Here is a 115,343-nt window from a genome sequence, read left to right on the forward strand (position 1 = left end):
GCCGGGTCCTCACCCCCTTCAGGGCGGTCCGGCGTTCCGGGACGGGGGGTAAAGGACATAGAACTTAACAGCCCTGCCCCTTCAGGGCGGTCCGACGTTCCGGGACGGGGGGTAAACAGCTCATAAACAAAACCACAAATGAATTCAATCATCTTCACCACCGATAAACAGCCCGGCGAAACAAAGCAGGAACTACCCGGTTTCGACCCAAAATACACCGACATCGTTGATTATATCCTGAAAATCACCCACGAGATTTGGGAAGAACGGGGCATTGGCGTCATCTACGACACCTACGACGAAAGCATTACGCTGCATTCGGGCGCGTCCACGATTCACGGTATCAACTCGGTTATCAGCGGTACACTCGAAACCCTGCACGCCTTCCCCGACCGGCGATTGGTGGGTGAGGCCGTTATCTGGTCAGCCGAGCAGGAGACAAAATTTTATACCTCGCACCGAATCGGGTCAACGGCTACCAATCTGGGAGTCAGTGCGTTCGGTCAGCCGACGGGCAAGCGGGCTTTTTTTCGGACCATTGCCGATTGTGTGGTGTCGGCCAATAAAATCGAAGAAGAATGGCTCGTGCGCGACAACCTGCACCTGATTCAGCAACTCGGCTACGACCCGGTTGCGTTAGCTAAACAATCGAAAAAATACAGTCATAAATCGCTGCCCCATGTTCCGTTCATTGCTGAAAATCGGGTTGGTCAGCAACTACCGGTGAAGGGCGAAAACGAACCGACCGACAGTGCCACGTTGCTCTACAACCTGTTCCAGAACGTCTGGAATGGGCGGTATATCAATCAGGTTGGCGAGTATTATCAGCCGACGGCAACGGTCAACGGCATCTGCGACCAAATATACCGGGGCGTTTCCCAGATTCAGTCCTATCTAATCAATCTGTTTGCGTCGGTGCCGCAGGGAGTCGTGCAGGTTGAGCGGATTACGGCCAATCCGGGTGCAACCGGCGATACCGTTGCCGTGCGCTGGCGTCTCACGGGGCTGCATCAGGGCAATGGATTCTTCGGTGCGGCATCGGGTAAGCCGGTCAATATTCTGGGTATTAGTCACTTCGTTGTTTCGGGTGGTAAAATTCAGCAGGAATGGACCGTGTTCGATGCGTTCGATGTGCTGTGCCAAATCCACGCGGATGCCGATAGACCAGCACAAGACAGTTTCCTAACAGCCCTCTCGATGGAAGAGCAAACGAAGCAGGCCAATAAACAACTCGTGGCGGATTTGATTGCCGACCTAAACGGGGCTATGGCCGGCAAAAAAGACCTACAGCCCATTCTGAACCGGTATTTCGCCCCCGACCTAAGCTGGAACGGCTCCAAACCATTCGACGAACTTCGGGGCACCAAACCGCTGTATAACCAATTCTGGAAGCCGTTGCTGCGGGCTTTCCCCGACCTGGAAGACCAGCCGTATATTCTGATGGGCGGCCATTTCAACGACCGCTCATGGGTGAGTCTGACGGGGAACTACATCGGTACGTTTGAACACGAATGGCTCGGTATTCCGCCCACGCAACAGGCTACCTGGATTCGGTACGGCATTTTCTACGAAATCAACGCGGGGAAAATTCAGACAGCCTACTGTATTCTGGATATGCTCGATGTGATTCGTCAGGCCGGGTTCAACCTGTTTCCCAACCGCGCCCCCGAAATAATCATCAACGGGCCAATGTCCTACGATGGTATTCTGACGAACCGCTCCGACGAGGCCGCAAGCCAAAAATCGCTGCAACTCACCGAAGACATGATTAAGGCGCTGGGTAATTTCGATGGGAAGAACCTCAGCACCATGCAGATGGAAACCTACTGGCACCCGAACATGATGTGGTACGGCCCCGGCGGAACCGGCTCCACGCGCGGGCTGAAAGGCTTTCAGGAGTACCATCAGAAACCGTTTCTCATCGGCTTCCCCGACCGGAAAGGTGGCCACCACAAAGCCCGCTTCGGCGATGGATTTTACTCCTGCTCAACGGGCTGGCCGAGCATTTACGCCACCCACGGCGGCAACGGCTGGATGGGCATCGACGCGACCGACAAAAAAATAACCATGCGCGTGATGGACTGGTGGCGACGCGAAGGCGATATGCTCAAAGAAAACTGGGTCTTCATCGACAAAATCGACTTGCTCGAACAGCTTGATATTCACGTTTTTGACCTCCTGAAAACCCACCTCGAACATGGCACCGATAGACTGGATAATAGCGGGTCTGTATTTCTTCGGCACGATAGCCATTGGGATACGGCTCAATAAAAAAACGAGCAGTGCCAACGAGTTTTTCTCCGGTGGCAAAGACTTTGCCTGGTGGGCCATTGCGGGGTCGGTCATTGCCACGCAGGTCAGCGCGGTCACGTTCGTGGGCGCACCCGGCTGGGCCTACACCGCTGGTCTCTCGCCGATTGTGCTGAGCCTCAACATTCCCATCGTGATGTGGTTCATCAGCGGCAGCGTGGTTCCGTTTTTTTACAACAGCGGGGTCGTATCCATTTACGAGTACATGGAAGGGCGGTTTGGCTACGGGGCCAGAGCGACGCTGGCAGCCGCATTTATCATCAAACTGCTGGCCATCATGGGCGTGGTCATTTATGCCCCGGCCTTAGTGCTCTCTCACGTAACGGGCTTAGACATCGTGCCGACGATTCTGGTTATGACGGTGGCGATTTTCATTACGTCGCTGGGCGGTTTATCGGCGGTAATTTGGGTCGATGTGCTCCAGATTGCCATTTTGTGGATTGGCATCATCACCTCGTTTTTCATTGTCATCTCAAAACTCCCCGTTTCGCTGCCCGAAGCCTACGACATCGTCCATAAAGCGGGCAAGCTAAAGGCCATTGATTTCTCGACTAACCTTGCTACCCCGAACACAATTTGGGCGGGTGTTTTTGGTGGATTGGTGCTGCACGTATCGTATTTCGGGGCCAATCAGGCGCAGGTGCAGCGGATGCTGGCGGCCAAAAGCATCCGCAATCTGAAGCTCTCGTTGTGGTCGACGGGCTTTGCCATCGTTGCTCAGATGATGTTCTTCCTCACGCTGGGATTGCTGCTGTTTGTGTTCTACGGTGGCAAAAAATTTGAGAAGGCCAATGACGTGTACATCTCGTTTCTGGAATATGTTCCGGCGGGTTTTCTGGGGCTGATTATCGCGGCTATTCTGGCGGCAGGCATCGGCAGCATGGTGGCCTCGCTCAACTCGATGGCAACGGTTTTTGTCAAGGATATTTACGAGCGGGTCATTGAGCCAACCGCCAGCGAAACGAAGAAACTCCGCATCGCGCGGCTGTCTACGTTTGTCTTCGGCACCATTCTGGCGGGGGCGGCCATCCTGATGTCGAAATACGAAAACCTGTCGGCCCTCGAAGCCATCAGCAAGTACGGTTCCTACATCGTTGGCTCCACGCTGGGCGTGTTCATTCTCGGCATTTATACCGAACGCACGAACCAGCAAGGCGTTATCATCGGGTTCGTGGTGGGTGTGGTGGCGGTGGTACTGTTCGCCGTGTTTACCGACGCATTCTGGTTGTGGTATAACTTAGTCGGTTTTGTGGTGACGGTTGTGGTCGGCTATGCGTCGAGTTTCGTGGTGGGAGCTACACCTACGGGTATTGGCATGTACACCCTGAGCGGCCAGAAACAGCATTTTCTGAATACGAATCAGGCCGAAACCGAAGGTAGCTATTACGTTATTCCGGGCAAGTTCGAGCGCACCTCGTACTGGCTCATCGTGTACTTTTTTCTATTAGTGGCCGGGCTATATTACATCGGCCGGTGAGTTGAATCTCCAGGTCAATCCCCAGGTCTGTGTCCACGCCCGAGGTCTGTGTCCTCACAGACCTCTCAAACCGGATGGTTTTTGCTGACGCACGAGTGGTCTGTGAGGACACAGACCTCGGGCGCGAACACAGACCTGGGGCACGGGCGCAACCGATAAACAACTGAACCTTACAACAAAACATGGCAAAGCAACTCATCAAAGCAGGCATGAACGCTGAAACGGCGGATGCCAATCAGGCAAAAGTCAGAGAAATTGTTTTCAGTATCCTGGAAGACGTTCGCAAAAATGGCGACGAAGCCGTGCATCGGCTATCGGCAAAATTCGACGGCTGGAATCCTGCCCAATTCCGGCTCTCACCGGAGCAAATTGAGCAGATTATTAGTACGGTGTCGGAGCAGACGATGCACGATTTGCGCTGGGCGCAGGCGCAGATTCGGCGGTTCGCACAGATTCAGAAATCGACCATCCGCGATGTGGAAATCGAGACAATTCCGGGCGTGGTGCTGGGGCATAAAAACCTGCCGGTCAACAGCGTTGGGTGTTACGTGCCGGGCGGTCGTTATCCAATGGTGGCTTCGGCCCACATGAGCGTATTGACGGCCAAAGTAGCGGGCGTGAAGCGGGTAATTGCCTGCACACCGCCCAACCCCAAAACCGGCCTGCCTCCCGCCGAAACGGTAGCCGCGATGTGGCTGGCCGGTGCCGACGAAATTTATATCCTCGGTGGCGTTCAGGCAATGGCGGCAATGGCTTACGGTACGGATGAAATCAAACCGGTCGATATGATTGTCGGCCCTGGCAATCAGTACGTTGCCGAAGCCAAACGGCAACTGTTTGGTACGGTTGGCATTGATTTATTGGCCGGACCAACCGAAGTATTGGTCATTGCCGATGATAGTGTTGATGTCGAGATGGTGGCGACTGATTTACTTGGTCAGGCCGAACACGGTCCCAACTCACCGGCTATTCTGCTCACTACCAGCCCCACGCTGGCGCACGGTTTACAGGCCGAAATCGAGCGGCAGTTGGAGACGCTGCCCACCGCCGATATTGCCAGCAAAGCCTGGGCCGATTACGGCGAAATCATCTTAGTCGATACGGTCGATGAACTGGTTGCCGAAGCCGATTTTATTGCCTCCGAACACGTTCAGTTGAACGTAGTTGACCCGGATTATTTCCAGAAACACCTGACTAACTACGGCGCGTTGTTCATGGGCAACCGCACCAACGTAGCTTACGGCGACAAAGCCATTGGCACCAACCATACATTGCCGACCAAAAAATCGGCCCGGTTCACGGGAGGGCTGTGGGTGGGTAAGTTCATCAAAACCTGCACCTACCAGCGCGTCCTCACCGACGAAGCCTCTGCCGAAGTGGGCGAATACTGCTCGCGGTTGTGCGAAATCGAAGGGTTCATGGCCCATAAAGCCCAGGCCGATTTGCGCGTGAAACGCTACGGAAAAGAGCCAGTTACAGTTTAAATGAACGGAGTGCGGAGGTTGTCTTCAGGGTAGGTTGACGCTTTGACAAAGTTCTGAACTTTGTCAAAGTGTCAACCTACCCTGAAGACAACCTCCGCACTCACTTAATCTATGAGCGAACGAAAAGTAGCCCTCATAACGGGCGCGGGCGGGGGTATCGGCTCCGAAATCTGCCGACACCTGGCCCGCGCCAATTACCGGGTCGTGGTCAATTACCAGTCGAATGAGCAGAAGGCTCAAGCCACGCTCAATAGTCTGGAAAACGACGGCCATCGGCTGTTTCGGGCCAGCATAACCGACAGCGGGCAACTGACCGACATGGCCACGTTTGTGACCGAACACTATGGGCGGTTGGATGTGCTGGTCAATAATGCGGGCATCACCAAACCCGTGCCTCACGCTGAATTAGATGCGCTGGACGACGAGTGGTTCGACCGGATTATGCAGGTGAATGTGCGGGGAGCCTTTGCCACCGTGCGGGCGTTTAAACCGTTGCTGCTAAATGGCCAGCAGCCGATTGTTGTGAATATTTCGTCTATTGCCGGGCGCACGGGCGTGGGCAGCAACGTAGCCTATTGCGCGTCGAAGGCGGCTATGGATTCCATGACCCGTCCGCTGGGCCGGGCGTTGGCTCCTGCTATTCGGGTGGTGTCGCTGTCTCCCGGCTGGGTGCAGGGCGAGTATGCCAGCAATTTTTCGGCAGAATACATGCAGAGCCAGGTAGATAAAACGCCCCTCAACCGGCTCGCGCTGGCTGGTGACGTAGCGCGGGCAGTAGTGGCAATTGCCGAATCGTTCACCTTCTCAACGGGCTGTATTTTCCCCGTCGATGGCGGGCGGGAGTTGGGTTAAAACCGTCAATTAATTTGGGGGTTCAGGTGGCTGTAGAAATTGTAGGGGACGTGTTTCTATTGCAGCGCAACTTACTGTACATCAATGGCACGATAAGCGTTTAGGGCGGATTTGGCCCCTTCCCTGCCGGGTTTGCTCAGGCCGTGTTCCATACCCACAAATCCCCGATACCCTTTGTTATACAGATGTTTGAGTACGTTGGGGTAGTTGATTTCGCCGGATGTGGGTTCTTTGCGACCCGGTGAATCACCCATCTGAATGTAGGCAATCTCGTCCCAGGCGTAGTCGAGGGTAGCCAGCAGATGGCCTTCCTGCACCTGCACATGATAAAAATCGAACAGCACTTTCACGCTCGGGCGGCCCACCGCTTTGGCCAGCGCGTAAGCCTGTGGAATGGTGTGCAGAAACATGTTGGGGTGGTCGACCCGGTGGTTCATCGACTCCATCACCATAACCAGCCCGTGCGGCTCGTAGATGTCGGCAATTCGCTTGAGCAGGTCGATGGCGTTGGCCATCTGAAAATCCCACGGCAGGCGCATGTCGGCCACGCCCAGTACGTTATGGATGAACCGGGTGTTCATTCGTTTGGCAATCTCGACCGAGGCCCGTACCTCGGCCAGTACGTTGTCGCGGGCAGCCGCATCGCGTCCGGCAAAGGTGATGTCTTTAAAGGTGAGCGTGCCCACAAACTGCCCGAACTGCATACCCAACTGCTGCACGGCTTTGCTAATCCGCTCCTGCTCGGCAACGGGTCGGTTTTTGAGCATCGTATTTTCCCACGCCCGGAAGCCCTGCTCGTGGCCCCACTTGATTTCGTCGACTGGATCGGCAGGAGACAGCCCTTTGAAAATACCAAACTCAGGCGAGAACTTAGTCGTGAAGGGGACCGCGTTTTCGGTAGCCGCTTTGGCAACAGAGACACCACCAACCACAGCGGCCCCGGCGAAAAAAGTATGTTTAACGAACTGGCGACGGTGCATAGTGGAAGGGATTAGCGTAAAATAGCCTGATCCGTTTCGGGGTTCTGATCCTGACCCAGCAGAAACGCCATCAGGTCGGCCATTTCCTGCTTAGTCAGCAGTTGATCCAGCCCCTGCGGCATCATGGACGTAGGTTGCAGGTCCATCGAAACAATATCAGCCCGCAAAATCCGCACCGATGTAGTCTGCGATGTTCCGAGTACAATCACCGTAGGCGTCTTCTCCTGGATAATGCCCGTCTGCTCGCCTGTTTTGGTCCGAACCCGGTACGTTTCATACTCGCGCACGAAGCTAACACTCGGGTACACAATGGCTTCCAGCAAATCGTGGGCAGAACGGTCTTTCTGAATGGAGGTTAAATCCGGGCCGAGTTTTCCGCCCTCGGCCCGCACCTGATGGCAGGTCGAGCAGATGGCTTTACCATAAAAAAGTGCCCGGCCCCGTTCCAAATCACCATCGGCAATCCGGCTTTCCATATCCTTCAGTCGTTGTAGCCGCCCGCCCTGAACGCCCTGCAACTTCGCCATCAGTTTGTCGACGGCAGACTTTGTTTCGGCAGGATACCCGGCAAAGAGCGCGTTCAGGTTCTCTTCCGAAAAACCGTCTAACCCCGGCGAGTTGGCGAGCGTATTGGCCACGGCTATACCAATTGCCGACGAATAAGCCCCCTTAAACACCGGCATGATGCGCGGTAGACTGAACGCATCGGCCTTCGGCAGATACTCCTGGGCGAGTTTTAGCAGTTGACTTTCCGATAATTTACCCCCGGCCAATACCGCAGCCGCCTGTTGCCGGATGGGCGCGTCGGCCCCAGCGGTCAACTGCTCATAGAGGTACGTAAACTGTGAATCCGTAAAGACCGGCTGCGTTTTCGACAATGTAGCCAATGCGCCCATCCGCAGCGGAGCCGGGCTGCTGACCTGGTCGGCCACCTGCCGGAGTTGGCCCGTCAGGGCGGTCAGGCTCCGCAGGCCAGCCAATTCGAGGGCGCGGGTTTGCACGGCTGGGTCGCTGCTCTGCACGAATTGATCGCCTATACCCGCAACCCAGACGGGGGGCAGCTTCCCGGCGGGAAAACGGGCCATTGTGTTCATGATAAACAACTTGTGGGCGGATGGAGCCGTCTGTAACTGTTCGGCCATAAATTGCTGTACCGATGCGTTGCCACTAAACGCGATGAGCATGTCGCCATAAAGCTGCTCATCATCTGTGTTGAGGGGTGCCTCCGAAAACCGACCACGCAGAAAGTCGGTCATCTCGCCCGACCAGGCGGGATGGTGGGCGGCCACCCACAGGGCTGTGCGTTGCAGCGCTTTGTTGGGGCTGTTCAGAAAGGCCATGATCTGATCGGCCCGCAACGGCGAAGGGCGCATCTGATCGAGCGCAATCAGGGCCGCTTCCTGTACCAACGGCGAGGGCGGTCCGACGGTTCGCGGTCCGACGGTTCGCGGTCCGACGGTTCGCGGTCCGACGGTTCGGTTCGACAGGGCGACTTCCACGGCTTTTGGCTGGTTGAGCGTAACGAGCGAATAAATCAGGGCGTGGCGCACGAAGCGATCTTCGGTTTTGCCCGTTGCTGCCAGCAGAGCCGGAATGGCTTTCGCATCCGCCAGTTGACCTAATGCCGTTGCTGCCTGTCGTCGGGTGGCCTGATCGCCGGTGCTGATCATCGTCAGTAGTTTCGGCATGGCCCCGGCATCGTGCGCCAGCCCCACCGCACGGGCTGCTGCGACACGCACCTGCACGTCGGCATCGGCCAGTGCATTGCGAACACCCGCCAGAGCCGGGGCGGTGCCGATTCGGTAGAGCGCAAAAACGGCTTTCGTGCGGGCATTGACGTTTTTTGACTGACGTAGCAGGCTGGTGAGGGGCGCAACGGCGGTTTCGCCCGCATCCACGAGTCGCTCGGTGGCCCGGTCGCAAACCGTTGGGCGGGCGTCGGCCAATAACGCAGACGCTTTGGCGTGCGAGAGCGTGGGCCAGTTGATCCGGTTGCCGCAGGGGTCGGCTATCGCTGGCGCGTCTTTCCGGCGAACGCGGTAAATGCTGCCCTCCAGATTAGCTTTGGACACCTGCGAAAGCGGGCATCCCTGAATGAACCAGCCACCCGTTTCGACCACCAGCAAACTTCCATCGGCATCTTCCAGTACGTCGGTGGGGTGAAAATCTTCGTCTTTGGTCGAGAAAAACACCTCGTCTTCCGTGCGGAACGACGCCCCCTGCCGGATCAGTTTATGGCGCAGCACCCGGTGCGTATTGAACTGGGCGCTGAAGAGGTTGTCCTTGAAATCAGCTCCTAATGCCGTGTGGCGATACCGGCCAATGCCCGATGGGGCCACCCGCGAGTATTTGGAAATGACTGGCATCAACTCACCGGTACGTACCAGGCTGTCACGACTAATGTTGTTATTGGGCTTTGGGTACACGCCCCCTTCAGTCCAGTACACCAGGGCATCGCGCAGACCAGCCTGTGGTTCAGTAAAATACGTTTCGGTGCCAATGGGTTCGGCGGCTTCGGTGAAGGTCAGCTCGACGGGGTTGTTCATGCCCCCCGCCGAAATCCACTCTAATTTCGAGCCATCGGGCCGGACGCGCCAGATGCGGGCGGTGCCGCCTTTGAGCCGTTTGCCTTCCTTCGTGGTTACGTCGAATCCCATGATGGCACTGGTCAGGTAGAGCCAGCCGTCCGGCCCCATAAACGGCCCGATCAGACTATTGGCATTCACGTTGAGCGTCCAGCCAGTCAGTAGCACCTCGCGTTTGTCGGCCACGCCGTCGTTGTCGGTATCGGTGAGTTTGAGCAAATCGGGGGCTGAGGTCGCATACAGGCTTCCTTTATAGAAAACACCCCCTTGCGGAAAGCCAACTTTATCGGCAAAAATGGTGCTTTTATCGTACTTCCCGTCGCCGTTGGTGTCGGTGAGCAGGTTGATGCGGAATTGGGGGTTGTCCAGCGCGTCCTGCGTTTTTTTATAGACATGGCCGATGGATTCAAACACAAACAACCGCCCGGTTTCGTCGAGTGTCGAAAACATGGGAAAGTCGACCAGTTCCGGCCCGGCGGCCACCTCGACGGTGTACCCTTCGGGCACCTGAATGGCCGCTAATTTTTCGGCGGCTGTTTTGTTGGGCGAGTCGATACGTTGCGGAGTGGCCCCCGACATGAGCAATAGCATGCCCACTAAACAGGCCAAACCCGTAGTGGACGTGGTACAACAGGATAAGCGCATGGGCGATGTCGGGTTAGTTGCCTTTGGCAATTGATCAAGATTGCCGGTAACAGGCTATGAGTCAGAAATTTACTCAGTTTAAATCTGTATAAAAAACAGCGTTGACAATATCGGTTAGGAACCGGGGGCATCTGGGTGGGTCTGGGTGGGTTTAAGCAGACGCCTGCCACAAAGTTCAACGTTGAGCCTGTGCTTAGCAAGGTTATTACCCTACCGCGGGTGGCGCGGTAGGACCGGTGCTCCCAATTTTATCAGGGGAACGATTTTAATCCTGCTCAAACCACCCAGACCCACCCAGATTATCAATTCAGGCTCCTGTTATTTATGGGTAAATACCCGATAACGCAACTCTTTATGACCTTGATTCGCTACTTAATACGCATCGTACCGGCCGTTCTGATTACCCTGATTCAGACCGGCGCAGCGTATGCTCAAATCCGCTCGCTGTCGGGCCGGATTACCGACGACACCGACAGCAGGGGGCTGTCCGGCGTTAATATCCTGCTGAAAGGCAGCAGTACTGGCACCACAACGAATGCCGAGGGAAACTACCAGCTCAACCTGCCGCCCGGAGCCAGTACGTTAGTTGTCTCGTCGGTTGGGTATCAGGCCAAAGAAGTGGCCGTCGGCAATAGAAGCGTCCTGAATGTTTCGCTCCAGGCCGACGCCCGATCACTCAATGAAGTGGTGGTGGTGGGCTATGGGCAGAAAACGACCCGCAAACTCACCGAATCCATCGGCACGGTGCAGGCCCGCGACATTACACGACTCCCCGTTGCCAACGCCGAAGCCGCCATTCAGGGGCGCGTGTCGGGTGTGCAGATCACCAACGTCGACGGAACGCCGGGCGGGCCGGTGTCAATCCGTATCCGGGGGATCAGCACTGTAGGAAATAACCAGCCGCTGTTTGTGGTCGATGGCGTTCCCATCGGCGACGGCACCGGCAACCAGATCAACCCCGCCGACATCGAGACGATTTCTGTACTGAAAGATGCCTCGTCGTCGTCGATTTATGGGTTGCGGGCGGCCAACGGCGTTGTGCTGATTACGACCAAACGTGGCAAATCGGGCAAGCCCCGTGTCAGCTTAGACGTGTATTCGGGCGTGCAGAACTTCCCAAAATTTTACGAGATGAACAGCACGGCGCAGTACGTGGCGCTGGCGCAGGAAAGCTTCGACCGGGCCAATGCACAAAGCGGAGCCAAACCCGGCACATCGGACTTTCTGGTGTTGCCCCCCGATTTACGATCTGGTGGTAAACTGCTCGGTATCGACAACCGGGACATCTGGCGCGAGTCGGTGGTGGAGAAGAACGCACCCATTCGCAACTACAACCTCTCGCTGTCGGGCGGCAACGAAAATTCCAATTATTTTGTCTCGGCAGGGCTGTTTCAACAGAAGTCGATGGTGAAAAAGTGGGACCTGAGCCGCTATTCGTTTCGCATCAACAGCGACCACCGCGTGGGCAAACGCCTGAAAATCGGGCAGGCTCTGACCATCGCCTATAACCAGACCGAGCGGGGCAGCAATGCCGGGGGCGACGGCTTTCTGTACTCGGCTTCGGCCACGATGCCGCCGTTTTTCAACTACTTAGACGTAACCAACTCGATCCCCAACAACCGATACGGCTACACGGGCAACCTGAACGTGGCCGGGCTGACCATTCTGAACACACCGGGGATCAACCAGGTGGTGAACTCGACCGACCGCTCACTTCGGTTGCTGGGCAACATTTACGGCGAACTGGAACTGATTCGCGGCCTGAAACTCCGGTCGGTGGCCGCGCTGGATTTCAGCACCTCGCGCAACACAAGCTGGCAACCCGGTTACACCGCCCTTGAACTGGGGCAGGAGCGCAACACGAACGGTGCCGGCGACGACCGGGGCGAGGGTGTGCAGCAGGTTTTCACCAATACCCTTAACTACGACGGAACGTTCGGCAACCATACCATCAACGCCATTGGCGGCATGGAGTACCAGCAAATTCGGAGTACCAACCTCGGCTATTCAGCTTCTAACTTCAGCAGCACCAACCCCAATTTCTACCGGAGTCTCCGCAATCAGCAGGGGACATCGGATGGAAAAGGCGGGTTTGTATTCTCCAACGTTGGGTCGGGGCTGTCGGAGCGGGCGTACTTTGCGTATTTCGGCCGGGTCAGCTACGATTATAAGGACAAGTATCTCGTTACGGCTACGGCCCGCTACGATATGTCGTCCAACTTCGCGCCCGAAAACCGAGCCAGGCTATTCCCGGCGGTGTCGGCAGCCTGGCGAATCTCCAATGAGGATTTTTTCAAAAACAAACTGCCCTTGATTACCGATCTGAAACTACGGGGTAGCTGGGGGCAGTTGGGCAACGACCGCATCGGCAGCGACTTCCCCTACGTGGCCCGCGTGGTGCAGCAGCCGTGGTACACCATCGGTGCGGGGCAAACGACGCTGCGCGGTACGGGCATTCCGGCACTGACTAACCGGAACCTGAAATGGGAAGTCAACGAGAGCATCGACGCGGGTTTCGACATGACGTTTTTTGGTAAGCTGAATCTGCTCGCTACGTACTACAACCGCAATACGAAGGATTTTCTGTATAACCTGCCGGTCAACCTGACGTCGGGCTTTGGCAGTATTCCCGTCAACTTAGGGCTGGTCAACAACCGGGGCATCGAGGTCGAAACCAGCTACCGCACCAATGTGGGCAAGGGCGCGACCATCGAACTGTTCGGCAATATCACCACCGTTCGTAACCGCTTAGTGTCGCTCGCGCCGGGCGTTCAGGAGTTTGCCAGTGGCGATTACCGCACGGCGGTGGGCTTCCCCATCGGGTATTTCTACGGCTACAAAACACTGGGCATTTACCAGAATACGGCCCAGGCCGATGCCGCCATCCCCGACATTGCCAATGGCAAAAACAAGCCCGTGCCGGGCGATGTCATCTTCCAGGACAACAATGGGCCGGGCACCGACGGGCAGCAGTTCAGCGGCACGCCCGACGGACAGATCAACGTGGAAGACCGGACGTATCTGGGCAAAACCATCCCCGATTTCTTTTACGGCTTCGGGGTCAACGCCAACTGGAAAGGCTTCGACCTGAATATGCTCTTTCAGGGCGTGGCGGGCATCAGCGTGTATAACCAGTTTCGGCGGGGTGGCGAGAACTTAGGCGGGGTGGGCCGCAACAGCTTAGCCTCAACCGCCAACCGCTGGACGGGCGAAGGAACGAGCAACACCATGCCCCGCGCTACCGCCAACGACCTCAACAGCAACGGCCGCTTCTCAGACCGGTGGGTAGAAGATGCGAGTTTCCTGCGATTCAAAAACATACAGCTTGGCTACTCGCTGCCCCGCACGGTGCTCGACAAAATAAAGGTGTTCCAGGGCGCCCGCGTCTATGTGGCGGCCACCAACCTGTTTCGGATTACGAAATACAGTGGTCTCGACCCGGAGGTAGTGACCTACGGACAGCCCTCGTCACAGTTGTTTGCCGGTTCCGACGCGGGCAACATTCCGCAGCCCGTTACGGTCCAACTCGGCGCCAACCTGACATTTTAACGCCCCAATCAACAGCGAAATCATGAAAAAACGACTGATAACCCACACATTTACCCTGTTGCTGCTTTGTGGCCTGTTTACAAGGTGCGAAAAAAAATTAAACCTGGCCCCACTGGGCAAACTCGATGAACAAACATTCTTCCAGTCCGACAACGACTTCAAAGGAGCCGTGTTGCTGGCCTACTCGTCTTTGCTCAACTACACCTTTGAGCAGTTCGACAGCGGGGGCTGGTTTCAAAGCATACTGATGCCCGACGATGACACGACGACAGAGAATAACACCGTCAACAGTCTGGAAATCTTCAACTGGACGCCAAATGACGGGCCATTCCGGGCGGTGTGGCAAACGACGTACAAAGGCATACAGCGGTCGAACGTGATTCTGGAGAAGTTACTCTTAGCAACGGCCCTGTCCGACTCGTCGAAGAAAGCATTTGAGGGCGAAGCACGGTTTCTGAGGGCGTACTTCAATTTTGTGCTGGCGATTCATTTCGGGCAGGCCCCGCTGGTCGAAAAAACTCCGCGCACTCTGGAGGAAACGCGGGTCGGTAACTCGTCGCCGGGGCAACTTTGGGACGCGGTCATCGCCGATCTTCGCATTGCCAAAGCCAGTCTGCCCAAAAAGTGGAGCAGCGATAATCTGGGGCGTGCCACGAGCGGAGCCGCGTCGGCCCTGCTGGGCAAGGCCCTGCTGTTCCGGGCACAATGGGAGAACAAAGCCGACCTGTACACGCAGGCGGCTGCGGAGTTTCAGGGATTGGCGGGCAGTTATTCATTGGTGAAGAACGTCCAGGATAATTTCACCCCGAACGCCGAAAACAACGCGGAATCAGTTTTTGAGATTCAGATGGGTATTGGCGGGTTCAACCCCTGGCTTCCCGTCGATTTTAACTTCGACGGCAATGGGGAAGACATCTCGGCTGGCACAGCCCGGCTGATTTATTTCCGGGCCTCCTGCGGCCTGACCAACGTTTGCGCGCCGGGCGCCAATGCCCAGGGCTATGGAGAGGTTGTGGTTACGAGTTCGCTGCAACGGGAGTTTGAACCGGGCGACCCGCGCCGGGTAAGCACCATTTTTCTGGAGGGCGACCCGTTTAACACGGGCGAAAACGTTGATGGGTCGAAAAAATGGCTGTTTAAAAGTGCGTATTCGGCTACCGGATCGTCGATTGCCAAATACGTACTGGGCGACAACAACATTGACTTTCGCTCGCCCCTAAGTGTCAACAACGAACGCGTGATTCGGTACGCCGATGTGCTGCTGATGCTGGCCGAGTGTAAAATCCTGGGACCGACTAAAGACCTTGCCGGAGCTGCCGCGCTCATCAATCAGGTGCGTCGGCGGGCCGACCCGACCGCCAAAATTCTGCCCGACGTAGCGGTGGGCACCGAAGCCGGGTTGTTTAAGGCACTGGTTCACGAACGGCGGGTCGAGCTGGCATTCGAGAGCCACCGCTACAACGACCTCGTGCGCTGGCAGCGGGCCGGGAAGATCGACATCAAAAAAGACATTGATTTTGGTCGGGCTGATCCCAATAAAAACTGGACGACGAAGAATTTGCTGAAGCCCATTCCGCAAAGCGAGCGCGACCTCAATCCCGCGCTGGTGCAAAATCCAGGGTATTAAGTCGGTAAGTAGTAGCGTATCAATAACTTACCACTCAATTTATAGGTTGATAATGCTCACCAAAAGGCCAGACTCTGGCCTTTTGGTGTATTCAAGGAAAATAAGGAGGTTTTGTGCTGTTTTTTGACGGATTCGTCCAGCACTGACCGATAGTCAATCATCACATTTGTATCACTTTACCGGGAAAATTTACGACAGAATGAATGGTAAAGGACATACCTGGTTGCGGTGGCTGGAAGTGCTGGCCCTGCTGCTGCTGTTCGGGCTGCTGTGGCTCGGGCTGTGGCTGGCCCTGCCGGGCTGATGTGTGATTGCGAACCTTACTACCTCAATAGATCATGAAGACCGACGTTTTTATTGGTGACCGCACCCGGTCGCCCAAATACCTACAGGTGGTCAATGCCATTGTGAGCGACATTGAAAAGGGGGTGCTGTCTCTCGGTGATCGTCTGCCCTCCCTCAACGAAGCCTGCGCCGAATGGTATCTGTCCAAAGACTCCGTGAAGCGGGCCTACGAAACGCTTTACCAGATGGGATTTATTACGTCCATCAACCGCAAAGGCTTTTTTATTGCCGGTCAAAGCAAACGCCACGCCCTGCGTGTGCTGATCGTGACGGGCCAGTTGACCGACAGCGTCAAGCAACTCCACGATGCCATTGCCGCCAACCTGAGCCGCGAGGTCATTCTGGACGTGTGCAGCTTTAATTACCAGCGGCAGTTGCTGTGTCAGTTGCTGGGCAAACACCTCGGCGATTACCATTATTTTGTGCTGATGCCGCACCTGATTGGGCAGGACCCTGCCACGCTGCAAAGCCTGCGGAATGTGCCGGGCCAGCAACTGATTCTGATTGGCAACCAGTGGCCCGACGCCCTGCAACACGGCCACCAGCTTCGGTATGGGGGCGAAACGGCTCTTTACGAAGCTTTGTTGAGCCAGTTGACCACCCTTCGCAAATACACCCGTCTGAACTTAATTCTGCCCGAACACGACTGTTTCGATGCCGACTCCATCCGGGCGTTCCGGCGGTTCTGCACCGCGCATGGGTTTGACTTTGAACTGATTGACGAGCTTACGGAAGGCGATATACAGCCCAGACAGGCCTATTTCGTGGCTGATAGCCGCCACCTCATCGCGCTGGTCGATTATAGTCAGCGCACGGGCCTGCGGCTGGGTCAGGAGCTGGGCGTTGTGAGCTTTGTGGAAAACGAGTACACCCGGCTGCTGGCCGGGGGCGTGTCGGTCATTGCCCACCCATCGGCGGAGGTGGGGCGGTTGGTGGGCCAAATCCTAAGCGGGCAACCCGGCCCCTGTGCGGCCCCGCGTTCGCTGCCGCTGCAACTCCAGTTCCGGGCATCCTGCTAACCCCCGCCGGTCATGAAAACGTATCTGGTTTATGGTTTAGGCGCGGCAACGATTGCGCTGACGGGCTGGCTGAGTAGCCGGGAGAACGAGGATAAACTGTTCGTTAAGCTGCCTTCGTCGCAGACGGGCATTACGTTTGCCAACCAACTCACCGAAACGGACTCGCTCAACGCCATGACCTTCGAGTACATGTACAACGGCGCGGGCGTGGGCGTGGGGGATTTTAACCGGGATGGCAGGCAGGACCTGTATTTCGCGGGTAATCAGGTATCTGGCCGGTTGTACCTGAACGACACGCAACCCGGCCAGAAAATGCGTTTTCGGGACGTAACAGGCCAATCGAAAACGGGTACTGATGTCTGGTGTACGGGTGTAAGCGTGGCCGATGTGAACCAGGATGGCTGGCCCGACATTTACGTATGCGTAGCCGGTAAAACCCCGAAAACCCCTCAACGGGCGAACAAGTTGTTTATTAACAACGGCCTGGCACCCAATCAGGATGTTCCAACGTTTACGGAACGGGCTGCCGAATACGGCCTCAACGATACGGGCTACAGCACCCAGGCGGTTTTTTTTGATTACGACCGGGACGGTGATCTGGACTGCTACCTGCTTACCAACGCCCTCGAAACCACCAGCCGAAATAACCTCCGCCCCAAACAATTCAATGGAGAAGCCACCAGTACAGATCGGCTATATGAAAATGAAGATGGACATTTCAAAAACGTTTCCCGCGAAGCCGGTATTCTGACCGAGGGTTATGGGTTGGGTGTTTGCGTGAGTGATCTGGACGATAACGGCTGGCCGGATGTGTATTGCGCCAATGATTTCCTGTCCAATGATTTAGTCTGGATGAATCAACCCGGCCCGAAAAAACCCGGCTTTACCAATCAGGCAGCTACCCTGCTGAAACACCAGACCCACAACGGCATGGGCGTAGACATTGCCGACATCAATAACGATGCCCTGCCCGACATTGTCGTATTAGACATGCTTCCAGCAGATAACTACCGGCAAAAAATGATGCTGCCCGGCTCGAACTACAATCGGTTTCAGATGGAGAAGCAGTTGGGCTATCAGCCGCAATTCATGCGTAATACGCTGCAGGTAAACAGAGGTCCGGCGGGCCGGGCCGGGACGACATCCGGCGGGGTTTCTTTCTCCGAAATCGGCCAACTTGCCGGTATCGAAAAAACCGACTGGAGTTGGGCACCGCTGCTGGCCGATTTTGACAACGATGGCTGGAAAGACCTCTACATCACCAACGGCTACCGTCGCGACGTAACAAATCTCGACTTCATCGCCTTTAACCACGAACAGGCTTCCTTTGGCACACCCGACGCCCAATTGCGGCAGGCAAAAGCTGAACTCTACGGCCTGCCCGAGTTGAAAATACCGAAATACGCTTACCGCAACCGGGGTGCAATCGACCCCGAACGGGCCGAAACCGCGCTCACGTTTGAGGACGTATCAGAAGCCTGGGGGTTAAACCAAATGGGCTTTGCCAATGGTGCCGCCTACGCTGATTTGGATAATGACGGTGATCTGGATTTGGTTACCAACAACATCGACAGCGAGAGCTTTGTGTTGGAGAATCAATTGAACCAGCGCGAAAACCACCCTAACTGGCTACGAGTCAGCATTTTACCTACTGACAAACTACCGGTTGCTATCGGCACCAAAATCTGGCTCTATGCAGGTGGGCAACTGCAGATGCTCGAACTGGCGCCCGTGCGGGGGTTTGTCTCGACCGTCGAAAACGTGCTTCATTTTGGCCTGGGAGCCAGCCCCCGCTACGATTCGCTCGTGGTTCGCTATCCGAACGGCAAAAAACAAATCGTTGGGCCGGGCGCGGCTAACCGGATGCTCAACGTACCGTATCAACCCGTGAGCGACTGGTTAGCAAGTAAGCCAACTGAACCGCCATTATTCACGGAACTGTCGGCGACCGAAAGCGGGCTGGCGATTCGGCACGACGAAAATACGGTTGTTGACTTTAACCAAACCCCCTTATTACCCCACCTGTATTCGCAAAACGGGCCGTATCTGGCCGTTGGTGATGTAAATGGCGACAGGCTCGATGATTTCTTCGTGGGTACCGATTTCGGTCATCACTCCAGCGTGTATGTACAACAGGCCAATGGGCAATTTAAGCCAGCAACGTTGCCCGGCAGCGATGCTTATGAAGACATGGGCGCGGTGTTTTTCGATGCTGACAGCGATGGCGACGCCGATTTATATGTGGTGAGTGGGGGCAGCAAAATTGACGGCTTGTCGGCAACCTATCAGGATCGGCTATACCTCAACGACGGAAAAGGAAGTTTCAAGCCTGCACCAACTGCGCTGCCGCCCACCCGGTCGAGCGGGGGCAGCGTTACCGTTGCCGATTTCGATGGCGATGGTGATCTGGATGTTTTCCGGGGCGGGCGCGTGGTGCCGGGGCAGTACCCCAAACCGGCTGATAGTTATTTGTTCAGAAATGAGACGGTCGGCCGCTGCCGACGGGGCCGGTTTGCTGATGTAACCGACCAGCTCGCACCGGGTTTGCGGCAGATTGGTATGGTGACAGCCGCGCTCTGGACCGATGCCGACAACGACCACCGACCCGACCTGATGCTGGTGGGCGAGTGGATGGCCCCAACGCTGTTTCGGAACGTTGGCGGCCAGTTGCAGCGACAGAAAACCAACGGCCTGAATACCGAAACAGGCTGGTGGTGTTCGCTGGTGGCGGGTGATTTCGATGGCGATGGGGATACCGATTACGTAACGGGTAACCTCGGCCTGAACAGCAAATTTCGGGCGTCGGCAACGGAGCCGGTGCGGGTCTATGCCGACGATTTTGACCACAACGGGCGGCTCGATCCCATCCTGACGTTTTATCTGAACCATCAGCACGTACCCGTTGCCCAGCGCGACATCATGATGGCTCAAATTCCAGGTATTAAAAAACGCTTCCCGACGTATCACGACTACGCCAGCCACCCGTTTGAGGAGTTGTTTACAGATGAGGAACGTAGTAATGCCTTCGTGCGCGAAGCCCGCCAACTGGCGAGTTGCTACATCGAAAACCGGGGCAATTTCACCTTTGCCGTCCATCCGCTGCCCGTTGAGGCCCAGATATCCCCAATAAACGGAATGCTGACCGACGATTTCACGGGCGATGGAAAGCTGGACCTGTTGGTGGCGGGTAATTTCTACGGCACCGAAACCATTGGCGGGCAGCTCGACGCGGGCAAAGGACTGTTATTGGCCGGGGGCGGAAAACCATCGGGCCAGAGTCCATTTCGCACGGTTGCGAATGTGGGGCTGAATATGGACGGCGACGTTAAATCGGTGGCAACGTTACGGCGGGCCGATGGGTCGGTCTGGTGTTTAGTAGCGAGTAATAATGGTCCGCTGCGCGTGTGGCAACAAAGCAGAAAATTAATCAAACCTTTATGAACCAACGCCTTCCCCTGCTCCTTTTATTCGTATTTCTTTCGGCGCAACTTGCTGCCCAGCAACTCATTACCTATCCGGCCCCCGACTCGGCCCGACGAGCAACTGATTTCAGCATGACCGTGAACGGGAAAGCCGTATTTGTCTATGACAATGCCGTGTCGGCGATGGCTAACTTCAGTTTCGAGGGCAGTGTGACGGTCGAAATAACCTCAACCCATGACCTGCGCTGGGTGGATGTCCGGCCTAAGCACGCGGCTATTTCCGTATCCCTTACGCCGGCAAAGATTACGTTTCGGCTCACCAAACCGGGTCAGTTTTCCATCGAGCGCAACGGCGAACACGGGCGTGCGCTGTATGTTTTTGCCGCGCCTTTGGAGAAAAACGTGCCTAACACCAACGCGCCCACTGTGCGCTATTTCGCGCCGGGCAAAATTTATGACGTAGGAACCCTGACGCTGAAGAGCAACGAAACGCTCTACATTGCGGGTGGGGCCATTGTGCGGGGTAACATTGAAGCAACTGATGCCCAGAATATCAGCATCCGGGGCCGGGGCATACTGGACGCCAGTAACCTGAACAACGGTAGGTTAGTGCGGTTGTGGCGGTGTCAGAAAATTGATATCGAGGGAATTACAATTCTGAACAGCCCCGGCTGGACACTCGTGCTGCTCGACTGCGACGACGTGACCATCCGCGACCACAAGCAGGTAAGCTGGCGCAATGGCTCCGATGGTATCGACCTGGTCGGCACCTCGCACGTCCGCATCCGCGATTGTTTTCTGCGGAATAACGATGATAATATTGTGATTAAGAGCTTCAGCATCAACCCCAAAACGTATTATAGCCAGCCCGGCAAAGGCCGCGACGTAACGGATGTTCTGGTGGAACGCTGCGTGATCTGGAACATGCCCTGGGGTAACGCTCTCGAAATTGGTTTCGAGCTGCGCTGCAAAACCGTCAACGCCGTCACCTTTCGTGATTGCGATTTGATTCATGTGGATCGGGGGGCGGCCCTGAGCATCCATAACGGCGACGAGGCTACCGTTGAAAACATCACTTACGATAATATTCGGGTTGAAGACGCGCCCCATAAACTGATTGATCTGGCCGTATTCTGGTCACAATACAGCACCGACCGGCCCGCCGATAACGCTGAGCGCACCAAACACTACATGCAGGGTGCCTGGGATGGCGTGCTGCGCGTTCCACCGGGTCAGGAAGCTGCCCACGCCGAAAGCCGGGGCCATATCCACAACATTCTTTTTCGCAACATTGCCGTGACGGACGGGCAGTTTCCGTACTCGATTCTGTACGGTTACGACGCCGGGCACCGGGTCGAGAACGTGCGATTCGAGGGGTTGACAATTCATGGGCGCGCTATTCGCTCGGCGCAGGAGGGGCATTTTTCAGTCGGGAACGCGACGGGAGTTAGCTGGAAGTAACTCACACGCCAACGCCTTTCTTTCCCCACTCGCCCGGCGACTGGCCGAATTCCTTGCGGAAGGCGCGGATAAAGTAATTGGGATCGTTGAATCCCACAGCGTAGGCCACTTCGGCTACCTGCCGTCCACCCGCCTGCAATAGTTGGGCCGCCCGTTGCAGCCGGACGCTGCGTATGAGTTCGTTGCCTCCCTTGCCGGTTAGTGCTTTCAGTTTGCGGTACAACTGCGTGTTGCTTAGGCCAAGTTCGCGTTCGAGCCGCTGCACGTCCAGGTCAGGGTCGGCAAGATGGGTTTCGATGAGCGTCATTATTTTGTGCAGAAACATGGTTTCCGCCGATTCGACAACATCCGGGTCGGCGGATCTGAGCGTCAATATCCGGCTGTATTTGACCCGTAACAGCCGTCGGCTTTGAATCAGGTTCCTGGCCCGACTCAGTAAAACATCGAGGTTGAAAGGCTTGGTCACATAATCGTCGGCCCCCGCGCCCAGACCCTCCAGTTTACTTTCGGTACTCGACCGTGAGGTGAGCAGAACCAGCGGGATATGGCTGGTTCGCTCGTCGGTTTTCAGCGTCTGACACAACTGGACCCCGTCCATATCGGGCATCAGCCAGTCGCTCACAATCAGGTCAGGAATTTCTGCCTGGGCCTGTTCCAGCCCCTGTCGCCCATTGGTGGCTGTCAGCACCCGGTAATGCTGCCCTAAGCAACCGGCCAGATAGTGCCGCAAATCGTCGTGATCTTCGACCACCAGCACTACAGGCACATCGGCCCCGGTCAGGCAGGGTAGCGACAGCATGTTATCGCCGGATGGTACCTGACCAATCGGTACCTGATCATCGGTCGTCGGTGTCGAATCGGCGGGATAGGTAGAGAGCCAGGAAACGGGAAACGCGGAGGCATGAATGGGGAGCGTGACAACGAACACCGACCCTATGCCGGGCTGGCTCTCGACCCGGATCTGGCCCCGGTGCAGTTCGACTAATTCGCGGGTGAGTGCCAGGCCGATGCCCGTTCCGGCCTTTTTGGCCCTATTTTGCCCATTCACCTGGTAGAACCGTTCAAAAATATGGGCGGTATGTTCCGGCGAAATACCCATGCCGGAATCGTCTACGTCAAGCAGTAGTTCGGGCGACCCGGCATCCTGTAAAATCTGGCACCTGACGGTAATGGAACCGCCATTGGGCGTAAATTTCAGGGCGTTGGCAATCAGGTTATACAGCACTTTTTCCACAATATCGGGGTCGAACCAGCCGGCATAGGTTTCTGATTCAGTCTCCATGCACAAGGTAATGTGCTGCCGGGTGGCCTGAGCGGTGAACGAATTCACGACCCGGCGCACAAACCCGATCACATCCTGGCGGCTGATGTCGGGCCGGAGCGAATCGGATTCGAGTTTCGAGAGGTCGAGAAGTTGATTAATGAGCCGCAACAACCGATTGGCATTCTGGTGCATCGTCTGAAACTGTGGCCGTCGGCTATCGGGCGCACTGTCGGTCATGAATTGTTCCAGCGGGGTCAGAATGAGCGTAAGGGGCGTGCGGAACTCGTGCGAGATGTTGGTAAAAAAACCGGAACGCAGCCGGTCGAGTTCGCGGGCTTTTTCGGTCTCCAGATGCTCGGCCCGGAGTTCGGTTTTATAGCTTTCCCGAATCTGAATCAGCCGGCGCATTCCCAGCAACAGCCCAGTCACCAGCAGGGCATACAGCGCATACGCCCAGCCGGTACGGTACCAGGGTGGCAGAATTGTCAGTTGCAGGACCGTTTCGGGAGCGTTCCGAAAATCGTCCGTGAGTGACGCTTTCACCCGAAACTGATAGGCGCCGGGGCTTTGGTTGGTGTAGGTGGCCGAGTGCTGCGAACCGACGTAGTTCCAGGCCTCCTCAAATTCGTCTAAGCGGTAAGCATACCGGACGTTGCGGTGCGCCCGGAACAGCACGGCGGCAAAATCGAGGGTGATAACCGATTGGCTGTAGCGCAGCGTAATGGCTTTCGTATCGGCCAGGGCGTGTGTCAGGGGCGAGTCGGCAGAACCCGGCAGGACAGGCTGATTGAACAGTTTCAGTTCGGTCAGATAAACGGGTACAGGTGGCTCAGCGGCCTTGAGCTGATTGGGGCGAAACACCGTTAGCCCGTGTTTACCGCCCCAGAACATCGTTCCGTCGGCACTCTGACTAACAGCCCGTTCCGTGAAATCATTGCCAACCAGCCCATCATCCCGACGGTATGTACGTACTACGCGCCCCGCTTCACTCAACCGGCACAGGCCATCGTTGGTGGCTACCCATAAATTGCCATCAGCATCCTGCCCTATGCTCATGATGGCATCGTTGGGCAATCCATTGTCGGTGGCAATCAGGGTAAACCGCTGGCTGTGTGGGTCGTAGCGATGCAGCCCGTTCATGGTGCCAACCCAGAGCTGATGGCGACGGTCTTCAAACAGGCAGGTAACATGATTATCGTATAAGCCACCTGGTTTGCGGTTTCCGTAGTGATGCCGGACACGCCCGTTTTGTGGTGGCCATTCGGTCAGGCCATTGCCAAAGGTGCCGCCCCACAAGGCGCCATCGGTCGTTTCGAGCAGGGATGTCAGCGAAATCGAAGCTTCCACCAGTTGCCCAACCGGCGTAAGTTGCCCGGTTTGGCGGTCAATCAGCCATCGATCCCCTTGTTTAGTCGCCACCCAGGCCTTACCGCCCCGGGTCGGGGTAATGGTATGAACCAGCCCCGATCCCAGTAATTTCAGGTGTTTCCGTACCTGACCGGTTCGGGGGTCGATCAGGAACGTTCCTTTGTTCCAGATGGTTACCAGCAGCGCATTTTTCGACAGACGATAAACGTAGGTTACATCGTTACCCGGCAAGGTGTGCGGGCTACCGGGCTGATGCCGGAAATGCCGGTAGGTGTTGGTTGTCCGGTTCAGATAAGACAGCCCCTGTGTGCTGCCAACCCAAACATTGCCCAGCGAGTCGGCGGCTACCGTGGCCACGGTTGGGGCCAGCAGACTGGCGGGCTGACCAGGCCGATAGGTGTATAAACTGAAGGGATTAGGCCGGGCAAAGAGTACGTTCAGGCCCCCTTCCCAGGTGCCAACCCAAATCGTACCCTGTCGGTCACCCCGCACACAGACGGTAGCATGGGTGCTGATACTGCCAATCCTGGTGCGGTCGTGCTGCAGGTGGCTAATCTGTCGAAAGTCGCTATCGTCGGCAACGATCACCCCATCGTCGGTGCCCAGCCAAAACTTCCCCTGGGCATCTTCATACAGGCTGCGTGCTATATTTACTCCCTCTACTACGCCGGGGTGATAAAACACGACCTGAAAGTTTGTCTGGCCGGATTCGCTCCGGAATAAGCCTTTTCCCTGTGTACCGACCCATACCCGCCCCCGGCTGTCGCACCGGATGGTCATGATACTCACGGCAGCAGCAGCCTCCGGTGCAGGCAGTGTTACCGGTGTGATCCGATAATCCGTCAGGCGTAATTGGGTTAGCCGCCCCTGTTGATCACCAAGCCACAAGTTACCGGCCCGGTCGGGGCAGACCCGATGAATGAAATTGGAAGGCAGTCCATTTTTGGCTGCGGTTAGCTGGCTGACCCGGCCCGTGGCTGGGTCTATTAGTAATAACCCCTGCCCATTGGTTGAGGCCCAGATGCGGCCAGCCTGGTCCTGCGCTAAATCGGTAATGGTGGCCGTAGCGATGTCCTGTCCATCAACGGTGTGAAGCAGATGCCGAAACCGCACACCCGACGAGTCTAACTGGTTCAATCCCCCCGAATTAGTGCCAACCCACAGGCGGTGTTGCCGGTCTTCGAGCAGGCATTTAATTTCGTTACTGCTCAGGCTTTGGGCATCCCGCGCCGACCGCCGAAATACCTGAAAACGCTCCCCATCATACCGATTGAGGCCATCGGCAGTACCCAGCCATAAAAATCCTTTGGAATCCTGGAGCAAGTCCATTACCGTATTGTGCGACAGCCCGTCGCTGGTACTCAGTTGATTGAACGTGGGCTGAGCCGCACTATGAAGGCTAACAAGCGTTAAAACAAACAGCCGAACAACCGTTCGGACGCTTTCGCGGTACTGATTACCTACTATTTTCCACGAGCCGGTAAGCATCAGGCAACAGGGTTAGATGGGCCGTTATACACTGTAAAGGTATGTTTTTGAGATACTTACCCGTTATCTACCGGACTCACTACAGTTGACGGGGCATTCAGGTAAGCCATATCTGGCGAACCGCTCCGGCCTATAGGGTTGAGGGCCGGTAAGATTCCGTGATTTGGGAGTTTTTTGACAGGATAAAACCGAGCGGGCTACCTTATCTCTCGGCAAGGCGTCCGACCTATGCGGCACCGCCCGTGCGGGCCGGTTCAGGACCCGCTCCGGATAACTTGCAAAGGGTCGTTCGGGGCGCCGATGCGATAGACATGCGGAACCTCAGGGCCGTTAGTAAGCCGGGCCTACGGTTCGCCGGGGTTAGAACCGGCCCTGCAACAAAAACTGGTCCGTGCGGGCGAACAGCAGGGAGAAAAAGCTAAAATCCGATTTATTCGTATCGATTCGTTTTTCCAGCCGCAGAACCGGACTACCGGGTTCAATCTGTAATTGACCGGCTATAACCTGGTCTGCGGCTAAAGCCTGAATTTTTTGCTCTCCCCCCGTAACGACCAGGCCATATTTTGTTCGTAATAAATCGAAAAATGAACGGTTGGCCAGCCGCTGACGGGGTAAATTGGGCAAATACCGATTGGGCAAAATCAGCTTTTCGTAAAACACCGGACTGTCATTGACCGACCGGAGCCGTTCCAGAAAATAATACAGCGCGCCCGGTGTTTCGTCGGTTGGGTAAAACAACAGCTCCTGAGGAAATGAACCCAGCATGGGTTTGGTCAGAATGGAGGTCGTGATGAATTCCGATGGCAGCTCTTCCTGAGTTGTTGCTTTCTCATCAGCGTTGACCATGTGTGTTTTCAGCGACATCACCCCCAGGCCAATTGGAATTGCCTGCACGATACTTCCCTTGCCCTGGTGCTTCCGAATATAGCCTTCCTGAACCAGCAGCGCCAGGGCCTGCCGGATGGTTGGCTGCGTCAGCCGATACTGCTGCTGAAGCACACTTTCAGAAGGCAATAAATCACCCGCCTTAAATACGCCCCGGATAATATCCTGCCGCAGCGTCTCATACAAATATTGGTACTGAGGAATGCGGTTTAGCTGGTCATTCATATAGGCGATAAATATAATGCATTGGTAAGAAAACCTACTGCTCTATTTTTCTACCTATCTTAATATCTAAATTAATTTTCAGATTAATACATTCATAATCAGGGTATTATAAAAATTCTATAAAACTTATTATAATAAGTTCTTGGATTTAACCTGTGTTGCTTTTATCTTCGATGCCTTAAAGCACCCCAGAGCAACTTCGAAGCTATGAGTCAGTGGTTAGAGCAGAAGCGAATCGTTATTATTGGTGGAACAACGGGTCTTGGCCTATCGGCTGCCAGGGCGTTTGTCCGGGAAGGAGCGTCGGTTATCGTCGTTGGTCGGGATGCCGAAAACGGACGACTGGCCGAAGTGCAACTGGCGGGCAAAGGCATTGCCATCAGTAGTGACGCCACCGACCCGGCTACCGCCCGCACCGCTATCGAACGCTGTCGGGAGGCATTTGGTGGGTTTGATGGCCTCTACCACGTTGCCGGGGGCAGTGGTCGACGCCACGGCGATGGTCCGCTCCATGAACTGAGTCTTGATGGCTGGAACTACACAGTTGCTCTGAATCTAACCTCGCTGATGCTCTCGAATCAGGCGGCAGTACAGGCCTTTCTGGCGCAGGGAACCGGCGGTACGATTCTGAACATGGGCTCTGTACTGGGCTATTCACCGTCTCCTGCCTACTTTTCGACCCACGCCTACGCGGCCACCAAGTCCGCTATTATTGGCTTCACCAGGTCGGTAGCGGCCTATTACGCCCCAACCAACATCCGCATCAACGTACTGGCTCCCGCCCTTGTCGAAACGCCAATGGCACAACGGGCCGCGCAGGATGATGTGATTTTATCGTTCATCCAAACTAAACAACCGCTGGCGGGCGGGCGAATCGGGAAAGCCACCGACCTGGATGGGGCGGCTGTTTATTTTCTTTCCGACGCTTCGTTGTTCACCACCGGTCAGGTGCTGTCGGTCGATGGCGGCTGGGGCGTCAGTGAAGGCCAGATTTAGGTATGGGCAATCAAGCGCTACGCCCAATTGCTGCCAAAGCTGACGCCCCTACGGGGCTGCGGAATGGTGCTGGTTCAGCCCCGTAGGGGTGTTAGCTTTGGTAGCCTGTCGTACCCCGTCGGGTTCAGCCCTGTAGGGGCGTCTGGTTTGGCAGCAATTGGGCGTAACATCAGTCAATAACTCAATAACCCATTAACCAACAACGAAATTGAGTCAGGCAATAGGCATTGATTTAGGGGGAACGCGCATTAAAGGTGTGCGGATTGACACGAGTACGGGAACGGTTCTTCAGCAGTTGATTACGCCAACCGGCGATGGCGAAGGCGGAAACTGGCAACGTGCCATAGCCGATACGGTTCAGCTATTGAGCCAGCAGGCGCCACAGCCAGTCCAGGGTGTCGGTTTGTCGGCACCGGGCCTGCCTACTCCCGACAATAGGGCTATTGCCTGTATGCCCGGCCGACTGCAGGGGCTGGAGGGTTTCGACTGGTCGGCTTACCTGGGCCAGCCCGTGCGGGTGCTGAATGATGCCCATGCTGCCCTGATGGCCGAAGCCCGGTTTGGTGCCCTACAGGGCGTGCAGCATGGCCTGATGCTGACCCTCGGCACGGGCGTGGGGGGCGGGCTGCTGCTGAATGGACAGCTATACCAGGGGTTCTTTCAGATGGCGGGTCACCTGGGGCATATCACGGTCAATGCCGATAGTGTGCATCCCGATATTACAAGCATGCCCGGCAGCCTGGAAGATGCCATCGGCAACGCAACGGTTAGCCGCCGGTCGTTTGGCCGCTACCAAAGCACGCACGACCTCGTCGATGCCTACCAACAGGGGGAGCCCCTGGCAACGCTGGTCTGGCTGACGTCGATTCGGCAACTGGCGGTTTCCATTGCCTCACTGGCCAATGCGTTTTCGCCGGAGGTTGTCGTGCTGGGGGGCGGTATCGTGCAGGCTAACCGCGTTCTGCTGGACCCGCTTCAGACTTTTTTCGACTTGTTTTCGTGGCAACCGGCGGGAAAAAAGACCGCCATACATAAAGCTTATTTTGAGGAATGGGCTGGCGCCATTGGCGCGGCTGCTTTTTTAACCGATGAATCAAAAAAAACGATATGAATCTGACAACGCAATACATCCAGCATAGCCGGGCTTTGCTCGACACCATCGAAGCGCAAACGGCAGCTATCCAGCAGGCAGCTACCTGGTTCAGCGAGACCATTCTGGCCGGGCGCATGGTGCACCTGTTCGGCAGTGGCCACAGCCGCATTATGGTGGAGGAAATGTGGCCGCGCTACGGCTCGTTTCCGGGCTTCAACCCCATTGTTGAACTCTCGCTTACCTTCCACAATCTGGTGGTTGGCGCCAACGGACAACGGCAGGCTATGTTTCTGGAGAATGTACCGGGGCTGGCTCAGCGCATCCTGCGTAACTACGATCTGTCGGAGCAGGATACGGCCCTGATCATCTCGTCCAGTGGCTGCAATGTCGTGCCCATCGAAATGGCTGAATTGTTTCAGCAGCAGGGCATTCGGGTAGTGGCCCTGATTACGAAACAACACGCCCAGAAAAGCACGAGCAAGCGCACCGATGGCAAAAAACTAAGCGATTTCGCCGACTTGATTCTCGACACAGGCGCTCCCGTGGGGGATGCCATGGTAACCGTTCCAGGACTGGATACGCCCGTTGCTCCCGGCTCGACGGTTGGCGGAGCCGTTCTGATTAACTGCATCAAAGCCGAGGTAGCCCGGTTGCTCACCGAGGCTGGTCAACCGCCCAGGGTATTATCAGCGGCCAATGTAGTTGGCCCCGACAGGGCCGTTGCGTTGTTTGAAAGCGCCTACGACGAACATGCCCACCGGCTGGCCAAACTCTACGAGCGGGTCGGCATACCGTCCTACGTCAGTGAGCAGGCCGATACCAGTATCCCGCAGCAACCATGATGACTCGTCGCGCATTTTTAGGAACGGCCGCCGGGTCGATAGCGGTGGCACAGGACTGGCCGCTTACGGCCCCGAAACCCACACTGGGCATCCACGTTTGGGTATTCTCGTCGGACAAACCGAATTACGACTGCTTTCCGGTGCTCGATCAGGTGTTCGCCGACACAAAATATGCCGGGTTCGATGCCATCGAACTGATGGACGTCACCCTGCGCCATAACGACGCCGTCCCGAAGATTGGCGATTTGATCCAGCAAACCGGTGTATCGTTGATTGGCGCATCGTATGGTGGAGCCATGTGGGACAAACAGAAACAGGCCGAAATCATCGACGATGCCGGCACGATCATGGAACGCCTGTCGAAACTGAAAGGCCGCACATTCGGCCTTTCCGTTGGCGAGGCCAAACGCAAAAAAACACCCGAAGAGTTTGACGTACAGGCCGATACGCTGAAAAAGATTCAGGCCCTCGGCAGGCAGTATAGCGTTGTTCCCAACCTTCATAACCATACGTATGAGGTGACTGACGGCTTGTATGACTTAAAAAACTCCCTGCAGCGCGTTCCCGACATCGCGCTTGGCCCTGACCTCGACTGGCTGTTTCAGGCCCGTGTGGATGTACCCACGTTCCTGAAAACCTACGCCGACAAACTTGTGTACATGCACCTGCGCGACCACCTCTGGACCGGCGTCTGGTCGGAAGCCCTGGGGGAAGGCATCCTGGATTTTAGCGCGATTGCCCGTCAGTTGAAGCAGCTTGGCTTTTCGGGGGATATAACCGTTGAACTCGCGTTTCCGTGGGGATACCAGCCTACCCGTCCCATTCGGGAAAGTCTGAAAATGAGTCGGCAGGTTATAAAAAAACAGTTTGGTGTATAAGATGGCTACCCTATTCAATCACCTTTCTATTCCACTGCTGGCCGAGGTCGACGTGCTAATTATTGGTGCGGGTTCGGCGGGGTGCGTGGCTGCCCTGTCGGCGGCCTGCCGCGATCAGTCCGTTTCGGTGATGCTGGTCGAACGATACGGGTTTCCCGGCGGTACCTCCACGCAGATGCTCGACACGTTCTACGGCTTTTTTACGCCCGGCGCTTCGTCCCGCAAAATTGTCGGCGGCTGGCCCGACCGCATTGTGAATGAGTTGGATAGCGCGGGCGCAGTGTTTCTACGGCCAAATACGTATGGAGCCGGAACGGGCGTTAACTACAACCCCGAGCGCCTGAAACTCGTCTGGGATCAACTCATTCACCAGCACGGCATCCGGTATCTGCTGCACACGACCCTGATTGACGTGGAGCAGACTGGCGAACGTTATAGCTGTATATTCTGGAATAAAGGCGGGATTCAACAAGTGGTGGCCCGGCGGGTTATCGACGCATCGGGCGATGCAGATTTTTGCCATCTGGCGGGTTTTGCCTATGAAATTGCCGGCCAGCACGAACCCGCCCAAAGCCTGACAACGACCTTCCGCATGAGCAATGTCGAACTGGAAGAGTACGAGCAGGCGGGCGGCAAAAAAATGCTCGCCCGGAAAATGCAGGAAGCCGTTGACAGCGGTCGGCACCCGTTGCCCCGCAAAGAAGGCTCGGCTCATGAGATGAACGCCCAAAAGTGCATCTCGACCGTTGCGGTAAAAGTGGCCGGGCTATCGGCCTTAAACGCGGAAGAACTGACCAAAGCCGAACTTGAAGGCCGACGGCAGGCATTCGTGTATGAGACTTTTTTTCAGGCGGACATACCGGGTTATCAAAACGCCAGCATCATTGGCCTGTCGCACCAGATTGGCGTTCGGGAAACCCGGCGCGTTTATGGCGAACACCGGCTAACGAAGGACGAATGCCTGGCGGGGCTACTGCCCGACGACCGTATTTTTCTCTGCGGAGCCCCTATTGAAGACCACCGTCACGATCAGAACGGAGCCGACGAAACGTACTGGGAATACATTCCTGGTTCGGGGATCTATGGCGTTCCCTACGGCACCATTGTGCCGAAAGGAAGCCAGTCGGTTTGGGTAGTGGGCCGGTGTTTTTCGGCCACGCACGACGCCCATGCCTCGTGCCGGTCGATGGCCCAGACCATGTCCATGGGGCAGGCCGCCGGGCTGGCGGCTGTGCAGTCATTGCGTACTGATGAAGCCGCTAATAGCCTGACGGTGAACCAGCTTCAACAGGATTTACATGAATTGGGAGCCATTCTGGATATTCCCGATGCGGTGGCCGATACGTCCCGACATGGCTGGAAGGCCAACTTTCCGACCTCTGCCGAACGGGCTACGCAACGAAACCCGACCCTAACCTGATCTACGTTATGTCGTTTATCCGAACCGTTTTGGGCGATATTCCGCCGACGCAGGCGGGCATTACGTATGCCCACGAGCACCTCATCATCGAGGAAAGTTTTCCGACGCTGGCGAACCCGGATTTTTTGCTGAACGATGTCGATAAGATATCCGCCGAACTGACGCAGGTGTATGAGGCTGGTGGGCGAACGATGGTCGATACGATGCCCGCCAACTGTGGCCGCAACGTACTGAAACTGGCGGACGTATCCCGCCGGACAGGGATTCAGATTATTGCGCCTACGGGTATTCATCTGGAGCAGTATTACCCGCTTACGCACTGGCGGTATCAGTATTCCGAAGACCAGTTAACCCGCCTGTTCATGGCTGATGTGGACGAAGGGATCGACCGCTATGATTACAATGGCCCCATCGTGGAACGAACGACCCACAAAGCGGGCCTGATCAAACTGGCCACCGCTGACGACCCCATAAGTACGCATCAGGCGCTGATTTTCCGGGCGGTGGTCAACACCCACCGCGAAACGGGTGTACCCATTCTGACCCACACCAATGCAGGTCGTCAGGCCATTGCCCAGGCCGAACTGTTCGCCAAACTTGGGGCCGATTTGCGGCATGTGGTTATCTCACACATGGATCGCAACCCGGACGTAGCCTATCACCGCGACCTGCTGAAAACCGGGGTTCGGGTTGAGTTCGACAGCGCCTTTCGCTGGAAAAATGGGGAAGAAAACGGGACCTATCGACTGCTGGAAGCCCTGCTCCCTGATTTTCCCGACCAGATCACCGCCGGGATGGATGCCGCCCGAACCACCTACTGGCAAGCCTATGGCGGCTCGCCGGGCTTAACGTATCTGCTAACGACCTTCCGCAGCGAACTCAGCCAACGCGGGCTGGGCGATTACTGGAACCGCCTGATGATCGACAACCCAGCCGCTTTATACAGTTTTACCCCCCACTTACCAACGTAGTTCAGTCATGATCAAGACCTTATTCCATTCCCTCTCGCTGCTGGTTGGCTTCACCCTGCTATTCTCTCTATCGGCCTGGCAGATCCGACCCGGCGATGACGAAAAAACGCCCGAAGAAAGCCGGTTCAGTAAAGTTGTTCTGGCCGAAAATTTAGACGAACCCATGGAGCTTGCTGTTCTGAAAGACGGGACAGTCCTGTTCATTGAGCGAAAAGGAAAGCTGTTGGCCTATGATCCCAAAACGGCGAAAATCCGCCAGGTAGCCAGCCTGAACGTTCACACCAAACATGAGGACGGGTTATTAGGGATGACACTGGATTTGAATTTCGACAAAAACCAGTGGATTTACCTTTTTTACTCACCCGCCGGCGATGTAGCCCAGCAGTACGTTTCCCGGTTTGTGTTTGATGGCGCCAGCGTTGATCCAGCCAGTGAAAAAGTGCTGCTGAAAATCCCGACCGACCGCGAAGAGTGCTGCCATTCAGGGGGTTCGCTGACCTTTGGCAACGATGGCAATCTGTATATTTCAACCGGCGATAACACCAGCCCGTTCGGGTCCAACTACTACGCGCCGTTAGACGAACGCCAGGGCCGAAAATCCTGGGATGCCCAGCGTTCGGCGGGCAATACCAACGACTTACGCGGCAAAATTCTCCGGATTCACCCCGAAGCCGATGGCACTTATACCATTCCCGACGGCAATCTTTTTCCCACGGCCACGCCTAAAACCCGCCCCGAAATTTATGTGATGGGCTGCCGGAATCCCTTTCGTATTTCGGTGGATGCGAAAAGAGGGTACCTGTACTGGGGTGATGTAGGCCAAAATGGCGAAAAAGACAGCGAACGCGGCCCCCGAAGCTGGGACGAATGGAATGTGGCCAAAACCGCTGGCAACTTTGGCTGGCCCTACTTCGCGGGCAACAACCGGCCGTATGCGGCCTATGACTTTGCCAGCGACAAAGCCGGGGCTTTTTTCGACCCCCAAAACCCGGTAAACCGCTCGGTCAATAACACCGGCTTAGCGGAGTTGCCGCCTGCTCAACCGGCGTTTATCTGGTACAATTACGCCGAATCTGATGTATTCCCGCACCTGGGAACCGGCGGGAAAAGCCCGATGGCCGGACCGGTTTATTATGCAGACTCGTACAGGAATTCAGACCGGAAATTTCCGGCTTATTACGATGGCAAGCTCTTTATTTTCGAATGGCTGCGGGATTGGATTGACGTCGCGACGCTGAAAGCGGATGGCTCACTGGACCGTATCGAACCGTTTATGCCCCATACGGAATTTGCCCACCCCATCGACCTGGATTTTGGGCCGGATGGGGCCATGTATGTGCTTGAATACGGGACGTACTGGTTTTCCCAGAATGCAAACGCCCGCCTGTCGAGGGTCGATTATGCCGAAGGGAACCGCCCGCCCGTGGCCAAAGCCAGGGCGAACAAAACGGTCGGAGCCGCCCCGCTCACCGTTCAGTTTTCAGCAAACGGGTCGTTCGATTACGATAAAAATGATCCCCTCTCCTATCAGTGGTTTTTTGATACGAAAAGTGGAGTTAGCCAGTCATCGGAAAAAGACCCGTCCTACACCTTTAAGAAGCCGGGCGTCTATTCGGTTGTGCTGAACGTGTCGGATGCCCACCAAAAAACGTCGACAGCGACAGTATCGGTAAAAGTGGGCAATGAAGCACCCACAGTCGCACTAAACTGGACGGCAAACAAATCGTTTTACTGGCCGGATCAGCAGACGCCCTATCGGGTGCTAATCGCGGATAAAGAAGATAGGTTGACGGGGGGCATCAACCCTAAAAAAGCAGTTGTCCAGTTCGAGTACATTCCTTACGGCGAAGATATTACCCTAGCCGCCCAGAACTACGAATCGGCCGTGAGCAGCACCCGGCTAAGTGCCGGCCAAAAACTCATGAATGAAAGTGACTGTAAAGCCTGCCACGGGCTGGATAAAAAATCGATCGGTCCCGCTTACCTCGACGTAGCCAAACGCTATAAAGGAAACACCCAGGCGACAGCCACCTTAGCGGCTAAAATCATTAAAGGTGGAAACGGGAACTGGGGCGAGAATGCCATGTCAGCGCACCCGCAGCTAACCCTCGACCAAACAACCGAAATGGTCCGGTATATTCTGTCATTGGCCGATGCGCCATCCACGACTCCATCGCTGCCATTAACGGGCACGGTGGCCATGACCGGGCATAGCCGCGATAAAGCGCCGGGAAACTACCTGATGACGGTGTCGTATACCGACAAAGGGGCCAACGGCGTAGGGCCTGTTACCACCCGCACTGATATCTTACTGCGCCCGCCGGTGGTAGAAGCCACACGCTGCGATAGTTCGTCGAAGGTAAGTATTCTGAAAAGTGCGGCAGAAAATCAGATAAAATTTACGGCCAATGGTGCCTTTGCGGTTTTTAAAGCAATTGATCTGACGGGCATTAAAGCCGTAACGTTTCAGTTACCCTCGTCGCCGGTTACGGGCGAGTTGACGCTTCACCTTGATTCACCAACCGGGCCTGTCATTGGGAGAGCCGATATTCTGACAGCGGCCCGCGCCGAACGCTATACAACCCCTGTAGGGGCCACAGCCGGCAGGCACACGCTGTTCCTGGTGTATAAAGACAGCAAAGGCAACGCCACCATGTGGTCTGCCCCCAGTTTAAGCCTGATTACATTTCACAATTCAGCCCACTAAACCCGACAGATATGCAACGAATTGCCATGCTGGGGGGCGGCTTCATTGGCCGCTTCTACGCCGAATCCCTTCAAGGCCAGCGCAGCCGCGACCGCGTCGTGGCCATCTATGCCCGTCGGGAAGAAACCGCCAGAAAGTTTGCCGACGACTACGGCTGTGCCATCTGGTCAACGGAGATGGAAACGGTTATTGCCCACCCCGACGTAACGATGGTGTGTATTGCGCTGCCCAACAATCTCCACGCGGCCGCCGTTGAGTTGTGCGCCAAACACAAAAAGAACGTCGTTTGCACCAAACCCCTGGGGCGTAACGCTGAGGAAGCCCTGCGAATGATGCACCTTGTGGAAGAGGCCGGAATTTTTGGCGGCTACTTGGAAGACCTGTGCTACTCGCCTAAGTTTCTGAAAGCGCTGGAAAGCGTTAAAAGCGGGGCGTTGGGCCGGATTCTTTGGGCAAAATCCCGCGAAGCGCATCCCGGACCGCACTCGAACTGGTTCTGGGATAAAGAGCAGGCCGGTGGCGGCTGTATGCTCGATTTGGGCTGCCATTGTGTCGAAATTTCCCGTAGTTTTATCGGGAAAGACATCCGGCCCGTCGAGGTGATGTGCTGGGCCGCTACCCAGGTGAAGCCCATCGACGCCGAAGACCACGCCATTGCCTTAGTGAAATACGAAAATGGCGCCATCGGCCAGTTCGAGGTAAGCTGGGTGTTTCGGGGGGGTATGGACCTCCGCGATGAGGTGATGGGCACCGAGGGCACCATCTGGATCAACAACTTTCTGCGGACGGGCTTTGAGATGTACACCTCCGGAAAAGGGGCCCATTACGTGGCCGAAAAGGCCGAATCGAACACGGGCTGGCTCTTTCCCGTGGGCGACGAAGTGAACGATCTGGGCTATAACCACATGTTTACCGACATGTTCAGGTCGTGTGAAGAGGGCCGCAACCCCGCCGAAACGTTTTACGATGGCTATGTCGTGAACGCGGTGCTCGATGCGGCTTATCGCTCGGCGGAATCCAGACAGTGGGAACCCGTCAGGCTGCCCGTCTGGCGGGGACAGGAAGGGTTGACTCCGGAAAAAACACTGACAGACTACGACGCTGACTATTATTTGATTAAGGAGGAAATTACCCACGACGGCCGGCACAAACTGATTCTGAAAGAGAAAGTGAGTGGCAAAATCGTGGAGAAAGATCGGCTTACCGTGAATTGATTTTTTCTGACAGGATTTTTTCTGTTCCAAGAGAGTGTCTAAAAATTAGATTTCTGTTGGAACAGAAAAAATCCTGTCAATCCTGTCAGAAAACCTTGTCCTAAATCTACAATCACATGAACCTCACAGGAAAAGTCAATCAGTATGACGCCATCGTTATTGGCTCTGGCATCAGTGGCGGGTGGGCCGCTAAAGAGCTGACCCAAAAAGGGTTACGAACCCTCGTTCTGGAGCGGGGCCGACCGGTTGAGCATGTAACGGATTATCCCACGACGATGTCCAGTCCCTGGGAAATGGCCCACCGGGGCCGTTATCCGCTGGATACCCTGGCTGCCAGCCCGACGCAGGCCAAAGTGGGTTACGTCTTCAACGAGTATTCGGGGCACTTTTTTGTGAAAGATACCGACCATCCCTACCAGCAAACAAAACCCTTCGATTGGATTCGTGGCTACCAGGTGGGAGGCAAATCGCTAACCTGGGCCCGCTGGACACAACGCTGGGCGCCGTTCAATTTTGACGATAACCAGAAAGACGGGCACGGCGTCGACTGGCCGATCCGCTACCCGGAATTAGCCCCCTGGTACAGCTACGTCGAGAAATTTGCCGGTATCAGCGGGAACAAAGATGGCCTGTCGACCCTGCCTGATGGCGAATTCCTGCCGCCCTTCGAGATGAACTGTATTGAAAAAAGTGTGCGCGATGCCTGGAAACAACACTATGCCGACCGTCACCTCATCATCAGCCGAACGGCCAATCTGAGCAAAGCCCAGCCCCTTCATCTGGCGTTGGGCCGGGCCGATTGTCAATCGCGAAACTGGTGTGCCCGGGGCTGTTTGTATGGCGCGTATTTCAGCAGCAATTCGGCTACATTGCCCGCAGCCGCTAAAACCGGCAAGCTCACCATCCGCCCGTTTTCGGTGGTTCATTCCATTCTGTATGATGAAGCAAAACAAAAGGCCACCGGCGTTCGCGTGATCGACACAAATACGAAAGAGATGACCGAGTATTATGCCAACATCATTTTTGTGAATGCGGCTACGCTCAATTCCACACTTATTCTCCTGAATTCGACCTCGCATCGGTTTCCGAATGGATTCGGGAATGACAGTGGTGCGCTGGGGCATTACCTGATGGACCATAATTACCGGGGTCGGGTAGCGGGGGTTTATGAAGGCACGAAGCTGGATGACACCTACTATTACGGGCGTCGGCCAACGGGCACCTACGTTCCCCGGTTCCGTAATGTGCTCAACGACAAGCAGATGGATTTTGTACGGGGCTATGCATTTGCCTGCGGGGGCGGACGGGCCGGTTGGGAACGGGGCAATGCGGTGGAAGGCTTCGGGGCTGACTACAAGGAAACGCTGACCCATCCGGGCGAATGGTCATTCAGCATGACAGCCATGGGCGAAATGCTGCCCCGCTACGAAAATCAGGTCAACCTGAACCCCGACAAAAAAGATCAGTGGGGTATGCCCACGCTCGCCATTGATTGCCGCTGGAGCGAAAACGAAGACAAGATGACCCTGGATGCCATTGAACAGGCCAAAGCGATGATGGAAGCAGCCGGAATCCGCGTTACGGCGGCCTTTGATAACCACCAGGCTCCTGGGTTGGCCATTCACGAAATGGGAACTGCCCGCATGGGCAAAGACCCCAAAACGTCGGTTCTAAATAAATGGAATCAGGTCCATGCCGTCAGGAACGTGTTTGTGACGGATGGGGCCAGCATGGCTTCCTCGGCCTGCCAAAATCCGTCGCTGACATACATGGCCTTAACGGCCCGGGCGGCCGACTACGCCGTTCGGCAGCTGAAAGCCGGCAGCCTGTAGCTGGGTGTTTAACCATGCCGGGACTGTACTGACTTGCTTCTTTTTAGAGATGTAGAAGCGAAGAAGGGCTGCTTTCTCGTATTACACACTGGTCTATGTCTAAATTAGCCTGATTTAGCGCTCTGCCTAAACTTTCAGAAATACTTTACGTTAAGCAAGAAAACAAAGTGCATTCATGAGATCAGTCGTTGCTTGGTTGCTGGCAGGCTTAGTGCTGGGGAGCAGTTTGCTGCCGGGCTGTGGCGTGGAGCAATCGACCAAACTAATCGAACTGATGCAGCATTACCAGTACCACCTGAAGGCTGAGCCCGGACTGAGTTTCACCGACTTTATGGTGATGCATTATGGCGAAGACTCCGAGCATCAAAAGCATCCCAACCACAGCCACCACGATCTCCCTTCGGTAGGCCACCTGTCTGGCTTCACACCAGGCAGTGTCTGGCTCCAAATTTCGTCAGATCGCCCGGTCCTGCTCCCTGCTCAACTGGCCTTCTCCCGCTACACGAATCTGTACTCATTTCTGAGCGTTTTTTCGCTGATCAATCCGCCCCGACGCTGATTTCGCGTATCTGCAGGCCAACTTGTGCCCATTCGGGTAGCGCTGCTCTGCCTCTTTCTCCCCTGGTTATGCTGCTTTTCTGATGACCTAAGCGTTGTCTGCCTGGGTTGACACAACCAGGCGCTGCCCTTAGTTGCTCGGTGGGCCTGCATTCTTTCCGGCAAAAATTCCCCTTCATTGGCCAGACGATGATCGCCTGCGCCGAAGGGTCTTCATCTCTGGCTTATTCCTCAGTCGCTATGCTGAACGCTATCATTCATTTTTCAATTCATAATAAACTCATCATTGGGTTTCTGACGCTGGCCCTGGTAGTTTGGGGCGGCTGGTCGGCTACGCAACTGCCCATCGACGCCGTTCCTGACATCACCAACAACCAGGTACAGGTCATTACCAGCAGCCCGGCCCTGGCGGCCGAAGACATCGAGCGGCTCGTGACCTTCCCCATCGAAGTGAGTCTCTCGAACATTCCGGACCTGATTGAAATCCGGTCGTTCTCCCGGTTCGGTTTGTCCATCGTGACGGTCGTTTTTACCGATGCCACAGACGTGTACTGGGCGCGTCAGCAAATCGCCGAACGTCTGCAGAACGTCGTCAGCCAGATTCCACCCGGCGTGGGTACGCCGACCATGGCCCCCGTGACGACCGGCCTGGGCGAAATTTTTCAGTACACCGTTAACCCCAAAAAAGGGTACGAAAGCCGGTATTCGCTCACCGACCTGCGTACCATTCAGGACTGGATTATCCGGCGGGGGCTGCTCGGTACGCCCGGCGTGGCCGATGTCAGCAGTTTCGGGGGGCTGTTGAAGCAGTACGAAATTGCCGTTGACCCCGACCAGCTTCGGAGCGTGGGCATCACCATGACCGACCTCTTCACGGCCCTCCAGCAAAACAACCAGAATACCGGTGGGGCCTATATCGACAGCAAACCCAATGCGTATTTTATCCGCTCCGACGGGTTGATCAGCACCCCCGACGACATCCTGAACAGTGTGGTGCGGCTAAAGCCGGATGGGTTGCCCGTTCGGGTGCGCGACGTGGCCCAGGTGCAGCCGGGGTCGGCGGTGCGCTACGGGGCCGTTACCCGCAACGGACAGGGCGAAACCGTTGGGGCAGTGGTGATGATGATTAAGGGCGGCAACTCGTCGGAGGTTATTAAACGGGTGAAACAAAAGATTACCGACATTCAGAAAACGCTGCCCGAAGGCGTGGCCATCGTGCCGTTTCTGGACCGCACCAAGATGGTCAACAGCGCCATCGGAACCGTTCAGCGCAATCTGCTGGAAGGCGCCCTTATCGTCATCTTCGTGCTGGTGTTGCTGCTGGGCAACTGGCGGGCGGGGGTTGTGGTTGCTTCCGTCATTCCGCTGGCCCTGCTGTTTGCCATTTCGATGATGAACCTTTTCGGCATATCGGGCAACCTGATGAGCTTAGGCGCCATTGATTTTGGGCTGATTGTGGATGGAGCCGTCATTATAGTAGAAGCTACACTGCACCATTTCGGACTGCGAACGAGTGAACGAGTGAACGAGCGGGAGAACCAGAAACTGGCGCACCCCCATTCGCTCTTTCGCTCGTTCACTCGTTCACAATCAGAGATGGACGACGAGGTGTATGGGGCTGCCAGCCGGATTCGGTCGTCGGCTGCGTTTGGGGAAATCATCATTCTGATTGTGTACCTGCCCATACTGGCGCTGTCGGGTATTGAGGGCAAAATGTTTCGCCCCATGGCCTTAACCGTTGGGTTTGCCATTATGGGCGCGTTTATTCTGTCGCTGACCTACGTGCCCATGCTGTCGGCGTTGCTGCTCAGTAAGCGGGTCGAGCGCAAACAAAGTTTTTCTGACAAGCTGATGGTTCGGCTACAGCGGATCTATGAGCCGATTTTGCTGGGGGCGCTGCGCCACGGGCTACCGATTCTGGTCAGTGCCGCAGCGTTACTAACGGTGTCGGTTCTTGTGTTCGCCCGCTTAGGTGGTGAGTTCATTCCGCAGCTCGATGAAGGCGATTTTGCCGTTGATACCCGTACCCTGACGGGCAGTTCCCTGTCCGAAACGGTCGATGCTACCCTAAAAGCCGAGCGGATTCTTCTGAAGCAGTTTCCCGAAGTGGAACAGGTCGTCGCCAAAATAGGCTCCGGTGAAATTCCGACTGACCCAATGGCCATCGAAGCGGCCGACCAGATGGTGATTCTGAAACCGCGTGCTGAGTGGACATCCGCCAAAACCCGCGATGAACTGGCTGGTAAAATGGCGGAGGCCCTGTCGGTGATTCCGGGCGTTACGTTCGGTTTTCAGCAACCGGTGCAGATGCGTTTCAACGAACTCATGACCGGGTCGCGGCAGGATGTGGGGCTGAAAATTTACGGCGACGACCTGCACCAGTTAGACTCCTTAGCCGGTCAGATCGGCAGCCTGATTCGCCAGGTCGATGGCGCGAAAGATTTGTATGTGGAGCAGGTGGCAGGCTTAGCGCAGATTCTGATTAAACTCGACCGGGGTCAGCTTGCCAAATTTGGCTTAAACGTAGCCGACGTGAACCGAACCATCAATACGGCCTTCGCGGGGCAGTCGGCGGGGTTGGTTTTTGAAGGCGAAAAACGCTTCGATCTGGTGGTGCGCTTAGCCGCTGCCAAACGCCAGAGCATCAACGATATCCGCAACCTGTTCGTCTCCTCGCCGACGGGTCAGCAGATTCCGCTGGCGCAGGTAGCGCAGGTCAGCCTGGTGCAGGCTCCCAACCAGATTCAGCGCGACAATACCCATCGGCGTATTACGCTGGGCTTCAACGTGCGGGGCCGCGATGTGGAGAGCATCGTCACAGAATTGCAGCAGAAGGTAGCCCGGCAGGTCCGGTTTCCGCCGGGTTACTCGGTAACCTACGGCGGCCAGTTTGAAAACTTAATAGACGCCAAAAAACGGCTTGGCATTGCCGTGCCCGCAGCCCTGGGGCTAATTTTTACCCTGCTGTTTTTTACATTCCACTCGGTACGGCAAAGTCTGCTGATTTTCATGGCGATTCCCTTAGCCGCCGTTGGGGGCGTGTTTGCTCTGCTGCTGCGCGGAATGCCCTTCAGCATTTCGGCGGGGGTCGGATTCATTGCCCTGTTTGGCGTATCGGTGCTGAATGGCATTGTGCTGATTGCTGAATTCAACCGGCTGCGCCACGACGAGGGGCTAACCGACCTGACCGAAATTATCCGGCAGGGAACCCAAACGCGCCTGCGGGCCGTGCTGATGACCGCCCTGGTGGCTTCGTTCGGCTTTCTGCCCATGGCCTTGTCGAATTCGGCGGGGGCCGAGGTGCAGAAACCGTTGGCCACCGTCGTGATTGGCGGGTTAGTGACGGCTACGCTGCTGACCCTGCTGATTCTGCCCATTCTGTACGCCTTGTCGGAGAAAAAGTCCATTGACCGGCAGGCCGGTGCCGCCCAGAAAACAAGGCAGAAAACCATTCTGACCGGTATGGGTCTATGGCTGCTCCTGGCCAGCAGCAGTTGGGCACAGGCGCCAAACCGACAGACGCTCACGCTGGAACAGGCGTTGCAGCAAGCCACCAGCCAGAATGCACAACTCCAACTGGCTACCCTGGAGGTAGGCCAGCAACAGGCCCTGCGCCGGACGGCCTACGACGCCGGACGATTGTCGGCCATGCTGATGCTGGGGCAATACAACAGCCGACGGTTCGATAACAACCTGACCCTGACGCAATCCATTCCAAACCCGACGCTGATGCGCCGACTGGCCGACCTCAACGATCAGACGGTTGCCAGCAGGCAGGCAGCCGCCTTAGTGGCCCGGAATGAGGTGCAGTACCAGGTAAAATCAGCGTACCATGAACTGGTCTATCTGCTGGACAAGAACCGCTTGTTTCAGCAGCAGGACACCGTACTGGCCGAGTTTGTTCGCGCGGCAACCCTGCGCCTTCGGGTTGGCGAAACGGGCAGTCTGGAGAAAGCGACCGCCCAGAGCCAGTGGGCCGACCAGCGCGTTCGGCTGGTCCAGAATCTGGCCAGTCAGGCAGCGGTTCAGAGCAGGCTGCAAACGCTGCTTCTGCGGGCTGCCCCGATCGCGATACCCGCCCAATCGCTCACCAAACTGCCGCTGTTGCTGCCAACGGACAGCACCGCCCTGACTCAAAACCCACTGCTGGGGCAACTGTACCAGCAAATCCGGGTGAGCCAGCAAACCCGGCTGGTTGAGCAGGCGCGCCAGAAGCCCGATTTGCTGGTGGGGCTTTTCTCCCAAACGCTGACGGGCTATCAACTCATCGACGGGCAGGAGTTGTATTTCGGACCCGGCTACCGCTTCACTGGTGGTCAGGTTGGGCTTACCTTTCCGCTGTTGCGCGGGGCCGGGCGCGCGCGGGTAGAAGCGGCCCGGATTGGCGAGCAAGTGGCCCGGACGGACTGGGAAACCGGGCAATTCGCGCTCCGGCAGCAGTTCAGCCAGGCCCTGCAACAGTACAACCACTACCGCGATGCGCTGACTTACTATGAACAAAACGGACTCTCGCAGGCCCAGCTTATTCAAACCCAGGCCCGTCGTGCCTTCGGTGGTGGAGACATTGGGTACGTTGAATTCTCGCTGGCCCTGCAACAGGCCCTGACCATCCGCATGAATTACCTCGATCTGCTCCACCAACACAATCAATCAGTCCTCTACCTCAACTATTTAGCCGGGAATCCATACTGAATTCCGGCCAGCCTGAACGACCATGACTACCCTGACTCGATCCGTTTTTTACCAGCCAATCGGCCGGTTGCTCGTCAGCTCACTGATTGGATTATTGGCCTGCCAGTCGGCGGAGAGCAACCGTACCGCATCTCAGACGCCGACTCTACCCGTTCGGGCAGACTCCGCCCAGCCCGTGCCTGGGCAGCCAGTACGCGTGTCGCTCACGCCCGCCCAGTATGAAATGGCGGCTATCAGACTGGGGCAGCCCCTCCCCCGCCCCATGCATACCCTCCTCCAGGTCAACGGCACACTCGACGTACCGGCCCAGCATCAGGTATCGGTGTCGGTGCCGTTTGGCGGCTATATCCGTCAGATACGCCTTGAACCGGGGATGCACATTCGTAAAGGGCAACCGGTCGTGGTACTCGAAAATCCCGACTACATCCAGTTTCAGCAGGATTATCTGGACACCAAGGCCAAATTAGCCTATGCCACGCTGGAGTATGACCGCCAGCAGGAGTTGAGCCGCGACAATGTAAGTGCCTTAAAGGTCTTTCAGCAAACCAGAGCCAGCCAACAGAGTTTACAGGCTCAACTGGCAGGAATGGGCCAACGCCTGTCGATGCTCGGCATCAACCCGGTGGCCCTCACACCCGACCGCCTGACCCGCACCATTACCGTACCAGCGCCGGTGTCGGGCTTTGTGACGGATGTTCCCGTTAACAACGGCCGCTTTGTGACGCCTGCTGATGTTGTTGTTCAGCTCACCGACATGAGCCACCTGCACGTGCAGCTACGGGTGTTTGAAAAAGACATTCCCCGTATTCATACCGGTCAGCGAATACGCTTCAGTTTGGGGGCGGATCAGGGTGGTTCAGGCAACTCCCTGACCCATCGGGGCACTATCTTTCTGATTGGCAAGTCGATTGCCCCTGACCGCACCATTCCCGTACTGGCCCACCCGGAGGGTTATGCCGGGGACTACATTCCCGGCGCTTATGTGTCAGCCCAGATAGACATCCAGACGCAGCCGCTCCTCACCCTGCCCCAGGCGGCTGTGGTCGACTACGGCGGAAAATCGTATATCTATGTGCTGGAGCACCGACCGGACAGCACCACCCGGCCCGCAGCCTACCCGTTTCGGCAGGTAGCGGTGAAAACAGGCGTTCGCGAGCATGGGTACGTAGCCGTAGTGCTACCGGCTACCCTCGATGCCCGAAAAACGCCCATCGTTATCCGTGGCGCTTATGATTTGTTAGCCAAGCTCAACAACAGCGAGGAAGAGTGAGCCGCTCGACCTGATGGCCGTATTCACGCAATTTTACTGAAGTTCCGGCTGAGTGTAGTGAGTAGCCGTCCGCCCCTGCGTTTAGCTACAGTTGCCGGGCAGTTCCGGCATTTGTGATTCAGAAAAGGACAGGCGCTGGAAATTACCTGCCCCTGAACCACCGCCACCTAATCATTCTGGTTAACGGTTCATAACCACAAAAGCCCGGTTAACGAACCGTTCCTACCGGCTGGCATCGTTTTTTTTGCCTATCCTTAGGGTCTGCATGTACCTTTTCCCACTATCTTTCCTAAACTGCGTTTTCCGTTGCGTCGCACTTAATTTGATTGGCTATGAAAGTGCCCGGTTCTTTTGCCCGTTCATTGCTGATCCACTATTTGTTCGTCCTGCCCTTCATGACGCAGGGCAACAATGTACCCTTCAAGCACCTGACGGAAGCCAATGGGTTGCCCGATCCAACCGTGCGTTGTTTTACGCAGGATCGATACGGATTCATCTGGATGGGTACGGACAATGGCTTGTGCCGCTTCGACGGGCGCGTCGTCAGAACCTTCGTTAATGTGCGGCATCAACCCACTTCGCTGCCCCATAACGGCGTTGCTGCGTTATACACCGATTCGGACGGGTATATTTGGGCAGGTTCGCCCCAGTTTATAGCCCGCTTCGACTACACATCGCAAAGCTTCCAACAATTTCCGCTGCCCAATGGCGCCCGGGCGAACAGCTTCATCGAGGACTCAACGGGCACCCTCTGGATTGCTACCGAAAAGGGAATGCTTTATTTTAACCGTCGGGCAATGCGCTTTACGAGCGGCCCCCTCCGCGACCCCTCACAGCGCCAGAAGTTGGCCAACTGCCGGGTACTCCAACTCAGGACCAACGATCGGGGAACGATCTTCGTGGCCACCGATAAGGGGCTAAAGTGCATCCTTGCCGGTAGGCAGACAGTTGACGAGTTTCATCACGACCCGGCCAATCCTGAGTCAATCAGCGACGAGTACGTGACCGCCCTGGCTCCTGATGGGCACGGGGGAGTCTGGCTGGGAGTTGATTATGGCAAGGGCCTTCTTGAACACCTGACCCTCCGCACCGGGCGGGTAAAAAAAGTTAATATGCGGCAGTTTCGCGGGTATCAGCCACAGTCTACAGCCATAAATGACATTCAGGTCGAGCCAGACGGCCGGATTTGGGTTGCCGCCCACCGAATTGGGTTGATCCACCTTAACGCCCATACCCTGCACGGTGAACAATATCAGCCCGATCCCTTTATTCCATCGAGTTTACGGGGCCAGCACATACTCGCCCTGTTTAAAGATCGCCAGGGGTTAATCTGGCTCGGTACAGAAAACCTTGGCGTAAACTGGTTCAATCCCAGTCGACCGCTGTTTACCCGGTTTGGCGAAACCCAGGATGCCCAGACCAGTTTGCCCAGCCACTGGGCACGCACGGCCCTGGAAGACAAACGCGGCAATTTGTGGCTGGGTACGGCCAACGGGCTGGTTGCTTACCAAACGGGTAAGGGCTTTGTGCAGCGATTTACCTCAACCGATTCGTTTTTGCCGTTTTATTCCATCCGGTCGCTGGCGGAGGATGGGTCCGGTGCCATCTGGATTGGCACCGGCAAGGGCATCAATCGCTATTTACCCGCTACCAACCGGCTGGAGTCCTATCCAGAACCCGATCCGGGTGGTGGGGGGTTTTATCGGGATTTGCTGGTGTCCCGGCAAGGCACCGTCTGGGCCGCTTCGACGGGAGGACTGCGCCGGTATAACGCCCGGCTTGACCGCTTTGAGTTGTTAACAACCGACTCTTTATTTGGCTCCTATGCGAAGTTGCATGTGCGATTTATTGCCGAGGATACCACTGGCGGGCTTTGGATTGGCACCCACGGCGAAGGGCTGCTGTACTGGAACCCGGCCCGAAAAATCATTCGCCATTATCGGCATCAGCCGGGTAACCGGCAGTCGCTGGTCGACAATTATGTTACGTCTATTGCTATCGAAAACGCCGGGCGGGTTTGGATAGCAACGCTCAACGGCCTATGCACGTTTGAAGAATCTACGCAAACGTTCCGGTCGGTCGATCACCTGTTTCGCACCACCCAGTTTGGGTCGCTGCTGATTGATACCCACAATCGAATCTGGACCGGAACCAATGCGGGCCTGTATTGCTTAGATGCTGACCGCCAAACGACCCATCGGTTCGACGAGGGAGATGGGCTGCCGTCCAACAAAGTAAGTGACCAGCGAGCCTGTCGATTGCGTGACGGGCGATTTTGTTACGCCACGCTACAGGGATTTGCGCTGTTTCGCCCCGAAATGCTCCTGGCCACACCCCCCGGCCCAGGCCCGGTTAGTTATCTGACGAATTTCTCGGTCTTCGATCAGCCGCATCCATTGCCCCGAAATCCTGAAGCAACCACGGCCGTGAGCCTGCGGGCCGACGAGAATTTCTTCACCTTCGAATGGGCAACGCTGCATTATAATAACCCCGAGAAATGCCGCTACGCCTACCGGCTGGTTGGGTTTGATCGGGACTGGGTGTACCCCAACGAGCCGATAGCTCAATATACCAACGTACCAGGGGGCGATTATGACTTTGAGTTCCGCAGCAGCCTGACACCCGGTCGGTGGGACGGACCCGTCCGGCACGTTCACGTCCACCTGGCCACGGTGCTGTATAAAAAAGGTTGGTTCATTAGCTTAATAGGGCTGTTGGTTCTGGGGATTGCCGTTGGATTTTATCAATACCGGATGCAGCAGACGATTCGCATGGCCCGGCTGAAAATGCGGGCGACCCGGCTCGAAAAAGACAACGCGCTGGTGCAGTACCAGAATCTGATCAATCAGCTCAACCCCCATTTTCTGTTCAACAGTTTAGCGGTACTGGATGGGTTGATTACCAAAGACGGAAAACTGGCCCGCCGATACCTGAGCCGACTGACCAAGGTATATCGCTATCTGATTGAAAACGAGCGCATCGAGGTGGTGCCTCTCGAACGGGAAGTTAAATTCCTGACGGACTTCGTTAGCTTGCTCACGACGCGCTATGGGGGCGGTTTCCAGGCCGAAATTTTGATACCAGAGCCTATGCTTCAACGAAAAATTGTGCCGGCCACACTGCAGAACCTGATCGAAAATGCCCTCAAGCATAACACAACCGATGAAGAATCACCACTACGGGTGGGCATCCGGGTGCTGGACGATCACTTACTGGTAGAAAATAATGTCCAGAAACGCTCGGTCGTCACCACATCGAATCGTAAAGGATTAGATAACCTCAAACGGCTGTACCGCTACCTGACCAACCGACCCCTGCGAACCGAAGAAACAGATGACCACTTTACAGTATATATTCCCTTGTTAGACAAATAAAGCCCCTTCCCTGCCATGAAAGCCTTAATCATCGAAGACGAAGCCATCATTGCGGACAATCTCCGGCAGTCGCTCGGCGAGATTGCCCCTCACATCGACGTGCAGGCCGTGCTACCCAGCGTGCGGGCCGCCCGTCGCTGGTTCGCCCAGTATCCTCAGCCCGATTTGCTGTTCATGGACATTCAACTCTCCGATGGCGTTAGCTTTGAGTTGTTCAACTATTTCGACATCCGCTGCCCGGTTATTTTCACAACGGCCTATGACGAATACGCCCTTCGCGCCTTTAAAGTTAACAGCATTGATTACCTGCTCAAACCCATCGACGAGGAAGAACTGACTCACGCGCTGGAAAAGCTTAAAACCCGCACCGCACCGCCCAGCCTGCCTGCCGAGTTACTGCAGCTTATGAACCGGCAATCGGTCGCCCCGGCTCGGGCATTTAAGGAAAACCTGCTGGCTCACCAGCGCAACAATGTGTTGATGGTCGACGTGGCCGATGTCTGGTTGATCTACCGGGAGGAAATCATTTTTCTACTGCGGAACGACGGTCAGGCCTTCGTGGTCGATTATCCGTCCTTAGATGAAGTCGAAGCGGTGCTCGACCCGGCCCAGTTCTTCCGGGCCAACCGCACACAAATTGTCAATATCCGGGCGGTGGAAAGTTTTCGGCCCGATACATCAGGAAGACTCCACCTGAAACTGAAACCCCCAACGACCACCCCCGTCGAGATCAGCCGGGAGAAATCTCCCCTGTTTCGCCGGTGGCTGGATCGTTGACATTCCGTTATTGCCGATTACCCGATCTTATAAATCGTTCTGCATACTATGGGCCAGCCACTGGTAAAATTCGCCCCAGGCCGTTCCCACCTCAACTGTCCAGGTACTGCCCAAAGCGGTTTGCAGCGTCCAGAGGAGGGCGTTGCCCACGGCGGAATAATGCTCGGGTTTTACACCATATTGCTGATGGCGCAGGCCCAATTGCTGCAGAGTTACCTGTAGTTCATTCGGCATGTCCACGCGGGCAACGGCGAAATTGAGCATCTCAACTAATTTATTGTACTGGCTCAGCATCGGCGAGTTGAACAGGGGGCGCAGGTTCGGGTGTTGGATAAATAAGTGGGTATAAAATACGTCGCCCAGCAGGGCCGGGTCAACATCGCGCAGGGTTGTCCAGGTTTGTTTAACAAGTTTAATGTGGTCGGTGGTCAGCATTCAAAAAATAAGCTAAGTGAGAAAGTCCTAAGTACGCGCCCGAATGACACCAACTCAATTTAATGTTCATCAAGCGTAAAGAATGCTCTTCCAGGCGTTGATTTTGGGACGGTAACCGCGCTGGCAATGGCTCAGAAGTTCAAACAGGTTCGTGCCACGGTTCAATGGCCTGCACAGGTTCAAACCGCGCTAACCTGAGCCTCGATTGCTGATGTGTTTCCTGTCATTAGTCGCCTGGCGAAACCTGATTCCTCAACTAAATGCCTGCTGCATCGATTCATGGACGAGGACGCCCGGCCCCTCGTTTCCCACGGTTCCCCAACTGTTTTGTTCGGCTCACTTTCATTTATTTTCAGGAGACCTGCCTGCGGGTCAATTTTGACCGATCTAATCAATGCCGTACCAATCCGGCGGGTGAATTTTCTCTTTTTTAATACTTACGTAACCATGAATTATAGACTGCTTAACCAGGTAAGCTGGCTCCTGGGTAGCCAGCTATCGGTCGTCTTTTTCATCGCAGGCTTTGCTAAACTTGCCGGAGCCAACATGCATCAGAGTAACCAGTTTGAACAGTGGGGCTACCCCGATGAAATGCGCTATATAGTAGGCCTGCTCGAAGTAGGGTTAGGAATAGGGCTCCTCTGGCCCCACTTCCGGCTTGTCGCCCTGTATGAAATTTTCTTCTGGGCCGTTGGAGCCGTACTGACACAGGCACAGGCCGGTCAATGGGAACAGACGGGTGTACCACTGCTACTGGCTGGAATCAGCGCCGTGTTGTTGCTGATTGATCGCCATCGGGTCAATCAATTCATGGAGTCCGACCGGCTTCATAAACACTCGTTCGCCAGACGGTAGCCGATTTCTTAGCTATGATCAGCTACATATGGGATAGCCTTCGGCCAACGGTTCATGACCCACGGATCTACGCTTCTCGACTAAAACCAGACGGCTCACGGCACTTTTTTTTTCGTCCCGACGCCCCATCAGCACCTTTGTTTCGCAATCAGGAAGCGGGTGAAATCACCAACAACGTATTGCTTCCCTATCAGTTAGTTCTCGCCATTCACTTTTTTAACCGTATGACTACTTCCCCAACTTCACTCGACCGCCGGGCTTTTTTCTCACTGGTCGGCACCAGCGTCGGCGCTATTGTGCTGGCCAATTGTATGTGTGGCTGCTCAGCCGCCAGCGAAGACACGCCCGGTCCTAACCCAACTGGCACAGGCTCCGGTAAGGTGAATGTGTCGCTCAATCTGAACGAGGCTGCTAACGCCAAACTCAAGCAAAACGGCGGGTTCATTTATCTCAACGGACTCATTGTTGCCCGCACCAAAGACGGCTCGTTCTTAGCCGTGAACAAAGCCTGCACCCACGCGGGCACGTCGGTCGAATATGATCTGGCTGGGAACCGCCTGCATTGCCCTGATCACGGGTCGAATTTCAAGAACGATGGCAGCGTCATTAACGGCCCGGCAGGTTCGCCCCTGAAAGTGTATAAAACCAGTTTCGACGGGGCGAGCAACGTCCTGAAAATCAATGAGTAAGCGATTGTAATCATCAACTTTCTCTCCTTCACGCATGAAACGACTTATAGTTTTACTCGGACTAACCGGTGCGCCGGCGTTTTCTCAAACGGATCTGATGAGCCAATTGAACAGCAACGCACCCGCGAGCCGACCCGTCTCGGCTACCTTCAAATCGACCCGGCTGCTCAATGGCCATACGGTCGAAACCGTTAAGGCTCACCATTTGGATTTTCGTATTTCGCACCGCTTCGACCGGCTCAACAAAGGCGTCAGCGAACTGTTCGGGCTGGATTTTGCCACCATTCGTTTAGGATTTGAGTACGGCCTGACCAACAACATAACCCTGGGCATTGGCCGCAGCTCGATTGAGAAGAATCTGGATGCCTACCTGAAAGCCCGGTTGATTGGGCAGACAACGGGTGCCCGCGCCTGGCCGGTCACCATCACGGCCCTGGGCACGGTCGCCCTCGATCCCCGCAGCCCGGCGTTAGGTGGTGAGTTCAAGGCGTATAGTGAGCGATTTGTGGGGACGGGGCAACTGCTGATTGCCCGTAAATTTTCGGAGTACGTTTCCATACAGGTGACACCGACGGCCATCTTCCGGCCCAGCCCAATTCAGCCGCAACAGACCCAGGTCGTTCCGGCGGTGGGGGTTGGCGGGCGTGTTAAAGTGAGCAAGCGTGTTTCACTCAACGCCGAGTATTACTGGGTCGACCAGGATCAGCTACGTCTGAAACAGCCTTTTCAAACGTACAACCCGCTGGCTTTAGGCATCGACCTCGAAACCGGCGGGCACGTATTCCAGCTTATTTTCACCAACTCGTTTGGCATGATCGAAAAGCAGTTCCTGACCCAGACCGGCGGCAACTTCGGTGGCCAGTTTGAAAAGGGCGACGTTCACTTTGGGTTCAGTGTTTCCCGCATGTTCAGTTTCAAAAAGTAATCATTCACCATTCACCAACCAATTATTTTTATGCTTTATCGTCCTCTTTTTGTCGTCGGTGCCACGGTGCTGGCCCTGACCACCGCTACGGCGGATCGCGCATCGGCGCAGGTACTATCGGCCAGCAAAGCCGAAAGCAGTTTCTTCTCTGAAACGCCGGTCGAGAATATCTCGGCCACCAATCACAAGGTGAAAGCGCTGCTGAATCCGGCTAAAAATGAAGTAGCCATTAAAATGGACATGACCGATTTTGCCTTCCCCAACAAACTCATGCAGGAACACTTCAACGAGAACTACATCGAATCGGAGAAGTACCCCAGCGCCAGTTTTCAGGGCGTTATTGCCGAAAAAATCGACTGGACCAGGCCGGGGACGTACCCCGTTACGGCCAAAGGAACGCTGGACCTGCATGGCGTGAAGCAACCCCGCACCCTGACGGGTAAGGTAACGGTTGAATCCGGCAAAATTACGCTCCTCTCCGACTTCACGGTGCCGCTGGAAGCCCACCATATTGCGGTTCCCAAGCTCGTGATGATGAAAATAGCGGAGCAGATCAGCGTGAAGAACAAGGTCGAATTCGTGACCAACAAAGGGTAGGCACCCCAACTTTTCTGCCCTGACTACAGGCCGCCTATGGTGGGCCTGTAGTTATCGTATAGTACCCACCGGTAGTATCACTGTCATGAATAACTCCATGCGGTAAATAATCTCCTTTTATCATGTTTGTTTTTCTCGGTCTGACCGGTTCAGACCTTATCTCATACGGCTTTCTATTCATTGTTGGCTGCCTCGTTCACCTGTATGTTCGGGTGAAACGGTGGTTCGGCACGGAGTCTGATCAGTTGGGGGATGACGCCGACAGCGATTCCTTTTGGGGTGATGATGGCGGAGACGATTAAGGGATTGGCTTGCTGAGACAGAGTCAAAATGCTGATCAGCAGGACAATAATTCTGTACTTTTGTACGCATCTCCCATCATCCCATGAAACCAGCTTTTTTATACTCACCTCACCTTCTTTTTATTGCAAGTACTCCGGCCTTATTACAAGCCGAACTCGCCAGCACCGATCAGTTAGCCACTGTGCTTAATGTAGCCATCCCATCTGACTGGCCACCCGGTGAATATGACCGGGATGCAATGCAGTTTTTTCTGGATCAACTCATAGCAGGTGGACCGGAAGCTGCGGGCTGGTATGGGTGGTATGTGGTTATGTATCCTACCCCCACTACGGCAGCTACCTTAGTGGCTGGAGGAGGCTACTTTGGGCCACCCGATCCGCAAGGTGTACTTGAAATTGGGTATTCGGTTTCTACTGAATGGCGTCGCCGGGGAGTCGCCACCGAACTTGTTGCCAGGCTGGTTAGCCATGCCTGGCAGCAACTGGGTGTTAAGCGGATTATCGCGCATACGCTGCCCGGCAATGAAGCATCCATTGGTGTATTGACTAAAAACAGATTTCGCCAGATAGCCAGTGATGATCCCGAAAAGCTTTGTTTTGAACTTGTACCGACTGCCTGACGGGACATTGAATCTGTTTAGGCTTACTTTTTTCTGGTTGGTTTTACCCCTAAATCCCCTAAAGGGGACTTCGTTTAAGAGTGAGCAAAGTCCCCTTTAGGGCAGGGTTGTTAAGCGCTGGTTTTTAACCGCACGGGCGGCCCCGGCTGAAGGCGTGGCAGGAGTATAGCCAAAACACGCCAAAAGTCCAGCTTGAAGCCCGAAGGGGTGACAGTATACCACCCCTTCGGGCTTCTAAACGGGCGACTGTATCTGTTTTTCTATAATCCTGTCATCCCTACGGGATTAGCGCTTAACGGCCCTGCCCTGAAGGGGATGTAGGGGTAAAACCGGCTGGCCAACAAACACATTATTGGCCTTAAAGAGAAATACTAAACAGGTTCATTGTTTTACCCGTTTTTTACGAAGTGAGTTCGCAAAAAAGCCGCCCCTGTTAAGATAGAGGGCGGCTTTTTTTGTGATTGGCACGCCTTACGTAGCAGAATCAGGCGAATCCACACCTATCGGAAAACCAATTAATTACCCCTTTTGAGCGAACGGTTCGTGCCTGATTTCTCCCTGCTTCCCAACGAGTTTCCCACGCCTGGTGCGACTAATTTTTCCCACCCCTGACGTGCCTGCCACCTTTGTCCCATCAATGTGCCGGGAGGGCAAAGCGGTTCATACGCGGCTGATACCCGTCCAGATAATCAATTCCATCATTCATCTTTTTTATCCGTATTCATCATGCAGTTTATCACCATTCCCCAAACCATCCGCACGCTCGCCGTGATGGGAACGCTGGCTCTCCTGTCGCAGGCCTGCCAGCAAGACAACACAACACCGGCACCCGCCGGACCGGTGGCCAACATCGCCACCCGCCAGGACGCCAAACTGGGCAGCCTGCTCACCGATGGCAGCGGCAACACGCTTTATCTGTTCGCGAAGGACGTGGCAGGCGCCAGCCAGTGTTCGGGCGGTTGCACCGATACCTGGCCCGTGTTCTACGAGAAGAACAAAGTGTTTGCCGACGGGCTGGATTCCACGCAGTTCGGCGTCATCATCCGCGCCGATGGGTCTAAGCAGACTACGTTCAAAGGCTGGCCGCTCTACCGCTTTGCTCAGGATACCAAAGCCGGTGAGGTAAACGGCGAGGGTAAGAATAGCTTCTACGTAGCCAAACCCGATTATACGGTCATGGTTGCCGATAAAGGTGCAGGCAAGTATCTGGTCGGTATTTCGGGCAGAACCCTGTACACCTTCTCGGGCGATACCGACGACATTAGCAACTGCAAAGACGGTTGCCTGACGGTTTGGCCCCAGTTTTCGGCCCAGCCTGCCATAGCGCCGTCAACACTAAACGGCGTGTTCTTCAGCAGCATCAGCCGGGCCGATGGCAGCAAACAGACCACCGCCAACAAAAAGCCGCTCTACTACTTCCAGAACGATCTGGTGCGGGGCGACGTAAAGGGCACAGCCGCCAACGCCAAGTTCACCGTAGTAGCACCGAACCAATAACGAATCGACTCACCCACAATACCATTCACTTAAAAAAATGAAAACCAATCAAGCACGAATCGCCATCTGGCTGCTGGTTGCCGGGCTTGCCCTGCCCATGACGGGCATCGCTAAGCACAACATAACGACAACAGCCCACGCGCCAGGCAACTGGCAGGATGAACTATCAGCCTATCTGGATTACGTAGAACTATCCGCCCGGATGAGCAAAAGTACAACCGTTATCAGCTTTCGGCTGGACGAACAGCACCGCATTCAGGATGTGATTGTACTCGCAAAGGATAAAGTCCTGATTGACAGCATCAAGAGTCACCTACAGGGACAGCGTCTGCTAAACCCATGCCCGATGGTCACCGACGAATCAGGGAACGAACGGTGCGTTGTCCGGCTGCACTTCGCTATGCAATTCTAACATCACCTCACCCCCAACCGACTCGTCGGTTGGGGATAAACTCATAAAGCCATGTCTCAACCCGAAGAAAACAAACGCATTGCCCAACTGTGGCTTCAACTCGTGAGCGAGGGCAAAGTCGAAGAAATCTGCGCCATGACACACCCGACCTGGCAGATGCACGGCGGAGCGCCCAATATGCCAATTGGCCCCGATGGTATCCGCTACCTGTTTGGCACGTTCGACCACATCGATCAGCAATGGACGGTGAATCTGGTGCTGGCCGAAGGCGATAAAGTGGCCGTGCGGGCTACGAACAATTGTTTCCAGAATAGCTTCCTGGGAATACCTGCTCACGGTAAACGGCAGGTGTTCACCTCCACCTTCATCTTTCACATTGTGGATGGCCTGATGATGGAAACCTGGCGCAACGCCGATGATCTGGGCCGGTTGCTGCAACTCGGTGCCCAACTGGTGCCCCCCGCCCTGATCGAAGCCTGATCGTATTTGCTCTTTATTGAATTGCCTCCGGAGGTCGTGTTTGACCTCCGGCGGGGATTCTCTTGTCCATTTCTTCCCAAAACACCCTTTTTTCACTCATTTCAACACCTCTACAACCATGCGTTACGCCACTCTTCAGCAACCCTGGCGCTCTGGCGTCGCCCTGCTGACTTTACTTACCTGCCTGCTCGCCTTTACCGGCGCCTGGGCTACGGGTATTTCCGTAAGTACATCGAGTCTGACGGGATTCACGACTCAGCAAGGCTCATCATCCCAGGTCAAATCCTATACATTCACCGCCAATGACCTGACGCCACCCGCAGCTAACCCGGATTTCAACGTGACGGTTGCGGGGACTGGTTTTGAAATTAGTACATCACAAAATGGCCCGTTCGCAACGACTATTCCCCTGAATCTCAGTAGTGGGGGTAATCTGTCGCAGGTAATCTTCGTGCGTATCAAGGCCAGTGCTACGCAGGGCAGTGTGAGTGGTACGATCAACCACTTCCTGAATGTTAGCCCGGCCGTATCGACCCCCGTTGTGCTGCTGAGTGGTGCGGTTAGTGCTCCGCCACTCCCCATCTTCGGGTTCGATCCGGGGAGTTTGTCCGGTTTTACGACCAAACAGGGAATTCCGTCGGAGCCGAAAACCTATCTGATTACAGCCAGTAGATTTCCACCCCAAACATCAATTGAACTACGTATTCCGGGGGACGACGCGGACGAATTTCAATTGAGCGTTAACGCACAGGGGCCTTACGGCCCGCTGACGTTCATTAAGGCTGACAATAACGGAAACATCCAGCGAACCGTGTTTGTCCGCTTAAAAGCCTCGGCTACACCCGGTGCCAAAACGGCCATACTTGTGCATAGTATTCGTGCTACCGACGCTCCGCTGGGTGAGGTGCAACTGACGGGTACGGTAACGGCAGTGCCAGCCAACCAGCCCCGGATTTTCATAGAACCTGATTTTCTGGATAAGCTGGACACAACGCCGGAGCAGTCTTCGGCACCCAAATCGTTTGTTATTAATGGCCAGCATCTGCCGGGTTCCAGTGCCTCGCTTCAAGTGCTGTCACCCGCAGGATTTAACGTGAGTGAACAGGCGAGTGGCCCATTTAGCACCAGTCTGACCATTCAGTTAGCCATACAGCCGGATGGTACAGCCCAGAAAACCCTGTTTGTCAGGCTGAAAGGAGAAACGCTGGGGGGTGTCTTTGGTATTGTTCAGGTTAAGGATGGGGGCGATTTGTTCGATGAATTAAGGGTCGAAGGAACGGTTAAAGACGTTCCGGCTCAACCCGTACTGCTGGTTGATCCGACAAGCTTATCCGGCTTCACCACGAACGGAAGCGCCCCATCGCAGATAAAGCAGTATCAGCTAACAGGATCGGGGCTAACTAGTAGTAACGGCAGTGTGATAAATCTCTCACTGGCTGCTCCTGCCGGTTTTGAAATCCAGCTCGATGGCACAAGTTTCTTCAGCGATTCGCAGGGTATAAGTGGCAACGGTACGGCTACTATCAACGTGCGTTTGAAATCGGGCCTGGCCCCAGGCAACTATAGCGGGAACATCACCCACAGTAATCCAGACATCACGACGGTGAATCTGGCCGTAAGTGGTACGGTTACAGGGCCACCCACTACATCCGTCAATCTGGCCAGTTTAGCAGGCTTTACTACCAATCAGGGAACGCCCTCGGCCCCTAAGGCCTTCACCATTTCGGGCACGAATCTGCCGGTATCGAACCCGGCTATTATTGCGGTATCGGCCCAGGCCCCGGCGGGCTATGAAGTGGCTACGTTGGCCAGCGGACCCTTTTCGGACCAACTCCAGACCTTAACCGGCGTGGCCGCAAACGGGACCGGCTCCCGCGAGTTGTTCGTGCGGCTCAAAGGCACAGCAACAGGGCCGATCAACGGAACCGTAACGGCGCAAATGGGCAGCATTACGCCCAGTACCCTATCCGTGTCGGGGGTTGTCTCTCCCGCCAGCGGTGGTCCTGATTTAACGACAACGCTGTCCCTTCCTCAGGCCAGTTTTGCTCCATCGGGGGCTAATAGTGTCAGAAACTTCATTGTCGAGATCTTTGAAACAGGCGGTCAGCCTACGGCTTCGGGAAAGGCAGCCATCACGCTCACCGCCCCCGTAGGTTACAGTCTTTCGTTTACTACTTCCCTCAATAGTATTAATGTATCGGGGGGTAGCAACAATCCGATTAGTGTGGATAATACCCAGTGGCTCGTAACCACGAATCAGACCAATCAGCAATTCTCGCTGACGATGAAGGCAGGGCAGTTGATTGGGGCTAAAGGCAAGGCCACTTTGGGCTTCACCATTACCCGCACGACGGCCAATACCGGCAGTTCATCCAACATTACTGTCAATGTCAACGACGATGCGAGCAAAAGCTATGATGGGGACTCGTCCAACAACATTTATTCCCGAATAGTGACGGGGTTGTAACGTTTCTCTGGGGCCAACTCTATTTTTTAACGAATTGACGCGAACGAGTTCAGGATTTTCGCTTGTCTTCACCAACCTTATTTGTTCCGATTATGACCAGAAAATTTATTCTCGCCTTTCTGTTGGGTATAGGCAGCGGGTACGCAGCTTACGCCCAGGACCCGTCGGTGGGGGGAGTCGTCGTCTCTCCCCAGTCTCTCCCGGTGGGCGCTACGGGAATTGTTCGTGCCAGTTTTGGCAATGGCAGTTCCACACCTATTCCTCAACGTGCGACGGCTACGTACACCTTTACGCTGCCCCCCAACGTCGTCGTTACGGGTTCTTCGGTGGTGGTGACCTCTCCGGCAGGGAGTAATACCGCCAACCTATCGGTTATCGTGGGGGATTATGATGCTGACAATGGGCTGATTATCACCGTGAGAAGCAACCTGGGCCCTGTTCCCGGAAACGCCGATTATACACTGACCTTAACCATAGCAGGTATCAAGACAACCAGTACTTCCCCACCCCAACTACTGGTTAATGCTGTTGCAACAGCCGTTGGAACGAATGTTTTCAGCAACGATAATGCCAATACGCCCGTTGTTGTTACCTCCGGTGCAATGCCCGGGGCAACGGATTTGAGTGGCAAAGTCACAATTTTTCCCGGCCCGTCGGTGGTGTTGCAGGATGTAGCCTACGGAGTGTTTCCTAATCCAGTAGCGAGTGATGGGCAGTTTACCGTGCGTCTGGATGAGCCGGAAACGGCCAGAGTCAACGTCTACAGTGCGACTGGGCATCTGGTGCCGTTGCAGAAAGCAGGGATCGAATCGGGCGAGCTGTTGCTGAAAACGCAGGGGAGTTTATCAGCAGGTGTGTACATAGTAACTGTCGAAGAACGGGGTCATATCCGTCGGCATCGACTCGTGGTGAAGTAGGGCAGGCTAAGGGTAGGCTACCTATCCCAGGGCATACTTTTATACCGTTAGCCAATTCATGCAAACAAGGAGACCATGAATCGGGCAACTTAAAACCATCTCTTCATGAAAGCCAGTGAAACCATCAATCGAAACGAGTTCTTAGCCCGCATGAGCATGACTTTAGGTTCGGCCTGTTATTTGAGTAACGATCCGGCTTCCGTAGAAGCCAGGCAGCCAGCCAGTCCGCTGGGGGGCATACCCAGGCCTAATCTGTTGTGGGAGAATGCGTTGCAACAGATGCTGGGTATCCGCTATCCCATTATTCAGGCGCCGATGCTGGGCGTCACTTCGCCCCAAATGGTGGCAAAGGTTTCCAACGCGGGTGGGCTTGGTTCGCTACCCGTTGGCGGATTAAGTCCTGCCCAGACCCGCGCCCTGATCGGGGAGGTGAAACAACAGACGAAGCAACCCTTTGCGGTCAATTTATTCGCTGATCAGATTCCTGCCGCACCCTCAGCTAAGGAGGTGGAACCGATGCAGGATTTTCTCGAAGGACTGGGTCGGGCATATGGGCTGGCTATTGAACGAACATCCCCAGACACCATACCCTACCACAGCTATCGGGAGCAAATTGATTGCCTGCTCGAGCAGCAAGTGCCCATAGTAAGCTTTACGTTTGGACTGCTGGACAACGCCAGTGTTCAGCGGCTTAAATCGGCAAATATTCGGCTGATTGGCACAGCCACCTGCCCGCAGGAAGCCCTGCACCTGGCTGGCAATGGGGTCGATGCCATCGTGGCCCAAGGCATTGAAGCGGGTGGTCACCGGGCCAGTTTTCTGACTCAGAATCCACTACCCCAGATTCCGACTATGGTGCTCGTCTCCGAGATTGTCGATCGGGTAACGATACCTGTCGTTGCGGCTGGGGGGCTGGCCGATGGCAGCGGCATTGTAGCTGCTCATGTGATGGGAGCGCAGGGATTTCAAGTGGGCAGTCTTTTTCTGAGAAGCCGGGAAAGTAAGGCGCCGGCCGCATACCAGCAGGCCGTCAGCCATGCTCAGGCAACAGACACGGTGCTGACAAGGGCCATTACGGGCCGCTGGGCAAGAGGCATTCGGAACAAGCTGATTCAGGCGGTTGAAGAAGCAGCCCTGCCTATCCCGGCTTACCCAGTGCAAGCCGTTCTGACAACCGCTCTACGGGCCAGTGGCCATGCTGAATTTATGCCGCTGTGGGCGGGAATGCGCGCCAATAAAGCACCCGTGATGGAAGCGCATAAACTTATTCAGCAATTGGTTAGCGAAGCACAGAGTAGTTTTACATCCCGTTAATCAACATACGTCCAGTGCCGGATATGACGGCTTGCCAGCCGCCCGGATAACAGGAAAGAGCCGCTCACGAAGTGGCTTTTTTCGTTTTGCTCCCTGTATCCGTAGAGGGCTGCTGGAAATGCCCCATCAACGCGTGTGCTGATGGGCCGGACATACAACGTTCTCCCGTTCGGCGTTTGCCTTCTCCGATTGAGTGCGGATCTTTTCCAGTTCGTCGCCGGTATGTTTGCGATCAGATGCGGGGATGTCACCTTTGCAACGTCAACCAAACAACAGTCCACCAATGAACCGTCCCGTTAAACTCTCCCTGTGCGTCGCTGTCATGGTCAATTTTGCTCTTTCAGCCCCGGCGCAAACTTATCGCAACAGCATCGGCCTGTCGGTCGGTACGTTCCACCTCCGCACCCTCGATGAGCAGGCATCACCACTGCGCTACGCAGGCACCGTTTACCCGTTGTATGGGTTCACCTATCGACACCATACCGACCGTTCTCAGTTTAACCTGCGGCTGTCGGGCGGAGCGGGCACGATGAACCCCGAACGCTTTGGCCCCCGGACCTACGCGACTACGTTCGGCGATGGCACACCGTATACTTATCAGATTGCGTCAGAACTCTACCACGTCACGCTTGAAGCAGACTACCTTCGGCGCATCGGCCCGGCCGAACCCGGCCGGATTAACACCTGGGTGGGTGGCTCGGTGCAGGAATCCCTGCTCTATGCCGATGAAGTGGCCAATTTTCCCTGGGTAGTCAATACGGCAACGTTCTCGCCTGTGGTGCAGACCGACTACGCCTTTGGAACAAACCACAGCCTGACCCTGCGGGTCGATATGGCCGTTGTGGGGCTGGTTACCCGCGCGATCTGGGCCAGCTTCCCTAAATCAACGAGCGACAATAACGTTGCTGCCTACTTTAAACAGGGCACCCGCCCGGCTACGGTGGGTAAACTGGGAAATGTGAACGTGCAGTTTGGGTATTCGTACCGCCTTAGTCCCCGCCTGAGCGTGGGAGCCACCTACCGGGGCCGCTACCTGTCGTACCCCGACCCGCGTCCTATCCGTGCCCTTACCAGTTTGGTAGCGATTGAAGGCGAATTTCATTTTTAATCCTCGTAATCACCACAAACCACCACGTTGGTGGACCATCCATCATGAAAAAGTCAATTGTCCCCATCCTGTTTCTGCTGGCAGCCGGTCTGTTTTCGGCCTGTTCCAACCGGATCATTGGCCCCGAAACACCCAACAATCCCGTAACTAACTTCGATCACCTGTGGGGTGAATATGACCGGCTCTACGGCGCATTTGACCCCAAAAAGCTCGACTGGAACGCTCTCTATCAAACCTACCGCCCGCAGGTGAACGAGCAGACAACCGATGCTGACCTGTACCGGGTAATGACTGCCCTGCTGGGTCATCTCGACGATAACCACGTCTACCTCCGACCAACGGCCACTACCGGGCTACCCTGGTTCGACGGGGGTATTCTGGGCCGCACGAAGGTGACCGACTACGACGGCGCGGTGGTGAAACGCTACCTGACCGACAGCCGGAACATTACCTCCGAGTTTGTGTGCGGCAAACTATCGGCCAACGTAGGGTATATTTTACTGAAAGGGTTTGAGCATGATTTTGCAACGTACAGCAAAACGATGGACTCGGTATTGACCTATGTCAACGACACCATAGGGCTGATTATCGACCTGCGCGACAACGGCGGGGGCGAGGACCGCGTGGCCCAGTACATCGCCAACCGATTTGCCACCGAGCGGCACCTCTCATTCACCTCCCGGCTGCGAAATGGGCCCCGGCATACAAACTTCGGTCCTGAGCTGCGGTTCTACACCGAACCAGCGGGCAACTTTCAGTATGCCAGGCCGGTCATTGTACTTACCAACCTGTCGTCGTACAGTTCGGCCGAAACGTTTATGCTGGCCATGCTGCAAAACAAGACCGTAACGCAGGTTGGCGACGTAACGGGCGGGGCTTTCTCCGATGCCATCACGCGCGACCTACCCAACGGCTGGAGTATCCGGGTGCCCATTGCCGACGTGCGGGATGCCACCGGCCGCAACCTCGAAGGCATCGGCATTATACCAAAAGTGGTTGTTAAAAATAGGGGTGAAGACCTGAAGGAAGGCCACGACCGGGCACTGGAAAAGGCGATTGACTTGCTTCGCTAAAAAAAGACACTTAGTTTGGTTTGGATAGAACGCGCTCTGATGATCCGCTTAAACGACCGTTGGTTTCGGCTGGTGGGCATTCCGCTCATCGCCTTGTTGGGCGACTGGATTTTCTACGACGAAATCAACCGCCAGCATGGTCAGGCTTTCTGGCTCGACTACGTAGTTAGCTTAGTGGAAGTTTCCCTGCTGTGGACCATCAGCCGGTATGGCATTCTGCGGTCGCGCCGGCAGTATCCAACCCTGAGTCAGACGCGGCAACGGATTATTTTTCAGGCCCTGTGGTTTGTGTTCATCACGGGTCTGTTCCGGCTGACGACCACGACGGTGTATGACCTGAGTCTGTTCTGGGGATATCATTACACACCCCTTCGCTATCTCTACAACATCGCGGTGGGCATTTTCTGCGTGATCCCCATTGCGGCCATTTACGAGGGGCTGTACCTCTACCGTCAGTGGCGGGTGACGTATTATGAAGCCGAAGAGCTAAAGAAAATGACCCTGCAAACCCAGCTCGAATCGCTCCGGGAGCAGGTCAAACCACATTTTCTGTTCAATAGCCTCAACACCCTGCAGGCGCTGGTGCTGGAAGATGAGAAAGAACAAGCCGTTTCGTTCATCATCAACCTCTCGCAGGTGTACCGCTACCTGCTGCAAAGCAACGAGCAGTTGGTTATCCCGCTGGCGAAGGAACTGGAGTTTATCCGGGCCTACGTGGACTTGCTCAAAACACGCTTTGAGAAGGGCTTAGTGCTGCAGATCGACCTGGCCCCTGAACTGCTGCCCTACAGTCTGCCCCCGCTGACCCTACAGATACTGGTCGAAAACGCCGTGAAACACAACCGGCTGTCGGCAGCCTGCCCGCTAACGATTCGGATCTTTACCGATGCGGCCCAGAATGTCGTCGTGGTCAATAATCGGCAGGTTAAACAATCAACTGTGCTGTCGAACCGGCTGGGCCTGACCAACATCGCGGCTAAATACCGATTGCTGAATCAACCCGATATCGTTATTCACCAAACCGAAACGACCTTCCAGGTAGCCATTCCTCTCCTTAAACCCATACCGGCATGAACGTATTGATTGTCGAAGATGAAGCTGTGGCCGCCCGCCAGCTTAAAGCTATGCTGAACCGGGCGGGCGACGACATTGTGGTGCTGGCCGTGCTGGAAAGCATCGAAACCGCCGTGACCTATCTACGCCAATCGCCCCGGCCCGACCTGATTCTGGTAGACATTGAACTCTCAGACGGGCAAAGTTTCGAGATCTTTAACCAGGTGGAGGTGAGTAGTCCGGTTATTTTCACAACGGCTTACGATGAATATGCCCTGCGGGCTTTTAAAGTCAATAGTATTGATTACCTGCTCAAACCCATTGAGGAAGCCGCTCTGGGTAAAGCGCTGGATAAATTCCGGCAACTGCGCCAGACCTACGGCGGCAGTGAGCCAACCGGCAACGGCGGAATAGGTAGCCTGACGGTATCCATTAACGAGTTGCTACGCCAGATCAACCAACACCAGCGCCCCGATAGTTTTTTCCGGGACCATCCAGTCCGGGACCGGTTTCTGGTGCACATGGGCCAGCGGCTCTTGCCCATTGAGGTAGCGGAGGTGGCGTATTTTTTCTCGGCCAACAAGCTAACGTTTCTGAAAACGCAGGCCGACAAGCAATACGCCATTGATTATTCGCTCGACGAACTCGAACAAACACTCGACCCGCGCCGGTTTTACCGGGCCAACCGTCAGTTCATCGTTAGCCACAAAGCCGTGCAGAAAGTTCACTTCTACTTTACCAGTAAACTGAAAGTAGACCTTAGCCCAACCGCTGACGAGGATGTCATTATCAGCCGCGACAAAGCGATGGCGTTCCGGCGCTGGCTGGGTGAGTAGTATGCCGCATGGATTTCCGGCAGGGCAGGCGGATCGGCTAAATCATGAGCCTTGGGTTACCGATCACTGCCCGTTGACTTTAGTGTCGTATTCCCGTTGATGACCGAGGCAGGGCAATGGCAATCGGGCGTATCCTGCACAGTACGCCGAAATTCGCTCGGAGTCAGACCCGTCGCATTTTTGAAAGCTTTGTTGAACGAGACTTTATTATTAAACCCAACCTGGTAGGCTACCTCGATAATGTTAAGCTGCTGGCGGGGATATTGACGTAATAACTCTTTAGCTTCCTGAACGCGCAGGGAATTGACATACTCGAAGAAATTCATGCCCAACTGTTCGTTCAGTACCTGCGAAAGGTGATGACGGCTGATGTTAATGCGTTCAGAGATGGTATCTAACCGCAACTCATTATCCTGATAAAGCTTCTCTGTGCTCATGAGCCGTTGAAGTTGTTCAGCAAAATGAGTGGCCAAATGAGGAGATAGTCCCGAATGGCGGTAGCGCATCTCTGGCTCAGTTGGCGGGGACGAATCCGGTAAGGCAGGAACGGGTTGGCCAGCCTGAAAATGAGCTACCAACGGGGCCGGGGTTTCTGGGTCAGGGCCGGGCAATCGACTACTCTGGAAAATTGTCGGCTGTACATACGCTAAGATGGCTACCAGCCCGATGAAGCCTACCATACTCAGCGAAATGCCATAATCCCAGGACCGGTTAAAAAAGGGCAGTTGTACCAGCAGAGAATAGGACCAGTTTGCCAGCACGAACCCGGCGTAGCACAGGCTAAACCACCGCGCCCAGGTAGCCACCTCCCGGAATGGCCGGAACAACGGCAGCAGCCGGAAAATGGCGATGGCATAGCCGGAAAGATGGACCAGAACAAGCCAGGGGATGGCCTGATAAACGTATGGGTAGTAGACAAAAGGAGTGGATTGAAACACAGAAGCGGGCAGTGTTTCCTTTGCCAGCCTGATCAGCAAATGAACACACAGGCTTCCCAGGAAAGGCACCGCATGGATGAGCTGTAATCGGGATGAAACCGGCTGGTGAAGCAACTCCTTAAGATAGAAGTAGAACAAGCCTCCAAACAGGAAAAAGAGCAGTTCCGCCGGCACAATCAGGAACGGGAAAAACTGCAGATAGTGGCTCCAGTAGAGCACATAATAGAATAGTATCAGGGAGAATAGGGTGAGAATGGCAACGATATAGCGAACCTGATTCTTCCGCTGACCCGCCTGCAGTAAGAGTAAGGGCGCCAGGAACAGCCCCAAAAAAGCCATGAGCGCAAAGGCGGTCGTCCACTGGTCAAGGTCTGGCTGGTTCATTGGCGATAAAGTGAGTAAGGGTCATACAGGCAGAACGACACCATCGGGACTGATTAAAAACAATCCTGATTCGCTGCGAAATCCGTCATAATGCCGTTATAGACCGGGTTACTTTAGTTGGCTTGCTGGTGGTAATTTTAATCTCCCGAAGCTCGATCTCAAGCCCATTCGACACTTTTAGTACATAGTCCCCTTCTTCTAACTCGTCTATATCGAGCCGGAACCGGGCGGTTGAATCCTGAGCACTCATTGTCCGGTTGAAATACAGCGCACCCATCTGATCCGTGAGCTGAACATAAACCGGGCCGCCCAACTGCTTATTCACATTGATATTCAGTTTTCCACCCTTCGACACATACGTCCCTATCTGATAGCGAGCCAGTTTGGTTGGGTGATCCCTTCTTCCGGGTTGTGTATCTTTGGTGAGGAAAGCGGCAGAACTGAGGCTAAAAGCCAGGAGCAGGGGCACAAGAGTTGTGTTCATAAACGGGTTGCCGGGAAGCGTTTATAGGTGACCGATTCGTTTCCAACGTGTTCTGCACCAAAGACACGCCAACAGGGGAGAGTTTTGTTTTTTTATGTGAAAGGTTATTATAGTCCAAGAGTGGTAAACGCTCATCTCATGAATGGCGCTGGCATGAGTTTAGGGAAAATAGTAGCAAGTAAACAGCAGAAGAAAAGCGTACTTACTTAGTTTAAGAGTTTTTAGAAGAAGCTGATTGAGCCTTTAAAAATGACAGATAAGCCGACGTTTTTTTTATCATTCCGCTTTTCGTCGGAATGATAAAAAAACACGTTAGTAAATTCTTTTAGTGGTGCCGGGTGTTCAAACCCGATAGCTGGGGTTTATGAAATGCCCGATGAAGTGATCAAAACCTGATTTATATGTTCCTGATGAGGTCTTTTGAAATTTCGCTGGTCAGGTTTGAGAAGCTAACCTCACTAAAGATTGCCCGCCTTTTTATATAGTTTTCAATAAAATATGGCTCCCTGTCTGTATCCAGCGATCTTTTCTTTTTTGATAAATATCGAGCAATTGCGTCCCGCCTTCAGGTTTATTTTCTTGTGTTTCGTTTTCAGGCAGATAATAAACTAATGCAACATCCGAATAAAGATGAATTTGATAGGCATCTATTTTATAAATAATGGATGGTGTCTGATTCGTTTTCAGGGCTTTCACATAAGCCTCGGCAGTATTGTTTACCGGGTGTTTAAGCAGTGGGGATGCGCGTATTTTTTTAATGATTAACGTATCGCCGTTTATATACGCCTTAAAAAGAATATCACCGGCCTTATGCAGTTCCTGTTGCCGCAAAGGTGATGTATGCGGATCAGCTTTGTTTGCCACTAAATGCTGAATCTGACTAAAATCTGTTGGGTGAGCAATACCGAGCGTACTCACCCAACAGAGTATCAGAATACTATATTTTTGTATTGCATACGTGATGTTCATACATCGCCAGCCTTAAGGCATCGAATCAATCAGGCCACCACTCTCACCCGAACCGGTTGAGGCACAAGCTGAGTCCCATCATCGAGCGTTATCAGGAACAGAAACGCAAGCTCCGTAAAATTCGGTAAGGCAACCGGCGTCGTTGCCACAGCGGGGTATTTCTTTTTAAAATCGGCAAGGGTTGTCACGAAAACGGCCGTAGTCCCACTGCCCGCAATGGGCGCTGCATTATAGGCCGTGGCAGCCGTAGCCGCGTTCAGGGTAGCCACATTGATGCCCGTACCACCCCCCACGATTTTGGTGATCTCTTTGATGGTACGGCCACTGGAGGCTGGAATCGACAGCGTGAACTGGATGTTGCCCCCGGCAGCCAGCGACGTGGTGATGTACGGATTGAACCCATAGGTAGTCGCGTCGGGGAACGTTACCGGAATCGCGGGGCGATTATCGCGTACCAGGTCGCTATAAACCAAGTCGTCTTTGCAGGCGAAACTGCCGCTGATCAACAGAGCGACCAGTAAGGCTTTTGGTATGTATTTTTTCATGTCGTTGCGTGGTAAATCGTTAGTCTATGTCCCACCAGAGCCGAATATTGGATTGCAGAGCGGGGTTGGGGAAGTTTGGATTTCGCTGAATCTCGTTGTTGATATACACCGCCCGAACCGGCCGGGTGCCGTCGATACCGGCTGCATTTTGCGACGGCAGCAGCATAGGGTAGCCCGTCCGGCGCAGGTCGTTCCAGACCTCCAGGCCATTGCCCGTGAAGGCGATGTATTTCTGGGTAATGATCTGAGCGATTTTCTGCTCGGCCGTTCCCGTCAGGGTGGCTACGGCCGGGTTCGCCTTCAGGTAAGCCGTGATCTGGTCAGGAGGCACACCGGCTAAGGTCATTGAGGCCGTAATGGCTTCGGTATAAAGCGCTTGTGGATCGCCCGGCGTGCCCAGGCGCAGGGCGGCCTCGGCCAGAATAAACGCCCGCTGGAAGTTAGTGACCAACCGCACGGGGCCTTCTCCGCTCGCTCCCGTCACGTATCGGTTGTAGCGCGACCAGCTCGTGGTTGGTGAGGGCAGGGTTCCCCGGAAACCATTGTCGATGGTGACGTAGTTAGCTGCCGGTTTGGTGAAGAAAAGCGGCAGGCGCGGGTCGTTCAAACTCGTCAGCAGATTCAGGTAGCGCGTACTCAGGATAAGATCATCCTTAAACGTACTCACATTGGTGTAGGTGTAGCGGGGATCCTGGCTTCCTGTGCTGGAACCGAAGATGAAGTTCATATCCCCGCTGTTGGCATTGATGTACGTGTTGCCTGTCAGCACTTCATTGATGACACTCGTGGCCAGTGCGGGTTCTTTCCGGCTGATGGTCATGGCAAACTTAAGCAGCAGCGTATTGCCCGCCCGTCGCCATTTGGCCAAATCACCGCCGTAAATCAGGTCGTCGGCACCCGGCCTGACGGCTGACGGCGCGTCGAGATCCCGGATGCCTTCGCGCACCAGATCAAATAAACTCTGAATGCCCAGCGACGCATTACCCTTATAAATATCCTCCTGCTTATCCAGCCGGGGAGTCGTGAAGACCTCGCCCTGCAACGCCTGCGAATACGGCACGTCTCCCCAGAAATCAGTGACTATGCTGAAGCTGTAGGCTTTCAGTATTTTGGCAATGCCCGAATAGGCTTTCGAGTTCGTCGCGTCGCCTAACTCAATCAGTTTCTGGTAGTTGATTAAAGCGCCACCGTACAGATCAAAGCGCCACTGGTTTTCCATATCCGCCCCGTTGGTTTGGAAAACATCGTAATTCTGCGGGCTGTTATTGGCACCGGCCAGGTGTTGAACCAGCACCGACGCAAAGCGATTCAACTCGTTGGCATTGGCAAAGGCAGTACCGGCCTGAGCGCTGGGCAACAGCACGGCCGGCGTAACCGAGGTTGGGTTGTTGGGCGTAACGTTAACGTCCAGAAAGGTAGCACACGCGCTCATGCCCAAAAAGAGGGGTATGAGCAGGTAGCGGCCGGGGTGTATGATGTTCATGAGCTGTCGGGCGAGAAAAGTGATTAGAACGTGAGTCGGATGTTACCCCCGAAGTTCCGGGTGTTTGGCGGCCCGTTAAGGTCGAGCCCCTGAATGTTACCGGCTCCCTGGGTATTGATTTCGGGGTCTGCCGGGTAGTTGGGCGCGTAGAAGTACAGGTTGCGGCCGCTAATGCCCACCGAGATCGAGCCGAAGGGTGTTTTACCCAGCAGCGCTTTGGGTAAGGTGTAGTTCAGGGCCAGTTCGCGCAGTCGGTATACCGTCGCATCAAACACGGCGGCTTCCGAGGCCAGCCCGCCAACGCCTAAATTCCAGTACACCTGCGAGCTTAACTGAATGTTATTAGGGCGGAACGTGCCATCGGGATTCTGAAGCACGCCGGGCAGAATCCGGGGCTGGTCGCGGTCGACACCCGTCACGTAGAGGGTGCCGTTGGCGCGGGCGTCCGTCAGGCTGAAGGAATACAACTGGCCACCCTGACGGGTATCGACCAGCACCGACAACGCAAAACCTTTGTAGGTGAACGTGTTGGTCAGCCCGGCGGTATAGTTGGGTTGTGGGTTGGCAATCACCGAGTTGGCGATGCCGGGGGCAAACTGACCAGACGTGCCATTGATGACATTCTGGCCGACATATTGACCGGTGAGGTCATAATACAACCCGGTTGGATCGGTGTTCTGGACGCGGGCATTGGCTGTTCCAACGATTACGCCATAAGGAAATCCCTCGTAAATAGACGGATTGATGCCCGTGAAGGCATTGGCCCCCGAACCGACAAGATTCGTTGATGAACTGCCCACGTTGGATGACCGGATATTGGTGGCAATGGAGATGACCTTGTTCCGAATGAGCGTGTAGTTCAGGGTGGCATCCCATTTGAAACCACCCACCCGCAGGGGCGTGGCATTGAGCACTACTTCGACGCCCTGGTTGCGTAACTCGCCCACATTGGTGGTGCGCGTATCGTAGCCGGATGAGTTTGAAATGGCTACGTTGAAAATCTGGTTGACACTGCGCGAGTCGAAGTAAGACGCATCGACGCTCAGCCGGTTTTTAAAGAACCCCAGGTTAAGGCCAGCCTCGTAGGAGGTAACAAATTCGGGCGTCAGGTCATTGTTTCCAATCCGGCTGCTTACGGCAAAACCCGGTATGCTCCCCGTACTTACCTGCAGCGGAAAAGTGATGTTGGCTAAGTTGTTTCCATAGGTCGAGGTGGTATACACCGAATTCAGCAGGTAGGGGTCGGCATCGCGCCCCACGCGGGCAATGCTGGCCCGCACTTTGGCATACGACAGCACGTCCGAATTGACCTTGAAGGCATCGGTAGGAACAAAACTTACGGATGCCGACGGATAGAAATAGGTGTTGCTCGACCGGGGTAGGGTCGACGACTGGTCGGCCCGGCCCGACAACTCCAGAAACAGGTAGTTGTTGTAGTTCAGCGACAACTGACCGTAGTACCCAACCAGCCGCCGAATGGTGCTGAATTCGCCCGTTCCCGTACCCGCCGTGAAAACAGCGCCGTTCCCCACATTATAAAAGCCAGGGATAGTTAGCGACGACGCATCAATTAAGGTCTGCTGCGATTTCCGCTGGTTCACGTTATTGCCCAGCAACAGGGTCGCGTTCAGCCCCTCCAGGAACAGATTGTCTTTGCGGGCCGAAATCAACAAATCCCCGTTCAATTCGCTGCGGAAGAAGTTATCCTGGGCAACTTCGCCGGTGGGAGAGCGGCCCGCCCCAATCGGCAGCGTCAGCTTACGCCGGTCGGTGTAGGTGTCGCCGGTGACCCGGTAGGCCACGTTGAGCCACTTGGCAATATCGTAACTCAACTGAAAGTTGCCGAAAAAACGGTCCACCTGACTGTCGAGCTTCTCGTTGTTCACACTCCACTGCGGGTTATTGTTGGTCGTCGAATAATAAATGCTCCGGCCATTGACGTCCTGATAAGGCTCATTGGCCAGGTCATAACTACGCGGGATGCGGGTTATCTGCCCGAATGCGCTGGCCCCGTTTCCGCCCGGAATGGCCGTCGACACGGTTTGTACGTAGGTGCCCGTGCCGCTGATCCGCAGGCCATTCTGCAGCCGGGATTCGCCCCCAAGCTGGACGTTGGTACGGTTGAACTTCGAATTCTGGATCACCCCGTTCTGGAGCGTATTGCCAATGGCCAGAATGTAGTTGCGCGTGGCGTCGCCGGAGGCAATGTTGACCGAATTCTGGATAATACTGCCCTGGCGGTAGAAATCCCGGATGTTGTTGGGATAGGCCTGATAGGGCACCACCAGCCCCTGCGTGTTGGTTACGGAAGTTGGACCGTTGGCAAATGATGGCCCGAAGGAATTGCCCGAATTAGCCGTGAACACATTGTTGGCGCCCTGCCCATAGTCGTTCTGGAATTTGGGAATACCATACACGTTCTGGACGTTATACGACGAATTGAGGGTCACTTCCATTTTGTTGTTCTGGTTGCGCCCCGATTTGGTGGTGATTACAATGGCGCCTGCCGACGCCCGCGACCCATACAGGACGGCCGCAGCGGGGCCTTTCAGCACGTTTATCGACTCGATGCTCTCCGGGTTGATGTCGGCCAGACGGTTGGACGGCTGCGTACCAAACAGGGTGTTCTGGCTGAGGTTGACGTCGTTGCTGAAGATAATCCCATCCACCACAATCAGCGGCTGGTTACTGCCCGTGAAGGAGGTCGTGCCCCGAATGTTGATGTTGGTTGAGGCACCGGGTGCGCCACTGGACCCCGTGATGCTTACCCCGGCCAGTTTGCCCTGCAGGGCGTTCAGCAGGTTCGGCTCGGAGCGTTGAGACAGCAGATTCCCGCTCACTTCCTGGGTGGCGTAGCCCAGCGAACGCTTATCCCGCTCAATTCCCTGGGCGGTGATCACAATTTCGTCTAAGCTTTGGGCGCCACTCACCAGCACGATATTCAGCGTTGACTGGCTGCCAACGGCTACGTCCTGGCTGGCATAGCCAATATAACTGAAAATGAGCCGGGCACTGGGCTGTACGCTGATTTGGTAGCGTCCGCCGGCATCCGTTGTTGTTCCCCGGGTCGTTCCTTTTACCTGAACGCTCACGCCCGGCAAGGCGATGCCGTCTTCGGCTGCCGTAACGCGCCCGCTTACGGTTACGTCCTGCGCCAGGGCTGGCCCATAAAACAGCAGGAAAAGCAGACAGTTGCTAACGAATACGTTTTTCATGTTTGAGTAAAGATTGGATACATAGTAAAATCGTTTTCCCCAAATGACAGGGTCTGCCTGCTCAATTTGGTTAACCCCTATAAAGATTATCGTTTTTTTGGCCGTCGGCGGGCGACACGTTCCCAGCCCGCACCGGCAGACCGGCAAAGGCATACCGGAAACGCCCAGGACGCCAGGAACCCATCTTCGGCGCTCTAGCGGAAACCTTTGTACCCGTTGCGGGGGAAAACACATAAAGAAATAAGGTAATGTTTATCGGTATTAACTTCCTGACAGCGATTGCTGCCCATATTGAGCTGGCGAGAAACGATGATTAAATCACTGTATACGGCGGGGAAACTGCTTTCGCAACTGGATACCTGCAAGGGGTATTTTCAACCCTGGGCGAACCCATTCCCAAACTTGCGGAGTGAGGCCAGCGTGCTTGTGGCTGAACTCAACAACGGCCAGTTGGCGCCAGACCTGACCGTTGAAAACTTCGACCCGGCCCGGCTTGATAAATACTTGTTTCGGGAGGCTAAAGCCAACGCGACCAACGTAGTGCCGACGTTCTATCTCTATGCCCAGGCAACCACCGGCAAGCAATGGAAAAGCATTCGGACGATGGTGAGAAAAATTCGTCAGTCGATTAAAAATGTCAACCACAACTTTATCGACGATGAACAGATCGACGAAATAGAGCAACTGTTGCGACGCTTTCCGTTCGACCCCGCCGGACGGTACCTGTTCACGATCAAAATCAATGGCCTCTATTTTGGGGATATGGAAGCCTGTCGGGCACTGTTCACCGAGGACAAAATGGCCTATGCCGCTTATTGGAAAAAATCCTCGGCAAACGACAAAGTGTGCGCCGTAGGCTATGAGTACGTGCCGGAAGTGTGGGGTCGGGTAAGTACCCTGGGGTTCACCGTCGGGAAACCAGCTTTCTCGCGCAACGGATTCAATGGAGCAGACTCCTACAAGATGTTTCCGGTTGCTCCCGACGTTGTCCGGACGCTCGAAGGGGTCAAACGGCTGGTTCGTGAGCGTCTGTCCCGCAATTTCTTCGGGTTAACGTATTTTATCATGCCCCGTTTTCTCCAGGCTGTATCGGACGAACAGGCCGCCAGATTCTGGACCGAATTCCTGCTGAACTACAGCGCCGACAAGGGCGCCCGGAACCGCCCGTTTCCCTCATTCATCGACCAGGAACCGATCATCGGTGAACTCGTCGCCAATGAAATCCTGAACCGCAGTTCCATTGGCTATGCTATTTTTTTCTACGAAGAGAATCAGGCACAGTTTGCCATCAAACTGCACATCGCCGATATTCTGCCATCCCGGTTTGCCCGGCTGCTCAGCGTAAAAACGGCGGTCGACAGGTGCTATACGGGGCTGACCGACGGGGGGTTCGCGGGCGCTGACGGGCAGGCCGGGTTTACGGTCACGCTGGCCTCCATCAAAGATTATTTTGCCGAAAACAGGCTGGACAAGGGCCGCGACAACTGGGTATTCCGCCCCTACTTCTACCGAATTGTCGAAGCGATTTTCTACAACCAGCCCCTCGACCGGGAGCAGGTGCTTCGGGCGTTTGTAGCGGCCATTCGGGCCTCGTTCCCGGCGAATGACGTGCCGCATCAATTCAGCCGCGATGTTGGGCACACATTCACCCTGCTGCAGTTTTTCTATCAACTCAACCTTCTTTCTTTCTCCGGCATGGAACCCTCTCCCCCGCAGCCTGTTGGGCTGACACCCGAACTGTTTGAGCAGCAGCACCCGGATTTACTGACGCATCCGTTGCGCCGGGCCGCTTTTTATCTCGGCTGTGAAGCAGCCATGCTGCTGGCCAAACAAAAACGCTTTTACCGGAGCGAGCCGTTTCGGCAGCACCTGAACGGCCTGAATCTGGACGTGGCCCAACTGCGTAAAATTCACCTGAAACTGACCGCTAAAATCGGTGACTATACCGATACGGCGGTGACCGATAAACGCCATTTTTATGCAGCCGAACTGAGCCGGATTGCCGAACTCGACGCGCACATTGGCCCCGCGCTGCTCCTGGCCGGCAATACGCTCTCAAAGGCTGACATCTCCTATGCGTTTGCCGTCGGAATGACCCTGCAAAAGGCGTTCACCCACGAACAAATCCGCACTGACACCCTACAGAAAGGCAACCCTCCAGCGGTGTCAGGTTCTTAAATCTGACTCCATTAACATCGCCCAGCCGAATAACCAATGGCCCTGATTCAGAACCGCAGTGAACTCTTGTTTTTATACGATGCGAAGTACTGTAACCCCAATGGGGACCCGTTAGATGCCAACCGCCCCCGGATTGATGAAGAATCGGGTCGTTGTCTGGTTACAGACGTGCGCCTGAAACGGACCATCCGAGACTACCTGCTCGAAAACGGGTATAATGGCGAAGCGGGCAGCAAAGGCGATATTTTCGTTCGGGAGGTTGGCGGCAAACCCGTAACGGGCCTGGAGCGGGCCAAAGCCTATGCCAATCGGGAGGAGTACCTGCAAAAATTCATCGATGTCCGGCTGTTCGGTGGCGTGTCGGCGCCGAAGGCCGCGGCAAAAACAGCGGGACCTAAAGAAACGAGACGTAAAGCCGCCGGGCCTGCCTGGGATGAAGACGGTGCCGATAGCGAACCAATGGACCCTGAAGAGCCAGTCGATGCGGGCAAATTATTTCATTTTACCGGACCCGTGCAGTTTGGTATGGGCCGGTCGCTGAATCGGGTTCGGGAGACGTTCATCAAAGGCACGGGTGCCTTCACGACTAAAGAAACGTCCATTCAGCGAACCTTCCGGGAGGAATACGCCATAACCTACGGCCTGATTGCCTTTCATGGGGTGATCAATGAACAGGCCGCTGCGTATGTCGGAACCACCGACGACGACATTGCTTGCCTGACGACCGCCCTCTGGAACGGCACCAAAAACCTGCTCACCCGCTCCAAAAAAGGGCACATGCCCCGCCTGTTGGTCAAGATTGATTATACCGACGGCTTTTTTATTGGCGACCTGGTGGAGCGGCTCAGCCTGAAGCCTGAGATGGGCAAACACGAAGAAGCCTATGAAGACATCAGCGATTTTACGGTCGATACGTCGCGGCTGGTGGCCGCCCTGAACAAATACGCTGCCCGAATCAGCCGAATCACGGTTGAACAGGACGACCGCCTTCGGCTGTCGGAGCCGATTCCAGCCAACGAGCCATGAGCCGGCAGATCCTTATTTTCGACATCTGGGGCGACTACGCACATTATAAAAAAATTTACGCCACCACGTCGGCGGTATCCTACGCGATACCGCCCAAAACGTCGCTGTATGGCTACATGGGCGCCATTCTGGGCTTGTCGAAGGCCGACAATGCCTACCTGACGGCCTTCGCCGACAAACAGTGCTTAGTGGGCCTGTCGGTGCTGAACCCGATTGTGATGAAACGGCTGGGCATCAATTTGCGGCCTAACCTGAAGCGAACGGCCAATAATCCAAAACCGACCCTGCTGGAATATGTGTACCGGCCAGGCTATCGGCTATACGTTTCGCATCAGGACAGGCGCGTTCAGGATGCACTCCGCAGTGCTCTAATTGCCCACCGGAGCGTCTTCACCCCGTCGATGGGTCTGGCGGGATTGGTATCGAATTTTGCGTGGGTGGGCGAAGTAACCGCCAGCGCATCCCGCACCGATGTAGCCATCCCCATCCATTCCGTTATTCCGCGTAAGTACTTTCTGGCCTTCGATGAGGAAGCCCTGCTGGCCGGTGAAACCGAATTGATTGAGCAAAGCTTATTCGCCATCGAGATGAATACGGAGCGCGACGTGACAGAGCGCGACGATATTCTGCTGGAACGAAAAGGCAAACCCATTCAGGCGCGCGTGACGGAATACTATTCAGTTAATGGAACCAACATCATTCTCTTTTGACCGGCTTTGCCCTACTGCCGAACCACCCCCTGCCATGCCTACCCAAACCCTGATTCCGCTCACCACGATCACCTTTCCCGAAATAGCCCTGTCTACCCGCGACGGCCATAAATTGCGGGGCTATTTCGGGACGCTCTTTCGCGAACATTCACCCTTGCTACATAACCATCTGGAGCGTGACCAGGCCGACGGCCGGCATGAGCAACCCGACAGCCCGTGCCGGTATCGGTACGCCTATCCCTTAGTGCAATATAAAGTACTCAACCGGGTGCCAACCCTGGTTGGCCTGGGTGAAGGAGCCGGGCTATTGACGGCGTTGTTTCTGCAAATGCGTGAGCTTGCTATTGAAGGAAAGCGATTTCCGGTACATAGTAAACACATTCGGCATGAGCAAATCCCACTGGGCATGGCCGACACCCTGGTGGAGTACCGTTTTCAAACCCTGTGGATGGCCCTCAATCAGGCCAATTACCGCGATTACCGCCATTATTCGAAGACTGAACAGACGGCACAGCTCAGGCGGGTATTGACAAGTCAGATTCTGGCTACCTTCCGGGAGTTCAGCCTATGGTTAGCGCCACACGAACGGATAGTGGTGCAGTTGCTGCTGGATGAGCGGGCAACCCAGTTCAAGAACCAGACAATGGTGGCTTTTTCGGGTAGCTTTCTGGCAAATGTCGTGCTGCCCGAGGGCATGGGATTGGGCAAGGCGGTAGCGCGTGGATTTGGTGCCATTAAACCATGCAACGACACCCGCTCAAACGCCGTCTTTACCCCATAATCCTCAGCAAAGCAGGATTGAAACTCATGTTAATTTAATCTCTTAAAAACTTAATTTTTTTCAAGAGGTACTCCTGAACAAAGTAGGATTGAAACGGGCTGATGGCCGTTCATTGACCCACTAAGCCAGCCAGAGGAATACGTAGCTGCCGGGAATGGCTGGCCCAAAGCCAATTTAGATTCGCTGGCTGCTCCGATTCTGCCGGGCCCCGTTGCCAGTAGCAGCCGTTTAAAGCCTGACGAATCGACAGAATCAAACGAATCTATTTCGGTTCAACCTGGCACCTGAGTGCAACTACCCGCTATGATTTGCCAGGTCCCCTGCCGATAAGCCCACACCCGCAGATAGCGAAACCGCCCGCCCATGGGCTGCCCGGCGAAAACACCCTGTAGGTCGACCAGAACGGAAACGACGGCCAGCGATGGCAGCAACTGAATCAGGGGCTTCTGAGCGCCTAAAGCGGTCAGATACATCGTTCGGGAGCGGTGCGCTGCCAGATCCATTGCTTTCGTGTACAGGTTTCCATCCGGGCCGGCAAAGAGCAATTCATCGGCCAGTAAGGTGTCCAGCGTGTCGGCGTCTCCAGCCAGTTGAGCCTGCATGAGCTGTTGTTCAGCCTGCTGAATTTGTGTTAATTCCTTCATGTCAATGCCTGGACTTAATTGACTGCCATTACCTGGCATGAACGGCCGTAACGACGCCTGAGGGAAGTTTTTGGGGCGTGGTGGTCGGGCCAATGATCCGTATTCTGCCATTTTTCACCTCCATCCGGTCCATACAAACAACCCGTTCATCGCCGGTTTTATCGGTTCTTGCGTGGTAAACGCAGAACATTTCTTTACCGTCCGGCGAATAAGCAATGCTGTTATGCCCCGTGCCCGTTACCGAACCTCCCTGGTCGGTATTTTTCTGCAATATCGGATTGTTGGCCGCTTTTTTATACGGACCTAAAGGCGAGCTGGCTGTGGCGTACCCAATGGCATAATACCGACCGCCGAAATGATTGGCCGAATACATGATGTAATACGTATTGTCTTTTTTAAACGTGACCGAGCCCTCCGTCCAACGGCGGTTCACCTCGCGGGCCATAACCGACCGGCTTTCCCACTCGGCCTGCCTGTCGCTAAGGGCAACCGGTGGCCGCAGCACTAAAACGGGTTCGCCGATGACGCCTGAAAAATCGGATTTGAGTTCGATGCCATACACCCAGCTTTCTTCAATCTGGTTAAACCAACCGTTTTTCCGGGCTACATCGGCCACTTCGCTTTTGACCGGATGTTTGTAGCAGCAACGCGAAAAATAGAGGTAGGCTTTGCCGTTGGTGTTAAAAAACACATTGGCATCAATGATGGGATAGCCTGGGTCAAAAAGTGGTTTGTTAGCCAGGTCAACAAACGGGCCGGTAGGTTTGTCGGCAACGGCCACCCCAATCCGGAAGTTTTCTGCCTCCTTCATCGGGTTTACCTGCCACTGTGCGCTGTAAAACAGGTAATATTTTCCCTTCACCTCATACACTTCAGGTGCCCAGTAGGCCCCGTCCCAACTTGCTTTCGGATCGCTCCAGCCATTTTTATTGTTATGAAAATACACCTGACCTTCCGCCTTCCAGGTCACCAGGTCTTTGGATGAATAAGCCGCAAACCCCTTATCAGCACTGCCCGTGCCGTACATGTAATAGGTACCCTGGGTGTACAGAACGTAAGGGTCACCGAATTGTACCGGTAAAGGATTGGAAAAAGTGGCGTTGGCCGGGGCACTGTGCTGCGTTGGTTGTGCCAGGGAAGGGCGCAAAAACAGGCTGGTGAAACAGAAAAACAGGAGGATTGATTTTTTCATGACAACGGTCTTTTTTGGCTCTGGCTACGCCCGGCTCTTGTCGGGTTCGCCTTTCTACTACAGCCTCAAAGATATAAACGGAAAAACAGCGATTACCTAACTATCGGTTAATTACCTGATTCTCCTCAACTCAGGCTGTGTAAGATGCTGTTCAGTGCTCATAACACCGAATTTCAAACAAAGCACAGGGCACAACACCAGGGTAATTGTTCGTCAAATGAAGGGTCAGGCTGCCTGTCTCGATGGGTTGTTCAAACCGTATCGTATTGTTGGTCTGGTGATTATGCGGCTGATGGAAAATACGCTGCTGCTGGTCATTACACACTTCATAGGCCTGCACACAAAAGGGCGAAACCGTTTCGGGATGCACCATAATGACCGATTCGAGCGGGTGGTCGAAATCAGAATCGAACCGGATTTCGATTCGGCCGATTCGCTGACGTTCCGTCCAGCTCAGGGTTATGGTTGGATGCACATCGTCCAGTTTGGCTACCCAGGCATTCGGTTGATTGGTCGGCCGCTGAATCCCATTCCGAATCATTTCCGGCCCGAATAACTGAATGCCGGGGTGGATGTGCAGCGCAATATTTTGCCCGCCGGGTCGCCGTTCCGGACACCAGAACTCGAAGGTATCCACCCCAATATCGTCCGTTGGCTCCTGTTTGCCGTAATTCGAGACGGCAGGATTTACTTTATTGAATACGGATAAAACGCCCGTAACGCGTAACTGACTGTATTGCAGTTGAATGTGTTCATTTTGCATGAACATAACGAACACATACCCCGGCTCATCCAAACGGCTGTTAAAGGGCAAGTCGATTTCCTGCCTTCCCTTCGCAACGGGTATTGTATGCGTTTCCAGCGTTACATCGGGGGTGTGATTCAAGGCTTTACTGCTTCGTCGCAGCTCAACGGTTAGGGTTGTGGCCTGCGTAGCCGTAACGAAAGCCGTCATTCGCGGAACGGCCCCGACGGGCAGGGGTAGCAGTTGGGCCGCTGACTGAGTCAATGGCTGCCAGGGACCATCGGGGGGTAAATCCGTCAGGATAAATTCGCTGGATACAGACAAGGTGGCTTTCTTTACCAAATCAGCCTCATCCAGTAGAGCAAGGCCGGGAATATGCTGCCCGGTTTTTAGCAGTTCCTGCTGCAACGCCCGCATCTGGGCAGGCTCCGTGAGTTCGTGCGGCAGAAGATGACGGCGCGTGGCTAATGCCGCAGCCATCCCCACCGCCTGCCCGACGTGGGCGCCCGTAGCCATCACCCGCGAGGACCCAAAGGCCACGTGTGAGGCACTGATGATACGTCCGGCCAGAAATAAATTCGTGCTATTCCGGCTGTAAAGGCAGCGGTACGGAATCTGATAAATGCCTTTGCTGTGCCATTGATTGCAGCCCGGTTTCTCCGAAAAAATACCGTCGGCGGGGTGCAGGTCAATGGACCAGCCGCCAAACGCGACGGCGTCGGGATGGGTCCGCTGCTCAACCACATCCTGCTGTTTAAGCATGTAGTCGCCCTCAAACCGGCGGCTTTCGCGTTTGCCGGGAATCTGCCCTACCCACTCCAGCGTCATGGTTTCGGCTTCTGGAAACTGACCCGAATTTTTGATGTAATTCCAGACGCCGTACACTACTTTCCAAAGCTCCCACTTAATGGCTTCGGTATCGTGAACGGTATCGAGTCGCCCTCCGTACTCGATCCACCACAGTTGACAGCCGTACTCCTGCGCGTTGAAACGCTTATAGCGGGGAATTTTGGTGATGTCATCCAGCGCGTAGGCGGGGGGTACGAAGCGAACCGGTCGACCGGTATCTTTCGTGTAGAAATAAAGGGAATGGCCCAGCAGTTCACCATATTCGGCTGTGGGGGCAAACTTCTCGCCGAACTCCTCCCGGCTTTCGGCCCCCATCCGAAACGCAGCCCCCGCCTGAAACCCAACGATACCATCGCCCGACGCGTCGCAGAAAAGCGGTGCCACCAGATCGAAGAGGGTGCTGTTTTGGCTGCAAAAAGCTTTTACTCCACTAATGGTATCGGCTGACGATTTCTCCACCTCGTAAACCGCCGTGTTGAGCAGCAGCTTGATGTTGGCTTCTGAAACGACTTTCTCCAGCAGGATGGTATCGAAAATCAGCGGGTTGCCTTCCGGATTTCGGTAGAGGTTTTCCAGCAGCAGTTCATCAATAACGCCCCCTTCTCTGGCCCAGCGGTTGTTGTTACCCATGTGTGAGGTGGCGCCCAGGACCCACAGCCGTACTTCGGACGAGGAGTTGCCCCCCAGCACGGGCCGGTCCTGTACGAGCAAAACCTGTATGCCCGCCCGAGCCGCTGTGATGGCGCAGCAAACCCCCGACAAGCCCCCGCCAACCACAATGAGGTCGGCCTGGTGTCGGATGGTTTTTAGTGTTCGTTTATCAGTTGCCTGCGCGCGTATCATTCGTTGCGTCAATCGTTTGTGTGAGAATTGAGAACCCGGTTGGTTTAACGACTTCTACCGTCAGCGTTTTGTCGAAACCCCGTACCGGAAACGTTAGCGTGGTGCTTTGGCCCGGCTGTAAATAAGGAATAAGCCCCGTTGTGTTCCCCCTTTTTAAGCGGTAATTTTTGAGGGCGTAAGCCGGAAAGTCATTGCGGGCCGTTACGCGCAGGGTTACCGTCTGAACCCCCTCCTGGCCGGACTGCCAGCTTACTTTCTCGATGGTGACCGGGGCCATGCCGGTTTGGTGAGCGGTGTACAGGGGCCGTTTCGAGCGGTCGGCCCGGACCAGGCCCCACGGTCGGGTACCATCGGCGTTGGTCCCCGCATGGCGACTCAAATAATCATTAAACGACCACCACGAAGCGCCCACCACATAGGGTAACTGCCGAACATCGGCGAGAAACGTTTCGAGATGCGTAACCTGACCCGGTTCGCCATTCCTGCCATCGGCGCGGGTGCCGTATTCGCTGATGAAAATTGGTTTGTCGGGGTAGAGCGAATGAATGTGTTTGAGAACCGTTGCGTGGTTGCCGTAGGTGTTGGTCGAAATAAAATCGCAGTACTGACTGGCTTCGTCTTCGGGTCGTTTCGGCAACGTGTTCAGGCGCATGGAGGCAAAGGTATACAGCCGGGTGGGGTCCAGTTGGCGGGCGTAGGCAATCATGTCTTTTGTCCAGCGCTGACCGGCGGGTTGTTCGGAGAGGTATTCGTTGCCGACGCTATAAGCAATCACGCAGGGGTGGTTCCAGTCGCGCTCGGCCATCTCCCGAAACTGCTGCCGAAATTTGGTTCGGATGGTGTCGTTATCCATTTGGCGGGGTGTCAATTGCCAGTTGCCCGCTTCGCTGATGATCAGCATCCCATTATGGTCGGCCCAGTCGTAGATGGTTTCCGAAGGGGTGTAGTGCGTTAAGCGCTGAAGTTCCATCCCGGCTTCTTTCATCAACCGCATATCCTTTTCCACTAACCAGTCGGGTTCCAGCGAACCCTGCCCCGGATAATCGACAACGCGGTTGCCACCGGCTACCTTTATCGGCTGCCCATTGAGCAGCAACTGCGTATTGCGAACTTCGACTTTACGAATGCCGAAGTGGGTCTGAACGGTGTCGGTGCCCGCAATTATCCGCACAGCATACAACGTGGGCTGGTCGATGCTCCACAGCGTTACGTCGGCGGCTTTCAACGCGGTCTCTGCTTCCAAAACGACCGTCTGCCCGGCTCCTACCGAACCAGCCGGCTGTTTCCAGGTAAGGACGATGGGTTTGCCATGTTGCGCTACCTGAAAGGCAAGCTTCGGCGTAACCGCCTGCCCACCTGCATTACGGATTCGGGTTTTAATTTTCAGGGTGGATGTGCCGTTGGTTAAGTCCGGCACCGCTTCCGTTTTTATGTTTTCGATGTAGACCTCCGGCTCAACGGTCAGGTAAACGGGACGGATGAGACCGCCGTAATTCAGCCAGCCCGGAAAAGGGTCGTTCGGCTCGTTGTTATCTTTGGCGCCCGGAATCGTGCCTGCTTTCCAGGTGTTATTATTGACCGAAACAGCGATGGTGTTGGCTGACTCACCGGACTGCCCTTGTTTTAGGTAGTCGGTTATGTCGAACTGAAACGGAGTATAGCCGCCCTCATGCGTACCTACTTTCCGGTTGTTTAGCCAGACCGATGTCTCGTAATAAGCCGCATCGAAATGCAGCATCACGCGTTTGCCAGCGGTCGGCTGCCAGGGAAAAGTCCGGCGATACCAAACCGTTCCGGTATAAAACTGATAGCGCGGATCGACGGAGAAGCAATGCGGAACCGTCACCTTATCCCAGCGATTCAGGGGCGCTTCTTCCCGATACCACTTCCCCGTTTCGCCAGCGTCCATCGGGTCCATCGCAAAACGCCACTCGCCATGCAGCGGTATCGCATTGGGGTCCCGAATGGTGTGTTGGGCATAGCTCGTTGAGATAATCCATACCGTCAATAATGCGGAAAGAACGTTTCGTATGTGTAGCATGTACTGAGATTGGTAGCGACTTATGAATCAGAACGCTTTGTTTTATATTTGTAAAAAGAATTATAGGTATGGCCGCTTCTCAACCGATACCCACCAAACTAAGCAATCTCCAGATCGAATTGCTGAAGTTGTATCCTTACACCGTTTCCGAAGCGGAGTTGACGGATATCCGGCACCTGCTGGCTGGTTATTTTGCCCAAAAAATTGATACTGAAATGAACCAGTTGTGGCAGGAAAAAGGCTGGAATGAGCAAACCATCGAGCAGTGGAAGGCGGAGCATCTGCGTAGCCGTACTGCTTAATGAGAATTGTACTCGATATTAACGTTCTGCTTATCGCGCTTCCTGTTTCGTCGCCGTACAGACTAATCTTTGATGCCTTAAAAGCCGGCAAATTCGACTTGGTTTTGAGTAATGATATTTTGCTGGAGTACCATGAGAAGTTAGCCGAGAAAACGTCTCCTGCCGTTGCCGATAATGTTGTCAAACTTCTTCTTTCGCTTGATAATTGCATCCTACAGTCGGTGTATTTTGAATGGGGCTTGATGCACAATGATGCCGACGACAATAAATACGCAGATTGCGCTTTAGTATCAAACGCTGACCATTTAGTCTCGGAAGACCGGCATTTTTCTATTCTTCGTGACATTGCCTTTCCTCGCTTATCCGTTATTCGAATTGATGAGTTTCTCGATTTGCTGCGGTCCTGATGGCAGTTGAACGCGCCGGGCTGCCTGCCAGGGAATCAGTGCCAGTCCTAAAACTACGACTGAGATTGTCGCCGTTATTCCGGCTCCCTGTGTCGTGAGGAAACTTAAACCCGCCAGCATCAGGGCCGTGAAGGCCAGTGACCCTGCAATGACCCGCAGGCCAAACCGATTCTGTTTCCGCACGGCAAGGGCTTCTTCGGGCGATTCGGCCTGGGCATCGTCCCGCTTTTGCTGCCGGGCAATCAGGTACTGGTAATGCTCATTAGCGACGGCTCCTCCCGACCGCTGCCATAGCTCATAGCCCAGCAACAGCAGAAAAGGAAGGCCAACACCAATGATGGTTTCTTCGCCCCGCGTCAGCTTAAAATTCAACAGTAAAGGAGCCAGTAGTTTAAAGAATAAATTGACCGTCAGGCCGATGCCGGTAATCCAGAGGGTAGCCCGGCTGGTCAGGCGTTTGGAGAACAAGGCCCAGAGCGGAGGGGCCAGCAGCGGTCCACCCGAAATAGACGATATGCTCAATACCACCTCAACAATGCCGCCCGCTGCCGGAACCAGCAGCGCAATACCAATCATGCCTAAACCAAACAGCCAGGATGACCCACGGGCCACCCGAATCAACTGGCGGTCCGATGCCGTTGGGTTCATCAATCCTTTGTAGATATCGTTGGTAAACACAGCCGAAACGACATTCAGGGCGGTGTTGGCACTGGCTGAGGTCGAGAAATACATGCCCGTTAACATCAGACCCAGTAAACCCGGTGGCAACACGAGTTTGCAAATCAACAGGTACGCATTTTCGGTGTCGAGGCCGGTTAGGGAGGGGTTGATGACTTTATAAATCATAGGCGGCAGCATCCAGATTACCGGGCTGATCAAGTACAGACCGGCAAACAGAAAGGCTACTTTTCGGGCCGATTTTGGACTGTCCACACTCGTGTATCGTTGGACGAACGTCCAGTTGCCACCGATGTAACAGATGTGATAGAGCACAAAAGCCGCCACGAAGCCGAAGGTGTATTCACCGTTCAGGAGGTTGAAAAAATCGTCCGGCACCGCGTTCACGAATCCGTCGAGACCGCCTACCCGGTCGAGCGACAGGGGCAGCAAAATGAATACGGCGGCTGACAGGACAACGAACTGCAAAATATCTGTCACCATCACCGCCCAAAGACCACCCACGGCGGTATAAGCGATCATAAAAAATCCCAGCCCGATGGTACAGGGCACTAAGGGCAAATTCAGGGATATGCTCACCAATTTAGCCACGGGGTAGAGAACCGACCCTTTGATGAATAGCGATACCAGCGTAAAAATGAAAATGTACACTTTCTGCACCGTTGCGCCCAGCCGTTCCCGGATAAACTCAGCGGCTGTCAGGGCACCGGTCTGTTTCCAGCGCGGGGCCAGATACAAGCCCGTCACCAGCGCCCCGATGCACATGGTCCACTGAATGGTGATGGCGACCCAGCCGTGTTTGTAGGCAATCGACCCCCAGGCCACAAACGTACCGGCGGAGAAGAAACTCATGAACAGCGACAGGCCACCGATAAACCAGGGCACCGCTTCGCCCCCGGCGAAAAACGATTTCAGGTTCCGGCCGGTTCGGGCAAACAGCATCCCAATGGTCAGCACAAAAGCCGAGAAAATGACAATGACGGCGGTGTCGATGGTGGTGTTCACTATTTATCTAATTTTACGGCCAAAACCGTGACTTGTGCAGTATCCAGCATATTCATTTTACCAGGTTATGAAAGCTACCAAAGAACCAGTCACTCCGGTAACTGTGCCGACGCGAATCCTGAAAGGAAAAGACGGTCGGGAGCCTTTTGCTGACAAGATTGCCAGGGCTGATGAAACACTAAAACGAGTTGGCCTTCCTGAGGACCCCAGAAAGCGTCGGTAAGCTGGCTCGTTTCCCTGCACAAAAGCCGAGAAGATGACAATGACGGCGGTGTCGATGGTGGTGTTCATGTTTTTTAGCGTAAATCCACTTCCAGAACGCGCTGACCAAAGCCCGGCAAATCAAGCGAAATGGCGTCCGGTGAAACAGTCTGTCCGGAAGGAAGCTGTCTGATGCCCGCTATGCTTTTTTGCAGAACAGCGGAATTCAGCGTTATCGTGGCCTTCGTTGACTGAACCCGGTTGTTAAGCAGCATTACATACAGCTTCTTCTGGTCGATAGAACGGGCCAGCAAATAATCGACAGCCGGGCTACCGGTCTGCACCAGTCCGTCCTGAATCAGCAGGCTGGCCGGCCGACCGTATACCAGTCCGGGGTTGAATCCATAGGTCTGGTGCGGGCCAACTTTAGGGGTTACAAAACCGCGCGGGAAACCGATTTTTCCACCAGAGCGCAGTTCCGCTTCGGCCATCAGGTAATCGGTTAACCAGCCAATCTGCCACCAGGCGTGGTGCGGATACGGTCCGGCTCCCCTATTCATGGCGTTCCAATAGTACGAAGCTACACTTGTTTTTGGGTCGACGAAGGCATCGCGGCCAATGGCACCGGCGCGGGCCATATCGGCAAAAATAGGTTCGTTGGTAAGCTGGTACATGCGGATAAATAAACCCGCATGGCTGCACAACTGGATGGGTCCCGCCCGGTTGGCCGAGCCGAAAATACCGCCATGTTCAAAACTCAGCCCCGACTGACTGATCTCCCAATCTTCGCGGGGTGTACCGTTAACGGTTTTTGGTTGATGGCTGGCAATGGGATGGGTATAAATCGAGGTCGTGTAGATTTTGGCCGCTGTGATGGCGGCATCTTTATAGCGGCCATCCTGGGTCAACTCATACAGGTCCAGCAATGCCTGTGCCGACTGACCCGTGGCGAAATCGGGGGCATAGCGGGCATCCCCACAAACGCCCAGAAAGCTCCCCGTTTCAACGGCGTTTTTAATGAACCAATCGGCTCCTTTGCGGGCTGCTGCCAGGTATTTTGGGTCCTTCAGCAGCCGATACGCTACGATTAACCCGTAGAAGGTGGGCCGCACATCCTGAATATCCTTAAAAATTTCCTGCTCAGAATGCCGGTCGTAAGCCACAGCCCAGTGCCCATCGGACTGCTGCCAGGTCAGCAACCGCTCGGCACCCAGGCGCAGCCGCTCGTTCAGTTCGGCATTGGCTGGCTCAAACAGGAGCATATTCCCAATGTCGAGCATCGTGTAATAGGTCAGACCAATCGGTTCGACCACTTCGCCCCACTCTTCCACAAATCGCTGCGATTTTGCCAGATAGTACTGCCCTTCGGGAGCGCCCTTGAAAAAGCTGTTCCCGGTCTCCTGCTGGGCCAGTTTAAAATTCAGCGCGTAGGGAAGTACGTTACGGGTCAGCAGCGAATCGTGCGTGGCGTTGGCCATCATCCACATGGCGCCATAGTCCGAATTTTTCATGGCGTCTTTATTGGACCCCACCACGCCCCCCAGATACGATTGCGCGCCAATCGTTCTGCCCTCAAATTCCTCCCTGTTCCACAGCGACGTTTTCGGGTCGGTCAGGTAGTGGTGCATTTTTTGGATGCGGTCGGTCAGTGACTGGCTGGACTGCCGCAGGGCCAGCGTTTCCCGAAACCGGTAAATGTCATAAACCGCGTGATTCAGCGCCCTGAACCAGTCGCCATCGGTCAGGCTGTACCGAAAGGTGTAGTGAATTGCTTCGCCCGTTTTCAGTTTGGATGCTGGCTCACCCAACACCGGGTAATAGAGCGTTGGCGAAAGCTGGGCCTTGCGGTTCATGTGCGACAACCCGATGTTCCAGTCCGTTTGGGTGCTTTTGTCGCTGGCCCAGGGGTCACGCGCCAGGCCAGGTTCGGGAATAACCGAAACCGTAATGCCGTTTTTGGTGCTTACCATCGGGCAGAGCGTACTGGCGCATCGTTCGCGGTAAACGACGGGCAACGACGGGATGCCGTGCCCATACGCATAGGCTGCCGCAAAATTGGGCTGGAGTTTATTGCCCTGAAAATAACCCGGCACGGTTGCCCAGGCCAGATTCTGTTCCGTAACGGGAGCCAGCGTTGGACTCGCCAGTGAGAAATAGCCATCCTTTTTTGCCGTAAGCATCTGCCTGACAATAATATCAGTCGGGAATTTAGGGTCGAAAGCCCATTCTGTGCTGACGGTAGCCACGTCCGTTTCCTGCCGAAACGACAGGCTGTTGTTCCCCATTTGTTTCGCTTCTTTCGGGAAAAAGTGGAACGCCTGCCCGGCCGTATTGAGCGAAACCGGATTGGTGCTTTCGGCCCACTGGACTTGCTGATAATGGTATTTTGGTCCCGGAAACACCTCACCCATCCGGTCTTTAAACACCATCCCGGGTTTCTCCGAAGGTTTTTCGGCGGCATAAAGCAGGGTATTTTCGCCGGAGGGCACAGCCAGATTTAACCATTGACTGCCTTTCCGAACCGCCACCTGCCCGATGGTCCAACCCGCCGGTGTATTTTTCCAGATAACCCTGACGCGCTCATTCGCCAGCGATAGCGGCTGGTTCGGCTGGGCCTGCGTAGTGGTCCAGCAAACTGTTAAAATCGCAATTATCCAGCTATAACGCATCGTGTGAGAGTCGAGGTTGGGGGTAATTGACGTGTCTACTTCCAGTCTGCATTTTGCTCCAGCTTTGAATTGGCGTTGATTTCGTCCAGCGGAATGGGAAAGTACCGGTTTTTGGCGGTCGGGGTTCGGGTTGGATAGACGTTATTAACCGCCTTCGGGATAACCGTCAGAAAGGTGTTGGTCCGGGTGAGGTCGTACCAGCGGTCGCCTTCGCCGAAAAACTCCCACGACCGTTCCTGAAGCACCGCATTGATGAAAGCCTCTTTACCCAAACCAGCCGTGAGATCGGCTAAGCCCACCCGCTTCCGAACCACATTGATAAAGCCATAAGCAGTTGCCGTCGGCCCATTCAGTCGGGCTTCGGCTTCGGCAGCTATCAGGTACACGTCGGCTAACCGGAGTATAGGAATGTTCGGCAGATTGCCAACGGTCGAAATGGGGTCCTGGTATTTTTTCAGAAGCACCCCCTGCGTTGTAATGGGCGTGATGCTCCGCTGCGGGACGAGTTTGTTGCTCTTGTCGACGTAGGTCGTATCCAGCAGCAACCGTCGTTTATCGGCTGGATTGAATGAATCATAAAACGATTGGTAAACAAACATTGAGCCGAAGGTAGTCCGGCCATATTCCAGTCCGGTGCTGGCCGGTGGGCCGCAAAGGCCCGTTAGCTGGTGCCCCCGGCTGGGACTGAATCCACCTTCTGACTCATACGCCCACATGTTTTCTACCCGGGCCAGGTCTTCTTTGTCATACCGGTACACATCGCGTATATCGGCCATGAGCGAATACTTACCGGCGTTAATCACCTCCTGCGCTTTCTTCAAAGCTGTTGTCCAATCTTCGTTGTACAACGCTGCTTTCGCATAGAGCGCTGCAACAACTTCTTTGGATGGGCGCCCTTTCTCGATGCCCGGACCCGACACCAGGCCCGCATTGCTGGCCTGATCCAAATCACTATAAATCTGCTTATATACATCGGCTTTGGGACTTTTACCGACAATGGCTTCGGCCTGCGTGGCACTGGCTTTGGTTTTTACCGGCACATCGCCGAAGTTTTTCGTCAGCATCCAATGATAAAACGCCCTCAGAAAATACGCTTCGCCAATAATCTGCTTTTGGCGCGTCGGGTCCATACTCGCCGACGGGACCTTCTCGATAATCCAGTTTGCTTTCTCGATGCCATCGTAGCACGAAGACCAGATTTGCTGGGGCGACTCGGTAATTCGTCCGGCGCTCTTCTGGGTTGTGTAGTTCGGGTCGTAAGTAAACAGCGTGAGCGTATTGCGGCCCACCACCGCCCTGGGATACGACTGGTCGGCACTCAAATCAGAAACAATCGTCAGCACCGGACCAACAGCCATATCGGCCATGGGGTCATATACCGCAATCAGACCCTTCTCGGCATCGGCGGCCGTTTTGTAAAAGGCTTCGGTATAAATCGACGAGTAAATGGTTTCGTCCAGTTCACAACCGACCAGACCGAAGGCAACAAGTAGAGGAAGGATTATCTTTTTCATGAGTTTGAAGAGTTGTCTGAACCGGGATTTATGGGATTTAACTGACTATGATTTTGCCAATAGGCTTTCTGTGAAAGCAAAATCATAGTCAGTCAGTTAAATCATAAAAATCCCGGTTCAGAACGTGACCTGCAAGCCGCCCAGAAACGACCGGGCAGGTGGATAAACTAAATTGTCGACGCCAATAACGGTATTGCTGCCCGCGTAGGTGTTCACCTCCGGGTCGAAGCCGGTGTACTTAGTGAGGGTGAACAGGTTGTTGCCGCTGGCATAAATCCGGATGCGCTGAATCCCCTTGATTTTGGGCAAGGTGTAGCCGAGCGTTACGTTCTTACAGCGCACGTAGGAGCCATCTTCAACAAATCGGCTGCTCACGGGCAGGCGGCTGCTGAGGGCCGCACTGGCGTATTCCTGGCTGGGATTGGTGGGCGACCAGCGATTGGCTACACCCGCCAGCAAGTTGCGCTGACCTAATGGCGTTTCGAACGCAAACCGGGCCTGATTGAAGAGGTCGTTGCCCTGACTACCGGAGAGAAAGACGCTGAAATCAATGTTCCGGTAAGCCAGATTCGTCGAGAAGCCAAAGATGAGTTTAGGGTTGGGATTGCCCGTCACGGTCTGGTCGCTGGCATCGATCTTCCCGTCGCCGTTGAGGTCTTTCAGTTTATGCCCGCCCAGCCGCCCATCATAGCCTGGCAGAATGGTTTCGCCCGTTTGGTTGATGCCATCGAAGACGTAGGTTTTGAAAAGCCCGAGGGGCTGCCCAACGCTCAGAATGCTATACGTCGTCACAAACCGCTCCTGCGTGGTGCCCCCATCCAGGTCGAGGACTTTGTTGCGGTTTATGGTCGCATTGGCCGATACGTCCCAGCGGAAAGCACCGGGCAAAATCCGGGCGTTTGCTGCCAGTTCAACCCCTCTGTTTTCCAGCGATGCAAAGTTGCCCGTGATGCTGCCATAGCCCGACGATAGCGGCAACGTCTTGATATACAGCAGATCGCGGGTTTTCTTATTATACACATCGATCACAAAACTCAACCGGTTATTGAGCACACTGATATCTAAACCGATGTTGGCCTGGGTCGATTTTTCCCAGCGCAGGTCGGGGTTGGCAATGCCCGATGGGTTGATTCCCGTCAGGTAGGCATGGTTGAACTGGTAGTCGCTGCCCGACGACGAAACCGTTGCCAATGACTGATAGGGCGAAATACCACCGGCATTTCCGGTCAGGCCGTAACTGGCCCGCAGTTTTAAATCCGACAACCAGCCTGCGTTTTTCAGGAAGGGTTCTTCGATGATGCGCCAGGCCGCCGATATGGCCGGAAAGAAACCGTATTTATGGTTGGCCCCGAACTTGCTCGACCCATCGGCACGGGCGGTCAGGTCCAGAAAATACTTGTCTTTATAACCATAATTGATCCGGCCCAGATACGAGTCTAGCCGCTCTTTGGTGCGGCTGCTGCTCACCGTTCGGGTTAGGGCAAGTTGCAGGGCTTCGTTGGCGGTAGCGTCATTGGGGAAGCCGGTGGCGTTAATGGTATTGCTGTTGGCCAGGTTACTCTGACTGGCAAACACGCCTGTAAACTTCAGCGTGTGGTTCGTAGCCATCGTCCGGGTGTAGGTCAGAATGCTTTCGTGCAGTAAAACAAGGCTGTTCGCATTCCCTTTGGAACCCGACCCGGAATTGTCGTTCAGGTCGGCCGCATTCACAATGGACCGGGGCGAATAGGTGTTCCGCAAACTATTCTGCAAATCGACGTTGAACGACGCCCGGTAGGTCAGTCCCCGCAGCAGATTGACCTCACCGTAGACGTTGGCCAGGGTGCGCTGAATACCAATTTTATTTTGAATAGCTGCCAGTCCCAGCGGATTCGTCACTTCCCGGTATTGGCCGGTTGCCTGCTCACCAAACGGAAATACGCTGCCATCGGCGCGGTAAGGCTGCAGATTTGGGGGCGCACCGACAGCCGACCCCAGGATGCTGCTGGTGATAAAGTCGCCATCGCCGAGGCTGGTGGTGCCGTAGGGAACCCCTTTATTGATGGAGTAGCTCCCCAGCATACTCGTGCCGACTTTGATCCGGTCGCTGATGCGGTGGTCGACATTGAGTCGGAGCGAATACCGCTGAAAGCCCGAATTGAGGATGACCCCCTGCTGGTTGAAATAGTTGAGCGATAAGGCCAACTGCGTTTTCTCGGAGCCGCCGTTGATGGTCAGTTGGTGGTTCTGGATGGGCGCCGACCGGAAAACCAGTTTTTGCCAGTTGATACCTTCCCCTAAACTGGCGGGGTCAGGATAAATCGTCTTTTTAAACGCTTCGTTTTCCAGTTCGGCAAACTGAGCTGCCGGCAGCACTGGCAGCATTTTCGACACGTTCTGAACCCCGTAATAGCTTTCGTAGCTTACGCTGGTTCGGCCTGATTTACCCCGTTTAGTCGTAATCAACACTACCCCATTCGCGGCCCGCGAGCCGTAAATAGCCGTGGCCGACGCATCTTTCAGCACTTCTACCGATTCAATATCGTTGGGGTTTATCGTTGACAGGGGGCTTATGTCCGTCAGGCCTCCCCCATTCGAGATCTGGATGCCATCCACAATATAAAGCGGTTCCGACGTGCCATTGATGGAGTTCGTTCCCCGAATCCGGACGCTGACATTGCCGCCCGGTGCGCCTGAATTCTGCACAATCTGAACACCCGCCACCCGGGCCTGAATACCCTGTGCTACGTTCACAACGGGCGTTTGCACCAAATCGGCGGCTTTAATGGAGGCAATCGAGCCGGTCGTTTCAATTTTGCGCTGCGTACCGTAGCCCACCACCACGACTTCGTTCAGGGACCGGTCGTCGGCTTTCAGCACCACATCAATCATCTGCTTAGTCGACAGGGCAATTTCCTGCGTTACGTAACCAATGGACGAAAATGTCAGCGTAGCCTTATCCTCGTTCACTGTTAGGGTGTACTGTCCATTGGCGTTCGTCGTTGTCCCCTGCTGAGCACCTTTGACAACGACGTTGGCCCCCGGCAGTCCTTCGTTTGTGGCCGAGTCGGTCACACGCCCCGTAATCATTGTGGTTCGGGGCGCCTGCGCCTGCCCCGCTAACGTGACCAGCAGCAGACTAATCAGGCTGACCACCGTTCGTACTGATAAACTGGATTGCATAGGTCAAACAGCGTTAACTGCCTTTTTGGTTTAGGAGTTATAAGATTGAAAAAATACAATTCTCTTGATTTTCCCATGTAATTCAAAATGGGTACTCATGTAAAGCGATTTGGCATTAATGTTCCAGCGGGAAGAGCAAACTGGTTCTTTTTGCCGATTATTACTTGATGTTAGGTCAAAATATCAATTCAGCCAAGATTTTTTTGACTTATTTCATTGGGAATGTTCCCAATTTTTTGGGAACATTCCCAATGAAATGGTCAAGCCGATAAGAGCGTGTGGAAGACGCAGGCGGACTCCGTTTGAGCAAAATTAGATTAATTATATTTTCTGTATTTTTTATGGCTACTCACCAGACAACGATCATCGATATTGCCCGCGCTCTGGGGCTGTCCAAATCGACCGTATCACGGGCCTTAACGGGTCATGCGAATGTGAATGAGAAGACGCGTCAGCGCATCCTCGATATGGCGGCTCAGGTCGACTACCAGCGAAACCAACTGGCCATCTCCCTCCTGACAAACCGTACCGGAACAGTGGGGATTATTGTACCGGAATTTATCAGTTTTTTCTTCCCTAAAGTCATTATTGGGGCGCAGGAGGAACTGGCGAAATCGGGCTATAATGTCGTGATTTGCCACTCAAATGAGTCATATGAAACGGAGGTGGCCAATGCAAAAGCGCTCCTGGCCAGCCGGGTCGACGGCCTGATTGTGTCGCACACGAAGGAAACCCGCAACTTCGACCATTTTAAGGTATTCCAGCGGAAAGGCATCCCGGTGGTGTTTTTCAACCGGGTTTGCGAAGAGATGAACGTATCGACCGTAACGGTCGATGACTATCAGGGGGCGTTTAGCGCCGTGGAGCATCTGATTCAAACAGGCCGACGCCGAATTGCTCACCTGGCCGGACCCGATACGCTCGCCAACAGCCGTAACCGGCTGAATGGGTACCGGGATGCCCTTAAACACTATGCACTGCCCATCGATCCAGAGTTGGTTATCGCCTATGATCTGAATCTGGACAAGGCCAATATCTACGTCAATCACCTGCTTAATCTGCCCAATCCTCCCGATGCGCTGTTTGCCATGAACGACCCCACCGCACTCGAAGCCCTGAACGTAGCGAAACGCCGGGGCCTTCGCGTACCCGATGATCTGGCGATTGTGGGCTTTAGCGACGACCCGATGTCGGCCCTTATTGAGCCGGGCCTGACAACCGTAGCGCAGCCCGTCAATGAAATTGGTCGGCAGGCGGCCCACCTGTTACTAAGGCAACTGCTGGCTAAAGAAGACGAATATCAACCTGAACGAGTTATTCTGCCAACCAATCTGATCATCCGCGGTTCCACCGTTACGTAATGTATGGGGCGCTGCGACTCGCAGGCGGCTGACTAAAATTGTTTTCTTACCCTGACTATGGGCTTATAGGCGCTGTATTTCAGCCAACTAAACTAACGCAGTCGCACACCGTCTGCTATTACGGACCGATGCTGCCCGGACTATTTATTGACAGAGTGGCCATCTCGTGCCCAAGGTTACTCCCGCCTTTGCCTTATTCGACTACGTTCTGTAGCCGATATTAGCCTTCCCCCGAATGGCTATAATGGCTGCCTGATACAACCACCGTTGTTGCTGGCTTCCTCTCCAGCCGCCGGTTTTAGGGTTATTTCCACCGCTTTTAAAGCCAGGTCCGCCTACAGCATAGTCTCCCCCATAGGCGCTGTCTGGATGTAGTAGTTTTGATTCGTCAGCGGGAAATAGACACCCAGCGTCCTGATTGACTCAGGTGACTGAAGCCGCTCCAAACAGAATCGAACGTTTCACTTTTTCAATTACACAACAATCTCTGTTTCAACCATGAAAACTCTACGCGTAATCGCCATTCTGGCCCTCTCAGGTACTCTGGGTTTAACTTCCTGCAGCAAAAAAAGCGACGATGTGATGCCGGTTCCAACCCAACCTACGCCCACCACACCAACCACCCCGACCACCACACCCGGTCAATCGACCACGCAGACCACATCGGGTTTCTTTACAAAAATCGACGGCAAGGAGTTTCGCCCCGACTTAGGCTATGCCCGGGTAGCGGCCCCCGGCAACGATGGCTACTACGCAATTTATGGCCTCGACAGCCAAACCAGCGATGTTATCATGATTGCGCTGCCTTATTCGGCCCTGATAGGCACGCATAAATTAAGCTACGTTAATTTCGGTGCGTTTTCCTTAGGCAACGGCACCGACTCCTTTTCCACCCGGGTGCAGCCCGGTGAAGGCACCGTTACGATAACCAACATGACAACTACAGACGTTGAAGGTACGTTCTCCTTCACCGCCTACAGCGACAAAGGGGTCAAGCGTGCCATCACTGAAGGCAAGTTTAAGGTGCCTTTCAAATAAAGGACTGTAGGTAGCCCATATTGCAACGGCCAGCTTTGTAAGGAGCTGGCCGTTTTTCTGGTTAGGATGCTTTCGTTTGCAGAAGCCGTAGCTACTGAAGTTATCCATGGCCATACCCAACTTCACTGGACAGGCATCACCGCATCGGCACCCCGACGAAATTGTGGTTTGCATTCGCCCGGATAAGCCTGTTGGGGGGTTAGGCGGGAAGCCGGCGTTAACGTCCGCTCATACTCCAGAGCCTCATTCATGGCCCTATGATACTGCCTGAAAACCTGTTGCACTAAGGCAAGACGGCGTCGGGCAACGGGCAATACGGCCCTGTTCTTCATGGAGACCACCGCCGACTCCGGCCCGGTACGTTCCAGACTAACTACATACGCCGGGTTGACCAGATAGCCTTTATGCACCCGAATGAAGTCAGGCAATAAAGCTGTGTAGTGACGAAGTGGGTAACACGTTAAGACGCGCCCGCCTTTCGAGAGATAAAACCAGGAATAATTGCTGTCACCAGCTACATACAGTATATCGGTTAACAGCATCGACGTCTTTAAGCCAGGTAATTTAGTCATGTGCGTGAATTGAACAAGAGTGAACCGAATTAATCTGTTTTTGCGAAGGCCGCCCGGCGCTGGAAGTCAGCCGATGGATAAGGCCTCACAGGGCAGGTAACCGGTGGACGTTCGCTGGGTTAAAGGTCAGCCAATGGGCGTACTTGTTCTGCCAGTTTTGGGTTAAAGAATGGCAATTTTGGGTAAGTCTCCGGGCTGCATGGACAGCTACGGGACGAGTTGTTGAAACAGGCGACAGGCAAACGACAGGCCACCCGAGAGAGCAGGGTGCTGCGATCAAAAATTAGCCTGTTGGCACTTACAGATGAGTAGGATTTAGCGAACGGCCCGGTTTGGGCGTGACGCCCTGAATTTTCATAGTCAGAATGGTATAATTATACCAAGCAGATCACGTCTATGTCAGCGATTCGGGAACAGATGGGTCAGTTGATCCGGCAACGACGAACCCAAAAGGGGCTAAGTCAGGAGCAATTAGGCCGTAAATTAGGTATTGGCCGAACAACGGTTTGTCGGTATGAAGCAGGCGACCAAAACTTCACCGTCGATACAATTCAAAAAATAGCCGATGCCCTAAAGGTTAAGCTCACCATTGTTTTTGAGTAATTTACCAATACTATATACTACACTATGGCCGGGCAAAGTTGGTACGCCCTGCCCGGCTCCATAACGCCCGCAAACCGGCACTATCCTTCTGAACCGGACCTGAACTGCGTCGGGTCTGATTGCTGCCCTGATGACAGTTCGTCAGAAAAAACAGCAAGTTTGTTAGATATCAGGAAGTTATACTAAATTTACGGCCTCACTAAGTTCGTCAACAACTCCGTGACCAGGAAACCCCCGCCTTCATCAAAAGACACCCTGACCGGTGATGAATTTTACCGACTGTTTGATAAGTATGTGCAACAGGTGGCCGACACATATCGCCTGCCGAGGTCTGTCCAGAATCAGATCAAAAGCCGGGCCAAACGGCCTAAGTCTTAATTAATTGGCGTTAAGGAGCGATCTTCTGGCCAGACGGACTGCTGAACTGATCCATAATGTGCTGTACGGCGTTCAGCGCATCCCCAACGGAAAGCTCCCGGGTCTGGGCAATCCATAACACCGTGTCGACAATCAGGTAGGCATCAGGATCCTGATGATACGCCCACCATACGGTATAGGCATCGGCATACTCATGCCCGGTTTGGCCTGCGATCTGAACCAGTAGCTCAACATCGGTAGGTAGCGGATTGCTGCCACAATCGACAAACGACTTTGAGACTGATTTCTTACCCATACATTCACTTCTTAAGAATCGACCCTGGCGTTACACAGGCAAAAATGATACCAGGCCCTGCAACAACCATGATCGCTCAGCAACCCGTGCACAGAGCAGGCCGGATCCATAAGCCGCACGCTCAACCCACGGCCCGGACACCCCCACCTTAAGGATACAGGTCTCCATCGGCAGGAAAAGCTGGTTTGGCTACAGCAATAGTTTGATTAGTTACCTAATTACCAGAGGATTGGCAAGAATGTTGTGGAGTAAATCAAGCACAAATGAATTTAGACACGCGTAGTAGCAGACGCAGGATTATGGTATTTTACCTGAATCATCGTCAGTGGAATACCGACGATCTACTCAACTGGCCCCCGCTACGGATTTATGATCGTAGTGAGGGAGCACAATGGCTGCCGGTGAGCGATCTGATGTATTTGGAAAGTGAGCTGAATTATACCTGGCTGCACTGGGCCGACGGCCGGCGCGTGTTCATACCCCGTACCCTGAAATGGTTCGAGGACAAACTACCGCCTGCCTGGTTTTTGCGCCTGCACCGCCACTGCCTGGTTAACCGTCGGTATATCGAGCGGGTGGAGATGACCCTGACGGGCCGGCTTTATCTGCATACCGGCGTTGTCCTGCCTGTCTCCCGCCGGCGCTGGCCGCGACTTCGCCGACAGATGGATTTCCGCCCCCCGGATCGATCCGAATGCCATCCCCCTCAACCCACAAACCGGTGATCCGGCCGTGTGTAATTGGTGGCCAGTACCCTGGATCAGGCCAATTCATAGGTAATTCAAGCCGTCTACGCTTACGTTGGTTAGCATCAGGTCCATTCCGACTCGAAGACAACTACAGAACAGGTATATGAAACATCTCATCAGAACAGGCCGCACATTTTATGGGGTCGGCCTTATTGGGCTGGGCATTCAACACGTCCTTTATGCCGATTTCCGACCGGTGATTTTGCCCCAATGGCCCGGCTGGCTTCATGGATTAGCCATTTGGGCGTATCTGGCAGGCATTGGGTTAATGGTGGCCGGGGCCGCGATTATTTTCAGCAGAAAAGCGGGCAGGATAGCGCTTGGTTTAGGCGGAGTTCTTTTTCTGTTTTTCATCGGCTTTCATGTGCCTTATCAGGTATTCATCAGTCCCAATTCCTTTCATTTGGGGTTATGGACCGATGCCCTCAAAGAAATAGCCCTGTCGGGTGGTGCTTTTAGTATGGCCGACTCATTTTCTGGGGAAGACGCTGCGCTTACCAGTCGTCCATCTCCGCTCATGGAAAAAGTTAGGCCGCTGGGAAAAATTTTCTTTTCCATCATGCTGGTCGCCTTCGGTATTGATCATTTTTTATATACTGAAGGCGTGGCTACGCTGGTTCCGGCCTGGATTCCCGGACCTGTTTTCTGGACTTATTTTGCGGCTGTGGCTCTTATTGGGTCGGGCATTGCCATTCAGTTTACCAGCACCGTAAAACCAGTTGGGCTATTGTTGGGCATCATGCTCCTGCTTTGGCTTATCGTTCTTCATATACCCAGAGCAATGGAGGATCCCTACATGGCAGAGGGGAATGAAGTAACCAGTGCGTTTGAAGCATTAGCCTTTAGTGGTATTGCGTTCGTTATCGCGCTTATGCCGCAAAAACAAGGCCAGTTTAATCCAGCTCCGGGAGATCTATAAAGCGGTTCCCTGTATGGGTGCAGGCATAGCGTTCACCCTTCGCTAAGTCGGCAGAAGCATTCCCGGTAGATATCGACGTATCGTAGAAATACGGGCATCGGGTACGCTGCATCATGTTGCCGCCAACGGTGGCCATATTTTGAAGCTGCGCCGAGGCTCCCGCGTTCAGGGCCTGTGATAGGAGCGGGAAATGCTTCTTCACCAGTTCATTATCCGCTACGGTCGAGTTTTTAGCCATGGCCCCAATTCGCAGACCCATGGCTGTTTTTTCAATCGTGGCCAGGGGCAGCTTCTTGATGTCGACCAGCCGTTCAGGGATGATGACCTCGCGTTTCATCAAGTCAATGAGGTTAGTGCCGCCTGCCAGGAAGTAGGTGCCGCTTTCCCTCGTAATAGCCGTAATGGCGGCTTTGGGGGTCGTAACCCGCGTAAACTGAAATGGGTTCATACCTTTTTCCCTCCCTTCTTTACATCCATAATGGCGTCGACAATGTTGGCGTACACTCCGCATCGGCAGATATTGTCCCTCATGTATTCGCGGATCTCGTCGGGACTGCCCGCGTGTCCTTCGCGGATGCAGGCCACCGCCGACAAGATCTGGCCGGGGGTGTAGTACCTGCATTGGAAACCGTTGTGTTTAATGAAGGCTTCCTGCATAGGGTGTAACCGGGCAGTCGCCGGTGATGCGGCATCCCGATCGCCGTCAGTCAGGCCCTCAATGGTCGTTACGCTACAGCCTTCGGTCGTCCTGGCCAGTGTCAGGCACGCGTTGACCCGCGCACTGTCGACATGGACCGTACAGGCTCCGCACTGGCCGTGATCACACCCTTTCTTGATGTCGGTCAGGTGAAGTTGTTCGCGCAGCAGATCGGGAAGGGTAACCCGCAGCTTGATGGATAATTGCCGCATCGTCCCGTTGATGTTGACCTAAAGCGGCAACTGCCGGAACGCCGGCCGCTCAAATGCAGCGGCCATTTTTTCGTGTAGCCCCTTGGCCAACCCCTGCAATTGCGGCCGGTGGCGTCAGTACCAGGGCCGATGACTGTTTCAAAAAGCTCCGTCGGGACGAATCAGACGAGTCTGTCTCATCACTGAAATGTTCGTGTTGGTCCATAAAGCGAGTGTTAGTAACGTTGAGAAACGACGATGGATGGTAACTAATCATTCCAGGTCAAAAGTGGCTGTTATACGTCCGAAACCCAGGGCGGCAGACAGTTCCGCCGGGTTATCGATTCGACCCAGTTTTGTATAACTGTAGGGCGTAGAAAACGATTTATAGAAAAGTACCAGCGTATTCGATCCATACAGCATCAAATCGCCGGTTTGAATCGTTCCGGGCTTCGAGGCATTGGTCGGCAGCGGTCCCGCGTTCGGGTTGGTTGGGAAATTATAGAGCTTCTCATTCCCGTTTAACCGCACCGGCGACCCGGTCGCTCATGGCGACGGTCATCGGTAGCCGGGTTTTGAATGCTGTAACGGCTGGATTGTCGAGGAGGGTTGCGCTGAACGTCCTGGAACCAATCCTGATGCGTATCGAACTGCCGAGTGGTTGATTGCTCATCGTATCGGTAGGGCTATTATCCTTATTTACAGTGTCGGTACTGACATTATCATCCATTTTACAAGCCATGATACCGATGAAAAATAGTAGGAATAAGCTAATTCGTGACCCGTTAACGGCTTTCATACTGATTCATTAACAATGTTAAACGTTAAGTAAATGACATGAAAGATATCACTAAAGATGTCGCTTTCCCTACGCAAAGCTACCCGAAAGGTATTGGCAACTTTATAGTGAAATCGCAGCTTTTTTTATGAAAATCGCATTTCTAAATTAAAATAGAGTTGAGCGAGTCTTTTTGCATTAAAGGTCTGGCTTTGCCGTTATTATTCGTAATTTCAGAAGTTAGACATATTCCAGGGAAAGCCTTTGACTGGGCGGAAATCTATCGTAGACCAAAAAATGTCAATGACAATTATGAAAACACGACCGCACCGGAGCGCCGGCCGCCGGAGCGCCGGTGATGCGGCAATCCGACCACGGCGGACCGCCGACGCGCAGCCCATTACGATGGTGTACGATATGCCATCCCTGCTACCGCCCGGCACCACACCGGTGAGCCGACTCTACTACGAAGACTGGAACATTAAAGTCGTGGACCGTGAGAAAAGTGGTTGCGACAACTATCTGTCGCCCAACCGGCGCGATTTCTACAAGATCATGCTCATGACCAGCGGCACGGGTTGCCAAACCCTGGGCAAGGATACCTACAACATTGACGAACGAACCATTCTGTTTTTGCACCCCAATGAAATTGTATGCTGGCGCAATGCACCCGAAACAATAGGCGGGGGTATCTTCTGCATGTTCAAAAAGCGGTATCTGGATCAGCACCCCTCGCTGAAATTAATCATTGACCGATACCGGTTTTTTACCCAGAAAAAGATACTGCGCCTTTCGGATGACTCGACCCGGATGACTCACAGCTTGTTAACCCAGATGAAGGTCGAAGCGGCCTCGGGCGACCCATTGGCCGAGGAAGCCATGCAGGCCTATGTGCAGCTCATTCTGGTCGAAAGTCTAAAAGGCACCGATTATGCACCGACCGGAGAGATTACAACTGAGTATCGACATGTGTATGATTTCTTCGGACTGCTGGAAAAAGAAACCAACCTGGCCAACCTGGACAAGCCCATCCGAATGCGAACAGCTCAGGAGTATGCGCGGAAACTCAACCTTAATCCCAGTTACCTGAACGGGTTAGTAAAAAAACATACCGGGCAGCCCATCAGCACGCTCATCAAAAATCGCTTAGTGGAAGAGAGTAAGGCGTTGCTGGTGCAAACGGACTGGACCCTACAGCAGATCAGCCAGATTATTGGTTTTGCCGATCAGCCTAATTTCAGCCAGTTCTTTAAGAAATACGTAGGTATAACGCCCAATGAATTCCGGCGCTCACCGATCTCACCAGCTTATGAGGACTGAGTCCGCCAATGGAAAGAACCGCGTTTACCCGTTCAGACTTTACCGAGAGATCGCCACATGGCGAGTTCCTGACCAAAGCGGTTGTTGATTACTTCGCAGGTGGCATCGATGCGCAGGGTGGGCCGGGTATTGAGATTGTAGGCTGGCCAGACGGGTACGTCCTTGGCGGCTGGTTTGCCCGTCCGGGCGAAGGTGGTCCAGAGTTCGGCGAAGTGATGAGAGGCCATAAATCGTTCGGGTCGATTGCCACCAAAATAGCTTTCCTTGGGTGTCGAACCGTCGCGGGGTGGCACCTCGTTGTTGAATTTGAACGAAATATCCATCGCGTGGGGCGTACCCAGCGCATAGTCCGTGCCCGGAATTTTCTTCTCGGACTTGTAGCCAAAATTGTACAGATACACCGGTGCGCCACCCTGTTTTGCTTTCTTCTCGGCAATATCTACCGAGCCCAGGCCCATCATGATAATGGAGGAGATGGCCACAAAAATAGCCGGTGCCGATGCGCTGGGGTTTGCTTTCCGGTAGGTGTCGACTATTTTGGGAGCGTCTTCCCCGTACTGTGGCTCCAGTTTTTTCTGGACACTCTTAAAATCAAGTTTGGCGAACTCGGTGTCTTTATTCTGCCAGGCGAAGAAGGTGTACTCGTCCTCGTTCCAGCCCACCAGCAGCGGCTTGTTGCGCGAGATAGCCGGTGGATTCGGGTCGAAGGGATGATGCGGCAGCACTACGCCGTCAACCACCGGCCCGAACCCGCCGTAATTTCGGCGCATCATGCCCTGACTCCGATTCTTCTCCTGAAACGGTGGTACCGAGGGCAGCTTGTTCTGGATGGCCAGCAAATCGGCCGCCGGTACGTCGAGCAGTTTGCGCCAGTCTTTGGGGGCAATAGTCAGTTCTTTCAGCAGCATGGCGGTCGTTTCGGCGGCTACATCTTTGGGAATCATCCGAACCCCCGGCCCACTTTCAATCGAGGCTTTGTTGAAGTAGGGAGCTGCGTCGGGCATGGCGTACAAACAGGATGTTTTGGCTCCTCCACCCGATTCACCCCAAATCATGACACTGTTAGGGTCTCCTCCAAACTGGGCGATATTGTCATGCACCCATTTCAGACCAGCCGTGATATCGAGCATACCCATATTGCCCGAGCCAGCATAGTCGGCACCGGCAAGCTCGTCCAGATAAAGAAAGCCGAGTAGCCCCAGCCGGTGGTTGGTCTCCACGACCACCACGTCGAAGTTGCGGGCCAGGTTCGACCCATCCTGTCCTCCCGATGCCCCAGAACCACCCACAAATCCACCGCCGTGACTGTAGAACATCACCGGACGTTTTCGGTTGTCGCTGGCCGGTGTCCACACATTCAGGAACAGACAGTCTTCGGCGGGGTCCGGTTCGTTGCGCCGGGGTGGCTGAATGGCGGGTGCGCCAAACTGGAGCGCATCCCGCACGCCCGTCCACGGGGCGAGGGGAGCGGGCCGTCGAAAGCGCCGGTCGCCAGAAACACGCCCCCCGTAGGGTATGCCTTTGAACACACTCACGCCATCGTTTCGCCCGCCTTTGACCCGGCCATACGTGGTATCGGCTTCGACAAACTCGTCGGCCCTGCCAACGCCAGAAAATCCGTATCCGGGCGCGGCCATAGCGGCCGTAGCCAGTGTCAAACGGGTCAAAAAATCTCGTCGGTGTATGCTGTTCATCGGGTTAGTGGTCCAGTCGTTTAAGCTTGTTCTTTGTATACGACAGTGTCTCTTGGTTTCTCAATTACCCATTGAGACTGAGTTTATTGATTAGCTTGTCGAGCGTAATCGGATAATCGCGAACCCTAATGCCCGTCGCGTTATAGACGGCATTGGCGACTGCGGCCGCTACCCCAACGATGCCCAGTTCGCCGATGCCTTTGGCCTTCATGGGCGACATGGTCGGGTCCAGGTCTTCGAGCAGCACCACCTCCTGATGGGGAATATCGGCATGAACGGGCACTTCATAGCCCGCCAGGTCGTGGTTGACAAAGAAACCAACCTGTTTGTCGACCACCAGTTCTTCCATCAAAGCCGCGCCCACGCCCATCGTCATGGCGCCGATGACCTGACTGCGGGCGGCTTTGGGATTCAGAATACGCCCGGCATGACAAACCGCCAGCATCCGCCGGACCCGGATCTCACCCGTAAACGCATGGACCCCTACTTCCACGAAATGAGCACCGAAACTTTCCTGCGCGTATTCCCTGGAAAGGGTACCGTAGGTCATTTCATCCTGGGCAACCAGTTCGGCGGCTTTGGCTGCGTCGCTCAACAGATAGCTACGATTACCCGCCCGCACCTGTCCACCCACGAACTCGGCTTCTTCGACGCTCACGCCCAGCGACAACCCTACGGCTTCGCGTAGTTTGACGCAGGCTGCGTAGACACCCGACGTGACGGAAGCCGCACCCCACTGCCCGGCGGAGCCCGGCGACGTGGGAAACGACGAATCGCCCAGTTTGACCACCACCTTATCCAGGCCAACGCCCATCATCTCCGCAGCGGTTTGCCCAACAATGGTATAACTGCCGGTTCCAATATCGGTCATGTCCGTTTCGACTGTAATGATGCCCTCCCGGCTTAGCCGCACGCGGGCCGCCGATTTCATGATAGGTGCTCCCCGAATGGCTGACGCAACGCCCAGCCCGATCAGCCACTGACCCTCCCGCACGGTACCGGGTCTGGCCTGCCGCCGGTTCCAGCCAAACTGCCCGGCCCCGGTTTGCAGACACTCGACTAATTTGCGGGTTGAAAATTTACGACCTGGTTTTTCGGGATCAACCTGGGTGTCGTTCTTAATGCGAAAGGCAACCGGGTCCATCGCCAGTTTCTCGGCCATTTCGTCCATGGCAATTTCCAGGGCCATCATCCCCGTGGCTTCGCCCGGCGCCCGCATGGCACTTCCTTCGGCCAGATCGAGCACGGCCAGCCGCAGTTGCATGAATCGGTTGGCTCCCGCGTACATCATCCGGGTGGGTGCGGTGGCCGATTCGGCTCCCCCGCCGGGCAGATTACCCGACCAGCTTTCGTGCCCGATGGCGGTGATCGTTCCGTCGGGGGTAGCCCCGATCCGAATGCGCTGGATGGTCGCCGGGCGATGGATCGTGTTGTTAGCGATCAACGGCCGGGGCAGGGCCACTTTCACCGGTCGACCTGTAGCACGAGCCGCCAGCGAAGCGGCAATGATATCGGACAGGGCGGTGCCCTTACCCCCAAAGCCCCCGCCAATAAAGGTCGCGATCAGCCGAATGTTCTCCTGAGGAACACCCAGAATGGTGGCCACGTCGCGGGCACCCCAGTTGAGTTGTTGAATGCAACACCAGCAGGTTAGTTTGTCCCCGTCCCATTGGGCAATGGTGGCGTGAGGTTCCATCATGGCGTGAGTCTGGTCGGGGGTGGTGTAGGTTTCGTCCAGTTTGACCGGGGCCGATGCGAACGCCCCATCGAAATCCCCCACGTTCGTTGTCGGGGGTGGGCCAAACTGACCCTGCCTGGGGAGGGGTGCCGAGTCTTTGGCCGCTGCCAGATCGTAGGCTCCTTTGGTTTTCGTGTAGCTTACTTTCAGTAGCGAGGCTGCCGCCCGGGCCTGCTCGAAGGTCTCGGCGACCACCACTGCGATGGCCTGGTGATAGTGGTCGATGTCGGGCCCGGCCAGCAGCCGGTCGACGTAGAATTTGCCTTGCTGGAGTGGCCCGACGCTTGCCGCCGTCACGATAGCCAGTACACCGGGTGCAGCCTTTGCTTTTGTCTGGTCGATGGACTTGATGCGTCCTTTGGCAATGGCCGCGCCCACGACGTACCCATAAGCGGGATTGGAAACCGCGTCGTTGTGTTCGTAGGCGTATTTGGCCGTTCCCGTTGTTTTCAGCGGGCCTTCGATGCGGTCGGTTGGTTTACCAATGACGTTGAGCTGGTCGATGGGGTTGATTCCGGCAGGCGTTTCAAATTTCATGTCAGTGTCGGGCTTCGTCTAAAACGGCTGCCACAGTTCGTTCAACCAGGGCCAGCTTGTACTCATTTTCTTTAGTGGGTCGGGCTCCCTTCAGCAGTTGCGCGGCAAACGCTTTCGCGCCCGACGGCAGCAGCGGTTCGGCCGACTCAACCCGCCAGGGTCTGGGGGCTATTCCCCCAACGGCCACCCGGCCCGTGCCATCTTTCTGAAGAACAGCGGCCACCGAAACAAGCGCGAAGGCGTAGGAGGCCCGGTCGCGCACCTTGTGGTAGATATGTACCCCACCCACCGGTGGCGGCAGGACCACGCTGGTAATCAGTTCGTTCTTCTCCAGCGTCGTTTCCAGTTGTGGGGTCTGACCCGGCAGGCGGTAAAACTCAGCCAGGGGGATGGTACGTTTGGTACCATTGGCTTTTACCATTTCTACCGTCGCGTCGAGGGCACGCATAGCCACGGCCATATCACCAGGATAGGTGGCGATGCACGAGGCACTCGTACCGATGATGCCCAGTTGCCGACTGAATCCGGCAATGGCCGCGCAGCCGCTGCCGGGCACACGTTTGTTGCAGTGCTGGTTGGTATCGTAGAAATACGGGCAGCGCGTCCGTTGCAACAGATTACCGGCGGTGGTGGCTTTGTTACGCAACTGCCCCGACGCCCCCGCCAGCAGTGCTCGTGACAAAAGGCCGTAATCCCGACGCACGATGGGGTGAGCCGCCAGATCGGTGTTATTCACCAGCGCCCCGATACGCAGTCCCCCAGCCGGGGTTGATTCAATTTTGTCGAGGCCAATCTTGCCAATATCGATGATGTGCGTGGGCGCTTCGATTTCCAGCTTCATCAGATCGAGCAGATTGGTGCCCCCGGCCAGGAATTTAGCCCCCGGTGTTCGGGCCGCAGCAGCCGCAGCTTCGGCGGGCGTGTGAACGCGTTCGTAGGTGAATGGTTTCATGAGCCCTTATTTAGTTATTCTTGGCAATGGGTCGATGATGATCCGGCATGACTAAGTGATTTATGCGTTTTTACCGGCCACTTCGCTCATCGCTTCGGCAATATTGGAATAGGCACCGCATCGGCAAATATTGCCACTCATCCGTTCGCGCAATTCCATATTGGTGGCCTCAGGTTTCTCCAGCAAACTGGCGCTGACGTGGCTGGGGATTCCCGCTTTGATTTCGCTGAGCACCGCTACTGCCGAGCAGATTTGTCCCGGTGTGCAGTAGCCGCACTGGTAGCCATCGTGCTTGATGAAGGCCGCCTGCATGGGATGGAGCCGGGCAGTGGCTGATGCGGCATTCCGACTGTTTTCCGGCGTTCCCAGTCCCTCAATGGTGATGATGGTATCACCCTGATGCTGAAGGGCCAGCGACAGGCAGGAATTGATTCGTCGATCATTGACCAGCACGGTACACGCACCACATTGGCCGTGGTCGCAGCCCTTCTTAGTGCCCGTAAACTGGAGGTGTTCCCGTAGCGTATCGAGCAACGTGGTCCGGGTGTCCATTTCCAGGTCGTGGCGTTGTCCATTCACTGTAAACGACACCTTCGCCAGTGAAAGCGGAACGGTATGCGGAGCGGCCTGTGCGCCCGTCACGTTCGAGAAAGCAAGGGCGGCAACAGCAGCGGTCGTTCCAACAATCATTTCACGCCGGGTAATCGTCGACTCGTTTGAATCTTCCATAGAATGGCCGTTTTACGGGGTTATTGGGTATCCGTTCGCCTAAACAGGCCAGTGCCTTGAGTAGGGCATTCAATAAAGGCTGTGTGGTGGATAGAAAAGTTTGCACCAGGGCCGTATTCGATTGCCAGTAGGCCATCCAGGTTATTATCTGGAGCCATAAGCATGACCAATGTCGTTTTATGGCCTCAATGTTTTTCAAGGCCACACTCTCAACAAAGTTCGACCGCTAATTTGGTATACTTTATACTAAAACCAGTGGCTTTTTTATGAAAATCACAGATTAGTGCGCTTGCCGATTAGGGGATTTTCTCCGCACACTTTAGAGACTGCTAAGTTTCTAAAATTAACTGCGTATTTCCTGTTGCTGTGTCCTCACCTAATTTGGGAAATTTAGACAGCCTCTTAAACACTGAAAAACCCTCATAGTCAGTGAGGGCGGCTTTATCGTAAACTGATTATACCAGTACAGTTTATAAGCTTATAGGCACGAAACTTACGATTTGGACACAACTGGGCCAGCACGGTGGCCGGAAAATTGTAAACACCGGTTGCCCGGCCATTTGTTTGGTTATGCCGAGTATGATGGTTGCCTACTCCCTACACACGTGGCTCGAAAACCAGTATAAAAGTTGCCCAAATCTAAGCTGGCAACGGTCTACTGCCCTTCTGTTATTTGATTGGCATCGGTGTTAGTTGGCTCGATTTGTTGCCGCTCAGCCGTTACTTGCGCCTGAAATGCTTCAAGTTCCGCAAGTCGGTTGACCATGGCTATCGGCAGTAATGCAGCTACCTTTTTCTCGCTCTTCATGAGCACGAAGGCTTTGCTGGCATAATACGTCTGATTGACATACCCACCCACCTGCCGTCGAAATTTGTTCGTAGCTAAGCTTTTCCTAGCACACAGTTGTTTTCCTGAAAACTTGACAAAAATTACATTTTTGTCAAAACAAAATATTGAGCATCCTAAAATGTCTTATTTTCGACGATTATGGACAGTAAGTATCAAATGACCTTATAAGTGTTGTGCACCGATCATAGGATCAAGTAATTACACACTTATAATCTACAGGTAAACCATAGCAGACAATGATTATTTCAAGTCATGTTTTAGTATTGATAAATGAAGATTATCGGTAACAGATAAGCAGTCGTACCTTGTAAACGCAATAATGTTTGTGTGCTTTGCAACAAACGGGTAGGTTTGTCAAAAATTATTGAAACGCATGTATGGTCAAACCCTGCCTTTGCTGCCAACCGCGCAAACTGATCTGTTTTCCCCGGTTGCGCTGCCCCAGGTGGGCGATGCTCAGCAGAAATATTTGCTGAAAGGTATACAGGGAGCGGCCAACACCGAGCGGGCTTACCGGGCCGATCTGGCCCATTATAGTGAATGGGTCAGCAGCAGGGCCTGACCGCGCTGCCGACAACAGCGGCTATGCTGGGCCAATAGGTGTCGGCGTTAGCTCCGCATAAGAAATGAATGACCATTGCCCGTCGGCTGTGGGCCGTGCACAAGTGGCACGAGCTGCACGACCAGTCCATACCCATAGACGACCACTGATACCGTTTTTGATGTCTTTACCTTCAGCACGTCGGCAACTGAACTCAAGGCGTATATCGGCAGCCGGTGATATACACAACCCTGCGTGCAACCGCTACGATTCAATCGCTTTTGACTCTTCTGAGGTGGGCACCGGAATTGGCTTCCTGTAGCTGAGAACGACAAAATAAATGCCCATCAATACGGCCGGAATGCTCAGCCACTGCCCCATATTCAGCGGAAGATTATTCTCGAATGCAACCTGATTTTCTTTCAGGTATTCGTAGAAGAACCGCAGGCCAAACACCCAGATCAGGAAAATTCCGAGCATACTACCCCGCGGGGTGCGCGCTTTGTAGCGATCCCAGAACCAGAGTAGTCCAAAAAACAGGATCAAGCACGAGATCGACTCATACAATTGTGCGGGATGGCGCGGAATTTTTTCGTATTCATTATTATTCATAAACACAAAGGCCCAGGGCACATCTGTTGGGCGACCAACAATCTCCGAGTTCATCAGGTTGCCGAAACGGATACAGGCTCCCGCCAGGGCAACCACAATCACAATGCGGTCTGTCACCCACAAAAATGTCTGGTTGGTTAACTGACTTTGCTTCCGGCGCGAATACAGCCAAAGGCCCGTCAGAATGCCAATCGTGGCGCCATGACTGGCCAGCCCGGCAAAGGGGGGAGTGATAACCGTGAGGGGATTACGAAGCAGCACTTCGGGTTCGTAGAACAGAAAATGGCCAATGCGGGCGCCCAGAATTGTGGCCACGACCATGTAAATCAGCAGGGTGTCCGTATCCGCAACAGGCTTATTTTCTTTCTTGAAAATGTAGCCCATAATCTGCATTCCGATTAGAAAACCCAGGGCAAACAGTAATCCGTACCAACGCACAGAGAATGAGCCAATGTGAAAAATTTCAGGATTTACTTCCCAAATAATGTATTGTAACATGCTCAAATAAGTTTCTGGTTTCACGTTTCAGGTCCAAACCTGCTTCATCTAGTTGAAACAGGGAACGTTGAACCTGAAACCTGACACGAACAACGTTCGTGAGCAAAGATACGTATTGCGGGAAAGTTTTCAGGTATTTTGGTGTTTTGCCTACATGACGAAGCTAATTCTGATTGGCCTGGTTCGTGCGTATCAGGCCATTGTGTCACCTTATTTTCCGAACGCCTGTCGCTACACGCCCACCTGTTCGCAGTACACCATCGAAGCAATTCGCAAATACGGAGCCTTACGGGGCGGGTGGCTGGGTCTGAAGCGCATTGGCCGCTGCCATCCGTGGGGCGGGCACGGCTACGATCCCGTACCGTAAATACAGTCAATAGTGTTCGTTGTCCGTCGGTGGCGGTCAGCAACTATGCCATTTTGACTTGCTTACATAGCTTGCCCGATTTTTGCCTACCGATTAGTATGCTTGGAATAACTGCCGATAATAAATTTAAACGCCTGATTGTCGTAGGCGACCGGGTACTCATTAAGCCGAAAGACCCATCTGACCGCACATCCAGCGGGCTGTATTTGCCGCCCACTGTTCAGGAAAAAGAACAAGTGCAGTCAGGATACGTTATTAAGGTTGGTCCCGGCTATCCAATTCCGTCGCCAATGGATGACGAACCCTGGAAAGAAACCGAAGAAAAAGTGAAATACATGCCGCTTCAGGCTCAGGAGGGCGATGTTGCACTTTATCTGCAACGAAACGCCATTGAGGTGCAATATGAAGGCGAACAGTATGTCATTGTGCCGCAGGCGTCGATTCTGATGCTGGAGCGGATAGAGGATTTATAAGTAACACGGTCACCTGAGCCGAAACACTATGCATCGTCGTTGGTTCCTATCTCTGATAGCCCTGCTAATGGGGCTTGCTCTTGTTATGGAAAGTGTAGCGAACCAGAAAAAATCGCTCAAAGCGATATTGAATGAAAAAAAAGACCATCGGCGGGTGTTGCTGATTTATTGCCGCGATGATGCTCAGCAATACACCATTAATCAGCAGGAAGCCCTGACTAAAGAAAGAGCTGGGCTGGCAGAGCGCGATCTGGACGTCATTGTACTGATCGCATCCGAAGTATCGGAGCCGGACCGCCAGTTTCTTATGCACGACTATAAATTAAAGCCGGCCGATGCGTTTGTGGGGTGGCTTATTGGAAAAGATGGCGGTGTTAAACATACCTACCAAAAGCCGGTCGATCCCAAAGACCTGTTCCAACTCGTTGACAGTATGCCGATGCGTAAACAGGAAATAAAAAATTAATCAAAAGGGCTAAACATGGTAGTATAAAACGGGTAAGAGTCTGCTAATTAGCAGACTCTTACCCGTTTTATACTACCATGTTTAAGGCCAGTACGCCAAACAGGCCAATAATCGATACAATCGTTTCCATCAGCGACCAGGTTCGGATGGTTTGCCCAATGGTGAGGTTGAAATACTCTTTAAAGAGCCAGAATCCCCCGTCGTTGATGTGCGAAAACATCAGGCTCCCGGAGCCGATGGCCAGCACCATCAATTCCGGCTTTATGGCCTGCGATTGCACTAAAGGCAGAATGATACCCACCGTTGTCAAACCGGCAACCGTTGCCGAACCCACGCATACCCGAATGAAGGCGGCCATACCCCAGGCCAGCAGTAAGGGCGGAATGGCTACGTCGGCCAGTAAACTACCAATGTATTTACTGGTGCCGCTATCCGTGAAAACCTGCTTGAGCGCACCCGCCCCAGCAATGACCAGCAGAATCGGGGCAATCGCTTTCACGGCTTCCTCCATGTCTTTGGTAATGGCCTTTACCGGCTGCCCCTGCCGGATACCCAGTGCATACATGGCGGTCAGGACCGACACCAGCATACCGATATAGGGTTCGGCCAGCAACGTAACGATGGTTTTTAGAGGTGATTCGCCGGGCATTGCATTTTTTAGGGGGCCGAAGGTGGTTAGCAGCAGTACCGGCAGCAGGGCCACAAAAAAGCTGACGCCCGCTCCCGGCAAATCATGGTCGGGCACCTCCCGAATGTTGAATAATGCTTTGTTAGGCGTCGCCTTGATATGTATGAGGGTTTTGCCAAATAGCGGTCCGGCAACAATGATGGCCGGAATGGCCACAATGATGCCGTAGAGTAGCGTTTGCCCGATGTTGGCGTTGAGCTGACTGGCCACTGCCGAGGGGGATGGGTGAGGGGGCAAATAGCCGTGTGCGACCGACAAAGCCGATAGCATAGGCACCGCCACCGACATGAGCGGCAAGCGTGACGAAGCCGCAATGGTAAAAATCAGGGGAACAACGATGATGAACCCGGCATTGTAAAACAGCGGAATGCCAATCACAAAGCCCGCTAAGGCCAGCCCCCAGCGGATATTTTTGATACCGAACCAACCAATCAGAACATTGGTAATGCGCCGGGCCGCCCCGCTTTCGGCCACCAATCGGCCCAGCATGGCGCCAAAACCAATAATTAATACCAGTTCACCGAGGGTGCCGCCAATACCCGTCTGAATGGATTTACCCACGTCTACCACGCCCATACCCGACGCCAAACCAATGCCGAGGGAAACGATGACAAATGAAATAAACGTATCTAAACGAACATAGGCGACCAAAAAAACAAGCGTCAGAATACCGATTAAGGTCAGGAGAAGGGGCATGACGGTAGGTGCGTTTAAAACGACAAAGCGTAAGTAACTAATTTTTCTACTTCATTCGCCAGCGAATTGGTTACGTCGAACGGCACAACGTGCAGGCGGGTCGTGGCGTCATAGCCAAAGACGGCAAGCGGCTGCCGGAACCGTTCGTTGGCCGGGTAAATCAGGAATAAGTCGCTGGCTGCGTACTTCTTGCCGTAGGCATAAAGCTGGTACAAATCAGCCTGCTCAATGCCATAATTGGCTGTCGATGGGGTCTCGTCCGACTTCTGACCGTCTACCTGTTTCCATTTGGTATCAAGAACAAACAGCCTGTCGTTGTGCCGAATCAATATATCGGGACGAAGTTTAAATTTGGGCGCCCCAACGTGTTCGTCCACCAGATGCGTCGACGATTCCTGGATTGTTACCATACCCGCGTCGGGCCAGTATGTCCGGATGCCGTGGGCAACGTATTCTTCAAACACGCGTTCCATTGGAAACAGCAGCGATAAACTCCCCACCCGGCCTGGTCTAACGCCGAAACCCTGTTCCGTGAGCAGGGCTTCGGCCCAGCGCAGCGCCGGTTCGTAGCGGGTAAACAGGCGGCTGGCCCGCCGGCTGGCACTCAGATCGTCAGGCACGGATTCGGCCACGGGCACTTCATCTAAAACGGCCAGAAACCGCTGAATCCGGCGTTGGCTGGCCAGACTGCCCGTCCGTTGATTCAACTGCACTAACGTCGTTTTCAGAATGCGATTGGGGGGCACGTTGGGCGTAAGTGCATCATACACAACAGCCAGTCGTTCGGCATGATGGGCGTTTTCGCGTTGTTGGCGGGTCATCTGAAATTTACCTTTCCAGAACCGTTCGTTGCGTTCAACGGCAACATACGCCCGCTGAACTCCCTGCCGAAGCAGTGGCTCCAGCGTATCCAGAAAGGCTCTTACGAAAACTTCCCACAGCGGCAGGCGGACAGCCTCTGTATGAGCCGACGTGAGGGTTCGGAAGGGGCTGTGGCGTACCTGCCGAAGCATCGTGAGCAGCAACGACCGGGCATTTGCAGGCTGCTCAATTTTGGGGAGAATTTCGAGATGTATCCCGCCCCAAAGCGGCAGCAAACCAACGTAATTACGAATCCGAATCAGTTCCCGTCCTTTATACATGGTGAACGTCAACAGGACATCGGCCTGGTCTGATTCAAACGCGAACCGACGTAGTGTCTGGAAAACGTTTTCCGGCACCACGATTCCATCGGGTGGGGCTTCAGGCCACTGCCCGATGCTACCAATCAAGCCGTTTTCACGAACTGAGTATACCATTATTCATCGCCGGATTAAAACCCGGCGCAATTCATTGCCTGTGCGCCGGGTTTTAATCCGGCGATGAATTAATTAGACTCGTAAGCCCGCACCGTCTGTTGGTTGATGCCAAACAGAAGCGTGTTGCCGATGGATAAAACGCTCCGCA

The 115,343-nt window shown here is 54.6% G+C and carries 89 protein-coding genes and 1 pseudogene (1 of these 90 running past the window's edge); 55 read left to right on the forward strand and 35 right to left on the reverse strand.

Annotated features, from left to right (window positions below; genetic code table 11):
* Positions 1–138: 138 nt before the first annotated feature.
* The 4 genes from ACYVI1_RS00970 (at position 139) to ACYVI1_RS00985 (ending at position 6,123) form a co-directional block, all read left to right on the forward strand.
* Positions 139–2,271 carry an ester cyclase gene (locus ACYVI1_RS00970; protein WP_460905690.1) on the forward strand — a complete coding sequence of 711 codons (2,133 nt, stop codon included), beginning with the start codon at positions 139–141 and terminating at the stop codon, positions 2,269–2,271.
* Positions 2,198–3,787, forward strand: a complete 1,590-nt coding sequence (locus ACYVI1_RS00975; protein ID WP_460905693.1) for a sodium:solute symporter family transporter — start codon at positions 2,198–2,200, stop codon at positions 3,785–3,787. Before ACYVI1_RS00970 ends, ACYVI1_RS00975 begins: the two co-directional genes overlap by 74 nt.
* 182 nt (positions 3,788–3,969) lie before the next feature.
* Positions 3,970–5,271: a histidinol dehydrogenase gene (gene hisD / locus ACYVI1_RS00980; RefSeq protein ID WP_460905696.1), complete on the forward strand. Its 1,302-nt coding sequence runs from the start codon at positions 3,970–3,972 to the stop codon at positions 5,269–5,271.
* Between the two features lie 111 nt (positions 5,272–5,382).
* Complete coding sequence (locus ACYVI1_RS00985) at positions 5,383–6,123, forward strand: SDR family NAD(P)-dependent oxidoreductase (RefSeq protein ID WP_460905699.1); 741 nt, start codon at positions 5,383–5,385, stop codon at positions 6,121–6,123.
* A gap of 71 nt (positions 6,124–6,194) precedes the next feature.
* Here ACYVI1_RS00985 and ACYVI1_RS00990 read toward each other — a convergent pair whose 3' ends face one another.
* Positions 6,195–7,103 (reverse strand): hydroxypyruvate isomerase family protein, encoded by a 909-nt coding sequence (locus ACYVI1_RS00990; protein ID WP_460905702.1) that lies wholly within the window; start codon positions 7,101–7,103, stop codon positions 6,195–6,197.
* 11 nt (positions 7,104–7,114) lie between these two features.
* Complete coding sequence (locus ACYVI1_RS00995; RefSeq protein ID WP_460905705.1) at positions 7,115–10,333, reverse strand: PVC-type heme-binding CxxCH protein; 3,219 nt, start codon at positions 10,331–10,333, stop codon at positions 7,115–7,117.
* A 354-nt stretch (positions 10,334–10,687) separates the two neighbouring features.
* Here ACYVI1_RS00995 and ACYVI1_RS01000 point away from each other — a divergent pair, with 354 nt between their 5' ends.
* The 5 genes from ACYVI1_RS01000 to ACYVI1_RS01020 all read left to right on the forward strand — a co-directional run bounded on the left by ACYVI1_RS01000 (position 10,688) and on the right by ACYVI1_RS01020 (position 21,756).
* Entirely contained in the window at positions 10,688–13,882 is a 3,195-nt protein-coding gene (locus ACYVI1_RS01000) for a SusC/RagA family TonB-linked outer membrane protein (RefSeq protein WP_460905708.1), read from the forward strand.
* Positions 13,883–13,904: 22 nt separating this feature from the next.
* The gene (locus ACYVI1_RS01005; RefSeq protein ID WP_460905711.1) at positions 13,905–15,509 is read left to right on the forward strand and encodes a RagB/SusD family nutrient uptake outer membrane protein; all 1,605 of its coding nucleotides are present in this window, start codon (positions 13,905–13,907) and stop codon (positions 15,507–15,509) included.
* 338 nt (positions 15,510–15,847) lie between these two features.
* On the forward strand, positions 15,848–16,873 hold the full coding sequence (locus ACYVI1_RS01010) for a GntR family transcriptional regulator (protein ID WP_460905715.1): 1,026 nt from the start codon (positions 15,848–15,850) through the stop codon (positions 16,871–16,873).
* Between the two features lie 12 nt (positions 16,874–16,885).
* Positions 16,886–20,314 (forward strand): VCBS repeat-containing protein, encoded by a 3,429-nt coding sequence (locus tag ACYVI1_RS01015; RefSeq protein ID WP_460905718.1) that lies wholly within the window; start codon positions 16,886–16,888, stop codon positions 20,312–20,314.
* The gene (locus ACYVI1_RS01020) at positions 20,311–21,756 is read left to right on the forward strand and encodes a glycosyl hydrolase family 28 protein (protein WP_460905721.1); all 1,446 of its coding nucleotides are present in this window, start codon (positions 20,311–20,313) and stop codon (positions 21,754–21,756) included. Before ACYVI1_RS01015 ends, ACYVI1_RS01020 begins: the two co-directional genes overlap by 4 nt.
* Position 21,757: 1 nt before the next feature.
* Here ACYVI1_RS01020 and ACYVI1_RS01025 read toward each other — a convergent pair whose 3' ends face one another.
* Both ACYVI1_RS01025 and ACYVI1_RS01030 read right to left on the reverse strand, forming a co-directional pair.
* Complete coding sequence (locus ACYVI1_RS01025) at positions 21,758–25,876, reverse strand: hybrid sensor histidine kinase/response regulator transcription factor (RefSeq protein WP_460905724.1); 4,119 nt, start codon at positions 25,874–25,876, stop codon at positions 21,758–21,760.
* 360 nt (positions 25,877–26,236) lie between these two features.
* Positions 26,237–26,986 carry a GntR family transcriptional regulator gene (locus ACYVI1_RS01030; protein WP_460905727.1) on the reverse strand — a complete coding sequence of 250 codons (750 nt, stop codon included), beginning with the start codon at positions 26,984–26,986 and terminating at the stop codon, positions 26,237–26,239.
* 207 nt (positions 26,987–27,193) lie between these two features.
* On the opposite strand from ACYVI1_RS01030, the gene ACYVI1_RS01035 reads away from it, so the two are divergent.
* From ACYVI1_RS01035 to ACYVI1_RS01100, 14 genes are all read left to right on the forward strand, one after another.
* Complete coding sequence (locus tag ACYVI1_RS01035) at positions 27,194–27,982, forward strand: SDR family NAD(P)-dependent oxidoreductase (protein ID WP_460905730.1); 789 nt, start codon at positions 27,194–27,196, stop codon at positions 27,980–27,982.
* Positions 27,983–28,190: 208 nt separating this feature from the next.
* Positions 28,191–29,093, forward strand: a complete 903-nt coding sequence (locus tag ACYVI1_RS01040) for an ROK family protein (protein WP_460905734.1) — start codon at positions 28,191–28,193, stop codon at positions 29,091–29,093.
* The gene (locus ACYVI1_RS01045) at positions 29,090–29,917 is read left to right on the forward strand and encodes a sugar isomerase domain-containing protein (RefSeq protein ID WP_460905737.1); all 828 of its coding nucleotides are present in this window, start codon (positions 29,090–29,092) and stop codon (positions 29,915–29,917) included. The genes ACYVI1_RS01040 and ACYVI1_RS01045 overlap by 4 nt, the downstream gene beginning before the upstream one ends.
* Positions 29,914–30,795, forward strand: coding sequence for a sugar phosphate isomerase/epimerase family protein (locus ACYVI1_RS01050; RefSeq protein ID WP_460905740.1), 882 nt, complete (start codon positions 29,914–29,916; stop codon positions 30,793–30,795). Before ACYVI1_RS01045 ends, ACYVI1_RS01050 begins: the two co-directional genes overlap by 4 nt.
* Before the next feature lies 1 nt (position 30,796).
* On the forward strand, positions 30,797–32,215 hold the full coding sequence (locus tag ACYVI1_RS01055) for an FAD-dependent oxidoreductase (RefSeq protein ID WP_460905743.1): 1,419 nt from the start codon (positions 30,797–30,799) through the stop codon (positions 32,213–32,215).
* 8 nt (positions 32,216–32,223) lie between these two features.
* Positions 32,224–33,186: a phosphotriesterase family protein gene (locus ACYVI1_RS01060; RefSeq protein ID WP_460905746.1), complete on the forward strand. Its 963-nt coding sequence runs from the start codon at positions 32,224–32,226 to the stop codon at positions 33,184–33,186.
* Between the two features lie 7 nt (positions 33,187–33,193).
* Positions 33,194–35,893 (forward strand): PQQ-dependent sugar dehydrogenase, encoded by a 2,700-nt coding sequence (locus tag ACYVI1_RS01065; protein WP_460905749.1) that lies wholly within the window; start codon positions 33,194–33,196, stop codon positions 35,891–35,893.
* An 11-nt stretch (positions 35,894–35,904) separates the two neighbouring features.
* The gene (locus ACYVI1_RS01070; RefSeq protein WP_460905752.1) at positions 35,905–37,107 is read left to right on the forward strand and encodes a Gfo/Idh/MocA family protein; all 1,203 of its coding nucleotides are present in this window, start codon (positions 35,905–35,907) and stop codon (positions 37,105–37,107) included.
* Positions 37,108–37,223: 116 nt separating this feature from the next.
* Positions 37,224–38,939, forward strand: coding sequence for a GMC oxidoreductase (locus ACYVI1_RS01075; protein ID WP_460905755.1), 1,716 nt, complete (start codon positions 37,224–37,226; stop codon positions 38,937–38,939).
* A 175-nt stretch (positions 38,940–39,114) separates the two neighbouring features.
* Positions 39,115–39,498 (forward strand): hypothetical protein, encoded by a 384-nt coding sequence (locus tag ACYVI1_RS01080; protein WP_460905758.1) that lies wholly within the window; start codon positions 39,115–39,117, stop codon positions 39,496–39,498.
* A gap of 239 nt (positions 39,499–39,737) precedes the next feature.
* Complete coding sequence (locus ACYVI1_RS01085; RefSeq protein ID WP_460906137.1) at positions 39,738–44,189, forward strand: CusA/CzcA family heavy metal efflux RND transporter; 4,452 nt, start codon at positions 39,738–39,740, stop codon at positions 44,187–44,189.
* 22 nt (positions 44,190–44,211) lie between these two features.
* On the forward strand, positions 44,212–45,459 hold the full coding sequence (locus ACYVI1_RS01090) for an efflux RND transporter periplasmic adaptor subunit (protein WP_460905761.1): 1,248 nt from the start codon (positions 44,212–44,214) through the stop codon (positions 45,457–45,459).
* A 332-nt stretch (positions 45,460–45,791) separates the two neighbouring features.
* On the forward strand, positions 45,792–48,833 hold the full coding sequence (locus ACYVI1_RS01095; RefSeq protein WP_460905764.1) for a two-component regulator propeller domain-containing protein: 3,042 nt from the start codon (positions 45,792–45,794) through the stop codon (positions 48,831–48,833).
* A 15-nt stretch (positions 48,834–48,848) separates the two neighbouring features.
* Positions 48,849–49,610: a LytR/AlgR family response regulator transcription factor gene (locus ACYVI1_RS01100; protein WP_460905767.1), complete on the forward strand. Its 762-nt coding sequence runs from the start codon at positions 48,849–48,851 to the stop codon at positions 49,608–49,610.
* A 27-nt stretch (positions 49,611–49,637) separates the two neighbouring features.
* Here the strand turns inward: ACYVI1_RS01100 and ACYVI1_RS01105 are convergent, their stop codons facing one another.
* The gene (locus ACYVI1_RS01105) at positions 49,638–50,045 is read right to left on the reverse strand and encodes a globin domain-containing protein (protein WP_460905770.1); all 408 of its coding nucleotides are present in this window, start codon (positions 50,043–50,045) and stop codon (positions 49,638–49,640) included.
* Positions 50,046–50,492: 447 nt separating this feature from the next.
* Here ACYVI1_RS01105 and ACYVI1_RS01110 point away from each other — a divergent pair, with 447 nt between their 5' ends.
* The 16 genes from ACYVI1_RS01110 (at position 50,493) to ACYVI1_RS01185 (ending at position 65,190) form a co-directional block, all read left to right on the forward strand.
* Entirely contained in the window at positions 50,493–50,900 is a 408-nt protein-coding gene (locus tag ACYVI1_RS01110) for a DoxX family protein (protein WP_460905773.1), read from the forward strand.
* A 224-nt stretch (positions 50,901–51,124) separates the two neighbouring features.
* A complete protein-coding gene (locus ACYVI1_RS01115; protein WP_460905776.1) occupies positions 51,125–51,589 on the forward strand; it encodes a QcrA and Rieske domain-containing protein in 465 nt (154 codons plus the stop codon).
* A gap of 34 nt (positions 51,590–51,623) precedes the next feature.
* A complete protein-coding gene (locus ACYVI1_RS01120) occupies positions 51,624–52,514 on the forward strand; it encodes a DUF5777 family beta-barrel protein (protein WP_460905780.1) in 891 nt (296 codons plus the stop codon).
* A gap of 30 nt (positions 52,515–52,544) precedes the next feature.
* The gene (locus ACYVI1_RS01125; protein ID WP_460905783.1) at positions 52,545–53,111 is read left to right on the forward strand and encodes a YceI family protein; all 567 of its coding nucleotides are present in this window, start codon (positions 52,545–52,547) and stop codon (positions 53,109–53,111) included.
* A 122-nt stretch (positions 53,112–53,233) separates the two neighbouring features.
* Positions 53,234–53,413 carry a hypothetical protein gene (locus tag ACYVI1_RS01130; protein ID WP_460905786.1) on the forward strand — a complete coding sequence of 60 codons (180 nt, stop codon included), beginning with the start codon at positions 53,234–53,236 and terminating at the stop codon, positions 53,411–53,413.
* Positions 53,414–53,496: 83 nt separating this feature from the next.
* The gene (locus tag ACYVI1_RS01135; protein WP_460905789.1) at positions 53,497–54,033 is read left to right on the forward strand and encodes a GNAT family N-acetyltransferase; all 537 of its coding nucleotides are present in this window, start codon (positions 53,497–53,499) and stop codon (positions 54,031–54,033) included.
* Between the two features lie 726 nt (positions 54,034–54,759).
* The gene (locus ACYVI1_RS01140) at positions 54,760–55,530 is read left to right on the forward strand and encodes a hypothetical protein (protein WP_460905792.1); all 771 of its coding nucleotides are present in this window, start codon (positions 54,760–54,762) and stop codon (positions 55,528–55,530) included.
* Positions 55,531–55,567: 37 nt separating this feature from the next.
* Entirely contained in the window at positions 55,568–55,942 is a 375-nt protein-coding gene (locus tag ACYVI1_RS01145; protein WP_460905795.1) for a hypothetical protein, read from the forward strand.
* Positions 55,943–55,993: 51 nt separating this feature from the next.
* Complete coding sequence (locus ACYVI1_RS01150; protein WP_460905798.1) at positions 55,994–56,422, forward strand: ester cyclase; 429 nt, start codon at positions 55,994–55,996, stop codon at positions 56,420–56,422.
* A gap of 118 nt (positions 56,423–56,540) precedes the next feature.
* A complete protein-coding gene (locus ACYVI1_RS01155; RefSeq protein WP_460905802.1) occupies positions 56,541–58,889 on the forward strand; it encodes an autotransporter outer membrane beta-barrel domain-containing protein in 2,349 nt (782 codons plus the stop codon).
* Positions 58,890–58,981: 92 nt separating this feature from the next.
* Positions 58,982–59,806 (forward strand): T9SS type A sorting domain-containing protein, encoded by an 825-nt coding sequence (locus ACYVI1_RS01160; protein ID WP_460905805.1) that lies wholly within the window; start codon positions 58,982–58,984, stop codon positions 59,804–59,806.
* Between the two features lie 105 nt (positions 59,807–59,911).
* Positions 59,912–61,120, forward strand: a complete 1,209-nt coding sequence (locus ACYVI1_RS01165; RefSeq protein ID WP_460905808.1) for an NAD(P)H-dependent flavin oxidoreductase — start codon at positions 59,912–59,914, stop codon at positions 61,118–61,120.
* Between the two features lie 283 nt (positions 61,121–61,403).
* Positions 61,404–62,228, forward strand: a complete 825-nt coding sequence (locus ACYVI1_RS01170; RefSeq protein WP_460905812.1) for a hypothetical protein — start codon at positions 61,404–61,406, stop codon at positions 62,226–62,228.
* A gap of 44 nt (positions 62,229–62,272) precedes the next feature.
* Entirely contained in the window at positions 62,273–63,301 is a 1,029-nt protein-coding gene (locus ACYVI1_RS01175; protein ID WP_460905815.1) for a S41 family peptidase, read from the forward strand.
* A gap of 39 nt (positions 63,302–63,340) precedes the next feature.
* A complete protein-coding gene (locus ACYVI1_RS01180) occupies positions 63,341–64,375 on the forward strand; it encodes a sensor histidine kinase (RefSeq protein WP_460905817.1) in 1,035 nt (344 codons plus the stop codon).
* Entirely contained in the window at positions 64,372–65,190 is an 819-nt protein-coding gene (locus tag ACYVI1_RS01185; RefSeq protein ID WP_460905820.1) for a LytR/AlgR family response regulator transcription factor, read from the forward strand. Before ACYVI1_RS01180 ends, ACYVI1_RS01185 begins: the two co-directional genes overlap by 4 nt.
* A 56-nt stretch (positions 65,191–65,246) precedes the next feature.
* On the opposite strand, the gene ACYVI1_RS01190 is transcribed toward ACYVI1_RS01185, so the two are convergent.
* From ACYVI1_RS01190 to ACYVI1_RS01215, 6 genes are all read right to left on the reverse strand, one after another.
* A complete protein-coding gene (locus ACYVI1_RS01190; protein ID WP_460905823.1) occupies positions 65,247–66,512 on the reverse strand; it encodes a helix-turn-helix domain-containing protein in 1,266 nt (421 codons plus the stop codon).
* Between the two features lie 85 nt (positions 66,513–66,597).
* The gene (locus tag ACYVI1_RS01195; protein ID WP_460905826.1) at positions 66,598–66,996 is read right to left on the reverse strand and encodes a hypothetical protein; all 399 of its coding nucleotides are present in this window, start codon (positions 66,994–66,996) and stop codon (positions 66,598–66,600) included.
* 477 nt (positions 66,997–67,473) lie between these two features.
* On the reverse strand, positions 67,474–67,965 hold the full coding sequence (locus tag ACYVI1_RS01200; protein WP_460905829.1) for a hypothetical protein: 492 nt from the start codon (positions 67,963–67,965) through the stop codon (positions 67,474–67,476).
* Between the two features lie 29 nt (positions 67,966–67,994).
* Positions 67,995–68,510, reverse strand: a complete 516-nt coding sequence (locus tag ACYVI1_RS01205) for a hypothetical protein (RefSeq protein WP_460905832.1) — start codon at positions 68,508–68,510, stop codon at positions 67,995–67,997.
* Between the two features lie 19 nt (positions 68,511–68,529).
* The gene (locus ACYVI1_RS01210) at positions 68,530–69,993 is read right to left on the reverse strand and encodes a SusD/RagB family nutrient-binding outer membrane lipoprotein (protein ID WP_460905835.1); all 1,464 of its coding nucleotides are present in this window, start codon (positions 69,991–69,993) and stop codon (positions 68,530–68,532) included.
* Positions 69,994–70,016: 23 nt separating this feature from the next.
* Entirely contained in the window at positions 70,017–73,208 is a 3,192-nt protein-coding gene (locus tag ACYVI1_RS01215; protein ID WP_460905838.1) for a SusC/RagA family TonB-linked outer membrane protein, read from the reverse strand.
* 309 nt (positions 73,209–73,517) lie between these two features.
* On the opposite strand from ACYVI1_RS01215, the gene ACYVI1_RS01220 reads away from it, so the two are divergent.
* From ACYVI1_RS01220 to ACYVI1_RS01235, 4 genes are read left to right on the forward strand one after another with little or no spacing between them, the layout of a single operon-like run.
* On the forward strand, positions 73,518–75,386 hold the full coding sequence (locus tag ACYVI1_RS01220; RefSeq protein ID WP_460905841.1) for a TM1802 family CRISPR-associated protein: 1,869 nt from the start codon (positions 73,518–73,520) through the stop codon (positions 75,384–75,386).
* A 36-nt stretch (positions 75,387–75,422) separates the two neighbouring features.
* Positions 75,423–76,412, forward strand: a complete 990-nt coding sequence (locus tag ACYVI1_RS01225) for a type I CRISPR-associated protein Cas7 (protein WP_460905844.1) — start codon at positions 75,423–75,425, stop codon at positions 76,410–76,412.
* Entirely contained in the window at positions 76,409–77,122 is a 714-nt protein-coding gene (cas5, locus tag ACYVI1_RS01230; RefSeq protein WP_460905847.1) for a CRISPR-associated protein Cas5, read from the forward strand. Before ACYVI1_RS01225 ends, cas5 begins: the two co-directional genes overlap by 4 nt.
* Positions 77,097–77,903, forward strand: a complete 807-nt coding sequence (locus tag ACYVI1_RS01235) for a CRISPR-associated endonuclease Cas6 (protein ID WP_460905850.1) — start codon at positions 77,097–77,099, stop codon at positions 77,901–77,903. Before cas5 ends, ACYVI1_RS01235 begins: the two co-directional genes overlap by 26 nt.
* Before the next feature lie 272 nt (positions 77,904–78,175).
* On the opposite strand, the gene ACYVI1_RS01240 is transcribed toward ACYVI1_RS01235, so the two are convergent.
* The 4 genes from ACYVI1_RS01240 to ACYVI1_RS01255 form a co-directional block, all read right to left on the reverse strand.
* Positions 78,176–78,547, reverse strand: a complete 372-nt coding sequence (locus ACYVI1_RS01240) for a nuclear transport factor 2 family protein (RefSeq protein WP_460905853.1) — start codon at positions 78,545–78,547, stop codon at positions 78,176–78,178.
* 28 nt (positions 78,548–78,575) lie between these two features.
* Positions 78,576–79,739, reverse strand: a complete 1,164-nt coding sequence (locus tag ACYVI1_RS01245) for a glycoside hydrolase family 43 protein (RefSeq protein ID WP_460905855.1) — start codon at positions 79,737–79,739, stop codon at positions 78,576–78,578.
* Positions 79,740–79,890: 151 nt separating this feature from the next.
* Positions 79,891–82,176 carry an FAD-dependent oxidoreductase gene (locus ACYVI1_RS01250; protein ID WP_460905858.1) on the reverse strand — a complete coding sequence of 762 codons (2,286 nt, stop codon included), beginning with the start codon at positions 82,174–82,176 and terminating at the stop codon, positions 79,891–79,893.
* Positions 82,154–84,217: a glycoside hydrolase family 2 protein gene (locus ACYVI1_RS01255; RefSeq protein WP_460905861.1), complete on the reverse strand. Its 2,064-nt coding sequence runs from the start codon at positions 84,215–84,217 to the stop codon at positions 82,154–82,156. The genes ACYVI1_RS01250 and ACYVI1_RS01255 overlap by 23 nt, the downstream gene beginning before the upstream one ends.
* A 68-nt stretch (positions 84,218–84,285) precedes the next feature.
* Between ACYVI1_RS01255 and ACYVI1_RS01260 the strand changes: the two genes are divergently transcribed.
* Together ACYVI1_RS01260 and ACYVI1_RS01265 are read left to right on the forward strand one after the other, a co-directional pair.
* Positions 84,286–84,519: a hypothetical protein gene (locus tag ACYVI1_RS01260; protein ID WP_460905864.1), complete on the forward strand. Its 234-nt coding sequence runs from the start codon at positions 84,286–84,288 to the stop codon at positions 84,517–84,519.
* Positions 84,519–84,926 (forward strand): PIN domain-containing protein, encoded by a 408-nt coding sequence (locus ACYVI1_RS01265; RefSeq protein WP_460905867.1) that lies wholly within the window; start codon positions 84,519–84,521, stop codon positions 84,924–84,926. The genes ACYVI1_RS01260 and ACYVI1_RS01265 overlap by 1 nt, the downstream gene beginning before the upstream one ends.
* Here ACYVI1_RS01265 and ACYVI1_RS01270 read toward each other — a convergent pair.
* From ACYVI1_RS01270 to ACYVI1_RS01290, 5 genes are all read right to left on the reverse strand, one after another.
* Entirely contained in the window at positions 84,879–86,609 is a 1,731-nt protein-coding gene (locus tag ACYVI1_RS01270; protein ID WP_460905870.1) for a sodium:solute symporter family protein, read from the reverse strand. The genes ACYVI1_RS01265 and ACYVI1_RS01270 overlap by 48 nt on opposite strands.
* Positions 86,610–86,666: 57 nt before the next feature.
* Positions 86,667–86,900 (reverse strand): hypothetical protein, encoded by a 234-nt coding sequence (locus ACYVI1_RS01275; protein ID WP_460905873.1) that lies wholly within the window; start codon positions 86,898–86,900, stop codon positions 86,667–86,669.
* A gap of 5 nt (positions 86,901–86,905) precedes the next feature.
* A complete protein-coding gene (locus ACYVI1_RS01280; protein WP_460905877.1) occupies positions 86,906–89,479 on the reverse strand; it encodes a glycoside hydrolase family 88 protein in 2,574 nt (857 codons plus the stop codon).
* Between the two features lie 35 nt (positions 89,480–89,514).
* Positions 89,515–90,993, reverse strand: a complete 1,479-nt coding sequence (locus tag ACYVI1_RS01285; protein WP_460905880.1) for a RagB/SusD family nutrient uptake outer membrane protein — start codon at positions 90,991–90,993, stop codon at positions 89,515–89,517.
* 117 nt (positions 90,994–91,110) lie between these two features.
* Complete coding sequence (locus tag ACYVI1_RS01290) at positions 91,111–94,155, reverse strand: SusC/RagA family TonB-linked outer membrane protein (protein ID WP_460905883.1); 3,045 nt, start codon at positions 94,153–94,155, stop codon at positions 91,111–91,113.
* 341 nt (positions 94,156–94,496) lie between these two features.
* On the opposite strand from ACYVI1_RS01290, the gene ACYVI1_RS01295 reads away from it, so the two are divergent.
* Complete coding sequence (locus tag ACYVI1_RS01295) at positions 94,497–95,516, forward strand: LacI family DNA-binding transcriptional regulator (RefSeq protein ID WP_460905886.1); 1,020 nt, start codon at positions 94,497–94,499, stop codon at positions 95,514–95,516.
* Positions 95,517–96,014: 498 nt separating this feature from the next.
* Entirely contained in the window at positions 96,015–96,554 is a 540-nt protein-coding gene (locus ACYVI1_RS01300) for a DUF6252 domain-containing protein (RefSeq protein WP_460905888.1), read from the forward strand.
* Between the two features lie 122 nt (positions 96,555–96,676).
* On the opposite strand, the gene ACYVI1_RS01305 is transcribed toward ACYVI1_RS01300, so the two are convergent.
* Positions 96,677–97,126 carry a LytTR family DNA-binding domain-containing protein gene (locus ACYVI1_RS01305; protein ID WP_460905890.1) on the reverse strand — a complete coding sequence of 150 codons (450 nt, stop codon included), beginning with the start codon at positions 97,124–97,126 and terminating at the stop codon, positions 96,677–96,679.
* 396 nt (positions 97,127–97,522) lie between these two features.
* On the opposite strand from ACYVI1_RS01305, the gene ACYVI1_RS01310 reads away from it, so the two are divergent.
* On the forward strand, positions 97,523–97,729 hold the full coding sequence (locus ACYVI1_RS01310; protein WP_460905892.1) for a helix-turn-helix domain-containing protein: 207 nt from the start codon (positions 97,523–97,525) through the stop codon (positions 97,727–97,729).
* A 388-nt stretch (positions 97,730–98,117) separates the two neighbouring features.
* Here the strand turns inward: ACYVI1_RS01310 and ACYVI1_RS01315 are convergent, their stop codons facing one another.
* Positions 98,118–98,402, reverse strand: a complete 285-nt coding sequence (locus ACYVI1_RS01315) for a hypothetical protein (RefSeq protein WP_460905894.1) — start codon at positions 98,400–98,402, stop codon at positions 98,118–98,120.
* A gap of 263 nt (positions 98,403–98,665) precedes the next feature.
* Between ACYVI1_RS01315 and ACYVI1_RS01320 the strand changes: the two genes are divergently transcribed.
* Both ACYVI1_RS01320 and ACYVI1_RS01325 read left to right on the forward strand, forming a co-directional pair.
* A complete protein-coding gene (locus ACYVI1_RS01320; RefSeq protein WP_460905896.1) occupies positions 98,666–99,127 on the forward strand; it encodes a LytR/AlgR family response regulator transcription factor in 462 nt (153 codons plus the stop codon).
* A 127-nt stretch (positions 99,128–99,254) separates the two neighbouring features.
* Positions 99,255–100,070 carry a DoxX family protein gene (locus ACYVI1_RS01325; protein WP_460905898.1) on the forward strand — a complete coding sequence of 272 codons (816 nt, stop codon included), beginning with the start codon at positions 99,255–99,257 and terminating at the stop codon, positions 100,068–100,070.
* On the opposite strand, the gene ACYVI1_RS01330 is transcribed toward ACYVI1_RS01325, so the two are convergent.
* The 4 genes and pseudogenes from ACYVI1_RS01330 to ACYVI1_RS01345 all read right to left on the reverse strand — a co-directional run bounded on the left by ACYVI1_RS01330 (position 100,045) and on the right by ACYVI1_RS01345 (position 101,700).
* Entirely contained in the window at positions 100,045–100,518 is a 474-nt protein-coding gene (locus ACYVI1_RS01330; protein WP_460905900.1) for an FAD binding domain-containing protein, read from the reverse strand. The genes ACYVI1_RS01325 and ACYVI1_RS01330 overlap by 26 nt on opposite strands.
* A pseudogene (locus tag ACYVI1_RS01335) lies at positions 100,515–101,184 on the reverse strand ((2Fe-2S)-binding protein). Before ACYVI1_RS01335 ends, ACYVI1_RS01330 begins: the two are co-directional and overlap by 4 nt.
* Before the next feature lie 47 nt (positions 101,185–101,231).
* The gene (locus ACYVI1_RS01340; RefSeq protein ID WP_460905902.1) at positions 101,232–101,489 is read right to left on the reverse strand and encodes a cyclophilin-like fold protein; all 258 of its coding nucleotides are present in this window, start codon (positions 101,487–101,489) and stop codon (positions 101,232–101,234) included.
* Complete coding sequence (locus ACYVI1_RS01345; RefSeq protein ID WP_460905904.1) at positions 101,470–101,700, reverse strand: cyclophilin-like fold protein; 231 nt, start codon at positions 101,698–101,700, stop codon at positions 101,470–101,472. The genes ACYVI1_RS01340 and ACYVI1_RS01345 overlap by 20 nt, the downstream gene beginning before the upstream one ends.
* 348 nt (positions 101,701–102,048) lie before the next feature.
* On the opposite strand from ACYVI1_RS01345, the gene ACYVI1_RS01350 reads away from it, so the two are divergent.
* Complete coding sequence (locus ACYVI1_RS01350; protein WP_460905906.1) at positions 102,049–103,056, forward strand: helix-turn-helix domain-containing protein; 1,008 nt, start codon at positions 102,049–102,051, stop codon at positions 103,054–103,056.
* A 32-nt stretch (positions 103,057–103,088) separates the two neighbouring features.
* Here ACYVI1_RS01350 and ACYVI1_RS01355 read toward each other — a convergent pair whose 3' ends face one another.
* The 5 genes from ACYVI1_RS01355 to ACYVI1_RS01375 all read right to left on the reverse strand — a co-directional run bounded on the left by ACYVI1_RS01355 (position 103,089) and on the right by ACYVI1_RS01375 (position 109,514).
* Positions 103,089–104,750, reverse strand: coding sequence for a carboxylesterase/lipase family protein (locus ACYVI1_RS01355; RefSeq protein WP_460905908.1), 1,662 nt, complete (start codon positions 104,748–104,750; stop codon positions 103,089–103,091).
* Positions 104,751–104,814: 64 nt separating this feature from the next.
* On the reverse strand, positions 104,815–107,025 hold the full coding sequence (gene paoC, locus ACYVI1_RS01360; RefSeq protein WP_460905910.1) for an aldehyde oxidoreductase molybdenum-binding subunit PaoC: 2,211 nt from the start codon (positions 107,023–107,025) through the stop codon (positions 104,815–104,817).
* A gap of 1 nt (position 107,026) precedes the next feature.
* Positions 107,027–107,977, reverse strand: coding sequence for an FAD binding domain-containing protein (locus ACYVI1_RS01365; protein ID WP_460905912.1), 951 nt, complete (start codon positions 107,975–107,977; stop codon positions 107,027–107,029).
* Between the two features lie 60 nt (positions 107,978–108,037).
* Positions 108,038–108,706 carry an aldehyde dehydrogenase iron-sulfur subunit PaoA gene (gene paoA / locus ACYVI1_RS01370; RefSeq protein WP_460905914.1) on the reverse strand — a complete coding sequence of 223 codons (669 nt, stop codon included), beginning with the start codon at positions 108,704–108,706 and terminating at the stop codon, positions 108,038–108,040.
* A gap of 655 nt (positions 108,707–109,361) precedes the next feature.
* A complete protein-coding gene (locus ACYVI1_RS01375) occupies positions 109,362–109,514 on the reverse strand; it encodes a hypothetical protein (RefSeq protein ID WP_460905916.1) in 153 nt (50 codons plus the stop codon).
* A gap of 415 nt (positions 109,515–109,929) precedes the next feature.
* On the opposite strand from ACYVI1_RS01375, the gene ACYVI1_RS01380 reads away from it, so the two are divergent.
* A complete protein-coding gene (locus ACYVI1_RS01380; RefSeq protein ID WP_460905918.1) occupies positions 109,930–110,118 on the forward strand; it encodes a hypothetical protein in 189 nt (62 codons plus the stop codon).
* A 243-nt stretch (positions 110,119–110,361) separates the two neighbouring features.
* Here ACYVI1_RS01380 and lgt read toward each other — a convergent pair whose 3' ends face one another.
* Positions 110,362–111,207, reverse strand: coding sequence for a prolipoprotein diacylglyceryl transferase (gene lgt / locus ACYVI1_RS01385; RefSeq protein ID WP_460905920.1), 846 nt, complete (start codon positions 111,205–111,207; stop codon positions 110,362–110,364).
* 154 nt (positions 111,208–111,361) lie between these two features.
* Here lgt and yidD point away from each other — a divergent pair, with 154 nt between their 5' ends.
* The 3 genes from yidD (at position 111,362) to ACYVI1_RS01400 (ending at position 112,513) form a co-directional block, all read left to right on the forward strand.
* Complete coding sequence (gene yidD / locus ACYVI1_RS01390; protein WP_460905922.1) at positions 111,362–111,574, forward strand: membrane protein insertion efficiency factor YidD; 213 nt, start codon at positions 111,362–111,364, stop codon at positions 111,572–111,574.
* A gap of 98 nt (positions 111,575–111,672) precedes the next feature.
* The gene (locus tag ACYVI1_RS01395; protein WP_460905924.1) at positions 111,673–112,047 is read left to right on the forward strand and encodes a co-chaperone GroES; all 375 of its coding nucleotides are present in this window, start codon (positions 111,673–111,675) and stop codon (positions 112,045–112,047) included.
* A 28-nt stretch (positions 112,048–112,075) separates the two neighbouring features.
* A complete protein-coding gene (locus ACYVI1_RS01400) occupies positions 112,076–112,513 on the forward strand; it encodes a DUF4174 domain-containing protein (protein WP_460905926.1) in 438 nt (145 codons plus the stop codon).
* 67 nt (positions 112,514–112,580) lie between these two features.
* Here the strand turns inward: ACYVI1_RS01400 and ACYVI1_RS01405 are convergent, their stop codons facing one another.
* The 3 genes from ACYVI1_RS01405 to ACYVI1_RS01415 form a co-directional block, all read right to left on the reverse strand.
* Positions 112,581–113,897, reverse strand: a complete 1,317-nt coding sequence (locus ACYVI1_RS01405; protein WP_460905928.1) for a gluconate:H+ symporter — start codon at positions 113,895–113,897, stop codon at positions 112,581–112,583.
* 14 nt (positions 113,898–113,911) lie between these two features.
* Positions 113,912–115,195, reverse strand: a complete 1,284-nt coding sequence (locus ACYVI1_RS01410; protein WP_460905930.1) for an McrC family protein — start codon at positions 115,193–115,195, stop codon at positions 113,912–113,914.
* A gap of 68 nt (positions 115,196–115,263) precedes the next feature.
* Positions 115,264–115,343, reverse strand: partial view of a VCBS repeat-containing protein gene (locus tag ACYVI1_RS01415; RefSeq protein WP_460905932.1) — the 3' end only. It continues 3,373 nt past the right edge of the window; only the last 80 of its 3,453 coding nucleotides appear in the window; its start codon lies off the right edge, out of view; the stop codon is at positions 115,264–115,266.

This window comes from Spirosoma areae, assembly GCF_054781775.1.

What these genes read in the sequence shown, in the direction of transcription:
- ACYVI1_RS01155 (WP_460905802.1), top strand. Translation starts at nt 56,541, where the DNA reads ATGCGTTACGCCACTCTTCAGCAACCCTGGCGCTCTGGCGTCGCCCTG.
- ACYVI1_RS01145 (WP_460905795.1), top strand. Translation starts at nt 55,568, where the DNA reads ATGAAAACCAATCAAGCACGAATCGCCATCTGGCTGCTGGTTGCCGGG.
- ACYVI1_RS01130 (WP_460905786.1), top strand. Translation starts at nt 53,234, where the DNA reads ATGTTTGTTTTTCTCGGTCTGACCGGTTCAGACCTTATCTCATACGGC.
- ACYVI1_RS01205 (WP_460905832.1), bottom strand. Translation starts at nt 68,510, where the DNA reads ATGAAAAAATACATACCAAAAGCCTTACTGGTCGCTCTGTTGATCAGC.
- ACYVI1_RS01245 (WP_460905855.1), bottom strand. Translation starts at nt 79,739, where the DNA reads ATGAAAAAATCAATCCTCCTGTTTTTCTGTTTCACCAGCCTGTTTTTG.
- ACYVI1_RS01310 (WP_460905892.1), top strand. Translation starts at nt 97,523, where the DNA reads ATGTCAGCGATTCGGGAACAGATGGGTCAGTTGATCCGGCAACGACGA.
- ACYVI1_RS01305 (WP_460905890.1), bottom strand. Translation starts at nt 97,126, where the DNA reads ATGACTAAATTACCTGGCTTAAAGACGTCGATGCTGTTAACCGATATA.
- ACYVI1_RS01100 (WP_460905767.1), top strand. Translation starts at nt 48,849, where the DNA reads ATGAAAGCCTTAATCATCGAAGACGAAGCCATCATTGCGGACAATCTC.
- ACYVI1_RS01080 (WP_460905758.1), top strand. Translation starts at nt 39,115, where the DNA reads ATGAGATCAGTCGTTGCTTGGTTGCTGGCAGGCTTAGTGCTGGGGAGC.
- ACYVI1_RS00975 (WP_460905693.1), top strand. Translation starts at nt 2,198, where the DNA reads ATGGCACCGATAGACTGGATAATAGCGGGTCTGTATTTCTTCGGCACG.
- ACYVI1_RS01170 (WP_460905812.1), top strand. Translation starts at nt 61,404, where the DNA reads ATGAACCGTCCCGTTAAACTCTCCCTGTGCGTCGCTGTCATGGTCAAT.
- ACYVI1_RS01400 (WP_460905926.1), top strand. Translation starts at nt 112,076, where the DNA reads ATGCATCGTCGTTGGTTCCTATCTCTGATAGCCCTGCTAATGGGGCTT.
- ACYVI1_RS00985 (WP_460905699.1), top strand. Translation starts at nt 5,383, where the DNA reads ATGAGCGAACGAAAAGTAGCCCTCATAACGGGCGCGGGCGGGGGTATC.
- ACYVI1_RS01315 (WP_460905894.1), bottom strand. Translation starts at nt 98,402, where the DNA reads ATGGGTAAGAAATCAGTCTCAAAGTCGTTTGTCGATTGTGGCAGCAAT.
- ACYVI1_RS01255 (WP_460905861.1), bottom strand. Translation starts at nt 84,217, where the DNA reads ATGCTACACATACGAAACGTTCTTTCCGCATTATTGACGGTATGGATT.
- ACYVI1_RS01165 (WP_460905808.1), top strand. Translation starts at nt 59,912, where the DNA reads ATGAAAGCCAGTGAAACCATCAATCGAAACGAGTTCTTAGCCCGCATG.
- ACYVI1_RS01090 (WP_460905761.1), top strand. Translation starts at nt 44,212, where the DNA reads ATGACTACCCTGACTCGATCCGTTTTTTACCAGCCAATCGGCCGGTTG.
- ACYVI1_RS01215 (WP_460905838.1), bottom strand. Translation starts at nt 73,208, where the DNA reads ATGAAAAACGTATTCGTTAGCAACTGTCTGCTTTTCCTGCTGTTTTAT.
- ACYVI1_RS01220 (WP_460905841.1), top strand. Translation starts at nt 73,518, where the DNA reads ATGATTAAATCACTGTATACGGCGGGGAAACTGCTTTCGCAACTGGAT.
- ACYVI1_RS01285 (WP_460905880.1), bottom strand. Translation starts at nt 90,993, where the DNA reads ATGAAAAAGATAATCCTTCCTCTACTTGTTGCCTTCGGTCTGGTCGGT.
- ACYVI1_RS01375 (WP_460905916.1), bottom strand. Translation starts at nt 109,514, where the DNA reads ATGAAGAGCGAGAAAAAGGTAGCTGCATTACTGCCGATAGCCATGGTC.
- ACYVI1_RS01115 (WP_460905776.1), top strand. Translation starts at nt 51,125, where the DNA reads ATGACTACTTCCCCAACTTCACTCGACCGCCGGGCTTTTTTCTCACTG.
- ACYVI1_RS01110 (WP_460905773.1), top strand. Translation starts at nt 50,493, where the DNA reads ATGAATTATAGACTGCTTAACCAGGTAAGCTGGCTCCTGGGTAGCCAG.
- ACYVI1_RS00995 (WP_460905705.1), bottom strand. Translation starts at nt 10,333, where the DNA reads ATGCGCTTATCCTGTTGTACCACGTCCACTACGGGTTTGGCCTGTTTA.
- ACYVI1_RS01190 (WP_460905823.1), bottom strand. Translation starts at nt 66,512, where the DNA reads ATGAACCAGCCAGACCTTGACCAGTGGACGACCGCCTTTGCGCTCATG.
- ACYVI1_RS01035 (WP_460905730.1), top strand. Translation starts at nt 27,194, where the DNA reads ATGAGTCAGTGGTTAGAGCAGAAGCGAATCGTTATTATTGGTGGAACA.
- ACYVI1_RS01345 (WP_460905904.1), bottom strand. Translation starts at nt 101,700, where the DNA reads ATGGCTTGTAAAATGGATGATAATGTCAGTACCGACACTGTAAATAAG.
- ACYVI1_RS01125 (WP_460905783.1), top strand. Translation starts at nt 52,545, where the DNA reads ATGCTTTATCGTCCTCTTTTTGTCGTCGGTGCCACGGTGCTGGCCCTG.
- ACYVI1_RS01010 (WP_460905715.1), top strand. Translation starts at nt 15,848, where the DNA reads ATGAAGACCGACGTTTTTATTGGTGACCGCACCCGGTCGCCCAAATAC.
- yidD (WP_460905922.1), top strand. Translation starts at nt 111,362, where the DNA reads ATGACGAAGCTAATTCTGATTGGCCTGGTTCGTGCGTATCAGGCCATT.
- ACYVI1_RS01120 (WP_460905780.1), top strand. Translation starts at nt 51,624, where the DNA reads ATGAAACGACTTATAGTTTTACTCGGACTAACCGGTGCGCCGGCGTTT.
- ACYVI1_RS01015 (WP_460905718.1), top strand. Translation starts at nt 16,886, where the DNA reads ATGAAAACGTATCTGGTTTATGGTTTAGGCGCGGCAACGATTGCGCTG.
- ACYVI1_RS01410 (WP_460905930.1), bottom strand. Translation starts at nt 115,195, where the DNA reads ATGGTATACTCAGTTCGTGAAAACGGCTTGATTGGTAGCATCGGGCAG.
- ACYVI1_RS01300 (WP_460905888.1), top strand. Translation starts at nt 96,015, where the DNA reads ATGAAAACTCTACGCGTAATCGCCATTCTGGCCCTCTCAGGTACTCTG.
- ACYVI1_RS01260 (WP_460905864.1), top strand. Translation starts at nt 84,286, where the DNA reads ATGGCCGCTTCTCAACCGATACCCACCAAACTAAGCAATCTCCAGATC.
- ACYVI1_RS01250 (WP_460905858.1), bottom strand. Translation starts at nt 82,176, where the DNA reads ATGATACGCGCGCAGGCAACTGATAAACGAACACTAAAAACCATCCGA.
- ACYVI1_RS01045 (WP_460905737.1), top strand. Translation starts at nt 29,090, where the DNA reads ATGAATCTGACAACGCAATACATCCAGCATAGCCGGGCTTTGCTCGAC.
- ACYVI1_RS01290 (WP_460905883.1), bottom strand. Translation starts at nt 94,155, where the DNA reads ATGCAATCCAGTTTATCAGTACGAACGGTGGTCAGCCTGATTAGTCTG.
- ACYVI1_RS01075 (WP_460905755.1), top strand. Translation starts at nt 37,224, where the DNA reads ATGAACCTCACAGGAAAAGTCAATCAGTATGACGCCATCGTTATTGGC.
- ACYVI1_RS00970 (WP_460905690.1), top strand. Translation starts at nt 139, where the DNA reads ATGAATTCAATCATCTTCACCACCGATAAACAGCCCGGCGAAACAAAG.
- ACYVI1_RS01280 (WP_460905877.1), bottom strand. Translation starts at nt 89,479, where the DNA reads ATGCGTTATAGCTGGATAATTGCGATTTTAACAGTTTGCTGGACCACT.
- ACYVI1_RS01405 (WP_460905928.1), bottom strand. Translation starts at nt 113,897, where the DNA reads ATGCCCCTTCTCCTGACCTTAATCGGTATTCTGACGCTTGTTTTTTTG.
- ACYVI1_RS01320 (WP_460905896.1), top strand. Translation starts at nt 98,666, where the DNA reads ATGAATTTAGACACGCGTAGTAGCAGACGCAGGATTATGGTATTTTAC.
- hisD (WP_460905696.1), top strand. Translation starts at nt 3,970, where the DNA reads ATGGCAAAGCAACTCATCAAAGCAGGCATGAACGCTGAAACGGCGGAT.
- ACYVI1_RS01095 (WP_460905764.1), top strand. Translation starts at nt 45,792, where the DNA reads ATGAAAGTGCCCGGTTCTTTTGCCCGTTCATTGCTGATCCACTATTTG.
- ACYVI1_RS00990 (WP_460905702.1), bottom strand. Translation starts at nt 7,103, where the DNA reads ATGCACCGTCGCCAGTTCGTTAAACATACTTTTTTCGCCGGGGCCGCT.
- ACYVI1_RS01380 (WP_460905918.1), top strand. Translation starts at nt 109,930, where the DNA reads ATGTATGGTCAAACCCTGCCTTTGCTGCCAACCGCGCAAACTGATCTG.
- ACYVI1_RS01235 (WP_460905850.1), top strand. Translation starts at nt 77,097, where the DNA reads ATGGAACCAACATCATTCTCTTTTGACCGGCTTTGCCCTACTGCCGAA.
- paoA (WP_460905914.1), bottom strand. Translation starts at nt 108,706, where the DNA reads ATGGAAGATTCAAACGAGTCGACGATTACCCGGCGTGAAATGATTGTT.
- ACYVI1_RS01350 (WP_460905906.1), top strand. Translation starts at nt 102,049, where the DNA reads ATGAAAACACGACCGCACCGGAGCGCCGGCCGCCGGAGCGCCGGTGAT.
- cas5 (WP_460905847.1), top strand. Translation starts at nt 76,409, where the DNA reads ATGAGCCGGCAGATCCTTATTTTCGACATCTGGGGCGACTACGCACAT.
- ACYVI1_RS01325 (WP_460905898.1), top strand. Translation starts at nt 99,255, where the DNA reads ATGAAACATCTCATCAGAACAGGCCGCACATTTTATGGGGTCGGCCTT.
- ACYVI1_RS01070 (WP_460905752.1), top strand. Translation starts at nt 35,905, where the DNA reads ATGCAACGAATTGCCATGCTGGGGGGCGGCTTCATTGGCCGCTTCTAC.
- ACYVI1_RS01135 (WP_460905789.1), top strand. Translation starts at nt 53,497, where the DNA reads ATGAAACCAGCTTTTTTATACTCACCTCACCTTCTTTTTATTGCAAGT.
- ACYVI1_RS01240 (WP_460905853.1), bottom strand. Translation starts at nt 78,547, where the DNA reads ATGAAGGAATTAACACAAATTCAGCAGGCTGAACAACAGCTCATGCAG.
- ACYVI1_RS01000 (WP_460905708.1), top strand. Translation starts at nt 10,688, where the DNA reads ATGACCTTGATTCGCTACTTAATACGCATCGTACCGGCCGTTCTGATT.
- ACYVI1_RS01395 (WP_460905924.1), top strand. Translation starts at nt 111,673, where the DNA reads ATGCTTGGAATAACTGCCGATAATAAATTTAAACGCCTGATTGTCGTA.
- ACYVI1_RS01295 (WP_460905886.1), top strand. Translation starts at nt 94,497, where the DNA reads ATGGCTACTCACCAGACAACGATCATCGATATTGCCCGCGCTCTGGGG.
- ACYVI1_RS01330 (WP_460905900.1), bottom strand. Translation starts at nt 100,518, where the DNA reads ATGAACCCATTTCAGTTTACGCGGGTTACGACCCCCAAAGCCGCCATT.
- ACYVI1_RS01185 (WP_460905820.1), top strand. Translation starts at nt 64,372, where the DNA reads ATGAACGTATTGATTGTCGAAGATGAAGCTGTGGCCGCCCGCCAGCTT.
- ACYVI1_RS01160 (WP_460905805.1), top strand. Translation starts at nt 58,982, where the DNA reads ATGACCAGAAAATTTATTCTCGCCTTTCTGTTGGGTATAGGCAGCGGG.
- ACYVI1_RS01195 (WP_460905826.1), bottom strand. Translation starts at nt 66,996, where the DNA reads ATGAACACAACTCTTGTGCCCCTGCTCCTGGCTTTTAGCCTCAGTTCT.
- ACYVI1_RS01180 (WP_460905817.1), top strand. Translation starts at nt 63,341, where the DNA reads ATGATCCGCTTAAACGACCGTTGGTTTCGGCTGGTGGGCATTCCGCTC.
- ACYVI1_RS01005 (WP_460905711.1), top strand. Translation starts at nt 13,905, where the DNA reads ATGAAAAAACGACTGATAACCCACACATTTACCCTGTTGCTGCTTTGT.
- ACYVI1_RS01105 (WP_460905770.1), bottom strand. Translation starts at nt 50,045, where the DNA reads ATGCTGACCACCGACCACATTAAACTTGTTAAACAAACCTGGACAACC.
- ACYVI1_RS01030 (WP_460905727.1), bottom strand. Translation starts at nt 26,986, where the DNA reads ATGAATGACCAGCTAAACCGCATTCCTCAGTACCAATATTTGTATGAG.
- ACYVI1_RS01050 (WP_460905740.1), top strand. Translation starts at nt 29,914, where the DNA reads ATGATGACTCGTCGCGCATTTTTAGGAACGGCCGCCGGGTCGATAGCG.
- ACYVI1_RS01085 (WP_460906137.1), top strand. Translation starts at nt 39,738, where the DNA reads ATGCTGAACGCTATCATTCATTTTTCAATTCATAATAAACTCATCATT.
- ACYVI1_RS01060 (WP_460905746.1), top strand. Translation starts at nt 32,224, where the DNA reads ATGTCGTTTATCCGAACCGTTTTGGGCGATATTCCGCCGACGCAGGCG.
- ACYVI1_RS01065 (WP_460905749.1), top strand. Translation starts at nt 33,194, where the DNA reads ATGATCAAGACCTTATTCCATTCCCTCTCGCTGCTGGTTGGCTTCACC.
- ACYVI1_RS01355 (WP_460905908.1), bottom strand. Translation starts at nt 104,750, where the DNA reads ATGAACAGCATACACCGACGAGATTTTTTGACCCGTTTGACACTGGCT.
- ACYVI1_RS01365 (WP_460905912.1), bottom strand. Translation starts at nt 107,977, where the DNA reads ATGAAACCATTCACCTACGAACGCGTTCACACGCCCGCCGAAGCTGCG.
- ACYVI1_RS01200 (WP_460905829.1), bottom strand. Translation starts at nt 67,965, where the DNA reads ATGAACATCACGTATGCAATACAAAAATATAGTATTCTGATACTCTGT.
- ACYVI1_RS01150 (WP_460905798.1), top strand. Translation starts at nt 55,994, where the DNA reads ATGTCTCAACCCGAAGAAAACAAACGCATTGCCCAACTGTGGCTTCAA.
- ACYVI1_RS01025 (WP_460905724.1), bottom strand. Translation starts at nt 25,876, where the DNA reads ATGCTTACCGGCTCGTGGAAAATAGTAGGTAATCAGTACCGCGAAAGC.
- ACYVI1_RS01020 (WP_460905721.1), top strand. Translation starts at nt 20,311, where the DNA reads ATGAACCAACGCCTTCCCCTGCTCCTTTTATTCGTATTTCTTTCGGCG.
- ACYVI1_RS01265 (WP_460905867.1), top strand. Translation starts at nt 84,519, where the DNA reads ATGAGAATTGTACTCGATATTAACGTTCTGCTTATCGCGCTTCCTGTT.
- paoC (WP_460905910.1), bottom strand. Translation starts at nt 107,025, where the DNA reads ATGAAATTTGAAACGCCTGCCGGAATCAACCCCATCGACCAGCTCAAC.
- ACYVI1_RS01210 (WP_460905835.1), bottom strand. Translation starts at nt 69,993, where the DNA reads ATGAACATCATACACCCCGGCCGCTACCTGCTCATACCCCTCTTTTTG.
- ACYVI1_RS01275 (WP_460905873.1), bottom strand. Translation starts at nt 86,900, where the DNA reads ATGAACACCACCATCGACACCGCCGTCATTGTCATCTTCTCGGCTTTT.
- ACYVI1_RS01225 (WP_460905844.1), top strand. Translation starts at nt 75,423, where the DNA reads ATGGCCCTGATTCAGAACCGCAGTGAACTCTTGTTTTTATACGATGCG.
- ACYVI1_RS01140 (WP_460905792.1), top strand. Translation starts at nt 54,760, where the DNA reads ATGCAGTTTATCACCATTCCCCAAACCATCCGCACGCTCGCCGTGATG.
- ACYVI1_RS01175 (WP_460905815.1), top strand. Translation starts at nt 62,273, where the DNA reads ATGAAAAAGTCAATTGTCCCCATCCTGTTTCTGCTGGCAGCCGGTCTG.
- lgt (WP_460905920.1), bottom strand. Translation starts at nt 111,207, where the DNA reads ATGTTACAATACATTATTTGGGAAGTAAATCCTGAAATTTTTCACATT.
- ACYVI1_RS01055 (WP_460905743.1), top strand. Translation starts at nt 30,797, where the DNA reads ATGGCTACCCTATTCAATCACCTTTCTATTCCACTGCTGGCCGAGGTC.